This is a genomic window from Kitasatospora sp. NPDC017646, assembly GCF_044329365.1.
Classification (GTDB): Bacteria; Actinomycetota; Actinomycetes; order Streptomycetales; family Streptomycetaceae; genus Kitasatospora.
Window position 1 is genome coordinate 62,099 of record NZ_JBIRJC010000002.1, and the last position, 112,907, is coordinate 175,005.

102 protein-coding genes, 3 tRNA genes and 3 pseudogenes (2 of these 108 running past the window's edge) are annotated in these 112,907 nt (G+C 72.4%); 71 read left to right on the top strand and 37 right to left on the bottom strand.

Annotation, left to right across the window (positions count from 1 at the left end):
• Window positions 1-1,430, top strand: the 3' portion of a protein-coding gene (gene mrdA, locus ACH4J0_RS03290; protein ID WP_396235985.1) for a penicillin-binding protein 2. The gene continues 898 nt to the left of window position 1, outside the view; 1,430 of the gene's 2,328 nt are visible here — the last part of the coding sequence; the start codon falls outside the window, past its left edge; it ends in the stop codon at window positions 1,428-1,430.
• Window positions 1,427-2,626: a rod shape-determining protein RodA gene (gene rodA, locus ACH4J0_RS03295; protein WP_396235986.1), complete on the top strand. Its 1,200-nt coding sequence runs from the start codon at window positions 1,427-1,429 to the stop codon at window positions 2,624-2,626. Before mrdA ends, rodA begins: the two co-directional genes overlap by 4 nt.
• 76 nt (window positions 2,627-2,702) lie before the next feature.
• Here rodA and ACH4J0_RS03300 read toward each other — a convergent pair whose 3' ends face one another.
• Window positions 2,703-4,010, bottom strand: a complete 1,308-nt coding sequence (locus tag ACH4J0_RS03300; protein ID WP_396235987.1) for a M14 family zinc carboxypeptidase — start codon at window positions 4,008-4,010, stop codon at window positions 2,703-2,705.
• A 454-nt stretch (window positions 4,011-4,464) separates the two neighbouring features.
• On the opposite strand from ACH4J0_RS03300, the gene ACH4J0_RS03305 reads away from it, so the two are divergent.
• Window positions 4,465-6,408, top strand: coding sequence for a TIGR03960 family B12-binding radical SAM protein (locus tag ACH4J0_RS03305; RefSeq protein ID WP_396235988.1), 1,944 nt, complete (start codon window positions 4,465-4,467; stop codon window positions 6,406-6,408).
• An 89-nt stretch (window positions 6,409-6,497) separates the two neighbouring features.
• On the opposite strand, the gene ACH4J0_RS03310 is transcribed toward ACH4J0_RS03305, so the two are convergent.
• Both ACH4J0_RS03310 and ACH4J0_RS03315 read right to left on the bottom strand, forming a co-directional pair.
• A complete protein-coding gene (locus ACH4J0_RS03310) occupies window positions 6,498-6,842 on the bottom strand; it encodes a YrdB family protein (RefSeq protein ID WP_396235989.1) in 345 nt (114 codons plus the stop codon).
• Window positions 6,839-7,192: a hypothetical protein gene (locus ACH4J0_RS03315; RefSeq protein ID WP_396235990.1), complete on the bottom strand. Its 354-nt coding sequence runs from the start codon at window positions 7,190-7,192 to the stop codon at window positions 6,839-6,841. Before ACH4J0_RS03315 ends, ACH4J0_RS03310 begins: the two co-directional genes overlap by 4 nt.
• A 59-nt stretch (window positions 7,193-7,251) precedes the next feature.
• Here ACH4J0_RS03315 and ACH4J0_RS03320 point away from each other — a divergent pair, with 59 nt between their 5' ends.
• The 6 genes from ACH4J0_RS03320 (at window position 7,252) to obgE (ending at window position 15,147) form a co-directional block, all read left to right on the top strand.
• A complete protein-coding gene (locus tag ACH4J0_RS03320) occupies window positions 7,252-7,698 on the top strand; it encodes a MarR family winged helix-turn-helix transcriptional regulator (RefSeq protein ID WP_396235991.1) in 447 nt (148 codons plus the stop codon).
• A 319-nt stretch (window positions 7,699-8,017) separates the two neighbouring features.
• The gene (locus ACH4J0_RS03325; RefSeq protein ID WP_396235992.1) at window positions 8,018-8,779 is read left to right on the top strand and encodes a TIGR03936 family radical SAM-associated protein; all 762 of its coding nucleotides are present in this window, start codon (window positions 8,018-8,020) and stop codon (window positions 8,777-8,779) included.
• Window positions 8,780-9,214: 435 nt separating this feature from the next.
• The gene (locus ACH4J0_RS03330) at window positions 9,215-12,730 is read left to right on the top strand and encodes a ribonuclease E/G (RefSeq protein WP_396235993.1); all 3,516 of its coding nucleotides are present in this window, start codon (window positions 9,215-9,217) and stop codon (window positions 12,728-12,730) included.
• Window positions 12,731-12,960: 230 nt separating this feature from the next.
• Window positions 12,961-13,278 (top strand): 50S ribosomal protein L21, encoded by a 318-nt coding sequence (gene rplU / locus ACH4J0_RS03335; RefSeq protein WP_030233759.1) that lies wholly within the window; start codon window positions 12,961-12,963, stop codon window positions 13,276-13,278.
• 14 nt (window positions 13,279-13,292) lie between these two features.
• Window positions 13,293-13,550, top strand: coding sequence for a 50S ribosomal protein L27 (gene rpmA, locus ACH4J0_RS03340; RefSeq protein WP_030058248.1), 258 nt, complete (start codon window positions 13,293-13,295; stop codon window positions 13,548-13,550).
• A gap of 121 nt (window positions 13,551-13,671) precedes the next feature.
• Window positions 13,672-15,147 carry a GTPase ObgE gene (gene obgE, locus ACH4J0_RS03345; protein WP_396235994.1) on the top strand — a complete coding sequence of 492 codons (1,476 nt, stop codon included), beginning with the start codon at window positions 13,672-13,674 and terminating at the stop codon, window positions 15,145-15,147.
• Window positions 15,148-15,223: 76 nt separating this feature from the next.
• Here obgE and ACH4J0_RS03350 read toward each other — a convergent pair whose 3' ends face one another.
• Entirely contained in the window at window positions 15,224-15,979 is a 756-nt protein-coding gene (locus tag ACH4J0_RS03350; protein ID WP_396235995.1) for a hypothetical protein, read from the bottom strand.
• A gap of 310 nt (window positions 15,980-16,289) precedes the next feature.
• Between ACH4J0_RS03350 and proB the strand changes: the two genes are divergently transcribed.
• The 5 genes from proB to ACH4J0_RS03375 all read left to right on the top strand — a co-directional run bounded on the left by proB (window position 16,290) and on the right by ACH4J0_RS03375 (window position 21,337).
• Window positions 16,290-17,426 (top strand): glutamate 5-kinase, encoded by a 1,137-nt coding sequence (gene proB, locus ACH4J0_RS03355; protein ID WP_396235996.1) that lies wholly within the window; start codon window positions 16,290-16,292, stop codon window positions 17,424-17,426.
• Window positions 17,427-17,590: 164 nt separating this feature from the next.
• Window positions 17,591-18,115, top strand: a complete 525-nt coding sequence (locus ACH4J0_RS03360; protein ID WP_396235997.1) for a hypothetical protein — start codon at window positions 17,591-17,593, stop codon at window positions 18,113-18,115.
• A gap of 64 nt (window positions 18,116-18,179) precedes the next feature.
• Window positions 18,180-19,463: a glutamate-5-semialdehyde dehydrogenase gene (locus ACH4J0_RS03365; protein ID WP_396235998.1), complete on the top strand. Its 1,284-nt coding sequence runs from the start codon at window positions 18,180-18,182 to the stop codon at window positions 19,461-19,463.
• A gap of 118 nt (window positions 19,464-19,581) precedes the next feature.
• Entirely contained in the window at window positions 19,582-20,151 is a 570-nt protein-coding gene (locus tag ACH4J0_RS03370; protein ID WP_396236504.1) for a hypothetical protein, read from the top strand.
• A 124-nt stretch (window positions 20,152-20,275) separates the two neighbouring features.
• Window positions 20,276-21,337: a hypothetical protein gene (locus tag ACH4J0_RS03375; RefSeq protein WP_396235999.1), complete on the top strand. Its 1,062-nt coding sequence runs from the start codon at window positions 20,276-20,278 to the stop codon at window positions 21,335-21,337.
• A 112-nt stretch (window positions 21,338-21,449) separates the two neighbouring features.
• Here ACH4J0_RS03375 and ACH4J0_RS03380 read toward each other — a convergent pair whose 3' ends face one another.
• A complete protein-coding gene (locus tag ACH4J0_RS03380; protein ID WP_396236000.1) occupies window positions 21,450-22,520 on the bottom strand; it encodes a M48 family metallopeptidase in 1,071 nt (356 codons plus the stop codon).
• Between the two features lie 262 nt (window positions 22,521-22,782).
• Here ACH4J0_RS03380 and ACH4J0_RS03385 point away from each other — a divergent pair, with 262 nt between their 5' ends.
• The 8 genes from ACH4J0_RS03385 to ACH4J0_RS03420 all read left to right on the top strand — a co-directional run bounded on the left by ACH4J0_RS03385 (window position 22,783) and on the right by ACH4J0_RS03420 (window position 27,482).
• Window positions 22,783-22,929 carry a hypothetical protein gene (locus ACH4J0_RS03385; RefSeq protein WP_188306314.1) on the top strand — a complete coding sequence of 49 codons (147 nt, stop codon included), beginning with the start codon at window positions 22,783-22,785 and terminating at the stop codon, window positions 22,927-22,929.
• Between the two features lie 154 nt (window positions 22,930-23,083).
• Window positions 23,084-23,239, top strand: a complete 156-nt coding sequence (locus ACH4J0_RS03390; RefSeq protein WP_167344932.1) for a hypothetical protein — start codon at window positions 23,084-23,086, stop codon at window positions 23,237-23,239.
• Window positions 23,240-23,363: 124 nt separating this feature from the next.
• The gene (nadD, locus tag ACH4J0_RS03395; protein WP_396236001.1) at window positions 23,364-23,996 is read left to right on the top strand and encodes a nicotinate-nucleotide adenylyltransferase; all 633 of its coding nucleotides are present in this window, start codon (window positions 23,364-23,366) and stop codon (window positions 23,994-23,996) included.
• Between the two features lie 13 nt (window positions 23,997-24,009).
• Window positions 24,010-25,851, top strand: a complete 1,842-nt coding sequence (locus ACH4J0_RS03400) for an LCP family protein (protein ID WP_396236002.1) — start codon at window positions 24,010-24,012, stop codon at window positions 25,849-25,851.
• A gap of 192 nt (window positions 25,852-26,043) precedes the next feature.
• The gene (gene rsfS, locus ACH4J0_RS03405) at window positions 26,044-26,502 is read left to right on the top strand and encodes a ribosome silencing factor (RefSeq protein WP_380414036.1); all 459 of its coding nucleotides are present in this window, start codon (window positions 26,044-26,046) and stop codon (window positions 26,500-26,502) included.
• Window positions 26,499-27,146, top strand: a complete 648-nt coding sequence (locus ACH4J0_RS03410; protein ID WP_396236506.1) for a histidine phosphatase family protein — start codon at window positions 26,499-26,501, stop codon at window positions 27,144-27,146. Before rsfS ends, ACH4J0_RS03410 begins: the two co-directional genes overlap by 4 nt.
• 134 nt (window positions 27,147-27,280) lie before the next feature.
• Window positions 27,281-27,353, top strand: a tRNA-Ala gene (locus ACH4J0_RS03415).
• A gap of 56 nt (window positions 27,354-27,409) precedes the next feature.
• A tRNA-Ala gene (locus tag ACH4J0_RS03420) sits at window positions 27,410-27,482 on the top strand.
• A 113-nt stretch (window positions 27,483-27,595) separates the two neighbouring features.
• Here ACH4J0_RS03420 and ACH4J0_RS03425 read toward each other — a convergent pair.
• Window positions 27,596-28,495: a helix-turn-helix transcriptional regulator gene (locus tag ACH4J0_RS03425; RefSeq protein WP_396236003.1), complete on the bottom strand. Its 900-nt coding sequence runs from the start codon at window positions 28,493-28,495 to the stop codon at window positions 27,596-27,598.
• Between the two features lie 103 nt (window positions 28,496-28,598).
• On the opposite strand from ACH4J0_RS03425, the gene ACH4J0_RS03430 reads away from it, so the two are divergent.
• The 6 genes from ACH4J0_RS03430 to ACH4J0_RS03455 all read left to right on the top strand — a co-directional run bounded on the left by ACH4J0_RS03430 (window position 28,599) and on the right by ACH4J0_RS03455 (window position 37,152).
• A complete protein-coding gene (locus ACH4J0_RS03430; RefSeq protein WP_396236004.1) occupies window positions 28,599-30,038 on the top strand; it encodes an MFS transporter in 1,440 nt (479 codons plus the stop codon).
• Between the two features lie 225 nt (window positions 30,039-30,263).
• Window positions 30,264-30,336 (top strand) — tRNA-Ala (locus tag ACH4J0_RS03435).
• Window positions 30,337-30,434: 98 nt separating this feature from the next.
• A complete protein-coding gene (locus ACH4J0_RS03440; RefSeq protein ID WP_396236005.1) occupies window positions 30,435-31,730 on the top strand; it encodes a hypothetical protein in 1,296 nt (431 codons plus the stop codon).
• Between the two features lie 384 nt (window positions 31,731-32,114).
• A complete protein-coding gene (gene leuS, locus ACH4J0_RS03445; protein ID WP_396236006.1) occupies window positions 32,115-35,009 on the top strand; it encodes a leucine--tRNA ligase in 2,895 nt (964 codons plus the stop codon).
• A gap of 340 nt (window positions 35,010-35,349) precedes the next feature.
• Complete coding sequence (locus ACH4J0_RS03450) at window positions 35,350-36,204, top strand: hypothetical protein (protein ID WP_396236007.1); 855 nt, start codon at window positions 35,350-35,352, stop codon at window positions 36,202-36,204.
• Window positions 36,205-36,306: 102 nt separating this feature from the next.
• Window positions 36,307-37,152, top strand: a complete 846-nt coding sequence (locus tag ACH4J0_RS03455) for a DegV family protein (RefSeq protein ID WP_396236008.1) — start codon at window positions 36,307-36,309, stop codon at window positions 37,150-37,152.
• 498 nt (window positions 37,153-37,650) lie between these two features.
• Here ACH4J0_RS03455 and ACH4J0_RS03460 read toward each other — a convergent pair whose 3' ends face one another.
• Entirely contained in the window at window positions 37,651-37,830 is a 180-nt protein-coding gene (locus ACH4J0_RS03460) for a hypothetical protein (RefSeq protein ID WP_396236009.1), read from the bottom strand.
• A gap of 34 nt (window positions 37,831-37,864) precedes the next feature.
• Here ACH4J0_RS03460 and ACH4J0_RS03465 point away from each other — a divergent pair.
• Window positions 37,865-37,921: pseudogene (locus tag ACH4J0_RS03465) on the top strand (hypothetical protein); the annotation flags it as partial.
• A 408-nt stretch (window positions 37,922-38,329) separates the two neighbouring features.
• Here ACH4J0_RS03465 and ACH4J0_RS03470 read toward each other — a convergent pair.
• The 5 genes and pseudogenes from ACH4J0_RS03470 to ACH4J0_RS03490 all read right to left on the bottom strand — a co-directional run.
• Complete coding sequence (locus tag ACH4J0_RS03470) at window positions 38,330-39,433, bottom strand: TniB family NTP-binding protein (protein ID WP_396236010.1); 1,104 nt, start codon at window positions 39,431-39,433, stop codon at window positions 38,330-38,332.
• Entirely contained in the window at window positions 39,433-41,520 is a 2,088-nt protein-coding gene (locus ACH4J0_RS03475) for a Mu transposase C-terminal domain-containing protein (protein ID WP_396236011.1), read from the bottom strand. The genes ACH4J0_RS03470 and ACH4J0_RS03475 overlap by 1 nt, the downstream gene beginning before the upstream one ends.
• Window positions 41,517-42,269, bottom strand: coding sequence for a TnsA-like heteromeric transposase endonuclease subunit (locus ACH4J0_RS03480; protein ID WP_396236012.1), 753 nt, complete (start codon window positions 42,267-42,269; stop codon window positions 41,517-41,519). Before ACH4J0_RS03480 ends, ACH4J0_RS03475 begins: the two co-directional genes overlap by 4 nt.
• Window positions 42,270-42,312: 43 nt before the next feature.
• A complete protein-coding gene (locus ACH4J0_RS03485; protein WP_396236540.1) occupies window positions 42,313-43,458 on the bottom strand; it encodes a hypothetical protein in 1,146 nt (381 codons plus the stop codon).
• A 144-nt stretch (window positions 43,459-43,602) separates the two neighbouring features.
• Window positions 43,603-44,070: pseudogene (locus ACH4J0_RS03490) on the bottom strand (TniQ family protein); the annotation flags it as partial.
• Between the two features lie 109 nt (window positions 44,071-44,179).
• Here ACH4J0_RS03490 and ACH4J0_RS03495 point away from each other — a divergent pair.
• The 5 genes from ACH4J0_RS03495 (at window position 44,180) to ACH4J0_RS03515 (ending at window position 48,909) form a co-directional block, all read left to right on the top strand.
• Complete coding sequence (locus ACH4J0_RS03495; protein ID WP_396236013.1) at window positions 44,180-44,527, top strand: helix-turn-helix domain-containing protein; 348 nt, start codon at window positions 44,180-44,182, stop codon at window positions 44,525-44,527.
• A gap of 44 nt (window positions 44,528-44,571) precedes the next feature.
• Window positions 44,572-45,480 (top strand): hypothetical protein, encoded by a 909-nt coding sequence (locus ACH4J0_RS03500; protein WP_396236014.1) that lies wholly within the window; start codon window positions 44,572-44,574, stop codon window positions 45,478-45,480.
• A gap of 450 nt (window positions 45,481-45,930) precedes the next feature.
• Complete coding sequence (locus tag ACH4J0_RS03505; protein ID WP_396236015.1) at window positions 45,931-46,839, top strand: hypothetical protein; 909 nt, start codon at window positions 45,931-45,933, stop codon at window positions 46,837-46,839.
• Entirely contained in the window at window positions 46,823-47,260 is a 438-nt protein-coding gene (locus ACH4J0_RS03510) for a hypothetical protein (RefSeq protein WP_396236016.1), read from the top strand. Before ACH4J0_RS03505 ends, ACH4J0_RS03510 begins: the two co-directional genes overlap by 17 nt.
• 329 nt (window positions 47,261-47,589) lie before the next feature.
• Window positions 47,590-48,909 (top strand): helix-turn-helix domain-containing protein, encoded by a 1,320-nt coding sequence (locus ACH4J0_RS03515; RefSeq protein ID WP_396236017.1) that lies wholly within the window; start codon window positions 47,590-47,592, stop codon window positions 48,907-48,909.
• Between the two features lie 173 nt (window positions 48,910-49,082).
• Here ACH4J0_RS03515 and ACH4J0_RS03520 read toward each other — a convergent pair whose 3' ends face one another.
• Window positions 49,083-50,357, bottom strand: coding sequence for a transcriptional regulator (locus ACH4J0_RS03520; protein WP_396236018.1), 1,275 nt, complete (start codon window positions 50,355-50,357; stop codon window positions 49,083-49,085).
• 221 nt (window positions 50,358-50,578) lie between these two features.
• Between ACH4J0_RS03520 and ACH4J0_RS03525 the strand changes: the two genes are divergently transcribed.
• The 9 genes and pseudogenes from ACH4J0_RS03525 (at window position 50,579) to eis (ending at window position 57,650) form a co-directional block, all read left to right on the top strand.
• Entirely contained in the window at window positions 50,579-51,085 is a 507-nt protein-coding gene (locus ACH4J0_RS03525; RefSeq protein WP_396236019.1) for an ATP-binding protein, read from the top strand.
• 222 nt (window positions 51,086-51,307) lie between these two features.
• Window positions 51,308-52,075 (top strand): NUDIX hydrolase, encoded by a 768-nt coding sequence (locus ACH4J0_RS03530; RefSeq protein WP_396236020.1) that lies wholly within the window; start codon window positions 51,308-51,310, stop codon window positions 52,073-52,075.
• On the top strand, window positions 52,068-52,874 hold the full coding sequence (locus tag ACH4J0_RS03535; protein ID WP_396236021.1) for a 2-keto-4-pentenoate hydratase: 807 nt from the start codon (window positions 52,068-52,070) through the stop codon (window positions 52,872-52,874). Before ACH4J0_RS03530 ends, ACH4J0_RS03535 begins: the two co-directional genes overlap by 8 nt.
• Window positions 52,875-52,917: 43 nt before the next feature.
• Window positions 52,918-53,802: an acetylating acetaldehyde dehydrogenase gene (locus ACH4J0_RS03540; RefSeq protein WP_396236022.1), complete on the top strand. Its 885-nt coding sequence runs from the start codon at window positions 52,918-52,920 to the stop codon at window positions 53,800-53,802.
• A pseudogene (gene dmpG, locus ACH4J0_RS03545) lies at window positions 53,799-54,800 on the top strand (4-hydroxy-2-oxovalerate aldolase); the annotation flags it as partial. The gene ACH4J0_RS03540 and the pseudogene dmpG, both read left to right, overlap by 4 nt.
• A gap of 33 nt (window positions 54,801-54,833) precedes the next feature.
• Window positions 54,834-55,067: an acyl carrier protein gene (locus ACH4J0_RS03550; protein WP_396236508.1), complete on the top strand. Its 234-nt coding sequence runs from the start codon at window positions 54,834-54,836 to the stop codon at window positions 55,065-55,067.
• 8 nt (window positions 55,068-55,075) lie between these two features.
• Window positions 55,076-55,936, top strand: coding sequence for an HpcH/HpaI aldolase/citrate lyase family protein (locus tag ACH4J0_RS03555; RefSeq protein WP_396236023.1), 861 nt, complete (start codon window positions 55,076-55,078; stop codon window positions 55,934-55,936).
• Entirely contained in the window at window positions 55,933-56,466 is a 534-nt protein-coding gene (locus ACH4J0_RS03560; protein WP_396236024.1) for a MaoC family dehydratase, read from the top strand. The genes ACH4J0_RS03555 and ACH4J0_RS03560 overlap by 4 nt, the downstream gene beginning before the upstream one ends.
• An 11-nt stretch (window positions 56,467-56,477) precedes the next feature.
• On the top strand, window positions 56,478-57,650 hold the full coding sequence (gene eis / locus ACH4J0_RS03565; protein ID WP_396236025.1) for an enhanced intracellular survival protein Eis: 1,173 nt from the start codon (window positions 56,478-56,480) through the stop codon (window positions 57,648-57,650).
• 322 nt (window positions 57,651-57,972) lie between these two features.
• Here the strand turns inward: eis and ACH4J0_RS03570 are convergent, their stop codons facing one another.
• Complete coding sequence (locus ACH4J0_RS03570; RefSeq protein ID WP_396236026.1) at window positions 57,973-59,331, bottom strand: TniQ family protein; 1,359 nt, start codon at window positions 59,329-59,331, stop codon at window positions 57,973-57,975.
• Between ACH4J0_RS03570 and ACH4J0_RS03575 the strand changes: the two genes are divergently transcribed.
• Window positions 59,323-59,487 (top strand): ComEA family DNA-binding protein, encoded by a 165-nt coding sequence (locus ACH4J0_RS03575; protein WP_396236027.1) that lies wholly within the window; start codon window positions 59,323-59,325, stop codon window positions 59,485-59,487. The genes ACH4J0_RS03570 and ACH4J0_RS03575 overlap by 9 nt on opposite strands.
• Window positions 59,488-59,538: 51 nt before the next feature.
• Window positions 59,539-62,136, top strand: coding sequence for a ComEC/Rec2 family competence protein (locus ACH4J0_RS03580; RefSeq protein WP_396236028.1), 2,598 nt, complete (start codon window positions 59,539-59,541; stop codon window positions 62,134-62,136).
• Window positions 62,137-62,409: 273 nt separating this feature from the next.
• Here ACH4J0_RS03580 and ACH4J0_RS03585 read toward each other — a convergent pair whose 3' ends face one another.
• The 3 genes from ACH4J0_RS03585 to ACH4J0_RS03595 form a co-directional block, all read right to left on the bottom strand.
• Complete coding sequence (locus tag ACH4J0_RS03585) at window positions 62,410-63,717, bottom strand: glycine-rich protein (RefSeq protein ID WP_396236029.1); 1,308 nt, start codon at window positions 63,715-63,717, stop codon at window positions 62,410-62,412.
• Window positions 63,718-63,864: 147 nt separating this feature from the next.
• Window positions 63,865-64,464: a cysteine hydrolase gene (locus tag ACH4J0_RS03590; RefSeq protein WP_396236030.1), complete on the bottom strand. Its 600-nt coding sequence runs from the start codon at window positions 64,462-64,464 to the stop codon at window positions 63,865-63,867.
• Window positions 64,465-64,519: 55 nt separating this feature from the next.
• On the bottom strand, window positions 64,520-65,821 hold the full coding sequence (locus ACH4J0_RS03595; protein ID WP_396236031.1) for an MFS transporter: 1,302 nt from the start codon (window positions 65,819-65,821) through the stop codon (window positions 64,520-64,522).
• 151 nt (window positions 65,822-65,972) lie between these two features.
• Here ACH4J0_RS03595 and ACH4J0_RS03600 point away from each other — a divergent pair, with 151 nt between their 5' ends.
• Window positions 65,973-66,908: a LysR family transcriptional regulator gene (locus tag ACH4J0_RS03600; protein ID WP_396236032.1), complete on the top strand. Its 936-nt coding sequence runs from the start codon at window positions 65,973-65,975 to the stop codon at window positions 66,906-66,908.
• Window positions 66,909-66,966: 58 nt separating this feature from the next.
• Here ACH4J0_RS03600 and ACH4J0_RS03605 read toward each other — a convergent pair whose 3' ends face one another.
• Window positions 66,967-67,260 (bottom strand): hypothetical protein, encoded by a 294-nt coding sequence (locus ACH4J0_RS03605; protein WP_396236033.1) that lies wholly within the window; start codon window positions 67,258-67,260, stop codon window positions 66,967-66,969.
• A 133-nt stretch (window positions 67,261-67,393) separates the two neighbouring features.
• Between ACH4J0_RS03605 and holA the strand changes: the two genes are divergently transcribed.
• Window positions 67,394-68,392: a DNA polymerase III subunit delta gene (gene holA / locus ACH4J0_RS03610; RefSeq protein ID WP_396236034.1), complete on the top strand. Its 999-nt coding sequence runs from the start codon at window positions 67,394-67,396 to the stop codon at window positions 68,390-68,392.
• Between the two features lie 61 nt (window positions 68,393-68,453).
• Here holA and ACH4J0_RS03615 read toward each other — a convergent pair whose 3' ends face one another.
• The 3 genes from ACH4J0_RS03615 to ACH4J0_RS03625 form a co-directional block, all read right to left on the bottom strand.
• On the bottom strand, window positions 68,454-69,155 hold the full coding sequence (locus ACH4J0_RS03615; protein WP_396236035.1) for a hypothetical protein: 702 nt from the start codon (window positions 69,153-69,155) through the stop codon (window positions 68,454-68,456).
• Between the two features lie 437 nt (window positions 69,156-69,592).
• Window positions 69,593-69,862 carry a 30S ribosomal protein S20 gene (gene rpsT, locus ACH4J0_RS03620; RefSeq protein ID WP_350878230.1) on the bottom strand — a complete coding sequence of 90 codons (270 nt, stop codon included), beginning with the start codon at window positions 69,860-69,862 and terminating at the stop codon, window positions 69,593-69,595.
• 233 nt (window positions 69,863-70,095) lie between these two features.
• On the bottom strand, window positions 70,096-70,401 hold the full coding sequence (locus ACH4J0_RS03625; protein ID WP_396236036.1) for an antibiotic biosynthesis monooxygenase family protein: 306 nt from the start codon (window positions 70,399-70,401) through the stop codon (window positions 70,096-70,098).
• 190 nt (window positions 70,402-70,591) lie between these two features.
• Here ACH4J0_RS03625 and lepA point away from each other — a divergent pair, with 190 nt between their 5' ends.
• Window positions 70,592-72,460: a translation elongation factor 4 gene (gene lepA / locus ACH4J0_RS03630; RefSeq protein WP_396236037.1), complete on the top strand. Its 1,869-nt coding sequence runs from the start codon at window positions 70,592-70,594 to the stop codon at window positions 72,458-72,460.
• Between the two features lie 117 nt (window positions 72,461-72,577).
• Here lepA and ACH4J0_RS03635 read toward each other — a convergent pair whose 3' ends face one another.
• The 4 genes from ACH4J0_RS03635 to ACH4J0_RS03650 all read right to left on the bottom strand — a co-directional run bounded on the left by ACH4J0_RS03635 (window position 72,578) and on the right by ACH4J0_RS03650 (window position 78,742).
• Window positions 72,578-73,660 (bottom strand): NAD(P)/FAD-dependent oxidoreductase, encoded by a 1,083-nt coding sequence (locus ACH4J0_RS03635; RefSeq protein ID WP_396236038.1) that lies wholly within the window; start codon window positions 73,658-73,660, stop codon window positions 72,578-72,580.
• A gap of 132 nt (window positions 73,661-73,792) precedes the next feature.
• Complete coding sequence (sigJ, locus tag ACH4J0_RS03640; protein ID WP_396236039.1) at window positions 73,793-74,707, bottom strand: RNA polymerase sigma factor SigJ; 915 nt, start codon at window positions 74,705-74,707, stop codon at window positions 73,793-73,795.
• A gap of 244 nt (window positions 74,708-74,951) precedes the next feature.
• A complete protein-coding gene (locus ACH4J0_RS03645) occupies window positions 74,952-76,850 on the bottom strand; it encodes an ABC transporter ATP-binding protein (protein WP_396236510.1) in 1,899 nt (632 codons plus the stop codon).
• Between the two features lie 158 nt (window positions 76,851-77,008).
• Window positions 77,009-78,742, bottom strand: a complete 1,734-nt coding sequence (locus ACH4J0_RS03650; RefSeq protein ID WP_396236040.1) for an ABC transporter ATP-binding protein — start codon at window positions 78,740-78,742, stop codon at window positions 77,009-77,011.
• A 331-nt stretch (window positions 78,743-79,073) separates the two neighbouring features.
• Here ACH4J0_RS03650 and ACH4J0_RS03655 point away from each other — a divergent pair, with 331 nt between their 5' ends.
• The 3 genes from ACH4J0_RS03655 to ACH4J0_RS03665 are packed head-to-tail and all read left to right on the top strand — an operon-like array spanning window position 79,074 to window position 82,499.
• A complete protein-coding gene (locus ACH4J0_RS03655) occupies window positions 79,074-80,996 on the top strand; it encodes an AMP-dependent synthetase/ligase (RefSeq protein ID WP_396236041.1) in 1,923 nt (640 codons plus the stop codon).
• Window positions 80,997-81,052: 56 nt separating this feature from the next.
• Window positions 81,053-82,282, top strand: a complete 1,230-nt coding sequence (hemW, locus tag ACH4J0_RS03660; protein WP_396236042.1) for a radical SAM family heme chaperone HemW — start codon at window positions 81,053-81,055, stop codon at window positions 82,280-82,282.
• Window positions 82,283-82,322: 40 nt separating this feature from the next.
• Window positions 82,323-82,499, top strand: coding sequence for a hypothetical protein (locus ACH4J0_RS03665; protein WP_396236043.1), 177 nt, complete (start codon window positions 82,323-82,325; stop codon window positions 82,497-82,499).
• On the opposite strand, the gene ACH4J0_RS03670 is transcribed toward ACH4J0_RS03665, so the two are convergent.
• The 3 genes from ACH4J0_RS03670 to htpX are packed head-to-tail and all read right to left on the bottom strand — an operon-like array spanning window position 82,490 to window position 84,876.
• A complete protein-coding gene (locus tag ACH4J0_RS03670; RefSeq protein ID WP_396236044.1) occupies window positions 82,490-83,323 on the bottom strand; it encodes a DUF3097 domain-containing protein in 834 nt (277 codons plus the stop codon). The genes ACH4J0_RS03665 and ACH4J0_RS03670 overlap by 10 nt on opposite strands.
• A gap of 24 nt (window positions 83,324-83,347) precedes the next feature.
• Window positions 83,348-83,932 (bottom strand): hypothetical protein, encoded by a 585-nt coding sequence (locus ACH4J0_RS03675; protein ID WP_396236045.1) that lies wholly within the window; start codon window positions 83,930-83,932, stop codon window positions 83,348-83,350.
• Between the two features lie 26 nt (window positions 83,933-83,958).
• Window positions 83,959-84,876, bottom strand: a complete 918-nt coding sequence (htpX, locus tag ACH4J0_RS03680) for a zinc metalloprotease HtpX (protein ID WP_396236046.1) — start codon at window positions 84,874-84,876, stop codon at window positions 83,959-83,961.
• 268 nt (window positions 84,877-85,144) lie between these two features.
• Here htpX and hrcA point away from each other — a divergent pair, with 268 nt between their 5' ends.
• From hrcA to era, 15 genes are all read left to right on the top strand, one after another.
• Complete coding sequence (gene hrcA / locus ACH4J0_RS03685) at window positions 85,145-86,179, top strand: heat-inducible transcriptional repressor HrcA (RefSeq protein WP_396236047.1); 1,035 nt, start codon at window positions 85,145-85,147, stop codon at window positions 86,177-86,179.
• A 75-nt stretch (window positions 86,180-86,254) separates the two neighbouring features.
• Window positions 86,255-87,397, top strand: coding sequence for a molecular chaperone DnaJ (dnaJ, locus tag ACH4J0_RS03690; protein ID WP_396236048.1), 1,143 nt, complete (start codon window positions 86,255-86,257; stop codon window positions 87,395-87,397).
• A gap of 80 nt (window positions 87,398-87,477) precedes the next feature.
• Window positions 87,478-88,227, top strand: a complete 750-nt coding sequence (locus ACH4J0_RS03695; RefSeq protein WP_396236049.1) for a 16S rRNA (uracil(1498)-N(3))-methyltransferase — start codon at window positions 87,478-87,480, stop codon at window positions 88,225-88,227.
• A 70-nt stretch (window positions 88,228-88,297) separates the two neighbouring features.
• Window positions 88,298-91,561 (top strand): PDZ domain-containing protein, encoded by a 3,264-nt coding sequence (locus ACH4J0_RS03700; RefSeq protein ID WP_396236050.1) that lies wholly within the window; start codon window positions 88,298-88,300, stop codon window positions 91,559-91,561.
• Window positions 91,562-91,683: 122 nt separating this feature from the next.
• Window positions 91,684-92,364, top strand: coding sequence for an RDD family protein (locus tag ACH4J0_RS03705; RefSeq protein ID WP_396236051.1), 681 nt, complete (start codon window positions 91,684-91,686; stop codon window positions 92,362-92,364).
• Window positions 92,365-92,420: 56 nt separating this feature from the next.
• Window positions 92,421-92,774: an HIT domain-containing protein gene (locus ACH4J0_RS03710; protein ID WP_396236052.1), complete on the top strand. Its 354-nt coding sequence runs from the start codon at window positions 92,421-92,423 to the stop codon at window positions 92,772-92,774.
• Window positions 92,775-92,780: 6 nt separating this feature from the next.
• Window positions 92,781-93,704 (top strand): ribonuclease Z, encoded by a 924-nt coding sequence (locus ACH4J0_RS03715; RefSeq protein ID WP_396236053.1) that lies wholly within the window; start codon window positions 92,781-92,783, stop codon window positions 93,702-93,704.
• A gap of 197 nt (window positions 93,705-93,901) precedes the next feature.
• Window positions 93,902-95,029, top strand: a complete 1,128-nt coding sequence (locus tag ACH4J0_RS03720; protein WP_396236054.1) for a PhoH family protein — start codon at window positions 93,902-93,904, stop codon at window positions 95,027-95,029.
• 14 nt (window positions 95,030-95,043) lie between these two features.
• The gene (ybeY, locus tag ACH4J0_RS03725) at window positions 95,044-95,538 is read left to right on the top strand and encodes an rRNA maturation RNase YbeY (protein WP_030061268.1); all 495 of its coding nucleotides are present in this window, start codon (window positions 95,044-95,046) and stop codon (window positions 95,536-95,538) included.
• Window positions 95,539-95,557: 19 nt separating this feature from the next.
• A complete protein-coding gene (locus ACH4J0_RS03730) occupies window positions 95,558-96,880 on the top strand; it encodes a hemolysin family protein (protein ID WP_396236055.1) in 1,323 nt (440 codons plus the stop codon).
• A 33-nt stretch (window positions 96,881-96,913) separates the two neighbouring features.
• Window positions 96,914-97,150, top strand: coding sequence for a hypothetical protein (locus ACH4J0_RS03735; RefSeq protein ID WP_396236056.1), 237 nt, complete (start codon window positions 96,914-96,916; stop codon window positions 97,148-97,150).
• 53 nt (window positions 97,151-97,203) lie between these two features.
• Window positions 97,204-97,752: a DUF4383 domain-containing protein gene (locus tag ACH4J0_RS03740; protein WP_396236057.1), complete on the top strand. Its 549-nt coding sequence runs from the start codon at window positions 97,204-97,206 to the stop codon at window positions 97,750-97,752.
• Between the two features lie 58 nt (window positions 97,753-97,810).
• Window positions 97,811-98,164 carry a cytidine deaminase gene (locus ACH4J0_RS03745; protein ID WP_350505376.1) on the top strand — a complete coding sequence of 118 codons (354 nt, stop codon included), beginning with the start codon at window positions 97,811-97,813 and terminating at the stop codon, window positions 98,162-98,164.
• Between the two features lie 67 nt (window positions 98,165-98,231).
• Window positions 98,232-98,441: a hypothetical protein gene (locus ACH4J0_RS03750; protein ID WP_396236058.1), complete on the top strand. Its 210-nt coding sequence runs from the start codon at window positions 98,232-98,234 to the stop codon at window positions 98,439-98,441.
• 60 nt (window positions 98,442-98,501) lie between these two features.
• A complete protein-coding gene (gene era, locus ACH4J0_RS03755) occupies window positions 98,502-99,431 on the top strand; it encodes a GTPase Era (RefSeq protein WP_396236059.1) in 930 nt (309 codons plus the stop codon).
• A gap of 77 nt (window positions 99,432-99,508) precedes the next feature.
• Here era and ACH4J0_RS03760 read toward each other — a convergent pair whose 3' ends face one another.
• Both ACH4J0_RS03760 and ACH4J0_RS03765 read right to left on the bottom strand, forming a co-directional pair.
• Window positions 99,509-99,775 carry a protealysin inhibitor emfourin gene (locus tag ACH4J0_RS03760; protein WP_030290773.1) on the bottom strand — a complete coding sequence of 89 codons (267 nt, stop codon included), beginning with the start codon at window positions 99,773-99,775 and terminating at the stop codon, window positions 99,509-99,511.
• Window positions 99,776-99,850: 75 nt separating this feature from the next.
• Entirely contained in the window at window positions 99,851-100,873 is a 1,023-nt protein-coding gene (locus tag ACH4J0_RS03765; protein ID WP_396236060.1) for a M4 family metallopeptidase, read from the bottom strand.
• A 338-nt stretch (window positions 100,874-101,211) separates the two neighbouring features.
• Between ACH4J0_RS03765 and leuA the strand changes: the two genes are divergently transcribed.
• The 4 genes from leuA to ACH4J0_RS03785 all read left to right on the top strand — a co-directional run bounded on the left by leuA (window position 101,212) and on the right by ACH4J0_RS03785 (window position 105,678).
• Window positions 101,212-103,008 carry a 2-isopropylmalate synthase gene (gene leuA, locus ACH4J0_RS03770; RefSeq protein ID WP_396236061.1) on the top strand — a complete coding sequence of 599 codons (1,797 nt, stop codon included), beginning with the start codon at window positions 101,212-101,214 and terminating at the stop codon, window positions 103,006-103,008.
• 238 nt (window positions 103,009-103,246) lie between these two features.
• Window positions 103,247-103,918, top strand: a complete 672-nt coding sequence (locus ACH4J0_RS03775; RefSeq protein ID WP_396236062.1) for a TerB family tellurite resistance protein — start codon at window positions 103,247-103,249, stop codon at window positions 103,916-103,918.
• Window positions 103,919-104,087: 169 nt separating this feature from the next.
• Window positions 104,088-104,834 (top strand): DNA repair protein RecO, encoded by a 747-nt coding sequence (gene recO / locus ACH4J0_RS03780; RefSeq protein ID WP_396236063.1) that lies wholly within the window; start codon window positions 104,088-104,090, stop codon window positions 104,832-104,834.
• Between the two features lie 4 nt (window positions 104,835-104,838).
• Entirely contained in the window at window positions 104,839-105,678 is an 840-nt protein-coding gene (locus ACH4J0_RS03785; RefSeq protein ID WP_396236064.1) for an isoprenyl transferase, read from the top strand.
• A 65-nt stretch (window positions 105,679-105,743) separates the two neighbouring features.
• On the opposite strand, the gene ACH4J0_RS03790 is transcribed toward ACH4J0_RS03785, so the two are convergent.
• The 4 genes from ACH4J0_RS03790 to ACH4J0_RS03805 are packed head-to-tail and all read right to left on the bottom strand — an operon-like array spanning window position 105,744 to window position 108,947.
• Window positions 105,744-106,154, bottom strand: coding sequence for a Fur family transcriptional regulator (locus tag ACH4J0_RS03790; protein ID WP_030290780.1), 411 nt, complete (start codon window positions 106,152-106,154; stop codon window positions 105,744-105,746).
• A gap of 35 nt (window positions 106,155-106,189) precedes the next feature.
• Window positions 106,190-107,176, bottom strand: a complete 987-nt coding sequence (locus ACH4J0_RS03795) for a metal ABC transporter permease (RefSeq protein ID WP_396236065.1) — start codon at window positions 107,174-107,176, stop codon at window positions 106,190-106,192.
• A complete protein-coding gene (locus tag ACH4J0_RS03800; protein WP_396236066.1) occupies window positions 107,173-107,937 on the bottom strand; it encodes a metal ABC transporter ATP-binding protein in 765 nt (254 codons plus the stop codon). The genes ACH4J0_RS03795 and ACH4J0_RS03800 overlap by 4 nt, the downstream gene beginning before the upstream one ends.
• A 14-nt stretch (window positions 107,938-107,951) precedes the next feature.
• Window positions 107,952-108,947: a metal ABC transporter substrate-binding protein gene (locus ACH4J0_RS03805; RefSeq protein WP_396236512.1), complete on the bottom strand. Its 996-nt coding sequence runs from the start codon at window positions 108,945-108,947 to the stop codon at window positions 107,952-107,954.
• A gap of 194 nt (window positions 108,948-109,141) precedes the next feature.
• Between ACH4J0_RS03805 and ACH4J0_RS03810 the strand changes: the two genes are divergently transcribed.
• Window positions 109,142-110,524: a glycine--tRNA ligase gene (locus ACH4J0_RS03810; RefSeq protein ID WP_360425362.1), complete on the top strand. Its 1,383-nt coding sequence runs from the start codon at window positions 109,142-109,144 to the stop codon at window positions 110,522-110,524.
• A gap of 73 nt (window positions 110,525-110,597) precedes the next feature.
• Here ACH4J0_RS03810 and ACH4J0_RS03815 read toward each other — a convergent pair whose 3' ends face one another.
• The 3 genes from ACH4J0_RS03815 to ACH4J0_RS03825 form a co-directional block, all read right to left on the bottom strand.
• On the bottom strand, window positions 110,598-111,206 hold the full coding sequence (locus ACH4J0_RS03815; RefSeq protein WP_396236067.1) for a hypothetical protein: 609 nt from the start codon (window positions 111,204-111,206) through the stop codon (window positions 110,598-110,600).
• Between the two features lie 835 nt (window positions 111,207-112,041).
• Window positions 112,042-112,620 carry an NADAR family protein gene (locus ACH4J0_RS03820; protein WP_396236068.1) on the bottom strand — a complete coding sequence of 193 codons (579 nt, stop codon included), beginning with the start codon at window positions 112,618-112,620 and terminating at the stop codon, window positions 112,042-112,044.
• 92 nt (window positions 112,621-112,712) lie between these two features.
• Window positions 112,713-112,907 carry the 3' portion of a threonine aldolase family protein gene (locus tag ACH4J0_RS03825; protein WP_396236069.1) on the bottom strand. 924 nt of this gene lie beyond the right edge of the window, so the window shows 195 of its 1,119 coding nt (coding positions 925-1,119); its start codon lies off the right edge, out of view; the stop codon is at window positions 112,713-112,715.

Genomic DNA, 112,907 nt, shown 5'->3' on the forward strand with positions numbered 1-112,907 from the left:
GCGCCGCCGTCGTGATGGACGTTCACACCGGCCGGATCATCGCGATGGCCAGTGCCCCGACCTACGACCCCAACCTGTGGGTGGGCGGCATCAGCGGCAAGGACTACCAGTCGCTGACCAGCAAGGACTCAAACTTCCCGCTGCTCAACCGGGCCATACAGGGTCAGTCCGCCCCCGGCTCGACCTTCAAGGTCGTCTCCACCACCGCCGCCGTGCAGGCCGGCTACTCGCTGGACGGCACCTACCCGTGTCCGAAGGCCATGACCATCGGCGGCCGTGAGTTCAAGAACTTCGAGAGCGAGAGCTTCGGTTCCATCTCCCTGGAGAAGGCACTGGAGGTCTCCTGCGACACCGTGTTCTACGGCCTGGCGTACGACCAGTGGATGAAGGACGGCGGCATCAAGCCGAAGAAGGACCCGGCCGACTGGTTCTTCAAGACCGCCCACGAGTTCGGCCTCGGCGCCAAGACCGGCATCGACCTGCCGTCCGAGGTCCCCGGCCGGGTGCCGGACCGGCAGTGGAAGCAGTCCTTCTACGACAACAACAAGGACGCCTGGTGCGCGCAGGCGCAGAAGGGCGGCAACAGCTTCTCCGACCAGATCGCCAAGGAGAACTGCGTCGACGGCTACCAGATGCGCGCCGGTGACGCCGTCAACTACGCGATCGGCCAGGGCGACACCCTCGTAACCCCGGTCCAGATGGCCCGGATCTACTCGGCGCTGGCCAACGGCGGCACCTTCTACCGGCCGACCATCGCCAAGGCCGTGATAAGCCCGAGCGGGGAACTCGTCCGCGAGATCCCCCCGCACGAGGACGCCAAGTTCCCCGGCGACCAGAAGCTGCTCAGCTACATCGACCAGGCCACCGCGGGCGTCATCACCAGCGGCACCGCCGCCTGGAAGTTCAACGGCTGGCCGCAGGACAAGATCGCGCTGCACGCCAAGACCGGCACCGCCGAGGTCGAGGGCAAGCAGACCACCTCCTGGCTGGACACGTACAGCAAGGACTACGCGGTCATCATGACGATCAGCCAGGGCGGCACCGGCTCCGGCGGTTCCGGCGACGCCATCCGCCGGATCTACCAGGCGCTGTACGGCGTGGACGACAAGGGCAACATCGACAACGGCAAGGCGCTGCTGCCGACGCCGCAGACCGACCTGCCGAAGTTCAACCCGGACGGCACCGCGATCATCAAGCCGGCCGCCTACACCCTCGACCCGGCGCAGGGCTCCGTCGCCCCGGCCCCGGCTTCGCTGGCTCTGGCCCTGCCGGACGCCGCCCCGGCGCAGGCGGGCGGGGCCACGGCGGCCGGCTACGACCCGTCGGCGACATTCCTCGATCCGGCGCCGCCGGCCGGCAGCTCCGCCTCGTACACCGCCGCCGACGCCGCGCTCGAACCGACGAACCGCCAGGGAAGGGGACGGGCATGAGCTCCTACGGCTCGTACCGGCAGCTGCGGCTGAGCTCCCAGCGCAGCGGGGTCTCCAAGGCCCTGGCCAAGGACTCCCCGCTCTGGCGGCTGGACTGGATACTGCTGCTGGCCGGACTGGCCCTGTCCTCCGGCAGCTCGCTGCTGGTGTGGTCGGCCACCCGCGGGCGCGACAACCTCACCCACGGGGACCCGCAGTACTTCCTCTACCGGCACCTGACGAACTTCGTCATCGGCCTGGTGCTGTGCGCCGTGGTGATAGGGATAGGAGCCCGGCGGTTCCGCACCCTGGTGCCCTTCGTCTACGTCGGCGTGATCCTGCTGCTGCTGGCGACGCTCAGCCCGATCGGCTCGACCGTCAACGGCGCCCACTCGTGGATCCAGCTCGGCGGCGGCTTCTCCGTCCAGCCGGCCGAGTTCGCGAAGATCGCCATCCTGCTGGCGATGGCCGTCGTGCTGTCGGACCAGGTCGACGCGGGGGAGCGGGAGTCCCCCTCGCACCGGGCGGTGCTCCTGGGCCTGATCTGGGCCTGCATGCCGATGGGTCTGGTGCTGCTGATGCCGGACGCCGGGTCGGTCATGGTGATGTCCGCGATCGTGCTGGGCATCCTGCTCGGCTCCGGCGCCGCCAACCGCTGGGTCCTCGGCATCCTCGCGCTCGGCGTCGGCGGCAGCATCGCGATCTGGAAGCTCGGACTGCTGAGCCAGTACCAGATCGACCGCTTCGCCGCCTTCGCCAACCCCCAGCTCGACCCCAACGGCGTCGGCTACAACACCGCGCAGGCCCGGATCGCGATCGGCTCGGGCGGCCTGACCGGCAAGGGGCTGTTCCACGGCACCCAGACCGTCGGGCAGTTCGTGCCGGAGCAGCAGACGGACTTCGTGTTCACCGTCGCCGGTGAGGAGCTCGGCTTCGTCGGGGCGCTCGCCATAATCGCGCTGGTCGGCGTGATCCTCTGGCGCGCCTGCCGGATCGCCCGCCAGGCGACCGACCTGTACGGGACGATCGTGGCGGCCGGGATAATCGCCTGGTTCTCCTTCCAGGCCTTCGAGAACATAGGGATGTGCCTGGGCATCATGCCGGTCGCCGGCATCCCGCTGCCCTTCGTCTCCTACGGCGGCTCCTCGATGTTCGCGGTCTGGATCGGCATCGGGCTGCTCCAGGCGGTGCACAGCCAACGGCCGATAGCGGCCTGAGCGTTCGACGGTGGGGCCGGTCCGGGAACTCCCGGACCGGCCCTTTCCCTTTGACGCGCGAGTGTTTGACGCCACGTCAGGCGGGGTGCAGCAGGCAGTCGGCAGCGGTGAGGATCGCCCGGGTCTGGTGGGCCAACTGCTCCTGCACCGGGACCCAGCGGGCGCCGAAGCGCTGGCGCAGCCGGTCCAGGCTGTCCGCCACGACGACCCGGGCGCGCTCCCGGGCGGCCTCGGCGGCCGGGCCCCGGGCGTCGGCGAGCAGTCGCAGCAGGATCGAGGCGACCCGCAGCGGAAGCCGCGCCGCGACCAGTCCGGCGGTGGTCGCCCGGGCGGCACTCAGCGGCTCCGGGCACCACAGCTCCAGCCACTCGGCGGCCACCCGCGGGGCCACCGCCAGGTTGAACTCGACGGTGCGCGCCAGCGGGCCGTACGCCTCGCGGGCCTGCGCCGGGACGCGGGAGAGCACGGCGGTGAGCTCCTCGGCGCGCACGGTGAGTCCGTGGGCGGCCTCGCGGACGACCCGCGGCCCGGCCGGGTGGGTGCGGGCGTCGCCGACCGCGTCCACGGCCCACATCGGGACCTCCAGGACGGCGGTCACCGCCCCGTACCGGGCCGCGTAGGACCAGGTGGACAGCTCGGGCTCGTCCGGCAGCGCCCGGGAGGTGCCGGGGCTGCCGGGCGCCGGCATCAGATAGGTACCGGGCGCCGGGCTGGCCCAGCCGATGGCGTCGTAGGAGTCCACGTCGAGCGGGATGCCGGCCCGGCCTGCGGAGCGGGCGAAGCGCTCGGCCAGGCCGTGGACCGGCCCGGTCAGCTGGACGAAGGCGCCGCCGAAGTCCACCCCGTGCAGCGAACACTGGAGGAAGGGACGCAGCTCGTCGATCAGTCCGGTCAGCGCCAGGCTCTCCGGCATCGGCGGGCGGCCGGAGCCGGGGGCGGGCAGCAGCTCGGGCTGCTCCTCGAAGGCGGGGCGGAAGAAGTGCTCGTAGTGGCGGCGCATGGTGAGCGGGCCGTCCAGCCAGCCGGCGTTGAGCGCGGCGCCGTCCGGGTCCAGGCACAGCAGCAGGTGCCAGGACAGGCCGGGCCGGGCCGGGCGCTCCAGCAGCACCTCGGCCAGCCGGACGGCGGCGGCGGTGCCGATCGGCTCGTTCGGGTGCGGGCCGCCCACCACCAGCACGGCCCGCGGCCCGCGGTCCACCGAGAGCAGCAGCAGCGGGCGCCCGGCCCGGGAGCGGCCCACCTCCCGCAGCCGGCAGCGGTCCGGGTGGCGCAGGGCGAGCCGCCGGGCCGCGCACTCGGCCTGGGCCGGGGTGGGGTAGCGGGCCGGCCGGGCGTCGAGGGTCCGCGGGGAGAGGGGCCGGACCCGCCGACCGGTGTCGGTCATGGTTCTCCTTGCGACCGGTCGTACGGCCGCCGGGGCGCGGGCGTGCCGCGCCGCCGGACGCGGCCTGCGGGCCGGGGAACGGGCTCTGCGGGGCCGGGGGGAGGGGGCCTCGCGGGGACGGGGGAGGGCGTGTTGGGCGAGCGGGCCGCCGGGGGGAGTCGGCGTTGGCCGAGCGTACGACCCAACTCCCGCCTCGGGAAGGGGCGCGGGGCCTTGGGCAGGGCCCTGTCAGTACCGCACGGGCCGTCCGGGCGTGTCAACGGCGGACGGCGCCGGGCGGCGGGCGCGCACCGCGCGTGCCGGGGCGGTCACCGGCGGGGTCGGATCGCGCCGGAGCGTGCGGGGGACCGCTTCCGGCGCAGGCGGGCCCATCCCCGGATTGGGCTACCCTTGAGGGTCACCCCTCCCCGTGCCGACTCGCGGCACCGAATCACGTCGTAAGGGTTCCTAGTACATGACTGTCGAATCGGTCTTCCCACGCCTGGAGGCACTCCTCCCGCACGTCCAGAAGCCGATCCAGTACGTCGGCGGCGAGCTCAACTCGACCGTCAAGGACTGGGACGCCTGCGACGTCCGCTGGGCGCTGATGTACCCCGACGCCTACGAGGTCGGGCTGCCCAACCAGGGCGTCATGATCCTCTACGAGGTGCTGAACGAGCGCGAGGGTGTGCTGGCCGAGCGCACCTACAGCGTCTGGCCGGACCTGGAAGCGCTGATGCGCGAGCACCGCGTCCCCCAGTTCACGGTGGACGCCCACCGCCCGGTGAAGGCCTTCGACGTGTTCGGCCTGTCCTTCTCTACCGAGCTCGGCTACACCAACATGCTGACCGCGCTCGACCTGGCCGGCATCCCGCTGGAGGCCAAGGACCGCACCGACGAGGACCCGATCGTCCTCGCCGGCGGCCACGCGGCCTTCAACCCGGAGCCGATCGCGGACTTCCTGGACTGCGCGGTGATCGGCGACGGCGAGCAGGCCGTGCTCGACATCACCGAGATCATCCGGGCCTGGAAGGCCGAGGGCCGCCCGGGCGGCCGGGACGAGCTGCTGCTGCGCCTGGCCCGCACCGGCGGGGTGTACGTGCCGAAGTTCTACGACGTGGAGTACCTGGCCGACGGCCGGATCGGCCGGGTCGTGCCCAACGCCCCGGGTGTGCCGTGGCGGGTGTCCAAGCACACCGTGATGGACCTCGACGAGTGGCCGTACCCGAAGCAGCCGCTCGTCCCGCTCGCGGAGACGGTGCACGAGCGGATGTCCGTGGAGATCTTCCGCGGCTGCACCCGCGGCTGCCGCTTCTGCCAGGCCGGCATGATCACGCGCCCCGTGCGGGAGCGAAGCATCACCGGCATCGGCGAGATGGTCGAGCGCGGGCTCAAGGCGACCGGCTTCGAGGAGGTCGGCCTGCTGTCGCTGTCCAGCGCCGACCACACCGAGATCGGCGACATCGCCAAGGGCCTGGCCGACCGCTACACCGAGGACAAGATCGGCCTGTCCCTGCCGTCCACCCGCGTCGACGCCTTCAACATCGACCTCGCCAACGAGCTGTCCCGCAACGGACGCCGCTCGGGCCTCACCTTCGCCCCCGAGGGCGGCAGCGAGCGCATGCGCAAGGTGATCAACAAGATGGTGTCGGAGGAGGACCTGATCCGCACCGTCGCCACCGCCTACGGCAACGGCTGGCGCCAGGTGAAGCTGTACTTCATGTGCGGCCTGCCCACCGAGACCGACGAGGACGTGCTCCAGATCGGCGAGATGGCGAAGAACGTCATCCAGAAGGGCCGAGAGGTCACCGGCCAGAACGACATCCGCTGCACCGTCTCCATCGGCGGGTTCGTGCCCAAGCCGCACACCCCGTTCCAGTGGGCCCCGCAGCTGTCGGCCGAGGCAACCGACGCCCGCCTGGCCAAGCTGCGCGACTCCATCCGCGGTGACCGCAAGTACGGCAAGAACATCGGCTACCGCTACCACGACGGCAAGCCCGGCATCGTCGAGGGTCTCCTCTCCCGCGGCGACCGCCGCATCGGCGCGGTCATCCGCGCGGTCTACGAGGACGGCGGCCGCTTCGACGGCTGGCGCGAGTACTTCTCGTACGACCGCTGGATGGCCAGCGCCGAGAAGGGCCTGGCCGGCACCGGCGTCGACGTCGACTGGTACACCACCCGCGAGCGCTCCTACGAGGAGGTGCTGCCCTGGGACCACCTGGACAGCGGCCTCGACAAGGACTGGCTGTGGGAGGACTGGCAGGACGCCCTGGAGGAGGTCGAGGTCGACGACTGCCGCTGGACGCCGTGCTTCGACTGCGGCGTGTGTCCCCAGATGGACACCAGCATCCAGATCGGGCCCACCGGCAAGAAGCTGCTGCCGCTGACCGTCGTCGGCGGTGCTGACCAGCAGAAGTAGCGAGTGGTGTGAATCCGGTGCCCTCCTCGACTTCGGTCGGGGAGGGCACCGGTTCTTTCGGCGCGTCCGTGGCCGGACGGTCCGCCCGTTCAGGCCGTGGCGACCTGGAGGATGGTGGACAGGGCCCAGGCGGCGGTGAACCAGAGGGCGGCGTGGCGACCCCTGGAGGCCAGCAGGGCGAGGTCGCCCGCGCCGAACCAGAGGAGTTCCAGGAGGGCGCGGGCCGGGCCGTGGAGCGGGTGCGTCGCGGTCGGGGCGCCGAACTGCCCCCAGGTCACGATCAGGAGTGCCACCGCGCCGGTGGCCAGTGCGACGCGCAGGGGCAGGCGGGCGGTGCGGGTGAAGCCCCAGTAGCCCGCGGAGGCGTAGACGGACAACTCCAGGAGGAGCGCGAGGACCGCGCTGGGCGCGGCGACGATCATCCCGGCGGTCATCGGGCGATCCAGACGGCCGTGGCGAGGTGGAGGACGGCACAGGCGCCGGCGCCGTAGGTCATGCCGCGGTTGCGGTACCGGGCGCCGATCGCGGAGTCGCCGACCTGGGCCAGCCCTGCGACCAGCAGCATCGGCCACGCGGCACCGTGGGGTGCGCCGGTCAGCAGGAGCAGTGCGGCAGCCAGTCCGAGCGGGACGGCCCGGACCGCGTAGGCGCGGGCGTAGAGGTCGGTCCCGGTGTTGAGCGGCACGCCCGTCGGCAGTGCGAGGCCGGGGCGCAGCACCCCCGCGACACTCGAACCGGCGCTGACGAGCGCCGCCACCGCATTGGCCACGAGCAGAGCGTCCATTGAATCCCCCCATGAATCATTCTGAATCTGAACGATAATGCGACGGTATCATTCTCCGCATGAGTGATGTCAAGGGAGCAGCCGGGCTGCGCGCCACGCTCTCCTTCAACCTGGGCACGCTCGGGGCCCTCGCCGCCGAGCGCTTCGCCGAGCGGATCGAGGCCCTGGGTGTCAAGCCCAAGCACGCCGGCCTGCTGGCCGCGCTCGACGCGGGACCGGCCGCCTCCCAGCAGGACCTGGCCAAGCGGCTCGACGTCGCCCCGAGCCTGGTCGTCGCCCTCGCCGACCAGCTCCAGGAGCTCGGCGCCCTGGAACGCATCCGGGACCCTCGGGACCGCCGCCGGCAGGTCCTCAGCCTCACCCCCGGGGGCCGCGCGCTGCTCGAACGCTGCGCCCAGGCGGCCCGGAGTCTGGACGACGAACTGGCGGCGGACCTGAGCGACGCCCAGCGCAGCGCGCTGGAACAGGGCCTCCGGCTCCTCGGTGGGCGGCACCTCCCACACTGACCCGACTGGGGGCGCGCCGCGCCGGCGGCATCAACTGCCTTTCCTCGTGGGCGACTTGGTCGGTCTTGGGAAGGGCTCGGGGTCGGGTCGCCGGCTGGAGCGGATCCGTGCCGCCCGTACCACCGCACAGCCACCGGGGCGGGGGGTCGGTCGCGGGCTGACCAGGGGCGGAGCGAGGGGGATGGCGGGGCGCGTACCCTTTGAGGTGACAGAGTCCGGGCGGCGGCGGGAATGCGCCGCGCCGGACGCAGACACTTGACTAAAGGACTGAGCGACCCTGGCACGCCGTACGCCCGACGGTCCGCCGCCCGCGCCGACGGTGCAGCGGATTCGTCTCCGCTACACCAAGCGCGGCCGGCTCCGCTTCACCAGCCACCGTGACTTCCAGCGCGCCTTCGAGCGCGCCCTGCGCCGGTCCGCCGTTCCGATGGCCTACTCGGCCGGCTTCACGCCGCACCCGAAGGTGTCCTACGCCAACGCCGCCCCGACCGGGGTGGCGAGTGAGGCGGAGTACCTGGAGATCGGTCTGGCCGCCGTGCGCGACCCCGAGCAGCTGCGGGCGCAGCTGGACGAGTCGCTGCCCGTCGGCCTGGACGTGATCGACGCGGTCGAGGTCCGGACGTCGAACTTCGTGGAGCGCCTGGAGGCCTCCGAGTGGCTGCTGCGCCTGGACGGTGTCGAGCCGGCCGAGGCGGTTCAGGCGGTCCGGAAGTTCCTCGCCGAGGAGAAGGTCGAGGTCGAGCGCCGGACCAAGAACGGCGTGCGGGTCTTCGACGCGCGCGGTGCGGTGGCGGCGCTCGAAGCCGTCGAGCCGCAGGTCGACGGTGGTACGGACACGGCCCCCGGTACCGACCGCGATGTTCGGACCGGCCGTCCCTGTGCGATACTGCGCCTGGTAGTACGACACGCCACACCCGCCGTACGACCCGACGACGTATTGTCCGGTCTCCGTGCGACGGCCGACCTGGCGCCGCCGGTCCCCGCAGAGGTGACCAGGCTGGCGCAGGGGCCGCTCGACGAGGAGTCGGGCACGGTGACCGACCCGCTGGCGCTCGACCGCGCCGCGGCCCCGGCCGGCTGAGAAACGGCCGCCGGGCCGCGCGCTACCGCGTCCGCCTAGGGGGCGGAGGCCGGGTTCAGTGCCTCACTGAACCCGACGGTCCTCCAGGGTTCCCGCGGCTCCCCAGGGGAGCGAGCGTCGTCGCAGCACAGGCCGGCCACTCGGGGCCCGCCGACCAGGAGGTCGGTGGGCCCGGGACCCCGTCCGGGAGCCACCCGGGGTTGGGGGACGGCTCGGCTTGGGAAAACCTCAGAAGACTGGTCAGACCAGAAGACTTTTCGACACCCCGCCGAACGCGGGGCGCCGAGCGAGACTACGAGCCCCTGTGCGGCCTCGCGTCCGCACGGCGGCACCGTCAAAGGGTCCGGCCCGAGCATCCTCGCGATGCCGGCCACCCACTGGTGCCGAGCCGTGCCCGGATGTGGAGCCCGGGGGCCTGACGGGAGATCCACCCGCATGCTCGATAACACCGATCCGCAGCAGTCTGCGGCCACGGAACAGAACGAAACCGCCGTGACCGGTGGCGAGGGCGCGTCCGCCGCGCCGCCGCGCCGTCGTCGCCGGGCGGTGTCCCGCCCGGCGGGCACCCCGCAGGGTGCGGCCGCCGAGGCGGCCGAGACGGTCGTCCCGGTCGAGGCGACGGTCGTTCCGGCCGAGGCGCCCGCCGAGACGGTCCCGGCCGCCGAGAAGCCGGTACGGGCCCGCCGGACCCGCAAGCGTGCCGAGGCCCCGGCTGGTGCTCCTGAGGGGAGCGCGATCATGGTCACCGCGCCGGAGGCCGAGGGCGCCGGGGCGGAGGAGCCGAAGGCCGAGGAGAAGGCGGAGAAGCCCGCCCGGGCCCGCCGGACCCGCAAGAAGGCCGAGGCCCCGGTCGAGGAGCCCGCGGCCGAGGCCGCCGCTCCCGTCGAGACCCCCGCCGCCGAGCCGGTGGCCGAGGAGGCCCCGGCCGCTCCGGCCCGCCGTACCCGCCGCCGTCGCGTGGTCGAGGCCGCGCCGGTGGTCGAGGCCCCGGTCGAGGAGCCGGTGGCCGAGGAGCCCGCCGTCGAGGAGGAGCCCGAGGAGGAGGCGGTCGAGGCCGCCGCCGAGGCTCAGGCCGCCGCCCCCGCCCCCGCCCCCGCCCCCGCCCCGGCCGCCGAGGCCGAGCCGCACCACCGGGTGCGCCGCCGCGCCGTCCGCCCGGCCACCGCGGTCTTCCAGGCCCCGGTGTTCCAGGAGCCCGCCCCCTACGTCGCTCCCGCCGCGCCGCAGCAGCCTGCCGCCGCCCCGGCGCAGGTCGAGGCTCCGGCCGCCGCCGAGCAGCGCTCGGAGGAAGACGAGTACGAGTACAGCGGTGTCGGCCGTCGCCGTCGGGTCCGTACCCGGGTCGAGCCGACCCGTCGCAAGCCGGCCGCCGAGGCGCCGGTGAAGACCGCCGCCAAGGCCCCGGTGGCCAAGGCGCCCGTGGAGGCCCCGGCCGCCGAGGCGCCCGCCGTGGAGGCCCCCGCCGCCGGTCCGGAGACCGAGGGCGAGTGGGAGGAGGACGGCCGTCCGTCGCGCCGTCGCCGTCGGGGTGGCCGTCGCCGTCGCCGTGGCGAGGCCGAGGAGTTCGAGGCCGCCGAGGCCGTCGAGGCCGAGCAGCCCGTCGCCGAGGAGCCGGCCCGGGCCGTCGCCGAGGAGGAGGACGAGGAGGACGACGACCTGGCCGCCGGCCTGTCCTCGTCCCGCCGTCGCCGCCGCCGTCGCCGCCGCAGCGGTGAGGCCGACGCCGTCGAGACCGCCGAGACCACCGAGGACGGCGTCCGTACGGTGGTCAAGGTGCGCGAGCCGCGCCGCCGCTCCACCGAGCCGTCCTTCGACCCGGACGAGGTGCAGTCCATCAAGGGCTCGACCCGTCTGGAGGCGAAGAAGCAGCGCCGCCGCGAGGGCCGCGAGCTGGGCCGCCGCCGGGTGCCGATCATCACCGAGGCCGAGTTCCTGGCCCGCCGGGAGTCGGTCGAGCGCGTCATGGTGGTGCGCCAGAACGGCCAGCGCACCCAGATCGGTGTGCTCGAGGACGGTGTGCTGGTCGAGCACTACGTCAACAAGGAGCAGGCCACCTCGTACGTCGGCAACGTCTACCTGGGCAAGGTCCAGAACGTGCTGCCGTCCATGGAGGCCGCGTTCGTCGACATCGGCAAGGGCCGCAACGCGGTGCTGTACGCCGGTGAGGTCAACTTCGGTGCGCTGGGCCACGGCGGCCCGCGCCGCATCGAGTCGGTGCTGAAGTCCGGCCAGTCCGTGCTGGTGCAGGTCTCCAAGGACCCGATCGGCCACAAGGGCGCCCGCCTGACCAGCCAGATCTCGCTGCCCGGCCGCTACCTGGTGTACGTGCCCGAGGGCTCGATGACCGGCATCTCGCGCAAGCTGCCCGAGAACGAGCGCGCCCGTCTGAAGCAGATCCTCAAGAAGATCGTCCCGGACGACGCGGGCGTCATCGTGCGCACCGCCGCCGAGGGCGCCTCCGAGGAGGAGCTGACCCGCGACGTCCAGCGCCTCCAGCAGCAGTGGGAGGACATCCAGAAGAAGGCCGCGACCGGCAACGCCCCGGCGCTGCTGTACGGCGAGCCGGACATGACCGTCCGGGTCGTGCGCGACATCTTCAACGAGGACTTCACCAAGGTCATCGTCTCCGGCGCCGAGGCGTGGACGACCATCCACGAGTACGTCTCCAACGTGGCCCCGGACCTCGCCGAGCGGCTCCAGCGCTGGACCTCCGAGGTGGACGTGTTCGCCACCTACCGGATCGACGAGCAGCTGATGAAGGCGCTGGACCGCAAGGTCTGGCTGCCCAGCGGCGGTTCGCTGGTGATCGACCGCACCGAGGCGATGGTCGTCATCGACGTCAACACCGGGAAGTTCGTCGGCCAGGGCGGCAACCTGGAGGAGACGGTCACCCGGAACAACATCGAGGCGGCCGAGGAGATCGTGCGCCAGCTGCGGCTGCGCGACCTCGGCGGCATCATCGTGATCGACTTCATCGACATGGTCCTGGAGTCCAACCGCGACCTGGTGCTGCGCCGCCTGCTGGAGTGCCTGGGCCGGGACCGGACCAAGCACCAGGTGGCCGAGGTCACCTCGCTGGGCCTGGTCCAGATGACCCGCAAGCGGGTCGGCCAGGGCCTGCTGGAGTCCTTCTCCGAGGCCTGCGTGCACTGCAACGGCCGCGGTGTGATCGTCCACATGGAGCAGCCGAGCGTCCACGTCCACGCCCCGGCGGCCACGGCCGTCGAGGCGGGCGCGGGCGGCGGCAAGCGCCGTCGCCGGGGCAAGGGCGGTGCGGGCCAGGAGGAGCCGCAGGCCGTCGAGGCCCTGTCGCCGGTGGCCGAGGCCGTCGCCGAGGCGGCCGTGGAGCCCGCCGAGCCGGTGCGCGAGGAGATCGAGGGCCAGCTGGCCCTGGAGGTCCCGGGCGTCGGGGCGGAGGCCGTCGAGGCCGCGCCGACCGAGGTGCCGGAGGCCGCGGAGGCGCCGGTGGCCGAGGCCCCCGCCGCTCCGGCCGGCCGTCCGCGCCGCCGCGCGGTGCGCAAGGCGACGGCTCCTGCGGGTGCGCCGCAGGCCGCCGAGATCGTGGTGCTCCAGGCGAAGGCCGACGCGGCCCTGGAGGCGGCCCTGGCCGCCGCCGCCCCGGCTGCCGAAGCCACCGTCGAGGCCGCTGCCGAGGCCGCGCCCGAGGCCGCCGAGGAGGTCGTCGTCGCGGAGGCCGTGGTCGTCGAGGCTCCGGCCGAGGAGGCCGCCGAGGCCCCCGCCGAGGCTGGGGCTGCCGCGGAGGAGGCGCCCGCCGAGGAGGCCCCGGCGCCCAAGAAGCGGGCCGCCCGCAAGACCGCCGCGAAGAAGACCGCCGCCAAGAAGACGGCCACGGCGGCCAAGAAGACCACCGCCCGCAAGACCGCGACCAAGCGGACGAGCGCGGCGGCCAAGAAGGCCGCGGCCGCCGAGGGTGATACGGCGGCCGAGTAGTGCCCACGCCCGGGGCGGGATCACTCCCGCCCCGGGCCGTACGGGCCGGTTTGCCCCAGGGGCGGCCGGTCCGTATTCTTGACCATCGGCGTGTCTACGCCGCGCTCCCGAGCACATCACCTTCCCGAGAGTCCCGCGCCCAGCGCGGAGCGAACGGGGAGAGGCCCCTGTGTCCGTACCCAGGTGGCTGGCGTCGGGAGTTCCGACCGAGTTGGGAAAGTAGGTACCGCATGTACGCGATCGTTCGCGCAGGCGGCCGCCAGCACAAGGTCGCCGTCGGCGACGTGCTGGAGATCGACCGTATCGAGGCCAAGCCGGGTGACTCGGTGGAGCTCTCGACCATCCTGGTCGTCGACGGTGACGCCGTCACCTCCGACCCGTGGGTCCTGGCCGGCGTGAAGGCTCACGCCGAGGTGGTCGACCAGACCAAGGGCGACAAGATCGTCATCCTGCGCTACAAGAACAAGACCGGCTACCGCCGTCGTCAGGGTCACCGTCAGAAGCACACCGCGGTGCGCATCACCAGCATCGACTCGGTCAGCAAGTAAGGGGATAGCGAGATATGGCACACAAGAAGGGCGCAAGCTCTACCCGCAACGGCCGTGACTCGAACGCCCAGCGCCTCGGCGTGAAGCGCTTCGGCGGCCAGGTCGTCTCCGCCGGCGAGATCCTCGTCCGCCAGCGCGGCACCCACTTCCACCCGGGTGCCGGTGTCGGCCGCGGTGGCGACGACACCCTGTTCGCGCTGACCGCCGGTGCGGTGCAGTTCGGCAACCGTCGCGGCCGCAAGGTCGTCAACATCGTGGCCGTCGAGGCCTGAGTCCTCGCGGACTCATCGAGTCGTACCTGACTCACACTGAAGGGTGGGCCGGAATGTTCCGGTCCACCCTTCGGCTTTACGCAGACAGCAAAGCAGACTCATCCGCACTGGAGGCACCACCATGACCACCTTCGTGGACCGCGTCGAACTCCACGTCGCCGCGGGTAACGGAGGCCACGGCTGCGCCTCCGTGCACCGGGAGAAGTTCAAGCCGCTCGGCGGACCGGACGGCGGCAACGGCGGGGAGGGCGGCAGCGTCATCCTCACCGTGGACTCCCAGGTCACCACCCTGCTCGAGTACCACCACTCGCCCAAGCGCAAGGCGACCAACGGCAAGCCCGGCGCGGGCGGCCACCGCACCGGCGCGGACGGCGAGGACCTCGTCCTGCTGGTTCCGGACGGCACCGTGGTCCTGGACCGCAAGGGCAACGTGCTCGCCGACCTGGTCGGCCACGGCACCAGCTTCGTCGCCGCCCAGGGCGGCCGCGGCGGCCTCGGCAACGCCGCGCTGGCCTCGGCCCGCCGCAAGGCCCCGGGCTTCGCGCTGCTCGGCGAGCCCGGCGAGGCCCGCGACATCGTGATGGAGCTCAAGTCCGTCGCCGACGTGGCCCTGGTCGGCTACCCGAGCGCCGGCAAGTCCTCGCTGATCTCGGTGCTCTCCGCCGCCAAGCCGAAGATCGCGGACTACCCGTTCACCACCCTGATCCCCAACCTCGGCGTGGTCACCGCGGGCGACACCGTCTACACCATCGCCGACGTGCCCGGCCTGATCCCGGGCGCCAGCCAGGGCCGGGGCCTCGGCCTGGAGTTCCTGCGGCACGTCGAGCGCTGCTCGGTGCTGGTGCACGTGCTGGACTGCGCCACCCTGGAGCCCGGCCGCGACCCGCTGAGCGACCTGGAGACCATCGAGGCCGAACTCTCCGAGTACGGCGGTCTGGAGGACCGTCCGCGCCTGGTCGCGCTCAACAAGGTGGACGTCCCGGACGGCCAGGACATCGCCGACCTCACCCGCGCCTCGCTGGAGGAGCGCGGCTTCCAGGTGTTCGAGGTCTCCGCCGCCTCCCGCAAGGGCCTGCGCGAGCTGAGCTTCGCGGTGGCGAAGATCGTCGCCGAGGCGCGCGCCGCCAAGCCGGCCGAGGAGTCCACCCGGATCGTGCTGCGGCCCGCCGCCGTCGATGACGCGGGCTTCACCATCGAGGAGGAGGACGGCGCCTACCGCATCCGCGGCGTCAAGCCGGAGCGCTGGGTCCGCCAGACCGACTTCAGCAACGACGAGGCGGTCGGCTACCTTGCCGACCGGCTGGCCCGCCTCGGGGTCGAGGACCGGCTGTGGAAGATCGGGGCGCACGAGGGCGACACCGTCATCATCGGCCCGGACGAGAACGCCGTCGTCTTCGACTGGGAGCCGACCATGGCCGCCGGCGCCGAGATGCTCGGCCGCCGCGGTGAGGACCACCGGATGGAGACCCAGCGCCCGGCGGTCGACCGCCGCCGCGAGAAGCAGAAGGGGCGGGACGCGGCCGAGGCCGAGTTCCTCGCCTTCGAGGCGCTCTCCAGCGGACGGCAGGCCGCCATCGAGGACGACGAGGACTACTGAGCCCGGTAGCCGCGAGCGGACGGCCCCGCCACCTTCGAGGTGGCGGGGCCGTCCGCTTCGCGCGACTGACGAAGCGTCACTTCGTCCAGGCGGCCTGGACCTTGGTGATGTCGGTCGAGTCGCCGAAGCCGACCATGACCGGGGTGCTGCCGGCCGGGAAGCTGACGACGTCGCAGCCCTTGAACGCGACGCCCTTGGTGGCGCCGGCCCAGCTCGGGGTGTTGCACTTGGCGATCGGCGTCGATCCGACCGGGTCGGCGAACATCCCGGTGTTGCCCGTGGCGTCGTAGACCTTGAGCTTGGAACTCGGGTCGCTGAAGGTCAGCTTGGTGTCGCTGAGGTTCGTCATGGTCCAGCTGACGTAGAACAGCGCGCGGCCGTCCAGGCCGGCGGTGTTGGCCTTGGCGTCCTGGAAGTCCTTGATCGAACCCGGCTGGATCCCGGTGACGGTCCACTGCAGCTTGGCGGCGGCGTTCGACGTCTTGTCGTTGAAGTCGATGGTGGCCGGCTGGCCGAACTTCACCGAGGTGCCGGCCTGCGGCAGCTTGCCGCCGCCCGCGCCGCCGCCGGTCGCCGCGCCACCGGTGGCGGCCCCACCCGTACCGGCGCCGCCGGTGGCCCCGCCCGCGGCGGCGCCGGTGGCCGCGCCGGACGGGGCGGCGGTCGAACCGCCGGCCGCGCCGCCGGTGGCCGCACCGGTCTGCGCCGGAGCCGCTCCGGTGGCGCCGCCCGTGCCGGCCGGGTCCGAGTTGTCCGGACCGCAGGCGGCGAGCGAGAGGGCGGTGGCCGCCGCCAGGGCGGCGACGGTCAGCTTCGTGGTGTACGAACGCATGGTGCGCTTTTCTCCTGGGCGCGCGGCCGCGAACCGTTGCCGGCCTGCCCATTGCGGCGCCGCCCCGTGTGACAGGAACGTCGAAGACGAGTGGGTACAGCGGGCAAGAAGCCGTCCCCCGATCTGGCTTTCGGTCAGGGACCATACCAGCCATCCGGATTGCCGACCCGGCTGTGGCGAGCCGGTGAGCGGGCCGGGTCCAGCCGGTGAAACACCTTGGGGGTGACCTGCGCGGATCGCGTAGATTTCGGGCATGGCGGCGGGGCCCGGCCCCGTCGTACCCGCACCCACCGGAAGGGCGTACAGCGAGATGAGCGAGGACTCACTGCGGGAGGAGGTGCTGACCGCACGGCGGATCGTGGTCAAGGTCGGCTCTTCCTCACTCACCACGGCGGCCGGCGGCCTGGACGCCGACCGGGTCGACGCCCTGGTGGACGCGCTCGCCAAGGTGCGCAGCCGCCCTGACGCCCCCGAGGTCGTCCTCGTCTCCTCCGGGGCCATCGCCGCCGGGCTCGCCCCGCTCGGCCTGGACGGCCGGCCCAAGGACCTGGCCCGTCAGCAGGCCGCCGCCAGCGTCGGCCAGGGGCTGCTGGTCGCGCGCTACACCGCCTCCTTCGCCCGCTACGGCATCCGGGTCGGCCAGGTGCTGCTCACCGCCGAGGACGCCAGCCGCCGCGCCCACTACCGCAACGCCTACCGGACGCTGGACCAGCTGCTGGCGATGGGCGCGATGCCGATCGTCAACGAGAACGACACCGTCGCCACCGCCGAAATCAAGTTCGGGGACAACGACCGGCTGGCCGCGCTGGTCGCCCACCTGGTCCGGGCCGACCTGCTGGTGCTGCTCTCCGACGTGGACGGCCTCTACGACGGGGACCCGTCCAAGCCCGGCACCAGCCGGATCGCCGAGGTGCGCGGCCCGCACGACCTGGACGGCATCGAGATCGGCAGCGCGGGCAAGGCGGGCGTCGGAACCGGCGGCATGGTCACCAAGGTCGAGGCGGCCCGGATCGCCACCGGCGCGGGCATCCCGGTGGTGCTCACCGCGGCCAGCCACGCCGCCGACGCGCTGGCCGGACGGCCCACCGGCACGCTCTTCCTGCGCACCGGCAGCCGCACCTCCGGCCGGATGCTCTGGCTGGCCCACGCGAGCAGCCCGCGCGGCGCCCTGCACCTGGACGCGGGCGCGGTGGAAGCGGTCGTCTCCGGCGGCGCGTCGCTGCTGCCGGCCGGGGTGACCAAGGTCGACGGGGAGTTCGCCGCGGGTGATCCGGTGGACCTTCTTGCCGAAAACGGCCACATCGTGGCGCGCGGACTGGTCAACTTTGATGCGAGGGAGTTGCCCCGCCTGCTCGGCCGGTCCACCCGCGACCTGGCCCGGGAGTTCGGCGCCGCGTACGAGCGCGAGGTCGTCCACCGCGACGACCTGGTCGTTCTGCGCGGCTGACCGGCCGTTCGGCCGGCACCGGCCGGACGGCGCAGTGCGGTCGGGGGGCCGCCCCGTCCCGGGCGCGCCCCGGCCGCGGGCGAGGAGGGGCGCAGCCGTACCGGTCGGCCGAGGGCCGACGGGCCGGTGGGGACGACACGAGATCGCCGAACAGGAGGCCGCCGGTGGAACGCAGGCGCGAGGCAGCGCTGACCGGAGGGACGGCGGGCCGGCGGCTGACCAGCATCGACGGCGGACGCGGGGACGGCCCCGCCGAGCCGGCCGGTCCGCCGCCGCAGGGGCCCGGCGGGGCGCGCGGGCTGCGGCCGCAGCGCGCGGAGACGGCGGAACCGCCCGGCGTGCCGGAGCAGGCGCGGCTGTGGCACGTGGTGCTGAGCGTGGCCGGGCAGGCCACCCCGCTGTCCTCGCTACGGGCCTCGCTGGAGCGGCTGGCGCACGACCACTCGTTCTTCCTGACCGCCCGCTACGCGACCGACCACGCCGAGATCCGCTACTGGGAGCAGGCCCGGGACCTGCACGACGCGGCGGCGATCGCGCTGCGGCTGTGGGGCGAGCACAAGGTGACCGCGAACCTGCCGCCGTGGGAGATCGTCGGGCTGGAGGTGGTCGACCGGGCGACGTACCACAAGCGGGTGGCGGAGGGCTTCGGCGGTCCGCCGCCGCGCCTGGGCGGCGTGTACCCCTACTGACGGGCGCTGTTCGGATGCCGAAACGGTCACCGGCCGCGCGGGGGCAGTCGCTACCCTTGGCGGCATGACCAGCGACCTCGCCACCGCCGACAGCCCCGTCCTCGCCGTAGCGCGCCGAGCCAGGGAGGCCGCCGCCGCGCTCGCCCCGCTGCCGCGCCGGGTCAAGGACGCCGCGCTGCTGGCGATCGCGGACGCGCTGGTCGCCCGCAGCGCCGAGATCGTCGCGGCCAACGCCGAGGACGTGGCCCGGGCCCGGGAGGCGGGGACGGCCGAGTCGGTGATCGACCGGCTGAGCCTGACCGACGAGCGGATCGCGGCGATCGCCTCCGACGTCCGCGACGTGGCCGGCCTGGCCGACCCGGTCGGCGAGGTGGTGCGTGGCTACACCCTGCCGAACGGGCTGGACGTGCGTCAGGTGCGGGTGCCGCTCGGCGTGGTCGGCATCATCTACGAGGCCCGGCCGAACGTCACGGTGGACGCCGCCGCGCTCTGCCTGAAGTCCGGCAACGCGGTGCTGCTGCGCGGCTCCGCCTCGGCCTACCGCTCCAACACCGCGCTGGTAGCCGTCCTGCGGGACGCCGTCGAGGCGGCCGGGCTGCCGGCCGACGTGATCCAGCTCGTCCCGGGGGAGAGCCGGGACTCGGTGCAGGAGCTGATGCGCGCCCGCGGTTACGTCGACGTGCTGATCCCGCGCGGCGGGGCCTCGCTGATCCGCACGGTGGTCGAGGGCTCGACCGTCCCGGTGATCGAGACCGGCACCGGCAACTGCCACGTGTACGTGGACGCGCAGACCGACCTGGCGATGGCCGTCGCCATCCTGCTGAACTCCAAGGCGCAGCGGGTCAGCGTCTGCAACGCCGCCGAGACGCTGCTGGTGCACCAGGACGTCGCGGACGCCTTCCTGCCGCCGGCGCTGGCCGCCCTGGCGGAGGCCGGGGTGACGGTGCACGGTGACGAGGCGGTGCTGAAGGCCGCCGAGGGCAGCGGCGCCACCGTGGTGCCGGCCACCGACGAGGACTGGGGCGCCGAGTACCTCTCGTACGACCTGGCCGCGGCCGTGGTGCCCTCGCTGGACGCCGCCGTCGAGCACATCCGCCGCTGGTCCTCCGGCCACACCGAGGCGATCGTCACCACCTCGCAGGCCGCCGCCCGCCGCTTCACCCAGTTGGTGGACTCGACCACGGTAGCCGTCAACGCCTCCACCCGGTTCACCGACGGCGGTGAGTTCGGCTTCGGCGCGGAGATCGGCATCTCGACCCAGAAGCTGCACGCCCGCGGCCCGATGGGCCTGCCGGAGCTGACCAGCACCAAGTACATCGTCACCGGTGACGGGCACGTCCGCGGTTGAGGTCTGTCCGGCGGGGCCTGGGCCGGGGGAAGGCCGTCACACCTGTGTGACGGACCAACTGCCGGGACCCACAGACAAATCGCCCGGCCGGTAATACGCTGAATCCGTGGCTGAGGATGTGGGGGGCTTGCCGTACCCCGACGGCGCCGACCACGGTGGTGCGGACGACGAGTTCGCCACCGTGGTCTTCGATGAGGCCTTCGTCCGGTCCGCCGCCGTGCACGAGCCGACGGCCAAGGAGCGGCAGCTCGCCGCCGCCGAGGCGCGGTTCGAGCCGGACACCGCGGGACCGGGCTGGAGCTACGACGTACCGGTCGGCGACGGGCTGCCGCTGGAGCTGCGCCCGTACCCGAGCGGACTCGACGAGGACCACCTGTACCCCGACCCCTGGTCGGGCCCGGGCCGGGCGACCGGCCGCCGGGGCCGGCTCCGGGGGCGGGGCTACGACCCGTTGCGCGCCCGCGGGCGGTACGTGGCCCAGCAGCGCTGGCACCGGCCGGTGGCCTGGGTGCTGGCCGTGATCATGGGCGTGAGCCTGGTGGCGGTGGCGGTCGCGGCGATCTACCAGGGCGTGGGCGGCTCCTCCGGCGCGCCGCGGCGGCCGGAGTCCGGCAGCAGCAGCCCGGGCACCGACCCGCGGTCCGCGCCGGTCGAGCCGTCGCCGGTGGTCACGGCGCGCGCGGGCTGACCGGCCCCGGCCGGGGCGGGGGCGGGGCCGGGGGCGTACGCCCGGGGCGGGTGCTCGGGGAGCGTCCCCGGCAATCTGCGCGGGGGCCCTCGTGGCGGGGCTGCCGTCCGCCTACCCTGGTGGTATGGGTGACCCGCGCGAGCCTCCTGAGGGCACACCCGAGGGTGGTTCCGGGAACGAGGACGAGTTCCGGTCCGTCGTCTTCGACGAATCGTTCGTCCGGGCTGCCCGGATCCAGGAGCTGTCCGCCCGGGAGCGGCTCGCGGGCTCCTTCGGCAAGTCCACCAAGGCGCGGGTGCGGCTGGGGCCGCTGGGCACGGTGCCGCGCCAGGCGCTCGCCCTGCTGCTGCTCATCCTGCTGGCCTTCGGGGCCGCGGTGTACTTCGGGGTGAACTCGCCCAAGGGCCTCACGGAACGGCCGGCGGGCAGCCAACTGACCGTCAGCCTGGTGGCGTTGAGCCCGGCTTCGGCCGTCCGCCCGGTCGCCGACCCGGCGGATCCGTTCGCCGCGCTGCCGCCGGGGTACGGCGACGGGGCGGCCGGGCTGAACACCCCGGCCGGGGTTACCACCGGGCACTTCAGCAAGGTCGAGGTGACCAAGGCGCTGGACACCGTGCAGCGGTACCTGGTGGCCTCCTCGCTGACGCCGGCCGCGCTGGTCCGGGGCGCCACCGCCGACGTGCGGACCTTCGTGACCCCCGGTGAGCAGGTCCAGTTCGACGCCTCCGTCGCCCAGCCGGTGGACGACCGGCACCACGCGGTGACCGGCTGGATCGTCCGCTTCGACCCGGCACAGGCCGCGCTGGCCTCCGACACCGTGAAGGTGGTCGGCGCGATGCGGGTCGACGAGGCGGACAACGGCACGCTGCAGATCACCACCGACCACACCTTCGTCTACGCGCTGAAGCCGGCCGGCGCACCGGCCGGGGCGCCCGTGACCCTGGAGACCGTGCGGCGCGAGCTGACCTTCCAGTTCGACCGGGTGGATCTGGCCTCGGCGCAACTGCGGCTGGTGGACTCGGTGGTGCAGGCCGGGCCGCAGGCGTGCACCGCCTCGATGGCGGGCTTCCTGCAGCCGGTGCTGGCCACCGCTCAGGGCACCGTGGCGCCGCCGCCACCAGCGGTGGACCCGGGCAACCACGCGCAGCCGGCCTGGCAGGTGTGCGGGGTGCTGGCGGGAAGCTGAGGAGCCTGCTGGTGTGGCCGGACGGCCGGTGCGGACCTCCCTGGCGCGGACCTCCCTGGTACGGGCGGCCGGTGCCCCGGGCGGGGGCACCGGCCGTTCCGGCTTCCGGGGCTCAGTCGCCGGTGCGCTCCGAGGCTCCGTGGTCCGACGGGGAGCCGCCGCGGCCGCCGCCGGTGAAGGTGTCGCGTAGCTTGCCGCCGACGGTCGCGGCGCCACCGGCCACGTCCCGCAGCAGGCCCATCAGCGGGTCCTTGCTCTCCTTCACCGAGTTCGTGTAGTGATCGGCGGCGGCCTTCCACTGCTCGCCGACCGAGGTGTCCCGGTCGTCGGTGCGGCGCGGGTAGGCGCCGGCCATGATCGAGCGGTACTCGTCGCTCTCCGCCCACTTCTTCAGCTGGGCGACCCGGACCACCGCGAACGGGTGGGTCTGCGGCAGCAGCTGGAGCAGCTTGAGCACGCCGTCGCGCAGGTCGCCGGCCTTCTCGTACTCCTCGGCCTGCTCCAGGAAGGCGTCGACGTTCATCTCGGCCAGGTTGTGCCCGCCGGCCAGCTTCATCAGGGCCCGCATGGACGCGTGGAGGTCCTGCCCGGCGAGCAGGCCGGCCCGGTCGCTGGACAGCTCGGCCTTGCGGAACCACTCCTTGAGCGCGGTGACGAGCGCCATGATCGCCAGGTTGCCGAGCGGCACCCAGGCGATCCGGGTGGCGATGTTGGTGAGGATCATCAGCATCGTCCGGTAGACGGCGTGGCCGGACATCGCGTGGCCGACCTCGTGGCCGATGACGGAGCGCAGCTCCTCCTCGTCCAGCAGCTCGACCAGGCCGCTGGTGATCACGATGACCGGGGTGTCGATGCCGATGGTGTACGCGTTGACCGCCGGGTCCTGGGTGACGTACAGGTCCGGGACCCGCTCCAGGTCGAGCACGTAGGCGGCGTCCCGGACCATGTCGTACAGCTCCGGGAACTGGCGCTCGGAGGTCTTCACGGCGGTGGCCAGGAACATCAGCCGGATCGAGCGCTCGGAGACCAGCCCGGCGAGCTTCTTCAGGATGTCGTCGAAGCCGGACAGCTTACGCAGGGCGACCAGCGCCGAGCGGTCCGCCGGGTGCTCCCAGGCCCGGGTGGAGATCTCGGGGAAGCGCCGGCGGCGCCGGCTCGGGGCCTTCGCGGTCGTGTCGGTCATGGTGTGAGTGCCTCCTGTCGACGGCGGCTCCGGCGCAGTGGCCGGCCCCCCGCTGGTCTTCGCCTGCAACGGCTGTCTGCAACGACTGCCTGTGCAACGTCCTTGGTTGCGTACTCGTCCCCGGCGTCAGCGTACGCGCGGGTCCGCGACGCGGCGCGGGGGCCGGTGGGCGGCGCCGGTGTGAGGCCGGTTTACCCTGAATGCCCTGGAGAACCGGGACCGGACCCGGCCGCGGTACCGAGCAGTTCGAGGAGCCCCTCAGATGTCCACCGAAGCGCTGGTCAGCCTGGCCGCACCCATCTCCGACGAGGCCGGCCCGGGCCTGTTCCTGCGGATCATCGTGATCGCGTCCTTCGTCGGGATCGGCCTGCTGGTCTGGATCATGGCCCGCGCCTTCCGGGGCCAGTAGGACCTCCCCCTTTCCCCGTGAACGCTCACGCCCGGTCAGCGGCGGTGGGCCGCCGAGCGGTTGCCGTGTTACCCCCCGTACGATGACGGGTGGGCCCTCACCGGCCCGGAACAACCCCAGGTCCGTTCACCGAGCCGAGAAGGTCCCGCCGACCATGAGCACTGCTGCCGCACTCCCCGTCCTGAACCTGCTCGCCGAGGGCGAGGGGGGAAACCACGACAGCCTGAACCCGCTGCTGACGGGCGGCTCCGCGCTGTTCATCCTGATGCTCCTGCTCTTCATCGTCACCCGCTTCAACCGGGACCGCTGAGCCGGGACCACGGACCGCTCGGGGAGCGTCCGGCCAGTGGGCCGGCCGCTCCCTCACGCATCTGCGGGCAACCCCCACACGGGCGTTCCCGCACCGTGACGGGCGTCGCGTAAGGTGTGGCGGCATGGGAGAGCAGGCCGGGAATCCCGGCGGACCGGAACCGGTGAAGAAGCGCCTCGGCGTGATGGGCGGCACCTTCGACCCGATCCACCACGGCCACCTGGTCGCCGCCAGTGAGGTGGCGAGCGCGTTCCACCTGGACGAGGTGATCTTCGTCCCGACCGGGGAGCCCTGGCAGAAGAGCCACCGCCACGTCACCCCGGCCGAGGACCGCTACCTGATGACGGTCATCGCCACGGCGGAGAACCCGCAGTTCTCGGTGAGCCGGATCGACATCGACCGCCAGGGCCCGACGTACACCGTGGACACCCTGCGCGACCTGCACGCCCTGCACCCGGCCGCGGACCTCTTCTTCATCACGGGCGCAGACGCGCTCGCCCAGATCCTGTCCTGGCACGACTCCGACGAACTCTTCTCGTTGGCCCACTTCATCGGGTGCACCCGGCCGGGGCACACTCTGTCGGACGCCGGGCTTCCGGTGGGCGGGGTCTCCCTGATGGAGGTCCCGGCGCTGGCCATCTCCTCCACGGACTGCCGCAACCGGGTCGCCAAGGGCGAGCCGGTCTGGTACCTCGTCCCGGACGGGGTGGTCCGCTACATCGACAAGCGGGCGCTGTACGCGCCGCACGGGACCTGAGCCAGGAGCGGGCGTGAGCGATCGCAGCGGCAACGGCGGGCAGCAGCCGGAGGAGTGGTCCACCGGGCAGTACCAGCAGCCGTACCAGGGCCACGAGTACCAGCAGGCGCAGCCGCAGGCGTACGAGCAGCAGTACGAGCAGTACGACCAGTACGGGCAGCCGGTGTACGGGCAGGGCACCTACGGCGGCCAGGCCCAGGGCTACCAGCAGGCCCAGGGCTACCAGCAGGGGTACCAGCAGCAGACCGGGCAGTTCCCGCGGCAGCAGTCGTACGGGCAGCAGCACGACCGGTACGAGCAGTACGACCAGTACGGGCAGCCGGTGTACGCCCAGGACCCGTACGGCGGTTACCAGCAGCAGGGCTACCAGGGGTACCAGCAGCCGTACCAGGCCGCGCCGGCCGCCCCGGTGGCCGCCGAGCCGCAGCCCGAGCCGCCCGTCGCGCCGGAGGCGTCCGCGCCCGCTCCCGCGGCCCCCGCCGCCGTGCCGCCACCGCGCCGCCGTGCGTCCCGGCCGGCCGCGGAGTCGGCCCCGGCCGCGTCGGAGTCGCCCTCCGAGCAGGTCGCCGGGGCGCGGCCCGGCAAGGCCGGCGGCCGGGCGCCCAAGGACAGCTACACCACGGGCGAGTTCACCTTCGTCGACGAGGAGGCGGAGGAGTCCGAGGACGTCATCGACTGGCTGAAGTTCGCCGAGTCCCGCAGCGAGGTGCGGGCCGAGCGGCGCCGCAAGCTGAAGAACCGGCTGGTCGGCCTCGGTGTGGTGCTGGCGCTCGCGGCCGGCGGCGTGGGCGGCTACCTGTGGTTCACCGGGGACAAGCCGACGGCGGCCGCCGCGGCCGGCGGGCGGCAGGTCAACGTCGTCCACCTGCGCGACCTCCAGGGCAAGGTGTCCAGCGCACTGCTGGTCGACGACGCCTCCGGGCACAAGGGCACGGTGCTGCTGCTGCCCGACGTGCTGCGGCTGCCCGGCCCCGGCGACCCGCCGGTGACCACCGTCGGCCAGGCCATGGACGCGGTCGGCGCCTCGGCGACCCGCGACGGCCTGTCCACCGTGCTGGGCGCCCCGGTGGCCGGCACCTGGCGGCTGGACACCCCGTACCTGGAACTGCTGGTCTCCCAGCTCGGCGGCGTCCGGGTGGACACCAACGCCGCGACCTACGAGGGCGGCAAGCCGGACGGCAAGGAGCTGTCCCCGGCGGGCAAGAACACCCTGCTCAGCGGCAAGGCCGCGGTCGCGTACGCCACCCTCCAGGCGCCCGGCGAGAACCGGGACGCCCAGCTGGCCCGGTTCGGGCAGGTGATGGACGCGGTGGTGCGCACCATGCCGACGGAGTTCAAGGACGCGAAGGACGACGTGCACCGGATGAACGCGGTGCTCGACCCCTCGCTGCCCGAGGACGCCCTGGCGGGGGTGCTCGCCCAGCTCGCCCAGCAGGCCAAGGACGGCCACTTCAGCACCACCACGCTGACCGTCAAGCCGGACGGCACGCTGGACGAGGCGACCGCGGGCAAGCAGGTCAAGGACGTGCTCGGCGGCACGGTGAAGTCCGCGGCGGCCGGCGACGCACCCGCCCGGGTCTCGGTGCAGGACGCCTCCGGCAACGACGCGGCGGGCGCCGCCGCGCAGGTCCAGATCGTCAACTCGGGCCTGACGTTCATCCCGGGCGGCGCCAAGACGGCGCCGCAGGCCACCAGTGAGATCCGCTACACCGACGACGCCCGGCAGGCCGCGGCGAAGTCCCTGGCGGCCAGCCTGGGACTGCCGGACACGGCGGTGAAGAAGGTCGGCGACGCCCAGAACGCGGACCTGGTGGTCGTGCTCGGCAAGGACTACCAGCCGCCGAAGAACCAGTAGCCGGTCGGACGGTCACCGGGGGACCGGCCCCGGCCGGCCTCGGGCTTCGGCCCCCTCGGGGCCCCGGCTCGGCCCCGCTCGCCCCCGCGGCCCGGAAATGTGTTCCGGGGCCGCAGGGGCGGCGTGAGATCCTGGAAGGCGACCCCGGCCGTGCGCCGGGGCCGCCCCAAGCCGCCGAGCCGGAAGAACACCGTGACCGTCACCGACCACAGCCAGCAGCTCATCACCGTCGCCGCGCAGGCGGCGGCCGACAAGCTCGCGCACAACATCATCGCCTTCGACGTCAGCGAGGTGCTGTCGATCACCGACGCCTTCCTGATCGCCTCCGCGAACAACGACCGCCAGGTCCGCTCGATCGCCGAGGAGATCGAGGACCAGCTGCGCGAGCAGCTGGACATCAAGCCGGTGCGCCGCGAGGGCGAGCGCGAGGGCCGCTGGATCCTGCTCGACTACCTGGACATCGTCGTGCACGTCCAGCACTCCGAGGAGCGCTCCTTCTACTCGCTGGACCGCCTCTGGAAGGACTGCCCCGAGCTGCCGCTGCCCGCGGACGCCATGGAGTCGCGCAACCGTCCCGACGCCATCACCGACGCGGCCGGCAACGCCGTCGCCCCGGCCGACGACTTCGGCAAGCCCGAGGATCTGCACTGAGCAGGGACGCGCGGGGCCCGCGCATCGTCTTCTGGCGGCACGGCCAGACCTCCTGGAACCTCGAATCGCGGTTCCAGGGCACCACGGACATCGAGCTGACCGGCCAGGGCGTCCTGCAGGCCCAGCGGGCGGCCCGGCTGCTCTCCGGCCTGCGCCCCGACCTGCTGATCTCCTCGGACCTCAAGCGCGCCCGGCGCACCGCCGAGGAGCTGGCCGCGGTCACCGGGCTGGACGTGCAGCACCACGAGGGTCTGCGGGAGACGTACGCGGGCTCCTGGCAGGGCCTGGCCAACGCCGAGATCCGTGAGCGCCACCCGGAGGAGTACGCGGCCTGGGCGGCGGGGGAGCCGGTGCGGCGCGGCGGCGGCGAGCTGTCCACGGAGGTCGCCGACCGCTCGGTGCCGGTGGTGCTGGAGGCCGTCGCCAAGCTGCCGGAGAACGGCACGCTGGTCGTGGTCAGCCACGGCGGCACCATCCGGACCATGCTCGGGCGGCTGCTGGGCCTGGAGCCGCCCCTGTGGGAGTGCTTCGGCGGGCTGTCCAACTGCTGCTGGTCGGTGCTCGGCAAGGGGGCGCGCGGTTGGCGGCTGCTGGAGCACAACGCGGGCACGCTCCCGCAGCCGGTCATCGGCGACGACACCTGACGGCACTCGGTGACGGGGGCTCCGGGGGCCCGGAAGGAGCGGATTTCGCAGTTCCGGGCCTGACCAGCTAGAGTCTTCCTCGTTCGCAGGGAAGGAACGCGGCCCGGAAGGGAAGCGGGAGATCCGGTGAGTGCGGGGCTATAGCTCAGTTGGTAGAGCGCTTGCATGGCATGCAAGAGGTCTGGGGTTCAATTCCCCATAGCTCCACTCCGCATCGGCGGTCGTGGTCAGCAGGAGTTCGGGGCCAGGGTCACCAGTGTCGCGGGGCTATAGCTCAGTTGGTAGAGCGCTTGCATGGCATGCAAGAGGTCTGGGGTTCAATTCCCCATAGCTCCACAGCAGTTCGGGAGGCCGTCACCCGGTGGGTGGCGGCCTCCCGGGTTTCCGGGGGCTCCTGCGGGTTTCCGCTGGCTCCTGCGAGCTTCCCCGGGATCCCGCTCGGCTTCCCTCTACGGCGCGCAGGTGTGGGTCCAGCCGCCCGGCGGCAGGGAGTCGAGCCGCTCGACCAGCTCCCGGTCCTCCGGGGTCTCCGGGACGTACACGACGATGTAGCACTCCGGCACGCCCGGCATCGTCAGGTAGGTGGCGTTCAGCCGCACCACACCGAGCTCCGGGTGGCGGAAGGTCCGCTGCAGGGTCTGCGGCGGTGACACCTCCTGGCGGGCCCACAGCTCCCGGAACACCTCGCTGCCGGCCGACAGCCGCTGCACGTGCTCCTCCCAGGCGGGCTCGCCGACGTGCTTGCCGTACGCGGAGCGCAGCACCGCCACCATCCGCGGCAGGGTCACCTCCGGGTTCTCGCACGGATTGCAGCACGTCGGCGCGGTCAGCATGCACCAGAGGCTGTTGAAGAAGACCCCGTGGGACGGGCGCATCCGCTCGGTGCCGAACAGCGACCGGTAGGGCCGGTTGAAGCTCAGCACGTCGAACCGGGTGTTGGAGACCGCCGCCGGCAGCGGGGCGAGCGAGTCCAGGATCACCTGGATCGACGGGCTCAGCTCCGGCGGGGCCGGCTGCGCGAGGGGCGAGGGCGACATCCCGGCCAACCGGAACAGGTGCTGGCGCTCGGTGCCGTCCAGCCGCAGCGCCCGGGCCACCGCCAGCAGCACCTGCTCGCTCGCGTTGATCGGCCGCCCCTGCTCCAGCCACGTGTACCAGGTGACCCCGACCCCGGCGAGCTGTGCGACCTCCTCGCGCCGCAGACCCGGCGTACGGCGGCGCAGCCCGGGCGGCAGGCCGACGTCCTCGGGGGTGACCCGCGCCCGGCAGGCCTTCAGGAAGCGGGCCAGCTCGGTGCGACGGCGTTCGCGGTCGCCCGCGGCGGTGGGGAGTTCCTCCAGGACGGTCATGCCGTCCATCGTGCCGCAGCGCGCCCGGACGATACAGGTGCTGCCAGTACCAGGATCGGCAGGCTCTAACCACCAGTACCGGCACGGCCCCAGGCTGGCGGCCATGACGGACATCCAGATCCGGCCCGGCGTGGCCGGAGACGCCACCGGGGCCCCGGCCGTACGCCCCGGGCTGCTCCTCGCGCTCGTCCTGTGCGGGCAGTTCATGGCCGTGCTCGACGCTTCCATCGTCAACGTCGCGGTGCCCACCATCCGGACCGACCTGGGCGCCTCCGGCGCCGCCCTGCAACTCGTGATCGCCGGCTACACCATCGCCTACGCGGTCCTGCTCATCACCGGCGCCCGGCTCGGCGCCCGTCACGGCTTCAGCCGGCTCTTCCAGCTGGGCCTGGCCGCCTTCACCGCCACCTCGCTGGCCTGCGGCCTCGCCCCGACCACCGGCTGGCTGATCGCCTTCCGACTGTTCCAGGGCGCGGGCGCGGCGCTGATGGTGCCCCAGGTGATGAGCCTGCTGCAGCGCACCTTCACCGGCGCCGCCCGTACCCGGGCGATCGGCCTCTACTCGGCGGTGCTGGCCGTCGGCGTCGCGTTCGGGCAGGTGCTCGGCGGGGTGCTGGTCAGCGCCGACCTGTTCGGCACCGGGTGGCGGCCGGTGTTCCTGGTCAACGTGCCGATCGGGCTGGTGCTGCTGGCGGCGGGCGCCCGGCTGCTGCCACGGCTGCCCGGCGACGCCTCGCGCGGCTTCGACGTCCCCGGCCTGGTGGTGCTGGGCGCGGCGCTCGGCCTGCTGGTGGTGCCGCTGGTGCTCGGCAACGAGCTCGGCTGGCCGGTCTGGGGCTGGGTGATGATCGCGGGCAGCGTGCTGCTGTTCGGCCTGTTCACGGTGGTCGAGCGCGGTGTCGCCCGGCGCGGCGGGCAGCCGCTGATCCCCGGGCGGGTGCTGCGCGCGCCCGGGCTGCGCCCGGCGGCGGCCGGACTGTTCACGATCATGGCGGCGTACGCGGGCTTCATGTTCGCCTTCGCCCTGCACCAGCAGGCGGCCCTCGGGCACAGCGCGTTGCGGGCCGGGCTCTGCTCGGCGCCCGTCGCGATCGGCTTCGGCCTGTCCAGCCTGCGCTGGCACCGGCTGCCGGGCCGGCTGCACGGGATGCTGCCGTCGGCCGCCGGAGTGCTGCTCGGGGGCGGATACCTGCTGCTGGGGGTGCTGCTCGGCGGCGGGGCCGGGATCGGAGCCGTGGTGCTGGCGGAGACGGCCGCGCTCGGCCTGGCCGCGGGCTTCGCGTACGCGCCGCTGTTCGCCCGGGCGCTCGCGGGGGTGGCGCCCGAGGACGCGGCCGATGCCAGCGGGGTGACGGTGACCGTCCTCCAGCTCGGGCAGGTGATCGGGGTCGCGGTGCTCGGCTCGGTGTTCCTCGGGCAGGTGGACCTGCCGGCTCCGGCCGCCGACTCGGGGCACGCGCTGCTGGTCACCCTGGCGGTCAACGCGGTGGTGGTGCTCGTCGGGGCGGGCTTCGCCGAGCGCAGTCGGCGGGTGGTGGGCTGACGGGGCCGTCGCCGGGTGGTCGGGGGGCCGGGGCGGGGGTGCCCTCGGGTGGCCGCGGGCGGGGGTGCCCTCGGGCGGGCCGGCTGGTTGGGCTGGCTGGTCCGGCCGGCCCGGCTGCCTCGGGAAACGGATTTCAGGAGCACGCCCCGGACCGTGTAAAGTAGTCGATGTCGCCGAGGGAAACCGGACGGAAACGACGGGAAACCCGGTGACATCGCAGGTCAAGGGGCTATAGCTCAGTTGGTAGAGCGCTTGCATGGCATGCAAGAGGTCTGGGGTTCAATTCCCCATAGCTCCACAGTCGTTGAGAGCCGCCCCCCCGGTACGGGGGGCGGCTCTTGGCCGTTGTGTGCATGCCATCGGCGGGCGGGCCGCAAAGACCGCTACCGTCGTGCCATGGCCGATCTGCAGCGAAGGCGGAACGAGGAGCTGGCCCGGATACTGCACCAGCTCGGCTGGAGTCCGGAACGGCTCGCCCGTGAGGTGAGCCTCGCCCTGCCGCCGGGCCTGGCGATCAGCTCCACCGCCCCCTACAAGTGGCGTGACCGTGGCATGGTGCCGCGCAGCCCGCACGACCAGACCGTCTGCGAGGTGCTCAGCCGCACCCTCGGCATGGCCGTCACCTACGAGCAGCTCTGGGGCCGGATGGGCGGCCACCGCGGAGCCAAGATCCTCTCGCCCCGGCTGCTCACCGACCCGTGGACCGCCGACACCGCCCAGACCGCGCTGCGCGAGGCCGCCACCGACGCCGGACCGGTGCGCCTCACCGACCTCTTCCGCAGCGCCGACCTCGACCACGCCGCCGAACGGCTCTCCTCGCCGCCCCCACCGGTCGGCGGCGGCGAGGGCGCGCTGCGCGTCGACCCCTCGCTGGCCGGTGAACTCGGCCTGTCCTACCGCAGCAAGCAGCGCCTCGAACGCTCCTGCGGCGGCGGTCTCGTCCTCGGCCCCACCCGGGCCGAACTCGCCATGCTGGCCAAGCTGTTGGAGCTCGGCGCGTACGACGAACGGCTCGGCCGCGAGCTGTACGGCACCGCCAGCAGGCTCGCCCGCCTGGCCGGCTGGGCCGCGTACGACCTCGGCCACGACGCGGCCGCCCAGCGGGCCTTCGTCGCCGCGCTGCGCGCCGCCCACGTCAGCGGCGAACCCCGGCTCGGCGTCGCCGGGCTCGGCGCGCTGGTGGTGCTCGCCACCCAGGGCAGCGGTGGGCGCGGCCTGGACGCCGTCACCGCGCTGCGCACCGCCCTGGAGGCCCACGGCCCCGAGCTCACCCCCACCTGTCGGGCCCGCCAGCTCGGCCGGATCGCCCGCGCCCACGGCCGCCGCGGCGAGGCCGAGCAGGCCGAGGCGGCCGCCGCCCGGGCCTTCGCCGAACTCGACGGCGTGCCCGGCAGCGAGGAGGCCCGGGCCGACCTCGCCGGGATGGTGGGGGAGGGACGGCTCGCGCTCGGCCAGCACCGGATGGCCAAGGGGCTGCTCGCCGAGGCCGTCGCGGGGCTCGGACCGGGCCGGGCCCGTGCCAAGGCGATGCTGATGGTCCGCCTCGCCGAGGCCCACCGGCGCCTCGGCGACCAGCGGGAGGCAGCCCGGACGGCGGGGCTGGCGCGGGCGCTGGCGGCGGGGATGCAGTCGGAGCGGCTGGCCAGGGCGCTGCGGGACTTCGAGGCGGCGGGGCGGGCGGCGGCTCGGTGAGGGGGCGGCCCTCGGGCTGAGAGCCGGGGCCGCGTGCCGGGGGCGTCCGCCGGGGACGTGGTCGGTGGGTGAATGGGGGCGCGGATGGGGCGTGGTGCGCGGCGTGGTGCGAGGTGTGGTGCGAGGCGTGGTGCGCTGGGTGGGACGGCCAGGAGCGCCCTGACCCGCTTGCGGTACCCTGAGCCCATGCGAACCGTGCGCCTGCTCCTTAGCCGGCCGCGCTGACCAGGACCGGCTGCGCCCTCGGGCGGTGCCGGAGTCGGCGTGGCGTCCCCTCCTGCGAGGGGACTTTTTGTTTTCCGCCCCCGCCCGCGTCGTGGGACGGGTCCACGGTCGGCCGCGTCGCGCGGTTCGCCAACTGACACCGATGGAGCTTGAAGGACCATGAGCGAGACGACCCCTGCGTCCGGCGCGGCCGAGACCGCGACCGAGCCGTTCCGGTACAGCGCCGCGCTGGCGGCGGAGATCGAGTCCCGCTGGCAGGACATCTGGGAGAAGGAGGGCACCTTCCACGCCCCCAACCCCACCGGTGAGCTGGCCGACCCGTCCGCCGGTGACGTCGCCGCGAAGCCGCACAGCTTCATCATGGACATGTTCCCGTACCCCTCGGGCGCGGGCCTGCACGTCGGCCACCCGCTGGGCTACATCGCCACCGACGTCTTCGCCCGCTACCAGCGGATGACCGGCCACAACGTGCTGCACACGCTGGGCTACGACGCCTTCGGCCTGCCCGCCGAGCAGTACGCCGTGCAGACCGGCACCCACCCGCGGGTCTCCACCGAAGCCAACATCGCCAACATGCGCCAGCAGCTGCGCCGGCTGGGCCTGGGCCACGACCCGCGCCGCTCGATCTCCACGATCGACCCGGACTACTACCGCTGGACGCAGTGGATCTTCCTGCAGATCTTCAACTCCTGGTACGACGAGGCGGCCGGCAAGGCCCGTCCGATCGCGGAGCTGGTCGCCCGGTTCGAGGACGGCACGCGTGAGGTGCCGGGCGGGCGTGACTGGGCCGCGCTGTCCGCCGCCGAGCGCGACGAGGTGCTGGGCGAGTACCGGCTGGCGTACGCCAAGGAGGTGCCGGTCAACTGGTGCCCCGGTCTGGGCACCGTACTGGCCAACGAGGAGGTCACCGCGGACGGCCGCTCCGAGCGCGGCAACTTCCCGGTGTTCAAGTCCAACCTGCGCCAGTGGATGATGCGCATCACCGCGTACTCCGACCGTCTGATCTCCGACCTGGACCTGCTGGACTGGCCCGAGGCCATCAAGCTGCAGCAGCGCAACTGGATCGGGCGCTCCGAGGGTGCCCGGGTGGACTTCGCCGCACCCGGTGACCAGAAGATCACCGTCTTCACCACCCGGCCCGACACCCTGTTCGGCGCCACCTACATGGTGCTGGCGCCCGAGCACGGCCTGGTCGACTCGATCGTCCCCGCCGCCTGGCCCGGGGGCGTGCCGGCCGAGTGGACCGGCGGCGCCGCCACGCCCGCCGAGGCCGTCGCGGCCTACCGCGCCGCTGCCGCCGCCAAGTCGGACGTCGAGCGCCAGGTCGACGCCAAGGTCAAGACCGGTGTCTTCACCGGTGCCTACGCCGTCAACCCGGTCAGCGGCGAGTCCGTCCCGGTGTTCATCGCCGACTACGTGCTGATGGGCTACGGCACCGGCGCGATCATGGCCGTCCCCGCCCACGACCACCGCGACTTCGCCTTCGCCCGCGCCTTCGCGCTGCCGATGCGCTGCGTCGTCGAGCCGACCGACGGGCGCGGCTCGGACCCGGCGCAGTGGGACGACGCCTTCGACACCTACGACTCGGTCATCGTCAACTCGGAGCGGACCGAGGGCGGTTCGGTGCTGTCCCTGAACGGGCTGAGCGTCGTCGACGCCAAGGCCCACGTGACCGCGTGGCTGGCCGAGCGCGGCATCGGCGAGGGCACCGTCAACTACCGCCTGCGCGACTGGCTGTTCAGCCGCCAGCGGTACTGGGGCGAGCCCTTCCCGATCGTCTACGACGAGGACGGCGTGATGCACGCGCTGCCCGAGTCGATGCTGCCGGTCGAGGTCCCCGAGGTCGACGACTACTCGCCGCGCACCTACGACGCGTACGACTCCGCCTCCTCGCCGGAGACCCCGCTGTCGCGCAACGAGGACTGGGTCAACGTCGAACTGGATCTGGGTGACGGCGTCAAGCGGTACCGCCGCGAGACCAACACCATGCCCAACTGGGCCGGTTCCTGCTGGTACGACCTGCGCTACGTCGACCCGACGAACACCGAGGCCGTGGTGGACCCGGCCAACGAGGGCTACTGGCTGGGCCCGACCGAGGCCAAGCCGGGCGGCGGTGCCGACCTGTACGTCGGCGGCGCCGAGCACGCCGTGCTGCACCTGCTGTACGCGCGCTTCTGGCACAAGGTGCTGCACGACCTGGGCCACGTCTCCTCGGTCGAGCCGTTCCACAAGCTGTTCAACCAGGGCATGATCACCGCGGACGTCTACCGCGACGAGCGCGGCTTCCCGGTGCCCGCCGCCGAGGTCGAGGAGCGCGACGGCAAGTACTTCTGGCAGGGCGAGCCGGTCAAGCGCGAGGCCGGGAAGATGGGCAAGTCCCTGAAGAACGCCGTCGCCCCGGACGAGATCGCCGACGAGTACGGCGCGGACACGCTGCGCCTGTACGAGATGTCGATGGGCCCGCTGGACGTCTCCCGTCCGTGGGACACCCGGGCCGTCGTGGGCTCGTACCGCTTCCTGCAGCGGCTGTGGCGCAACATCGTGTCGGAGGGCACCGGCGAGCTGGTCGTCACGGAGGAGGAGCCGGACGAGGCGACCCTGCGCGCCCTGCACAAGGCCATCGACGGCATCCGCGGTGACATGGCCGCACTGCGCTTCAACACGGCCGTGGCCAAGGCGATCGAGCTGAACAACTTCCTGGTGAAGCGCGGCTCCACGCCGCGGGCGGTGGCCGAGCAGCTGGTGCTGATGGTCGCGCCGCTGGCCCCGCACATCGCCGAGGAGCTGTGGCGCCGACTGGGCCACGGCGAGTCGCTGGCGCACGCCGACTACCCGGTCGCCGACCCGGCGTACGTGGTCGACGAGACGGTGACCTGTGTGGTGCAGATCAAGGGCAAGGTCAAGGCCCGGCTGGAGGTCGCGCCCGGCATCACGGACGCGGAGCTGGAGGCGCTGGCGCTGGCGGATCCCGCGGTGGTCGCGGCGATCGGTGACGCGACGGTGCGGAAGGTGATCGCGCGGGCGCCGAAGCTGGTCAACATCGTGACCGGGTGAGTTCGGAGCTGTTCGGCGTTTGATCGTCGGCGCGTGACTGATTGATCGGTGCGCGATGATCGGCGCGTGCTGAGCAGTGCTTGCTGATCGGTGTGTGCTGATCGGTGTGTGATCGGCTGGGCGGGTGTCCTTCGGGGCGCCCGCCCGGTCCTTTTCCCGGGACCGTCCGGGCGGTGGGGGGCCGCGCCCTCGGGGAGATCCCCGATCTGTCCCTGATCTCCGGCTGCCGGGCCCGTTCGGAGCTCCTCGGACCCGGTGCGGCGGCTACCGTGGAACCCTCGGCATCGCGGCCCGGGTTGGGCCGGGTGGGGGCCGGAACGGTGGCGGAAGGTGACGCGCGATGGACGTGTTCGGCGTGATGATCGGCTTGGTCCTGCTCTTCGGGATCGCGACCCTCGTGCTGGCGGTGGTCGGTACCGTCAAGGCCGCCAAGGCCGTCGCCGCGAAGGTCGAGAAGCACGAGGCCAACGCCCGGCGCGCCGTCCAGACCGCCACCCTCAAGGCGAAGACCTACACCAAGGTCGGCCCGCCGGCGCAGATCGCCACCGTCCGACTCAAGCTGCGGACCTCGTTGGACGGCACCCGGCAGGTGCTGGAGGGCGGGCTCGCGCAGGACAGCCAGCTCGGCGAGTCCCTCGCGCTGCTGACCCGGCTCGACGTGCACGCGGCCGAGCTGGACGGCGAACTGCGGCTCCTGGAGCGCGAACCGGACACCGCGCGGACCGCGGCCAAGCTGCCGGAACTGCGGGAGCGGGCGGAGCGGATCACCCACGCGGCGGAGACCATGCGGTGGGCGGCGCAGGACAGGATGCACCGGTTCGCGGACGACGAGCTGAGCCGGCTGAGCCAGGAGTGCGAGAGCGAGGCGGGGGCGCTGCGGCACTGGGACACGGTGGGGAGCGGGGGCGCCGGCGCTGGGGTCGGTGGTGCCGGTACGGGCGCTTCGGCTGGGTCGGCGGCTCGGTCGGCCGGTGCGGGTGGTGCTGCTGGGGCCCCGGGCGGCGGGGCTGCCCGGGCCGGGCTGACGGACGGGAAGGGGCGGCCGAGCGCGGAGGACCTGCTCGGGCTGGCCGACCCGCTGGCGAAGCTGGCGCAGCGCCTGCGGAAGCCCTCGACGGGGCCTTCGACGGGGCCTTCGACGGGGTCTTCTGCGGGGTCTTCTGCGGGGCCCTCGACGGGGCCTTCGGCGGGCTGAGTCCGGGTCGTGTCGGGGCCTTCCCCGGGAGCGTCGGAGCCTCCGGCCCGGCGAGGGGACGGACGCTGTCGTCCCGGACGAACGGGGAGTAACCTCCGGCTCATGCCCTCCGACCTCGCACTCGTCACCGATTCCACGGCCTATCTGCCGCAGGAGGCCGTCGACCGGCACGGGATCACGGTGGTCCCGCTGAGCGTCGCGGTCGGCGACTCGGTCCTCTGCGAGGGCGTCGAGATCTCCCCGAAGGACGTCGCCGAGGCGCTGCGCGGCAAGCAGCGGGTGACCACCTCCCGGCCCAACCCGGAGACCTTCGCCGCCACCTACCGGGCGGCCGCCGAGGCCGGGGCCACCGGGATCGTGTCCGTGCACCTCTCCGGCGAACTGTCCGGCACGGTCGAGGCCGCCCGACTGGCGGCCGCGAAGGCGCCCGTACCGGTCCGGGTGGTGGACAGCCGGCTGGTCGGCATGGCCCTCGGCTACGCGGTGCTGGCGGCGGCCGGGGCGATCGAGGCCGGCCGGGGCCTGGCGGAGGCGGCCGAGGCGGCCACCGGGCGGGCGGCCGGGACCAGCGGCTTCTTCTACGTGGACACCCTGGAGCACCTGCGCCGGGGCGGGCGGATCGGGGCGGCGCGGGCGCTGCTCGGGTCGGCGCTGGCGGTCAAGCCGCTGCTGCACCTGGACGGCGGGCGGATCGAGCCGCTGGAGAAGGTGCGGACGGCGTCGCGGGCGATCGCGCGGCTGGAGGAGATCGCGGTCGAGCGGTCGGGGGAGGACGAGGTGGACATCACCGTCCACCACCTGGCGGCCGAGGAGCGGGCCGAGCCGCTCGCGGAACGGCTGCGGGCGCGGGTGCCGGGGCTGCGGGACCTGTACGTGGGGGAGGTCGGGGCGGTGATCGGCGCCCACGTCGGGCCGGGACTGCTCGCGGTGGTGGTCGCTCCGCGCTGAGGCAGGGCGGAGCTTGCCCCGGAGCGGGGCGCGTCGGTCAACGTGGGCATGGGCCGACCACCCGTGTGAGTGACGTTTTTTATCCACAGCCCCCGGGTTGTCCACAGGCTTTCAGTGTTTTCTGCGCCCTCGCCGGACGGCTCCTAGCGTCCTCGCCATGACGACCATGGGCCTGGGCGCGGCGAAGCGCCAAGCGATCAACGAGACGGTGCGGCTGCGGATGGCGGCGCTGCTGCCGACGGACGAGGAACCGGTGGAGGCCGCGGCGCCTGCTGTTCCCCCTTCGCAGCCTCCTCCGTCTTCGCCGTCCCCGCCCTCCGCTGCTTCCTCTCCGGCGGCAGCTGCGGGGACGGGGAAGCCGGTGGCGCTGCCTCCGGGGGCAGTGGACGTGCCCGACCCGCCGGACGCAGGGGCGGCGCGGCTGCGGCTCGCCCCGGTGCTGGCACTCGACCGGCGCGCGGTGGCCGGGCTGGCCATCCTGCTGCTCTTCGCGGTGGGCTACGCCGTGCAGCACTTCTGGCTGGCCAGGCCGGAGGCGGTGGCCGTTCCGGCGCTGGTGGCCGCCTCCGCGCCGCCCGAGTCGGGCTCGCCCGCCGCCGATGCCACGCCCGGCAGCGGGGCCGGGCCGCCCGAGGCCGCTTCGGCCCCGGGCGCGGGGCCCGCCGTCGTCATCGACATCGGCGGTCGGGTCCATCTGCCGGGCCTGCACACCCTGCCCGGGGGATCGCGGGTGGCCGACGCCCTGCGGGCCGCGGGCGGTCCGCTGCCGGAGACGGACACCCGGGGTCTCAACCTGGCCCGCGTCCTGACGGACGGGGAACAGATCCTGGTCGGCGAGCCGGCGCAGGCTCCGGTTCCCGTCCAGGCTCCCGGAGGCGCCGGTGGTCCGCCCGGGGCCGGCCCGCCCCGACCACCCGTCAGCCTCAACCGCGCCACTCTCGAACAGCTCGACGCCCTGTGTCGGACAGCCGTGAGGATTTCCTCAGCTGCCCGTGTGACCAGCATAAGGAAACCTTCTCCGCACGGCCCAGAACAAGGTTCTGAGCGGCAAAGATTTCCGATTCCCCCGGAACGCTCGGGGTCGATCGCGTTCGCCCGCGAGAGCGAATCGCTCCAGAGGCAAATCCCGCGCCTGCGGGGTCGAGGCTTCCTGGCCAGAGGGCCATTCTGGATCACGTCAGCCTGTGAGGCGAGACTGCCGGGCCTTTTTCGTTCGGGTGTTGGTGACGGCTCGGTAGGCCGCTTCGGCGAGGTGGCTGATCTCGACGCGGTCCATGAGGGTGCGGGTGATGGCCTCCTTGCCGCTAAGAACGGCTTCGATGGCGGACTCACGGATGAGGTCGGAGAGTGCGGAGATGCTGCCGTCCGTGCGGTCGTAGAGGTACGGCGCGAGGCGGGCGAGCAGGCCGGGTTCGTGGTGGTAAAGCGAGAGGGCGTCTTCGAACGCCTTGATGGTGGCGACCCACTCGGTTCGGTCAGTGTCGCTGGTCCCGAACTTCTTGACCTGGTACAGGGAGTTACGCCCGGAGGTCTGGGTGGCCTGGTTCCCGACGCGACCTTCCAGGAACAGGCCACTCTTCTTGAGGTCGGCCCCCGTATAGACGAAGGTCGCAGCTGTGTGGTTGGCCAGGTACTTCAAGTGCTCGTTCGCCACACGGCCTTCGCGCGCCGAAAGATCGAGGAAGTGGGCGTCATCGATGATCACTAGCTCTGTGCCCACCATCTCGAGGACCCTGAGGACCGCATCGGTGATCTGTGTCTTCGTAGACCCCGGGCGATAGGGCATCGCGACGTAGTGCGCGAGGAGGGTCGACAGGTCCTTGGGAGTGGCCTGTGTGGGCACGTTGAGGTAGACGACAGGCGTGTAGTCGACAAGCATCCCGTCGACCTGGTAGCCGACCGCGAACTTCTCAGGATGCCGACGCCGAAGGCGCCGTTCGTGGTCGGCGGCGAACAGCTTGACCAGGGTGGACTTACCGATGGTCGGGGGGCCGTCCAGGACGATGCCGCGCCTGGCACCGGCCGCCTGGTCGGCGTTGGCGAGCATCCGGCGCCGGATGACCGCGTGAAGGCGTTGCATCTGCGCGGTCCGCACCAGCACCAGGGCGCTGTGGTAGGCGTGACGCTGCTCGTCCAGCAGCTCCCGGTCGTTTTCCGGTAGCTCCTTGTACACCGCGTACGGCGGCAGTTCGGGGCGCGTGGGGAGCGGTGCGTCGACGTAGGCACGCCACTGCTCCTTCGTCCGGGGTTCGGAAAGTCCCGGGTGGGCGAAGTACCGCATCATCTCTCTCCCGGCTGCCAGATTTCGGCAGCCTTGATCGTGGTCGGGTCGATGTCCCAGGCGCCCTCGTCGTCCTGGTCGGATTTCCCGTGGCCCTGGATGACGGTGAGCGGCGGGTGGTCGTCAACGGCCGGCCGGAACCGGTTCTGGTCGGTGGCCTGCGCGGCGGCTCGGGTGCGGTCGCGGAAGGACCGCTTGCGGTCCGTGCGCCACGTTTCGGGAGCGTCGAGACGGTTCTGCAGATCGACCAGGGCGGCTGCGATCTGGTCCTGGTCGTCGGCTCCGTGGCCGCGGGCGGCGACGAGGCGGCGCGCTTCCCGCAGGGTGATGTCGGTGAACGGCTGGTGCTCGGACAGCGCATGCGTCCACCGCAGGACGTGCCACCGGCCGTCCGCGGGGTCCAGGAAGAACGCCTGGGACACATTCCGAGGGTCGTATCGGATCGGCCAGAGGCCGTCCGGATAGGGAGCCGTGGCATTGCGGTACTGGTAGAGCACCGGAGCGTTGTAGGTGAGGTAGTTCAGCTGGACGCCGCCGGGTTGGATTGTGCGGCCCTCGATCGGCAGGAGTTCGTAGTACATATTCGGGTCACGCGGGCACGCCACGAGGCCAGCCGCTCTGATTGCTGACCGATACGCCTCGTTCGGCGACATCCGCAGCGCAGGGAAGCCGTGCAGGTGCAATCCAGCGTGGTGGTCCCGCTGGTAGACCCCGATGACGTACTCGGCGAAGAATTCATCCAGGTCATCAATGGTCCAGCGGGCCTGCTCGTCCACGGTCAGGCCACGCTCGATGACGTTGCTGCCCTTGTAGCCAGCCGTGTGCTCGGAGAACTGGGACCTGATCCTGCCGAACAGTCGTTCAACCTGGGGCTTGTCGGTAGGAGTGAGCTTTCGGGCGTCCTGGAGGCTGATTCCCCAGCGGACGCACGCGCGCCGCAGGACCTCGCTCTTGTACGGCTTCCCGTGGTCGTACAGCAAGGTCTCCGGGTAGACGACCGGTCGGGCCGCGGCCTCGGCGAGACGTTCGTCCAGGCCGACCTTCCGTTCGAACGGGACCATCAGGGCGCGGTACCGAAGAGCGTCCTCCCAGCCGGACCGCATCGGTTCCGGCGTCATCACGTCGGACAGCAGCAGGCCGATATCGATTCCCTTGGTGCCCTCGGGGGTGAGCCGCCAGGCCAGGATCGAGCGCGTCGCCACGTCGAGAGCAATCGTCAGTTCGACGCGCATCGTTGTTCCGGTTCCCGGGTCGAACGCCATCACGTCGAGCGGCGTGGTGTCGAGCATCACGACCTCACCCGGGCGCGTCGCGATTACGTTGCCGAACGGGCGATTCGGCTGGTTGCCGGCCTGCTGGCGCCGCAGAGCGGGCCCGGCGGGACTGTGGCGGACCAGGAGATCCACGGCGCGACGGAACACGTCCCGGCTGGGCATCGGCACGGTTCCGGGCCCGTACGCCTCGTCCAGGCGGTTCTGGGTGCGCCGGTAGAACCGTCCGCCGATCGTCGCCGAGCTGTCGCTCTTCTCCGCGGCGGCCTGCTCCTGGATAGCCTGCACTACCCGCGGATCGACATTCCGCAAGGGGTTGCTGATGCGGGCCTTGCGCTTGTCCACCAGCGCCCACAGGCCCTCTTCGCGGTAGGCACGCCGCAGCTGCCGGATGCGGCGCGCGGTCAGCCCGAGCTCCGCCGCCTTCGCGGCCTCGCGTTCCACCAACGGCCGCTCCGGCCTGAACTGCTCACGCGGTTCGCCTTTGCCGGCCCGCAGGGAGTCGCCGGATCGGTACCCGGTCGCCAGCTCCAGTAGATGCCCCTCCAGATCCAGCGCACTCTGCCGGACAGCAGGGTCGAGCGCGGCGAGCACACCGTCCGGGTCCACGTCCCCCGTGTCACTGCCTGCACATGGAGCGGGGGGATCCACGTCCTGCCGGAAGGAAGGGTCCACGAGCAGGATCGAAAGCATGATCGTCTGGATGCGGCCGGTCTCGGACCGCAGCTGGACAGTTGCGCCGTCCACGCGGGCGACCTGGTGCCGCTCGTCCTCGAAGGAGATCCAGTCCGCCACGGCGATCCGATGCACGCTCACCGAACGCCTCCCACGGCACGGACCCAGGTGGAGTCCGCGAGCGGGCGCGACATGTCGAACACCAGCTGATGGCGCCACATCAGGTGGAACGCGACCGCCCGCGCCACCTCGGGAACGGCCTGGAACGCCACCAAGTCCCCGAACGCCACCGGGTTCTGTGCCACGGTCATCAGCGCGTCGACGAGGCCTTCTCCCGCGTGCAGCGGCCGACGGTAGCCGGCGAGCCACGACACGGTGGCCAGCCGCAGCGGATCCGGCTCGCTGACCATCTCGTAGTCCCAGCCCAGTCGATCGCACACCGCAGCAGTCCGCTCGCGCTGCAACACCGTCTTTGGCACGTCCGCGAACCGGCCGGCCTTCACGTCCACCAGGAGCACGGAGCCGTCGAACCGCCGCGCGAACAAGTCCGGAACGTGCGACCAGCGTCCGTGCTCATCCTCGCCCAGCAGCGTCATCGGCTGGCTCACGAAGGCCGCCACCCTCGGGTCGAAGTCCAGGAGCGTCATCCACTGCGATTCGAGAAAGCTCTCGTACTCGACCATCCGCCCCGTACTCGCCGACCAGTACGAACCCGGCGTGTGCCGCTGCCCCTTGTAGGACGGGATGCTTCGTACGGGAAAGCCGTGCTCGAATGGCACTTCGGCCGCCTCCTTGGCCGCCACCAGACGCTCGTCGCCAGCCTCATCGCAGAAATGGACCATGACCGAGCCCCGAAGCCCAGAGAGCGGCTGTACCACCTGACTTCTCACACGTACTCCTCCTCCTGGTCGCGAGGTCCTCGAACCCACCCGCCTACTCCTCTCTGTCGTCCACCAGGCCAAGGCCCCACTCCAGCAAGGCATCCGAGATCTTGGCCTCGACCTTCCTGCGGTACTGCCACCAGCCGTGACCAGTCGCGGGCAAATGCCAGGCGCCCGCGTACGCGGGCGCTTCCCGGACATCACCGCTGGTCAGCTCGGTCCACAGCCACACCGCGCCGTACCGGCACCGCTCAGTCGTGACCTTGACCCCTGCTGGCCGCGACGCCGCGAACATCACCACCCGCGGAACCGTTCGCAGGTCGGCCAGGGCCTCACGGCGGCGCGCGTAGTCCACGAGCCCGCGCTCCCGCATCCGCGCTGCCGCCTCGCCGACCGCGGCCCAGAATCCGTCCGGGTCCGCGACCCGGGAGGAGAAGCCACTCGAAGCCCGCTTCGCCAGCAGCCGGTCCATCCCGATCACGTCGCCCGCCTCCAGCCACGTACAGCGGCGCCCGAGCCGAGCCAGCGCGAGTGCGCTCAGCCGCCGCGCCGCCTGCCGATTCACCCCCGGAAGCAGGGGCGCTACCAGCTCGTCGTAGTCATGGCTGACCATCAGGTGAGGCACATGGCGCGGTTCCAGCGCCGCTGAGCCCGCGTGCTGCACCGGAGCAGCGTCCAGCACGCGCCGGGTACGCGGCGTCACCGATGCCACCAGTTCCGCCAGCACGGCCGGCCGAGGAATCTTCCGCACCGGGTCCGGATAGCGCTTCGCCCGGGTCTGAGCCATCAGCGCTTCGATCCACGGCCGCAGCTTCTCCGAGGCCTCCTCCCGGTCCGGCGCGCCGACAACGCCGTCCACGAGCAGCAGCACGGCGCCGGCCTCCAGCGCATCGACCGGGCCGGTCGTCAGTTGCCCCCCTCCGGCACCCCTGGCCCGGCGCTCCGCCAGACGCGATGCGAACGGCGCCGCCAGGCCGGACGGAAGGACCGCGAGGTGGCTGTCGGTCGCGGCGGAGCGGACCACCGCCGTCAAGAACCTCAGCGCGGCGAACCAGGCCGCCGAGGTGACACGCTCGCCCGCCAAGGCCACAGGGCGCCCGTCCGCAGCCTCCAGCACTCGCCGCTGGGCTTCGATCAGAGCATCCGGCCCCTGCACAGACGGAATCTCCGCCACCACCTGGTCGCACAGGTCAGGCATCGGACCTGACGCCTTCGGCGCCCGGTTCCCACACAGGGCAGGATCGACTGGTCCGCCGCGTGACAGGAGGCCACGGTGAAGACCCCGGTTCCCGCGCCGCAGCCTGATCCCGCACGACGGACACACGTCCACCAGCAGCACACCGTGCAGCGGACACACCGCCGCCGTCTGCAGCCGCCACCACAGCGGCCATGCCGGCGAATCGGCCAGGCATGTCGGGCACGCCCTGCTCGCGTACAGCTGCACCCACTCCTGCATCCAGATCCGCCGAAGTGACTGCTCGGACGTCAGATCCAGCCCCTCGAAGCTGAGCGCCCCACCCTCGAACCTTGCCAGCTGCATGCCCCGAAGAACTGGGGCTGGCAAGCCGGTTGCCTCCCGAAGACTACGAAGGCTCTGCGGGGTCAGCGTGATCCCGTAGAAGAGCGGCCGGTTGGACGCCGGACGCATCTCCAGGCCCAAGAGCTGGGCGAGTTGCCCTGGACCGATATGCAGGTCGAAGGCGGCACGGTCGATCCACGACGCGAAGGACTCACCAGGCTCCGGAACACGGACCGCCGGCAGGCGCCTCGCACGGGGAACAACGGCCAGCCGGGGGCCGCCATCGGGCACATTGGAGCGGCGAGGTAACGCGTCCTCAAACCCCAACTCGCCCTCCCCCGGCGCACGTTCGAAGGTGTAACAGATATCTTACAGAATTGGATGGGGTACCGTGCGGCGCATGCCACAGCCGGACACCACATCCGACACGCCGGTGCACCCTTACCGGATGGTCTTCGCCGAGCGCCTACGCGAGATCCGCACCGCCAGAGGGCTCAGTCAGACCAGGGCCGCCAACGCCGCACGCCTCTCCAGGCCCTTCTACGCAGGGGTCGAAGCAGGCCGGACCAGCATCAGCGTGGACAGGCTCCCCGGCGTCGCCGACGCTCTCGGAATCAAGATCGCCGACCTCTTCTCCGATACCCCAGCCGAGAAGCTGATCGCCAAGCTGCCGCCGCCCATCGCCAGCACCGACGCCCCGCCCCGGAGAAGGAGGGGTGTCGGCATACGGCAACCGGGTGCCTCGTAGCGTCGCGTGACCCCCAGGACCCACGCCGTGCCTACCCTGGAAGGGTGAGCGACAGCGGGACCGCGCAGAGGCCGACGGCGACAGCCGTCGGCCTCCTCCTGATGGACTTCGCCGGCCGAGCCCTCCTCTATCAGCGGTCCCCGGAATCCGACCACCCGGATGCCGGCCTCTGGTCCATCCCGACCGCCCGGCAGTTCAACGACGAGCCCCACGTCGAGACGGCCACCCGGCTTGCCCGCCAACTCGCTGGCGGCCACTACCGGGAGATCATCCCGGCCAAACTGATCTCCCTGCCCGACGTGGCACTCTTCCGGCTGACCGAGCGCTTCGCCCACCTCACCAGCGAGCACCTGGCCGAAGCGGTCGCCATGGAGCACGTTGACCCCCGCGAAGCGCGTTCCATGCCCCTCACCGCCGTCACTCGCCGGGCCATCACCTGGCACCTCCTGCACGCGGGGACGGTCCGGACCCCGGCCGTGACCGCGCTAACCCCGGTCGCCAAGCACGTGGACGAACCTGCCGCGTCCGCCGCGGACGAGCCGACCGGCGAGCCCGTGGCACTGGCTGCTAACAGCGCAGCCGAGGCGACGGGCAAGGTCACACCCCTCCTGTCGGCCGAAGTCCGCGACCTCCTCAAGACCCGACCGCTGTGGAACGGCGACGCCGCCCCGGTCGTGGGCCACGAGGAGGAGGACTGTGCGGCGTCCCCGGGCGGCGGACTGGACCTCAAGGCCCTGCTCGCGCCCGACATGCCGCCCTGGGCCGTCAGTCCCCATCCTGGGCTGTCCGGCGACCAGTGGGCGCCGGAGCCCTTCGCGGCGCCCGCGCCGAACCTGCGGATGCTCCTGCACGTGAACGCGGCCACGATGGACGTGCTCCGGCCGTTTGTCGGCAGCTACCGAAGGGCCTCCGACGTCAGCCGGGCTTTCCCCGACTACCTGGCTGACGCCTGACCCGGAGGCCACGTCGTCGTGGAGTCACCGCACACGCGGGATCGGCCGCCAGGTTCACAGGGCGGCAACTACGCCCGTCCCGCACAGCGCGGGGATCTGACCGTCCTCGGTCAACAGCTCCGGCCTCACTGCACCCGGAGATGCTCTCGTAAGGGTGCGAAATTGCACCCTTATCCATCCAAAACACACCATAAGGCCCCGCTCGTGACGCCGGCCCCATGCTCCGCAGAGGAGCCCTTGGACGGGAGGAGCCTCGGTCGGCTGGCGGTCAACTTCCAGCGGGCGGCCGGGTGCTGTCCTTGCGCGGAGGCGCCGAGCTCGTTGCAGATGAGCCGGCGCCCCGCGTTGTGTCGAGCCGGGTGGTGTTCTCCCTGATTGCCCCTTGCCCTGCCGCCTTGCTGCTGCCGTTTTCTGGGCAATAATCGGCAGTAAGCGATGGAGGGCGGACCCATGAACAGGACACCGACCGAAGACCCACCCAAGATCCGGCGACACGAAGACCGCGACGAGACTCCGGTGGTCGTCTTCTGTGGCGACCCGGACGATCCGGATCTCGCCGAACACCTAGCGGCCGCCGTGCGGTCTCGGATGGTCGTTGTTGCGTCCAGGGTGATGGAGAAGTTGCTCTACCAGGCCTACGAGGACTTGGTTCCCAGGCTCCGAAACGCCAAGCAGCACGGCAAGCCCAAGGCCGACACGAAGCCAGAGGAGTCGGCCGCCGAGGGTGTTGAACACTGGAAGCGCCTCTGCGAGCTGCTGAGGGACCTCTCGGAGCAGGGCGAACACCGTGCACCGATGCTGGTGTTCGACACCCAGTGTCTAGTGTGGGCTGCCAGTCCCGGGCGGCAGCGGCGCCTCCCGACCTACGACCGGTCGGACCCCGCGAACCTGCTGTCCGTCGTGGCCGAGCTGGACGCGGCTGTAGTCGCCTCGGAGTCCGGGGATGGCTCGGGGGCCATAGGGCACATTCAGGCGGCCAGAGAGAGCATCCTTGAGGATGCCAAGCCGATCCGTGTATCCGTGGCCGCACATCTGCTCGGCCTGTCGCGTCGGACGGTTGAGGCGTGGGCGGAGGCCGGCCTGCTCACCGCCACGGAGGAGCCTGGCACGACGGTGAAGGTCCTCGACCCGCGGCGGCTGTACGAGGTCAAGACCCTCGTGGACGATCTGCGTGCGGCCGGCAAGAAGCGCGGCCTCGCCGAGGCGGTGTGGCAGCGGTTGCAGGACCAGAAGCTGCTGGAGGACGACCGCCTCCAGGAGAGCCTGGGGCAGATGCGCCGCGGCGAGGGAATCAGCCTGGCCGAACTCCGGGCGCGCATGGAAGCGGACGACGAGGAATCCGGTGCCGACGACCGTTGAGACAACCGACATCGCCGCGGCGGACGCCCTGGCCCTGCGGGGACGTGAGAAGAAGTCGTTTCTCGACTGGACGTACGACCTGGAACAGCGCGGCTGCGGCGCCCTGGACTACCGGCTCACCGGGCCCGCGCCCGTGGACCGGATGTGCGTCAAGCACCTCTTCGGGAACCTCCGCGCGATCGTCGCCTTCGACGGCGACGGCACCGCGTGGATCGTGATGGTCGGGCCCCACGACGAGCAGGACCCGGAGCGCAACGTCTACGCGCGCCTGTGGAAGCTGATCGGGCTCGACGCCCCGCCCGAGGGCAAACGCACGAAGCCCCGGTGCTGCTCGGCGGCCGGTCTCGCGCCGATGGACGAGGGCACCGTCCAGGACCTCGTGGACCGCTGCCGTGATCTCGCACGCCGAAGAAGGCGGTGACCCCGCAGCGCGGAACGCATGACCCGCACGGCATGATCGCGTCGGCCGCTGAGCACGGTGCCCGTGCAGCGAAGGGTCGCCTCCCTTCGGTTCGGTCGGGGGAGGCGACCCTTCGCTGCGGCGCCGGGACGAAGCACCAGGCTCAGAGGGCTGTCGTGCGGGTGACGGCCCTCGGGTCACTGGGCTCTCGGCTGGCGGACCTCGCGGGCCATCTCCAGTGCACCGCCGCACGACGCCACCGGATCCCCGAAATGTCGCTGCCGCCCTCTTGCGCGAGCCGCTACGGTGGCTGAATGTAATGGACCGAACACGAGCGCCGGGAGCCGGTTGTGGCGGTCGACGACACCCTCTCGTTCGGCAAGTTCATCGCCGGCCAGCGCAAGCGCAGGGGCTGGACACAGCTGCGGCTGGCCTGCGAACTCGACCACGGTGAGGACTGGATGTCCCAGGTCGAGCGGGACCTGATCCCGGTCAACAGCATCGAGACGCTACGGCGCATCTCGGAAGTGCTCGGCGTCGGCCTGGAACGACTCATGGCTCTTCCGCAGCCCGCCGTCCGGCGCCCGAGATCCCCTCGTGCGAAGGTCTCCTCCGCTAGGCTGGCCGCGACTTCCGCTGCCGAGGAGGACGAAGACGTGCGACGCCGCCCGTTCCTGACTGCGGCCGCCGCCGCCCTGTTCGCGCCTCAGATCGCCGCCTCGCAGGCCGCCGCCGCGAGTACGTCGCCGATGGCCCCACTGGAAGACCTCATCCTCTACGGCACCGGCCGGGTTCCCGGCCAGCGCGAGCCGGACACCCAGACGGTCGCGGCTTCCTTGGCAAAGTCCCGGCAGGAGTTCCGCGCCGCCCGCTACGACGCGCTCGCCCAGGCCCTTCCCGCCCGGATCGCGGCGGCCGAAGCGGTCGGCAGCCCGGAGGAGTCCGCCCGCGCGGTGGCGGCCTACTACAACCTGGCCGCCCGGGTGTGCATCAAGATCGGCGACAACAGCATGGTCGCGATCACCTCGGACCGGGCGCTGACCGCCGCCCGCGCCGGCGGCGACCCGCTGATCACCGCCGAGGCCCAGCGCATGGTCTCCAGCGCCTGGCGCCGCCAGGGCAACCTCGGCCGCGCCACCGACATCGTGATCCGCGCCGCCGAGGACCTGCTCGCCGACCTCACGGTGCCCGAGACGATCCGCCTGGCCACCCGCGGCGACCTGTACGCCACCGCCGCGTACACCGCCGCCAAGACGGGCGACCGGGCTTACGCGCACGCGCTGATCAGCGAGGCGGCCGACAGCGCGGCCGCCGCCGGCCGGGCGTCCGGCCTCGTGGACGGCATCCAGGGTGTCGCACTGCACCACCTGTCGGTGCACTACGAGCTCGGCGACGCCGGCCGGGCCATCGAGCTGGCCTCCACCATCGACCCGGCCGCGCTGCCGACCGCCGAACGCCAGGCCCGGTTCTTCACCGACGTGGCCCGCGCCTACGAGCAGTGGGGCAAGCCCGAGCAGTGCTACAAGGCCCTGCTCGCCGCCGAGCAGGCGGCTCCGCAGGAGATCCGCCGCGGCAGCGTGCGCGACCTGGCCTCCGGTCTGCTGAGGCATGAACGTCGCCTGCCCGGCGTCCGAGACTTCGCCCAGCGCGCCGGTCTGCAACTCGGCTGACCCGTAACGCGGTTGCGGGCCCGTAATCCTGTTGCGGATCCGGCTGGCGGCCCGGCGGTTCACTGAGGGCAGTCACCATCCCCGTTGCGGAAGGACTGCCGATGCCGACGCACCACCGCGCCGTCCCGAGAGAACGCGCCCCTGGCCCCGCAGGGGGTCTTCCCGATCCGTCCTCAGCTCGTGAGCGCTTCCCCGAGCCGGTCGTGAGCCGCACCGGCGAGCGACTGGTGAAGCGCTTCGGCGCGGGTGCGGACCAGGCCGTCACGGTAGGCGGCCGGCAGGTCCTCCCACACGCTGATGGCCTTGGCGGCCGCGGCTGTGGGGTCGCCGTCGGCGCGCATGCACGCGGCGGCGTCCATCTCCAGCAGGGCCCGGGTCATCACCGAGGGGGAGCGCGTGAGCGCGAGGGCGGCTTCCTGCTCGGCGTAGGCGTCGCGGGTGCGGCCCATGATCGTGAACGCCTGGCTCAGGTGGACGTGGTGCTTCTGCATCGGGTAGCCGAACCAGGTGTCGGCGGCCTGGGTGCCGTCGAGGTGCCCGGCGATGTCGCGGGCGTCGCCGACGGCGCGAAGGGCGCCCTGGTCGTCGCCGGCCGCCGCGAGGGCGCGCGCGGTGACGGCGGCGGCCAGAGCCGCCGCGGCGGTCGGGGTCCGGCCGCTCTCGAAGCGGGCGCGCGTGGCGAGGGCGGCGGCGGCGTTGGGGGCGCCGTAGTTGAGGTGGACCATCGCGTGGCGGCCGAGGACCCAGGCAAGCATCTGCCGGTCGCCGGACTCGTGGGCGGCCTGCTCGGCGGTGGTGAACCAGCCGTGCGCGTCGCGCTGGTCGCCGCGGTCGTGCTGGATGATCGCGACGAGGCCGGTGATCCCGGCCGCGGTGCGGGCGAGGTCGGTACGGGCGGTGGCCTGGTGCGGGCGCCCGAGGACGTCGCGCAGGAGGTCGAGGTCGGCCTGCATCTGGCCCAGGACGACGGTCGGGGGCCGCCCCCGGTAGCCGCCGCGGTGGCGCTCGAACGCCCCGTCGAGGTAGGCGAGATCACCGGCATCCGAACCGGACAGGCCTGCATCGATGCCCTCGCGCGCTTCGGCGATGCCGGGCAGGGCCACAGCCCCTGTCGCCAGCGCCGCCACACCGAGGAAGTTGCGCCTCTTCACCGTTGTGCCCTCCTCCCGATCAACGCCGTCCGCGCGGCGCACGCTCCTGCGCCAGCGTCGGGACTCTGCCACGGCCCGGACGATCTCCTGCACCATCAGCCCGTATCCGTCAGCGAGCAGGGGGTGCCACCGGGGAGTCGGCAGGCGTTTCTCCGTCTCCCATCGTTTCAGGTTCTCCGGGTCGAACCGCTCCCCGTCCTGGAACTGCTCCAGGAACAGGGCCTGTTCATCCCGGGAACGGCCGGCGGCTTCCCTGCGCTCGCGCAGCAGCACCCCGATGCCGTCTGGTGCCATCATGCCCGTCCCCTAAGCATCTGAGCCTCCAGTCGCCGATCCTGGCCCCCTAAAGCGGCCCCCGGTGCCAGAAATGGCCCCCTTGATGGCACCAGCGGGCCTAGCGCCGACCGGAGTTGACTGACAGTCATCACCCGGGTCGATCAGGTGAAGCCCATTTCTTCCCTGTCTCTGGCGAGTTGAAGCCTCCCCGTCACAGCCCTGCCCCCGAAGGGTTCGTCGTCATGCCCGTACACACCGCGTCGTTCTTCATCGTCCGAGCCCCGGCCTCGGTGCCGGACGCCCGAAAGCAGGTGGCCAGACTGCTGGCCCGCTGGCGCGTGCGCCTGGACGACAACACCCGTCTGGCGTTCGACGTCGTGACCACCGAGCTGGTCACCAACGCCGTCCAGCACACGGAGGGCGCACTGCTGACCATCGGCGTCTACGTCAACCCGGCACTGGCCAAGGCCCTGGTCGAGGTCTACGACGGCTGCGCGACGCTGCCGCAGCCGAGGATCGCCGCCCCGGACGAGGAGGCCGGCCGCGGCCTGCTACTGGTCGAGCAGCTGGCCGTCCACTACGGCGCCCAACGGACCAAGCGCGGCAAGCGGATCTGGGCGGAACTCGCCCTGCCCGAGCAGCCGCTGTCCCGGCGCCAGCTCGTCATGCGCCCCAGCCGGGCCGCCAAGGCCGTCCTGCGGCGCCTGGCGCGGCCCCCGAGGTCTCCGATACCGCTCCGCGGCCGCTGACCGCGGCATTCCGATGTCGTCCCCGGCCACGGCCGGAGCGACCGGAGCACCCCAGGTCCCGCCCTCTCCGCCCGCACTCCCACGGCAGGCACACCGGCCGGGCGGAAACCCGGCGCCGGCCGCACCACCTCAGGAGGCCGGCACCACCACCTTCCGATCCGCAACGACGTTGGACAGGAGCATGGCCTTGATGCCGCAGAACACCCGAAGGGACAACCCGAGTTGAACACCTCCTCCACCATCCCCGCCAGCGTCCGGCCCGTCCGGGTCCTGGACGCCTCCCGCCTCCTGCTCGTGGAGGCCCCCGTTCCCGTGCTGGCCGCCGAGCACCAGGCAGGCATGGACCGCGTCTGGGAGAAGGCGGTGAGCATGCAGCCGTCGCTGTTCGACGGTCCGGCCGTGGTGTGCACGGCCCTGGATGCGGACGGTCCAGCGGTGCGGCTTTCCTGGGCGCGGACCACCTACCGGCGCTTCGCGCTGCGACGGGTGCCCGGCGCCCCGCTCGTCTCGTCGGTGTTCGTGACCGTGGCCCAGCCCGTGGAGGACGGCCGGATCGTCGTCGGACGGATGTCCCCGTCGACGGCCGCACCGGGGCGCTGGCAGCTGCCGGGCGGCAACGTCGAGCCCCCGCTCCACGACAGGGCCTTCGACGAGAGCGAGCTGCGGCGCCAGGCCGCGAAGGAACTCGCCGAGGAAGTCGGTATCGACGCGGCCCCGGCCCAGCTCGTACTGCTGGCGGTCACCGTCGGGGAGCACGGCAACGTCGGAGTGCACTACCTCGCACCGCCGCTGCCCGAGCAGGACCTCCTCGGCTGGTACGCAGCCCTGGTGGACACCGAGGCAGCGCAGGGCCGCACCGCCGAACTGGACCAGCTCGCCCTGCTGGCCCGTCCCGGCGACCTGACGGGGATCGACGGGGAGCACGTGGACTACCTGGCGCCCCTGCTGGAGCACTACGCCGCCCGGCGATCCGGGAGGACCGATGAGTGAGACCAGCCCGGCCACCGCGACCACCACGCAGGAGGAGACGGCGGCGCGTGAACTGCGCGCCGCCGAGCTCTCCGTCTTCCCGACCTTCCCGATGGCCCGGCAGCTCCCGGGCCTGACACTGGAAGCCGCGTACCGCGTCCAGCAGCACGGCACCGCCCTGCGGACCGCCGCCGGCGGCAGGCCGGTCGGGCACAAGATCGGCCTGACCTCGGTCGCCATGCAGCAGCAGATGGGCGTCACCGAGCCTGACTCCGGCGTCCTGTTCGCCGACATGGAAGTCGCCTGCGGAGCCGGGATCTCCACCACACGGCTGATCGCCCCCCGCGTCGAAGCGGAGATCGCCTTCCGGCTCGGCACCGACCTCACCGGGGACGACATCGACCTCGCAGCCGCCCAGGCCGCAGTGTCCGAGGTGTTCCTGGCCCTGGAGATCATCGACACCCGGTACGGCGACTGGCGGATCGGCCTCGAGGACAGCGTCGCCGACAACGCCTCCGCCGCCCGCTTCGTCCTCGGGCCCGCGTCACCCCCAACTGGCCTGCCAGATCTCGGCTCCGCTCTCGTCGAGGTCGGCGTCGACGGCGAGCACGTCGCTGCCGGCCATGGCCGCGACGTGCTCGGCGACCCGCTCCGCCCCCTGCTGTGGCTCGCCCGGCGCCTGGCCACCCTCGGGGGCGCCCTGCGCGCCGGGGACGTGGTCCTGCCCGGCTCGGTGCACGCCAGCATCCCCCTCAAGGCCGCCACGACGGTCCGCGCCTCCTGCGCCGGCCTTGCCCCGGTCTGCCTCCGGGCGCTCTGACGCCCGCGCTCCCATCCACCCTCGTTCTCCTCCGAGGAGAAGCATGTCCGAACACCCCGTGCTGAACGTCGCCGTCCTCGGCGCCGGCCTCATAGGCGTCGACCTGCTGCACAAGATCCACCGGTCCCCGCACCTCGACTGCGGCCTCGTCGTCGGCCGCAGCCAGAGCGTCGGGCTGGCGCGGGCCGCCGAGATGGGCCTTGCCACCACGGACGGCGGCCTGACGGCCCTGCTGGACTCCGGCAAGACCTTCGACCTGGTCTTCGACGCGTCCAACGCGGACTCCCACGCCGAGCACTGGCGGCTGCTGGAACCCACCGGGGCCGTGTTCGTCGACCTCACACCGCACAACAGCGGCACCCCGACCGTGCCCACCGTCAACGGCGCGCAGGCGCTGACCGGCCGGCACATCAGCCTGATCAGCTGCGGCGGCCAGGCGGCCATCCCCGTCCTGCACGCCCTCGCCCGGCACTGCACGCCCTCCTACGTGGAGGTGGTGTGCACTGGCGCCAGCCGCAGCGCCGGGCGGGCGACCCGCCTGAACCTGGACGAGTACATCGCGACCACACAGGACGCCGTCCACGCCTTCACCGGGACGCTGGCCGCGAAGGTGATGGTCAACGTCACCCCCGCCGTCCCGCCGCCGCCGTTCCGCGTCCACATGACGATCCTGGCCCCGGACGCCGACCCGCACGCGGTGCGCGACCTCGTCGAGGCCGCCGCCGCCCAGGTGCGCCGGTTCGCGCCTGGCTATGCGGTGATCGACGTCGAGGCGACCCGCGAACGCATCACCGTCACCGTCGAGGTCTGCGCGAGTGGCGGCCGCCTGCCGGCCCACGCCGGGAACCTCGACATCATCAACGCCGCCGCGATCTTCCTGGCCGACATGCGCGCCACCACCCTGCTCACGGAAGGAGCCAGCGCATGACCGCCGCCCCGGCCGCCGTGCTGGTCCACGACCCGACCCTGCGCGACGGCCACCACGCCGTCGGGCACCAGCTCGACGCCGACCAGCTGCGCGACTACGCGGCGGCCGCCGACCGGGCCGGCGTGCCCGTGGTCGAGGTCGGCCACGGCAACGGCCTCGGCGCCTCCTCGCTCCAGATCGGCCGCGCCAAACTCACCGACTCCCAGATGCTGGCCACCGTCCGCGAGGCCCTGACCCGCGCCCGGATGGGCGTGTTCATGGGCCCCGGATGGGGCACCAGCGACGACCTGCGCGGCGCCTTCCGGCACGGCGCGCAGGTGTTCCGGATCGCCGCGCACTGCACCGAGGCCGACGTCACCGAACGCCACCTCGGCTTCGTCGCCGAACACGGCGGCGAAGGCCAGGGCGTCCTGATGATGAGCCACATGGCCTCGCCCGGCCAGCTCGCCGAACAGTGCGCCCGGATGGCCGGCTACGGCGCGAAGGCCGTGGGGATCTTCGACTCCGCCGGGCACTTCCTGCCCGAGGACGTCCAGGCGCGGATCACCGCGATCACCGAGGCCGTCGACGTGCCGGTGATCTTCCACGGACACAACAACCTCGGCATGGCCGTCGCCAACTCGGTGGCCGCCGTGAAGGCCGGCGCCCGGATCATCGACGCCTGCGCGCGGGGGTTCGGCGCCGGGGCCGGCAACACCCAGCTGGAAGTCCTCGTCGCCGTCCTCGAACGCCTGGGCCACCCCACCGGCATCGACGTGAAGAAGGTCCTGGCCGCCGCCGACGTCGCCGAGCACCGGCTGATGAGCGCCCCGCCCTACACCGACTCGGTCGCCGTGATGAGCGGCCGTGCCGGAGTGTTCTCCGGATTCAAGAACCGCGTCCTCAAGGTCGCGGCCGCCGAGGGCGTCGACCCCGGCGACCTGTTCGACGAACTCGGCCGGCGCCACGTGATCGCCGGCCAGGAAGACCTCATCCCCCAAGCCGCCCGCCACCTGAAGGAGAAGACCGTGAACGAGAACACCGCCGCCCCCGTGATCGACCCCGACCTCGAAGACATCCTGGTGCGCGAGCTGCGGGTCAACCCCGACGCCCTGGCCGCCGACGCCACCCTGGAGGCGATCGGCCTGGACTCCCTGTCCGTCATCGAGCTGGCCGTGATGCTCTCCGAGAACCTGGGCACCAAGGTCACCGAGGACGAGATCACCGACTCGCGCACCCTCGCCGGCCTCGTGCAGCTGGTCGCGGCCAAGCGCCAGGGCCGGTGACCGCAGCCATGAGCGCTCTCCTCCTGCGGTCCACCCGAGCGTGGATCAGCGTCCCGGCACCGGCCGTCAACCGGTACGACACCGCGAAGACCAGCGGCGCCCACGTCGCCCTGGTCGATCTCGAGGACTCCGTCGCCCCCGCCAAGAAGCAGCACGCCCGGACGATCGCCGAGCGGTTCTTCGACGGCCAGGCCACGAGCCCGTGCCTGCTCGGAGTGCGGATGAACGCTCCCGTGCTCCTCGACGGGATCAAGGATCTGGCCGCCATGTCCGGCTGGCGCGCCAAGCCCGCCGTCGTGCTCGTGCCGAAGGTCGAATCCGCGCGGGACATCGAACTGGTGGCCGGTGTCCTGGACGCCGCCGACTACCAGCCCTTCCTGTTCGCACTGATCGAGACGCCCCGCGCCATCGAGAAGCTCCCCTCCATCGTCCGGGCGTCCAGGATCTCCGGGCTGGTGTTCGGCACCGCGGACTACGCCGCTGCCCTCGGCTGCGGGATGGGCTGGGAGCCGATGCTCCACGCCCGCTCCGTCGTCGCCAACAGCGCGGCCTCCGCGGGCCTGGCCGCGATCGACTCGCCCTACTTCCAGATGGACGACCCGGACGGGCTGCGGCAGGAAGCCGAACGCGCCAAGGCGCTCGGCTTCCACGGCAAGGGCGCCATCCATACCGGACAGCTCCCGGTCATCACCGAGCTGTTCACGCCCTCCCAGGAGGAGATCGCCCACGCCCGCGCGGTCGTCGCCGCAGCCCAGGACAGCGGCAGCAACATCACCTCCGTCGACGGCCAGATGGTCGGCCGCCCCTTTTTCACCATGGCCCGCTCCGTCCTCGAGGCGGCTGGCACCCGAGAGGAGCCCACCCGGTGAGCACCGCCTCCCTGCCGCCCGGCTACCGCGAGATCGACGCCCACCGGATCCGCGAGGTCGTCGGCCCCGGCTACCACGACCTCACCGAAGGCCTCGTCATCGAACACCGGCCCGGCCGCACGATCACCGACACCGACAACACCCTGATCACGACCCTGTCCGGGAACACCGCGCCGATCCACCTGGACGCCCACTACGCCGCGAAGACCCCCTGGGGCCGCATCCTGGTGTGCAGCGGCGTCACCCTGGCGTACGTGGCCGGGATGACGGTTCGGGCGGTCAGCGGCCTGACCCTGGCCAACCTTGGCCTGGACGACGTGCGCTTCGAGAACCCCGTCTTCATCGGCGACACCCTCTACGCCGAGACCGTGGTCACCGAACGCCGCCTGTCCCAGAGCCGCCCCGGCGAGGGCATCGTCACCTGCCGCACCTTGGGCCTCAACCAGGACGGCAAGCGGGTCGTCGCCTTCACCCGGACCTTCCTCGTGCCCACCAACCCGGACGCCGTCCGTGGCCCGGCCAACTACTAGGAGGCGTTGCCATGGAGGACAGCATCACCTTCGTGCGGGCCGACGACGGCCTCACCCAGGAGTACGACGAGATGGCCGCCCGCTCCTTCGGACACCCGGTCGGCGACATCACCCACCTGCGCGGTCACGCCGACGTCCGTGTCGCCGTGCGCGCCGGCCGGGTCGTCGCGGGGGGCCTGGGCATCCTCACCTCCCAGTTCTTCGGCGGCACCGCGGTGCCCACCGCCTGCCTGGCCGCCGGAAGCGTGGCCCCGGAGGAACGCGGCGCCCGCCTCGCGGCCCGCATGGTCCACGAGCGGCTGCGGCCCCTGCGCGAGCGCGGTGCGGTGATCTCCACCATCTCCACAATCTCCAACGGCTACGCGCGCCGCATGGGCTGGGAAGCCCCCGTCCCGGTGTTCGGCTGGGCCGTCAGCTCCGACGACCTCAAGCGCTCCTTCCCCGCCGGGGACCTCGACATCGAGCACGGCCTCACCAAGGACGCCCTCGACCTCCAGCAGGAACTCGCCCGGCAGTGGAACGGCCCCGTCCAGCGCCCTGACTGGTGGTCGACGTGGACGACCGCGAAGAACGCACTGACCACCTACCGCTTCACCCGCCCCGGCGAACCGGTGGCCGGCTGGGTCTCGCTCACGACCAAGCGTGGTGACCGGCACGGCATGGACCTGGTGGTCCACGACTTCTGGTCCTCCGACGCGGACTGCGCGGCCGCGATGCTGGCCTTCCTCGGCCGGCACAACAGCCGGGCCCAGACCGTGCAGTTCCGGCGCGGCGCGCTGCCGCCCTACCCCCTGCTGCTGCACAACCTCCACCGCCACCGGGTGACCGCGGATGCCTGGCACCCGTGGATGCTCCGCATCCTCGACGTCCAGGCCGCCCTGCGGCTGCGCGGGTGGCCGGCCGACCTCGACCTGGAGGTCCCGGTGGAGATCGGCGACGAGCGGCCCGGCTCAAGCCACCGCTACCTGCTGCGGATCTGCGCGGGGTCGGCTGACCTCGCGCCGGTGCGGACCGAGGGTGCCGTGGCGTTCACCCGCGGCCAGTTCGCCGCCTGGTACGCGGGCGGCTACCGCAGCCCCGCCGCGGCCCGCCTGTCCGGCGTCCGCACCCGGTCCGAGGAAGCGCTGACCGCCCTGGTGCGGGCCACCAGCGGCCAGGAACCGTGGCTTCCCGAACACTTCTGACCCGGGGCGCCCGGTACTCCGGGGCGCCCCGCGGGAAGCACACCACTCCGCTTGGGGCCCAAAAGTGCGTCGCCGCCGACCGCTGCTGACGGTTGGTCAGCACGAGTGGGGCAGGGCAACCGTATCTTGGGGGCGCTTATCACGCGGCTCACTGCTGGCGCATGCAGGCCCGGCACAGACCACCGCCCTGTTGAAGGCTTGTAGGCCGGGCGTGGCCGATATGGCCATGCGCACACCTGATGACATGCGGCTTACCGCTTCCGAGCCATTCGCGTGAGATAACAGTGCCGCCTAGCTCGATAACGCTGGTTTTGAAATCGTTTCATGCCCGTTGTGAGTTGGCGTGCCTAGGACCTTGGGAGTCCGGGAAAAGATCGTCCAGCCAGGCTAGAGGGCCTTTTTCGTCGGGAGTTGGCAGTGCGGCGGCGCGCTTGCGATGGTCGGCCCTCATCTTGTATGACGATGGCGGGATGATCTCAAGGAGGAGTGGCGATAGGTAGTCACTTGCCTGCCTCATCATCCCGCTAAGCCATTGACTGGAGTCACGAATCCGGAGCGAAGGTCGCAGTTGCGGGAGAAGCGACGACGCCGTTTCTGAGGTGTGTTCAGAGAAGAATATGGGGGTCGCGAGCTTGACGGCCGCAGCCATGACCGTCCGAGATGCTGGAAGCCGGTACCTGGTCTGCCATAGTCCTGCGGGGCCGCGTTTCTCTGTGAAGTCTACGAAGGCATCGCGAACGACGGTGTCGGCTCCACTTAGCTGATCGGCCGATCCATAGGTCAGCGCAATTACAAGCAGAAGATTCAGGTCGATAATACTTCGCGACGGCTCTCCATTGCTGGCAGCTGCATCCGAATAGAAGAAAGGGAGGAGGTTGCCTTGGAGTCGGAGAAGGCGATCGTCGTGCAACTGCTGGGGCTCAATCGAGGAAAGTGGGAGTTGGCAGTAGGTCGATTTCCCAACCGGTTTCTCCAGTCGATTCCCGCACTGTCTGCTCCTGCGACGCGAGGAGCTTTCGAGGCGAATCAAACCCGCACAAGAGGGGCAACTTGTAGCTAAATAGCAATGATGGGTTAGGCAGGCTACGTACCAGGGCATATGCCATACGATTTTCGTGCGGCCATCTGTCTCATGCAGGCACTGAGGACAGACTGCGGCATTGCGGGGGACGAGGCTCGACCAGCGGGCGCGCTGGTTCATCCGGCCATCCTTGCCGCGCGAGGCTGGCAGCCGGTCGAGGAGGGGGCGAAGCGTCATCCGCACCACGTGGTCCGGAGGTTGACCAGTTGCGGCTGCGATGCTCTGCGCCTCCGTCTCCGTAATCCTCATCATGAGCCAGTCCAGGCGCTGGCCCTCGGCGCTGTCACCCAGGCCAAACAGTCGTGTTCCCGTCTGGAGATCAACACCCAGGGCCTGGATCCCGTGCAGTAACCAACTGGTGAGCGTTTCGCCGTCGAGTGGGGCCGGCATGGCCGGGAGCCTGCGTGGAACAAGCGTTGGCACGAATCCTCCTGGGGGTGCTGGTCCAGGATCATCGCAATGCGGCCTGTAGGAAGCGAACTCGCGGACCGAAGGCCTCGTGGGCCAGCTGGCGTCGTACAGGTTCACGGGTGGAAATCTCTGCCGTGGAAAGGAAGCCTCAAGGAAATTCTTGCCGCGCATAGGAAATCTTTGACGCATTCCGACACCCTGCCCGGCGTCGGCCCGACCCTCGCCCAGCGCATCCTCGCCTACCGAGCGTCGCACGGCTCGTTCCGCTCGATCGACCAGCTCCGACAGGTCAGCGGCATCGGCGCCCGTACGTTCGCGGAACTCCGCCCGCTCCTGACCCTCTGACACCCGTTCCGTTCCGTTCCGTCTCGCCGACGCACGAAGGGAGGTACCGCCGTGACCGCCACCACCGCGTCGCTCCCGCGCACCCGCTCCTCGGGTGCCGACTTCCGGCTGCTGCTGCCCGCCGTCTCGGCCTGGTTGGTCACGGCGGTGCTACTGCCCCTTGAGCCGGGGTCCCAGGTGCCGCTCCTCTCGCTGGCGGCCGTCGCGGTGCTGGCGGCCGTCCTGCTGCTCACCCGGCCGGGCCTGCTGCGCCGGCGCGGGGCCGCGGTGGCGCTGGCGGCCGTCCTGCTCACCGGCGCGGCGGCCGCGATCGCGACCCCGCTGCACACCGCGGACCTGCACCGGGGGCCACTGCCCGAGCTCGCCCACGCGGCCGAGCACGCGCCGCCGCGCTCCCCGGGGACGGCCGCCCCGGTGGTGGAGGTGGAGCTGACCGTCGCGGGCGACCCGAAGGTCCACACCTCCCGGGGCGGCACCACCGGCGGGCAGACCCTCCTCACCGTCGAGGCCGTGGCCGACCGCGCCACCCTCCTCCCGGACGGACGGTCCACCCGGACGCACACCCCGGTGACCGTCATGGTCCGCGGGCCGGGGACCGAGTCCTGGCTGCGCCGGCTCCCGTCGGAGCGGCTGGCCGTCGAGGCCGAGGTGCGTCCGGCGGGTGAGGGCTACGACACCGAGTCCGCGGCGCTGCTGGCCGTCCGCGGGGCGCCCCGGCAGCTCGCGCCGCCGAGCCTGCCGCAGCGGATCGCCGGCCGGCTGCGCGAGGGCCTGCGCACGGCCAGCGACGGACTCCCGCCGGACGCGCGGGGTCTGCTCCCTGGGCTGGTCGTCGGTGACGCCTCGCGGCTGCCCGACGACCTGGTGGACGCCTTCCGGGCCACCGACCTGGTGCACCTGGTGGCGGTCAGCGGGGCCAACCTGGCGATCGTCCTCGGTGTACTGCTGGGCGCCCCCGGACAGGCCGGAACGCCGGAACGGCGCGGACTGGCGCCGATGTTGGGGCTGTCGTTGCGCACCAGCGCCCTGCTCGGTACGGGGCTGACCCTGGCCTTCGTGACCGTCTGCCGGCCCGAGCCCAGTGTGCTGCGGGCGGCGGGGACGGGACTGATCGGCATGCTGGCCCTGGCCACCGGCCGCCCCCGTCAGGCCGTACCGGCGCTCGCCGGGGCCGTGCTCGTCCTCGTCCTGCTGGACCCGTTCCTGGCCCGCTCCTTCGGTTTCCTGCTCTCGGTGCTCGCCACCGCTGGGCTGCTCGTCCTCGGGCCGCACTGGGCCGAGTCCCTGCGCGCCCGGCGCTGGCCGCACCATCTGGCGGGCGCGCTGGCGGCTACGGCAGCCGCACAGGCGCTCTGCGCGCCGGTGACGGTGGTGCTGTCCGGGCACATCAGCCTGGTCGCCGTCCCGTGCAACCTGCTGGCCGAGCTGGCGGTGGCCCCGGCGACGCTGCTCGGTTTCGGGGTGCTCGCCCTGCAGCCGTTCTTCCCGTCCCTGGCCCGGCTGCTGGCCGAACCGGCCGGGGTGCCGGCCAGCTGGCTCGCCTTCGTCGGACGGCGCGGGGCCGAACTGCCCGGCGGCCAACTGTCCTGGCCCGGAGGCTGGTTCGGGGTGGTGACGGTCGCCCTGGCGACCCTGGCGGCCTGTTGGGCAGCGCCCCTGCTGCTGCCCCGGCGGGCGGAGATCGGCCGGCATGCCCGCCCTCGGCGCCGCTGGGCCCGGGTGCTGGTGACGGGCGCGCTGCTGGTGGTGCTGCTGGCCGTGCTGCTGAGACCGCCGCAGCTCGCCCGGATCGCCACGGGCTGGCCACCGCCGGGGTGGCGGCTGACGATGTGCGACGTCGGACAGGGAGACATGCTGGCCCTTGCGACCGATGCGCCGGACAGCGCGGTGGTGATCGACTCCGGGCCGGATCCCGAAGCGGCCGACCGGTGCCTGCGCGAACTCGGCATCACGGCGGTTCCGCTGCTGCTGCTGACGCACTTCCACGCGGACCATGTCGAGGGCGTGCCAGGGGTGCTGCGGGGGCGCCAGGTGGGTGCCGTCGAGGGTACGGCGCTGGATGATCCGCCGGGCGAGGCGGCCAGGGTGACGGCTTGGGCGGCAAGGGCCGGTGTGCCGCTGCTGCGCGCGGGCCGTGGTGAACGGCGTTCGGCCGGTGCGGAGTTGTCCTGGAACGTGGTGTGGCCGGACCCAGGGGCGGCCGTCGAGGCGCCAGGCGCGAACAACGCGAGTGTGGCCCTGCTGGTGACGCTGGCCGGAGGTCTGCGGATGGCACTGCTCGGGGACCTCGAACCGCCTGCCCAGTCGGCCCTGTTGGGCCGCCTCGGCCGGGTCGACGTCCTGAAGGTGGCACACCACGGCTCGGCCCACCAGGACTGGGACCTGACCGGTGCCCTACGGCCCCGGCTCGCCCTGATCTCCTGCGGTGAGGGCAACGCGTACGGGCACCCGTCGCCCCGTACGGTCGACCGGCTGCGTGCCTTGGGCGCCACCGTCCTGCGCACCGACCGCGTGGGGGACATCGCCGTGACCGGCGACTCCCCGTCCACCCTTGCCGTCGCCGTTCACCCCCAGCCCGACCACGGTGCCCGCGCCGGCCACTCCACCTCCGGGCGCTCCACCCGCAGGCCCCGTGCCCCGCCTCCGTGATCCCCGCTCTCCTTCTTCCCTCCACGAGGTGGGGTGGGCAGGGGGTGGGGTAGGTGGAGGGAAGGCGGGCGGGAGGGGGCGGGGACCCCGGGGAAACGGTTGCGGCGTTCTCCGGGCAGGTCCGGAGCACGCCGCAGGGAAGCGCCCGGGCGGCTATGCCTGGCGGCGCCGACCCGGTTCCGGCCCGTGGCCGTCCAGGGCGCGCGGGGACGTGCAGGACACGGAGACGGCCCGGGCCCCGCCGACCACCCGGCGGGGCCCGTGCGGAGCTGCTCAGCGATTGTGCCGCGGCGGTCCCTGCGACGTCACCGTCACGGTGAGGGTCTCCGGGGTGGCGCTGTTGCCCTGGTAGACCGAATCGCCGCTGTAGACGGCCGTGATGACGTGCGGGCCAGGGGTCCGGAAGAAGACCACACGCCCGGCGGCGGCGCATTTGCCGACGTCGAGGACCAGGCGTGCGGTGCCCAGGGTCGTGCCGGTGGTGGTGTCGGTGAACGTCACTGTGCCGGTGGGCGGGGTCGTGGCGCCCGTACCGGCCGGGCAGACCAGGTCGTCGAGCACCACCGGACGGCCGAGCCGGACCTGCCGGGGAATCGCGATCAGGCGGGTGGTCACCGGCTTGCCCGGAGTGAGGTAACTGATGGTGATGCTCGCGGCCGTGCTGGTCACGGTGGGGCCGCTGCCGCCGGAGGGGACGAGGGACGATCCGCCGCCTCCGCCGCCCGCGCTCCCGAACGGGGTGGTAAGTCCGTTGAGGCTGGCGCCGCCCCCGCCTCCGTAGAGGCCCCCGCCACCGCCGCCTCCCGCGCCGCCCCCGCCGTCGCCGCCGGTGCCGATCGTGCCGGGCGCGCCGTTCGTGCCGCCGGTGGCGGTCCCGCCGGCTCCGCCCTGGGTGGCGGTGCCCGCGCCGCCGCCGGCGCCCCCGGTGCAGTTGCCGTTCTGGCCGGCCTGGCCGGCGTCCCCGCCCTGGCTGCCGCCCGTGCACGACGAGCTGAAGACCTCACCGGCTCCACCGCCGCCCGCGGCCACGATCAGGCGTGAGTCGGTGGTGGTGAGGGGGGTGGTCCGGGGCTGGGTGCGGACGTCGGAGGCCCCGCCTCCACCGCCACCGAAGTGGCTGTTGCCGCCGCCGTTGAAGCCGCCGATGCACGGCGAGAACGGGTAGCAGCCGGAGGGGAGCGTGGGGGTGCCACCGACCTCGACGTAGAGGGTCTGCCCACCGGACAGTCCGGTGAGCGTGCCCGAGACCTGGGCGCCCCGGCCGCCCGGGGTGGTGTTGACCCCCGACAGGCCGCCGGCCGCACCGATCGCCGTGACGTCGACCTGGGTGACGCCGTTCGGGACCGTGAAGGTCTGCTCGGCGCCGGTGAAGGCGAACGTGCAGGTGGTGGTGGAGCCCGAGACGGTGCACGTGCCCTGCGCGTAGGCGGTCCCGGGCAGCGCGACCGGGGCGAGTCCGGCGACGCCCAGCAGGCCGGCCGCGACGGCCAGTGCCCGGCCGCGGCGGGCGGCCGAACCGGCACGTCCCCCGTTGGCAGCTGGGCCCGGCTGACCGGCGGCGGCCGGCGGTGAGATGTTCACGAGCTACTCCTGGAAGGCGGAGGGGATGTTTCGGCAGTCGTTTGCCGTCCGTCACTGTGGATCAGGAGGCCCCGACGCCGCCGGGGACGGCGCCTTGACACACCGTCGATTCACCCCGGTGGTGTGCGGCCCCGGTCGGCGGGCGTGTCAGCGGGCCCGGAGCAGCTCGGGCAGTCCGGCGGTGTCGACGAGGTGCGCCCGGGTGGGGAGGACCCGGCGGAGCAGGGTGTCGTGGACTTCGGGGTCCGGGTCGGCGACGGCGTCGGAGAGGACGTGGAGCAGGTAGTCGCGGTCGGCCGCGTCGAGGACGGTGGACAGGACGGCGCCGCTGGTGCTGGTGCCGGAGACCACCAGGGCGGTGATGCCGCGTTCGCGCAGCCGCCGGTCGAGGTCGGTGGTGGACATGGCACCGTAGCGGGTCTTGCGGACGACGATGTCGTCGCCGAGCGGGGCCAGACGCTCGTGGACGGCGGTGGCGGCGTCCTCGTCGTGCATGGCACGGTGCCGGGCCAGCGCGGCGAAGGACTTGTTGGTGTCCGGGACGGCGTCCCAGTCGGCTTCGGTGAAGGCGACGCGGACGTGGACGACGGTGCCGCCGGCGGCCCGGACGTCGGCGACGGCCCGTTCGATGCGGCCGAGCAGGGCTTCGCGGGCGCCGTCCTCGGGCAGGGCGGCCAGGACGGCGGGCTGGCAGTCCAGGACGAGAAGAGCGGTGTGCGCGGGGTCGAGTGCGGCGGCGGTGTTCACGCGGGGTCCTCCTTGGGGGTGGTGTGCGACCGGCGGTGACCGGCCGCCGGCGGCGTCAGGAGTGGCTGAGGGACGGTTCCGGCCGGTGCGTCGACGCCTGCTCGCGCCGGGGGAGCAGTAGCGGGGTCGCGAGGATGAGCAGTCCCGCGACGGCGAGGGCGGTGCGCGGGCCGGTGATGTCGGCGAGCAGGCCGCCCAGTGCGGTGCAGACGGCGATGGACGCCTGCTGGCCGATCGACCAGGCCGACAGGGTGCGGGCGACCAGGTGGTCGGGCGTGCGTTCGAGCCGGTAGGTGGCGAGGACCGGGGTGTAGAGGCTCATGTTGACGATGATCGCCAGCTCGACGGCCATCACGGTGAGCAGGCCGATGACGCCGGGGCGGACGAAGACCAGGCCGATCAGCCAGACGGCGCGCAGGGTGCCGACGGTCCTGAAGACCCTGTGCCGTCCGTAGCGGGCCACGACGCGCTGGGCGAGCCGGGAGCCGATGAGCCCGCCGAGGCAGGGGGCGGCGAAGGCGAGGCCGTACTGCCAGGCCGGGAAGTGCAGTTGGCGCAGCAGGAGCACGGCCAGCAGCGGTTCGGTGGCCATGATCAGGCCGCTGACGAGCAGGTTGTTGAGGTAGAGCGGACGCAGGCCGGGGTCGCCCAGGATGTGCCGCCAGCCGTCGGTCAGCGCGCCCACCCGCACCGGGGCCTTGCCGGTGGGCCGCGGGGCCTCCTCCCGGCCGCGGATCGCGGTGATGCCGAGGGCGGAGAGCAGGTAGCTGAGGGCGTCGGCAACGACCGTGGTGACCGGTCCGAACAGGCCGATCGCCGCCCCGCCGAGCGGCGGTCCGATCGCGATGGAGCTCCAGTTGGTGGATTCGAAGCGGGCGTTGGCGACCAGCAGGTCGTCCGGTCGGACGAGGGCCTTGAGCTGGGCGCCGCTGGCCGCGTTGAACGCGATCTTGGCGGCGGCGACCACGGCCGAGACCGCCAACAGCTGGACGAAGCCGAGCAGGCCGAAGGCGTAGGCGAGCGGGATCGTGGCCATGGCCGCGAACCGGACGAGGTCCATTGCGACCATCACCGGGCGCTTGCGCCGGAACTCCACCCACGGTGCGAGCGGCACAGCGATCAGCGCGCCCACCGCGGGGCCCACCGCGGACAGCGAGGACACTTCGGCCGGTCCGGCGTGCACCGCCAGTACGGCGATCAGCGGCAGGGCCCCGAACCCCAGCCCGGACCCGTACGCGCTCACCGCGTACGCCGCCCAGAGCCAGCCGAACTGCCGACCGAGCCGTTTCCGGCCCGTCCGGCCCGTCTGGCCCGTCTGGCCCGTCCGGCCCGTCCGGTCCCCACCTGTCCCGCTCACCCTGCTCACCATGACCGGCGTGCTCCCTCGACGTCCCGTTCGAACAATCCGACGTTGACCGGTGAGAGCTAAGCGATCGGCACAACCGCAGGTCAAACAACCACCCCGCCGTCCGGGCACAACCATCCGTTGTTCACTAAGGTGGATCGGTGTGGACCTCGAAGCCGTACGCACCTTCGCCGCCGTCGTGGACGCGGGCCAGTTCCAGAAGGCCGCCGCCGACCTGGCGGTCACCCAGCAGGCCGTCTCCAAGCGCATCGCCACGCTGGAGCGGGACCTCGGTGTCCGGCTGTTCACCCGCACCCCGCGCGGCGCCGAGCTCACCATCGACGGGCAGGCCTTCCTGCCCCACGCCCGCGAGCTGCTGCGCGCCGCCGAGCGCGCGGTCGCGTCCGTGCGCACCGGCCGTCGGCCGCTGCGGGTCGACGTGATCGCCTCGCGCGTCGCGCCGTCGGGACTGATGCGCGACTTCCACCGCGCGCGCCCCGAGATCGACCTCGACGTGGTGATGCTGTTCGACGTGGAGGCGGCCGTCAGCGCGATCCGCTCGGGCGCGATCGACGCGTCCTTCCGTGCCGTCGCCGCGCCGGGCCGGTCCCTTCCCGAGGACATCGAGTCCGTCCGGGTGCTGGACGAGCCGCTCCAGCTCCTCACCGGCCCCGCCCACGCACTGGCGAGCGCCCGCTCGGTGACCGTCGCCCAGCTCACCGGGCACCGGATCTGGATGCCCGGCATCGCGCCCGGCACCGAGTGGGCCGCCTTCTACGACGACCTCGTCGCCGAGTTCGGCCTCGGCATCGAGGTGACCGGCCCCAACTTCGGCTCGGACGCGCTCCTCGACACCGTCGCCGACACCCCGGCCCTGGCCACCTTCATGAGCGAGCACACCCGCGTCGTCTGGCCCGCCGGGCACGGCCTGCGCCGCATCCCGGTGACCGACCCGACGCCGGTCTACCCGCACTCCCTCCTGTGGCACCGCGACAACCCCCACCCGGCCCTGGCCGCCCTCCGCGCCCACCTCGCCGCCACCAGGCCCGCCCTCGACGCCCCGGGCACCTGGCGGCCGGGCTGGGTGCTCCCGCGCTGATCCGCGGCGGCCCGGGCCGGAGGGCGGGCGGATCAGCGGACGTTGACGAACCCGCCGGTCAGGCCTCTTCGCGCCAGCCGTCGTGGGAGGTGGCGAGGGTGTCGAGGGAGTGCAGCAGGGTGGGGGTCCAGCCGGTGGACGGCGGGTCGAGGACGACCAGCCACTGGGCGTCCTCGGCGTCGTCCTCGCCGGCCAGGGCGTCGCGGACGATCTCCGGTTCGGCGAGGTCCGGGTGGGCGGCGCCGAGTTCCTCGGCGGCCTCGTCGGCGGCGTCGCGGTCGGGCAGGACGAGCAGCTGGCGGACGAACGGGTCGTCGACGTCCGGGAGGTCGGGCGTGTGGTTCTCGGTCACCGGGCCATTCTCCAGGTCGGGCGGCACGGCCGGGCAGCACGGGTCGGCCCGTCCGGCGGTCGGCCCGTTCGCCGGTCGGCCCGGACGGCCGCCCGGGCGGGAGTGTCCGCGGCGCGTGGGATGCTGGTAGGCGATGGCCAGGAAGAGTGCACCCGACGACCTGCTCGCCCCGCTGACCCTCGCGGTCGGCCAGGAGGAGCTGCTGCTGGACCGCGCGGTCGCCCAGGTGGTGGCCGCGGCGAAGGCCGCGGACCCGGACACCGACGTACGGGACCTGCCGCCCGGCGGGTTGCAGCCCGGGAGCCTGGCCGAGCTGACCACGCCCTCGCTGTTCGCCGAGCGCAAGGTGATCGTGGTCCGGGCCGCCCAGGACCTCTCCGCCGACTCGGTGAAGGAGGTCAAGGCGTACATCGAGGCGCCGGCCGGAGAAGTGATCATGGTGCTGGTGCACGCCGGCGGGGCCAAGGGCAAGGGCCTGCTGGACGCCGGGCGCAAGGCGGGCGGACGCGAGGTGGCCTGCGCCAAGCTGGCCAAGGCGAGCGAGCGACTGGCCTTCGTCAAGGGCGAGTTCCGCACCCTGGGCCGTTCCGCGACCCAGGAGGCCTGCCAGGCGCTGCTGGACGCGCTCGGCAGCGACCTGCGTGAACTGGCGGCCGCGTGCAGCCAGTTGACCTCGGACGTCGAGGGCACCATCGACGAGACGGTGGTGGCCCGCTACTACAGCGGCCGGGCCGAGGCGACCGGCTTCGAGGTGGCCGACCTGGCGGTCACCGGCCGGGCGGCGGAGGCGCTGGAGCGGCTGCGGTGGGCGCTGGCCGTCGGCCAGCCGCCGACCGGCATCACCTACGCGCTGGCCTCCGGCGTGCGCAGCATCGGCCGGCTGGCCACGACCGGACGGAACATGCGCCCGGCCGATCTGGCCCGCGAGTTGGGCATGCCGCCGTGGAAGGTGGACCGGGTCCGCCAGCAGATGCGTGGCTGGACGGGCGACGGGGTGGCCACCGCGCTGACCGCGATCGCCCAGGCCGACGCCGCCGTCAAGGGCGGCTCGGACGATCCGGCATTCGCCCTGGAGCGCGCGGTGGTCGCCGTCGCCAAGGCCGCCCGGGCCGGCTCACGCCCCGCGTACTGACGCCCGGCAGCCCGCCCCGCCCGCTGACGCCCCGGGACCGCCGCCCGCCCGCAGCCCCGCGCTACTTGCGCATGGCCCGTACGGCGCTGTCGGCGTCCGCCTGCAGCATGGTGCGCAGCTCGTCCATGGACGGCGGAGTGGCCTTCCCCTGGGTGTAGCTGGCGCTGTAGGTGATGTAGAAGGTCATCCCGCCGTCGCGGACGTCCACCTCGGCGTAGATGTCGCGGTACTTGTCCGACGAGCCGTCGTCCTTGTACACGAAGTACGCGTCGTCGCCGATCCCCGGGATGGTCGTGATCTGGTAGCCGCGCGACCGGTAGGTCTCCTTGTTGGCCGAGAGCTCGGGCGCGGGGTTCACCGCCTTGTGCAGGTCGGCGCGCAGGTAGACCGAGGCGTACTCGCTGTCGCTGTTGCCGCCGGTCCGCTTGAGGGACATCGAGCAGTTCATGCTGTCCAGGGCCGGGTTCCGGTCGGTGTGGTGGCTCGGCGAGGTGCTGCTCGTGTTGACCGAGTACTTCTCCAGCAGCCGGGCGGGCTTCCCGACGGTGCAGAAGTCGTCCGAGACGTGGTAGCTGCCGAGGCTGCGCGGCGCGGAGTCGCTGCTGTTGCCGACCATGCCCGGGACGACCAGGACGGCGGTGGTCCAGCCGGCCGAGGCGAGCAGCGCGCCGACGAAGGCCCAGACGGCGTTGCGCCGCAGGTTGCCCCCGGCCCGGCCCCCGGGCGCCCCACTGGCGGGACCGGGACCGGGAGCGGGCGCCACGGGAGCCCCCGTGGGAACGGTGACCGGAACGCCGGGACCGCCCGCCCCCGGCGAGGCCGGCAGTCCCGGCGGCGGACCGTAGCCGGGCACCCCCGGTCCCTGCTGCGGGAACCCGTACCCCGGCCCGTTCGGCGCAGGGGACGGTGGCTGCGGCTGCGTTGTCATGGATGTTGTTCCCCCCTCGGGACTGGCGCCGGAATGCCCCCCGCATCCCCGGTCGCGCGTGGTCGACCATAGCGGCCTGGCCGCGGAACGCGACAGGCGCCGCAGTCGGCCTCTGGGGAAGAGGCCGGCTGCGGCGCCTGCCGTACAGCTGGTGTGCACCGCACCCGCGTGGCGAACGCAGGCCGCGTGCGGTGCGAGTCTCACACGCCTCGGGAGTCCGGGTAGAGGGCCGGGTCGTCCGGAGGCGGCGGGGGCCGGAGCCCCCGGAGGCGTCAGGCCTGGACGGCCGCGTTGACGCGCTTGGTGATGGCCGACTTCTTGTTGGCGGCCTGGTTGGCGTGGATGACGCCCTTGCTCACGGCCTTGTCCAGCGCCTTGGAGGCGGCGCGGGCCAGCACGGTGGCCTTCTCGGTCTCGCCGGCGGCAGCGGCCTCACGGGCCTTGCGCAGGGCGGTCTTCAGCGAGGACTTGACGGCCTTGTTGCGCAGGCGCGCCTTCTCGTTGGTCTTGTTGCGCTTGATCTGGGACTTGATGTTCGCCACGAAGGAGCCTCAGTCTTGTCTGAAAGGTTTGAACGGGCTGCACCGTGAAGGCCGCCGGACCAGCTGAGAGGGCATGCCGGGGCCAGGTGCAGCTGACCACGCTACCAGGGGCCCGCCGCCCGCCCCAAACCGGCCGCCGGGCCGGCCCCGAGCCCAGCCGGGCCCAGCCTCCGGGCCCCGATCCCGGACCCGGCCGCCTGACCCGCCCGGCCCGTCGGCCCCGCGCGGGCGGGTCAGGCGCTCAGCACCGGCTCCCCGTAGTGCTCGACCTCCGGGAACGGCCGGTAGAACCGGTGCAGCAGCTCCCGCCACCGCTGGTACTCGGCCGAGCCGCGGAACCCCTCGGTGTGGTCGGCGAGCGTCTCCCACTCCACCTGGAGCAGGAAGCGCGAGCCGCGCCCCTCGTCCAGGCAGCGGTGCAGCCGGAGCGAGCGGAAGCCGCGCTGGACGGCGATCAGCGGACGGGCCTCGGCGAAGGCGGCGAGGAACTCGTCCTCCCGGCCGGGCAGGACGTCGAGCAGGGCACTTTCCAGGATCATGGGAGGCCATCCTGCCCCTCCACGACCGGGCGACGGAACGCTGCGAGGTGCCCGAACGGTGTCCGGTGCCCAGGTCGTGGGAAGATGGGAGGAACTATTTCGATCGGACGAGACTGTCCGGTCCCCGGGATAGCCGGTCAGCGATGATCCGGACACCCCCGGCCCCGGACCAACGGAGAATCGGACCAAGGTGCCCGCGACCCCCAGCAATGTGCCAGAGCCCAGCCGTACCGACCCGGCGCTGATCCGCAACTTCTGCATCATCGCCCACATCGACCACGGCAAGTCGACGCTCGCAGACCGGATGCTGCAGATCACCGGCGTCGTCGACCCCCGGCAGATGCGTGCCCAGTACCTCGACCGCATGGACATCGAGCGCGAGCGCGGCATCACCATCAAGTCGCAGGCGGTCCGCCTCCCGTGGGCCCCCAAGACCGGGCCGGACGCCGGGACGACGCACATCCTCAACATGATCGACACCCCCGGCCACGTGGACTTCACGTACGAGGTGTCCCGCTCCCTCGCGGCCTGCGAGGGAACCATCCTGGTGGTCGACGCGGCCCAGGGCATCGAGGCGCAGACCCTCGCCAACCTGTACCTGGCGCTGGAGAACGACCTCACGATCGTCCCGGTCCTCAACAAGATCGACCTGCCGGCCGCCCAGCCGGAGAAGTACGCCGAGGAGATCGCCCACATCATCGGCTGCGACCCGGGCGACGTGCTCAAGGTCAGCGCCAAGACCGGTCTGGGCGTCGAGGACCTGCTGGACCACATCGTCAACACCATCCCGGCCCCGGTCGGCGTGGCGGACGCCCCGGCCCGCGCGATGATCTTCGACTCGGTGTACGACGCCTACCGCGGCGTGGTCACCTACGTCCGTGTCGTGGACGGCCAGCTGAACAAGCGCGAGCGCATCCAGATGATGTCGACCGGCGCCACCCACGAACTGCTGGAGATCGGCGTCATCTCGCCCGAGCCGAAGGTCGCCGACGGCCTCGGCGTCGGCGAGGTGGGCTACATCATCACCGGTGTGAAGGACGTCCGGCAGTCCAAGGTCGGTGACACGATCACCTCGCAGCACAAGGGCGCCACCGAGCCGCTGGGCGGCTACAAGGACCCGCGCCCGATGGTGTTCTCCGGCCTGTACCCGCTGGACGGCTCGGACTACCCGCTGCTGCGCGACGCCCTGGACAAGCTGCGGCTGAACGACGCCGCCCTGGTCTACGAGCCGGAGACCTCGGTCGCCCTCGGCTTCGGCTACCGCTGCGGCTTCCTCGGCCTGCTGCACCTGGAGATCATCCGGGAGCGCCTGGAGCGCGAGTTCAACCTCGACCTGATCTCCACCGCCCCGAACGTGGTCTACCGGGTGGTCATGGAGGACGGCACCGAGCACACCGTCACCAATCCGAGCGAGTTCCCCTCCGGCAAGATCGCCGAGGTGTACGAGCCGGTCGTGCGCGGCACCATCCTGGCGCCCAACGAGTTCGTCGGCGCGATCATGGAGCTCTGCCAGTCCCGCCGCGGCAGCCTCCAGGGCATGGACTACCTGTCCGAGGACCGCGTCGAGCTGCGCTACACCCTGCCGCTCGCCGAGATCGTCTTCGACTTCTTCGACCAGTTGAAGTCCAAGACCCGCGGCTACGCCTCGCTCGACTACGAGCCCATCGGCGAGCAGACCGCCGCCCTGGTCAAGGTCGACATCCTGCTGCACGGCGACGCGGTGGACGCCTTCTCCGCGATCGTGCACAAGGACAAGGCCTACAGCTACGGCGTCATGATGGCCGGCAAGCTGCAGAAGCTGATCCCGCGCCAGCAGTTCGAGGTGCCGATCCAGGCGGCCATCGGCTCCCGGGTGATCGCCCGCGAGACGGTCCGCGCGATCCGCAAGGACGTCCTCGCCAAGTGCTACGGCGGTGACATCTCGCGCAAGCGGAAGCTGCTGGAGAAGCAGAAGGAGGGCAAGAAGCGGATGAAGATGGTCGGCAGCGTGGAGGTCCCGCAGGAGGCCTTCATCGCGGCGCTGTCCACCGACGCCGAGACGCCCAAGGACAAGAAGTAGCAGCGACGGAAGGGCCCCGGGGCGATCGCCCCGGGGCCCTTCCGCGTTCCCGCGGGGACGGGGTACCGGCAGGACGGCGTCCCGCGGGGCGCGCCGGTCCTGTGGGCGCCCCGTCGGCTACTTGAGCGCTCCCAGAACGGCGGTGACGATGCCGGCCTTGGCCAGCCGTCCGGCGGTGCCGGTGAGGACGGTGGGCTTCATCGAGTCGTCCGGGTGGACCAGCTGGAGCAGGCCGTCCCGCCGGCCGAGGCTCAGGCACTGCACGACGTACCGGAACGAGAACGGCTTCGAGGTGCGCCCGTCGAGCAGCTTGCCGACGTACTGGCCCTGCGGCAGGGCGGTGGCGCAGCCCATCCGCAGGGTGCCGACGCCGGGGACGGTGACCGCGGCGGCGTCGCCCACCACGTGGACGTCGGGGTGCGAGACCGACCGCAGGTGGTCGTCGACCAGGGCCCGGCCGTGCTCGTCCACGGCCAGTCCGGCGTCGGCGGCCAGCGGGTGCGGCTCCATCGAGGCGGCCCACACGGTGAGGTCGGCCTCGATCGGGCCGGCGGTGGTGCGCAGCCCGTCCGGGGTGACCTCGGTGACGGTCGCGTCGTCGTGGACGGCGACGCCGAGGCGGTCGAGGACGCGCCGGATGTGGGTGCGGCCCTTGGGCGAGTAGGTCCCGCCGACCTGACCGGCCGCCACGATCCGCACCCGCCAGTCGGGGTGGGCCTCGGCGAGTTCGGTGGCCAGTTCGATGCCGGTGGCGCCGCCGCCGACGACCGCCAGGTTGCCGGGGCGGTCGGCCGCGCGGGTCAGGCGCCGCACCTCGGCGGCGCGCTCCACGGGGTGGGCGTGCTCGACGGCGCCGGGGACGCCGTGCCAGGCGGTGCGGCTGCCGAGGGCGTAGACCAGGGTGTCGTAGCCGAGGGTGGCGCCGTCGTCCAGGAGGACCTTGTGTCCGTCCAGGTCGAGTTCGACGGCCCGGGCCCGGTGGTGCTCGATCCGGCTGCCGCGGGCCAGATCGCCGATGGCGGGCCACTCGCGGCCGCGGCCGGCCGCGGTCTCGTGCTGGCGGATGCGGTGCAGGAGCCGCTCCTCGGGGGCGACCAGGGTGACGGTGCGGTGCCGTCCGGCGCCCTTGGCCGCGGTGAGTCCGGCGTAGCCGGCGCCCAGTACGACGATCCGCCTGCCGGTGCTGGTGGTGCTGCTCATCTCGTCCGCCTCCTCGCGAGGTCGCTCCGGTGGAGCGCTGTTCAGGAGGGGGACGACGCGACCGGTCGGGATGTGACAGTGACCTGCGTCACGCGGATCCGGAAGTGTTGCCGCATGACCCAGTGGGACGTGTCACGGTGCGGTGACCGGGCTGATCCGGGCGAGCTTCTCGGGGTTGACCACGACGAACGCCTCGGTGATCCGTCCCTCGGCCAGGGCGAAGGCCACCACGCCGGTGACGGTGCCGGTGGCCTTCTCGTACCAGAGCAGGCCCGGCTCGCCGTTGACCGTCCCGTGGTCAAGTCCGAACTCGGGGGTGAACCACTTCTCCACGAGGCCGGCCACCAGCCGGGCCACCTTGTCGGCGCCGTGCACCGGACGGGCGGCGGCACGGACGATGCCGCCGCCGTCGGCGTGCCAGACCACGTCGGGGTCGAGGATCTCCATCAGGCCCAGGATGTCGCCCTTGACGGTCGCGGCGGCGAAGGCCTCCACGGCCCGGCGGTGCTCGGCCGGGTCGGTGCCGGTGCGCGGGCCGCAGTCCTTGACCCGGCGGCGGGCCCGGGAGGCGAGCTGGCGGGTGGCGTCCGGGGTGCGGTTCAGGGAGGCGGCGATGTCCTCGAAGCCGACCGCGAAGACGTCGTGCAGGACGAAGGCGGCCCGCTCGGCCGGGCTGAGCTGCTCCAGGACGGCGAGCAGGGCGAGCGAGACGGACTCGCCGCGTTCGGCCAGCTCGGCGGGGGAGTCGGGGGCGCTCGCGTAGGACACGGACGGTTCGGGCAGCCACTCACCGTAGTAGGCCTCGCGGCGCGCCCGCGCGGAGCCGAGCTGGTCGTAGCAGAGCCGGGTGACCACGGTCGTGAGGAAGGCGCGGGGGTCGGTGACGGTGGCGCGGTCGGTGGCCTGCCAGCGCAGCCAGGCGTCCTGCAGGACGTCCTCGGCGTCGGTGAAGGACCCCAGCAGCCGGTAGGCGACCGAGCCGAGGTAGCGGCGGTTCGTCTCGAACGCGTCCGAGGCCTGCTCGGCGGTGGTGGGCTGGGCGGTCACGGGGCCACCGTAGCGAAGGGCGCCGCCCTTTGCGAAGGTCCGGGGCACACGAGGTCCACCCGCGCCGGCCCGGCGCGCCCTCCCCGCATCCCCCTCCCTGAGACCGCCCTCTCCACGAGACCAGCCCCCAGACGAGAGCGCCCCCCTCCGCGCGGCCCCCGGCGAGGACCGCCCCTGCGGGAGGACCCGGGCGCGCGAAGGGCGGGGCGGAGGAGTCCCGCCCCGCCCTTCGCGTGAGGACGCGTCAGTCGACCTCGGCCACGGCCTCCGCGAACTGGGCCTGGTAGAGCCGGGCGTAGGCGCCGTCGGCGGCGATCAGCTCGTCGTGCGAGCCCTGCTCCACGATGGAGCCGTTCTCCATCACCAGGATGACGTCGGCGTCGCGGATGGTGGAGAGGCGGTGGGCGATGACGAAGCTGGTGCGGCCGGTGCGCAGGCGGGCCATGGCCCGCTGGATGAGCACCTCGGTGCGGGTGTCGACCGAGCTGGTGGCCTCGTCCAGGACCAGGATCGACGGCTGGGCGAGGAAGGCCCGGGCGATGGTGATCAGCTGCTTCTCGCCCGCGCTGACGCCGGTGCCCTCGTCGTCGATGACGGTGTCGTAGCCGTCCGGCAGGGTGCGGACGAAGCGGTCGACGTGGGCGGCCCTGGCGGCTTCGATGACCTGTTCGCGGGTGGCCGACCCGGCCCCGTACGCGATGTTGTCGGCGATGGTGCCGCCGAACAGCCAGGTGTCCTGGAGGACCATGCCGATGCCGGAGCGCAGGTCCTCGCGGGACATCGCGGCGATGTCGACGCCGTCGAGGGTGATCCGTCCGGAGCTGACCTCGTAGAACCGCATCAGCAGGTTGACCAGGGTGGTCTTGCCGGCGCCGGTGGGGCCGACGATGGCGACGGTCTGGCCGGGTTCGACCTTGAGCGAGAGGTCGTCGATGAGCGGCTTGTCGGGGTCGTAGCGGAAGGACACGTCCTGGAAGGCGACCCGTCCGTGGACCGCGTCCGGCTTCTCGGGCATGGCCGGCTCGGGGCTCTGCTCGGGGGCGTCGAGGAGCTCGAAGACGCGCTCGGCGGAGGCGACCCCGGACTGCACCAGGTTGGCCATGCTGGCGACCTGGGTGAGCGGCTGGCTGAACTGCCGGGAGTACTGGATGAAGGCCTGGACGTCGCCGATGGACAGCGAGCCGCTGGCCACCCGCAGGCCGCCGACCACCGCGACCAGCACGTACTGCAGGTTGCCGATGAGCATCATCGCGGGCTGGATGATCCCGGAGATGAACTGGGCGCGGAAGCTGGCGTGGAACAGCGCGTCGTTGTGCTCGCGGAAGGTCTCGGCGGACTCGCGCTGCCGGCCGAACACCTTGACCAGGGTGTGGCCGGTGTACATCTCCTCGATGTGGGCGTTGAGTTGGCCGGTGGACTTCCACTGCTGGACGAACTGCGGCTGGGCCCGCTTGCCGACCTTGGCGGCGACGACCACCGACAGCGGCACCGAGATGAGGGCGATCAGCGCCAGCAGCCAGGAGATCCAGAACATCATCGCCAGCACGCCGACCACGGTGAGCAGTGAGTTGACGACCTGTCCCATGGTCTGCTGCATGGACTGGCCGATGTTGTCGATGTCGTTGGTGACCCGGCTGAGCACCTCGCCGCGCGGCTGCTTGTCGAAGTAACTGAGCGGCAGGCGGGCGAGCTTGGCCTCGACGTCCTGGCGCAGCCGGTAGCCGGCCGACTGGATCGCCTTGGTGGCCAGGCGGCCCTGGAAGATGCCGAAGACGGCGGAGGCGACGTAGATGCCGAGCACCCACAGCAGGACGGAGCCGATGGCGCCGAAGTCCATGCCGTGACCGGGGGTGAAGTCGACCGCGGAGAGCAGGTCGGCGATGCCGCCCTGGCCGTGGGCGCGCAGGCCCTCGATGACTTCGGCCTTGGAGGTGCCGGGCTGGAAGCGGGCGCCGATGACGCCGGCGAAGATCAGGTCGGTGGCGTCGCCGAGGATCTTGGGGCCGGTGACGGCGCAGCCGATGCCGAGGACGCCGAGCACCAGGACGCCGACGAGCAGTTTGCGTTCGGGGCGCAGCAGGCCGAGGACGCGCTTGCCGGAGCCCTTGAAGTCCATGGACTTCTCGGCGCCCTGGCCGCCCATGAAGCGGCCCGGTCCGGCCGGGCCGCGGCGGGCGGCGGCGGCCTGGGAGTCGCTGGGCAACCGGTCCTGGGGCTTGCCGGCGGGCTTGCCGGCGGCGGGTCCGGGCGCGGCTGCGGCCGCCGGCCCGGCGGGGTTCCCGACGGGCTTTCCTTGGGTGGTCACGCCGCCTCCTGCTCGGTGAGCTGGGAGAGCACGATCTCCCGGTACGTCGGGTTGTCGGCCATCAGTTCGTGGTGGGTGCCGGTGCCGACGACGGCGCCCTCGTCGAGGACGATGATCCGGTCGGCGTCGCGGATGGTGGAGACGCGCTGGGCGACGATCAGGACGGTGGCGTCGGCGGTCTCGCGGGCGAGGGCCTTGCGCAGCTTGGCGTCGGTGGCGTAGTCGAGCGCGGAGAAGGAGTCGTCGAAGAGGTAGACGTCGGGCCTGCGGACGAGTGCCCGGGCGATGGCCAGACGCTGGCGCTGGCCGCCGGAGACGTTGCTGCCGCCCTGGGCGATGGGGGCGTCCAGGCCTTCGGCGAGCTTCTCGACGAACTCCTTGGCCTGGGCGATCTCCAGGGCGTGCCAGAGTTCCTCGTCGGTGGCGTCGGGACGGCCGTAGCGCAGGTTGCTGGCGACGGTGCCGGTGAACAGGTACGGCTTCTGCGGGACGATGCCGACGCTGTCGGCGATGGCGTCGGCGGAGAGCTCGCGCACGTCCACGCCGTCGAGCAGGACCTGTCCGGAGGTGGCGTCGAAGAGCCGGGGGACGAGGCCGAGCAGGGTGGACTTGCCGCTGCCGGTGGAGCCGATGATGGCGGTGGTCTCGCCGGGGCGGGCGGTGAGGTCGATGCCGCGCAGCACCGGGGCCTCGGCGCCGGGGTAGCGGAAGTCGACGTCGCGCAGTTCCAGGTTGCCGCGGCGCAGCAGTTCGGTGACGGGGGCGGCGGGCGGGACGACGCTGGAGGAGGTGCTCAGGACCTCCTGGACGCGCTCGGCGCAGACCTCGGCGCGCGGAACCATCATGAACATGAAGGTGGCCATCATGACGCTCATCAGGATCTGCATCAGGTAGGAGAGGAAGGCGGTGAGCGCGCCGATCTCCATGTCGCCGCTGTCGATGCGGTGGGCGCCGAACCAGAGCACCGCGACGCTGGAGACGTTCACGACCAGCATGACGGCCGGGAACATGACGGACATCAGCCGGCCGACCTGGCGGGCGGTGTGGGTGAGGTCCTCGTTGGCGTCGGCGAAGCGGGTCTGCTCGTGGTCGTCCTTGACGAAGGCGCGGATGACCCGGATGCCGGTGATCTGCTCGCGCAGCACCCGGTTGACGGTGTCGATCTTCACCTGCATGCTGCGGAACTTCGGGCGCAGGGCGCGCACCAGCAGGACGACGACCACGCCGAGCGCGGGGATGACGGCGAGCAGCAGTCCGGACAGCGGGACGTCCTGGTTGAGCGCCATGATGATGCCGCCGACGCACATGATCGGCGCGGCGACCATCAGCGTGAAGCTCATCAGGGCCAGCATCTGGACCTGCTGGACGTCGTTGGTGGTGCGGGTGATCAGCGACGGGGCGCCGAACTGGCCGACCTCGCGGGAGGAGAAGCTCTGCACCCGGTCGAAGACGGCGGCGCGGACGTCGCGGCCGAAGGCCATCGCGGTGCGGGCGCCGAAGTAGACGGCGCCGATCGAGCACAGCGCCTGCACCAGGGTGACGCCGATCATCACGGCGCCCAGGCGCAGGATGTAGCCGGTGTCGCCCTTGACCACGCCCTTGTCGATGATGTCGGCGTTGAGCGTCGGCAGGTACAGCGCCGCGAGGGTGGATACCAGTTGGAGGACCACCAGCAAGGTGATCGGTCGGGAGTACGGGCGCAGGTACGCCCGGAGCAGTCTGATCAGCACTGGCCCACTCTTGTCGTCGCCGGTCGGGTTCGCACCCCAATTCTCGTTGTTCTGTGGCGTCGTACAGACGATTCCCGGGCTGTCGCGCTGAGGTTTGCCTGGCCTTTGCCATTGCGGCGGCGCCCGCGGCGGCGGCCCGGGCATCGGCCCCGTGCGGGTGTGCCAGCTGGATCCGCCCCCTTACGGAATGACCGTTTTCCCCCTAGGCTGCTGACTGCGCCCTTGTTACCGACCGGTATGACCCTCCGCTCAGGTGGACCGGGGCCCGGCGGCCGCCCCCACGGACGCCGCGACAATCCCTCAGACGGCCACCCGCCCCCGGAGGTCCTCGTTGAGTTCCGCGCAGTCCCTGATCGACTCCGGCAAAGCCGACATCGTCGCCGGGCGTCCCGCCTCCGTCGCCCACCTGTTCCTGGAGCGCGTCGCCGCCACCCCGAACCACGAGGCCTACCGCCACCCCGCCTCCGTCGACGAGCAGGCCGCGGACGGCGCGCCGGGCGCCGAGCAGTGGCGCTCGCTCACCTGGGCGCAGACCGCCGTCCGGGTCAGGGCGGTGGCCGCCGGTCTGATGGCGCTCGGCATCCAGCCGGAGGACCGGGTCGCGCTGGCCTCCTCCACCCGGCTCGAATGGATCCTCACCGACCTCGGCGCCATGTGCGCGGGCGCGGCCATCACCACGGTCTACCCGAGCACCAACGCGGACGAGACGGCCTTCATCCTCTCCGACTCCGGCTGCCGGGCCATGTTCGCCGAGAACGCCGCCCAGCTGGCCAAGGCCGTCGACCACATCGACCAGCTGCCCGAGCTGCGTACCGTGATCCTCTTCGACGCCCCCGCCGAGGCCCCCGAGACGGCCGGCCTGGACCTGATCACCCTGGCCGAGCTGGAACGGCGCGGCGCCGAGTACCTGGAGCAGCACCCGGACGCCGTCGAGAAGGCCGTGGCCGCGCTCGACAGGGAGCAGCTCGCCACCCTCATCTACACCTCCGGCACCACCGGCCGCCCCAAGGGCGTGCGCCTGGTGCACGACTGCTGGGCGTACGAGGGCAAGGCCCAGGAGGCCAGCGGCCTGCTCGGCCCCGACGACGTCCAGTTCATGTGGCTGCCGCTGTCGCACGTCTTCGGCAAGACGCTGATCTCCGGTCAGATCGCCACCGGGCACGTGATGGCGGTGGACGGCCGGGTCGACCGGATCATCCACAACCTGCCGGTCATCCGGCCCACCGTGATGGCCTCGGCGCCGCGCATCTTCGAGAAGGTCTACAACGGCATCGCCGGGCGGGCCCGGGCCGAGGGCGGCGCCAAGTACAAGATCTTCATGTGGGCCGCCAAGGTCGCCCGCGAGTACGCCCGGGTGGTCCAGGAGAACCGGGTCGCCACCGGCGCCGAGAGCGCCCCGCTCGGCCTGCGGGTGCAGCACGCGCTCGCCGACAGGCTGGTGTACGCCAAGATCCGGGCGGCCTTCGGCGGCCGGCTGCGCGGCGCCGTCTCCGGCAGCGCCGCGCTCGCCCCCGAGATCGGCTACTTCTTCCTCGGCGCCGGGGTGCCGATCCTGGAGGGCTACGGGCTGAGCGAGACCAGCGCCGGCTCCTGCGTCAACCGCAAGGAGGACGTGCGGATCGGCACGGTCGGCCGCGCCCTGCCCGGCACCGAGGTGCGGATCGCCGAGGACGGCGAGATCCTGCTGCGCGGCCCCGGCGTCATGCGCGGCTACCACAACCTGCCGGAGAAGACCGCCGAGGTGCTGGAGCCGGACGGCTGGTTCCACACTGAGGACATCGGCGAGCTGAGCCCCGACGGCTTCCTGCGGATCACCGACCGCAAGAAGGACCTGTTCAAGACCTCCGGCGGGAAGTACGTGGCGCCCAGCGAGGTCGAGGGCAAGTTCAAGGCGGTCTGCCCGTTCGTCAGCAACATCCTGGTGATCGGCAACGGCCGCAACTACTGCACCGCGCTGATCGGCCTGGACGAGGCGGTGCTGATGCCGTGGGCCGCCGAGCACGGCTTGGCCGGGAAGAGCTACGCCGAGCTGGCCGTCGAGCCGGCCGTGCACCAGCTGATCGAGGGCTTCGTCAAGCGGGTCAACGGCGACCTCCAGCGCTGGCAGACGATCAAGAAGTTCCACCTGCTGCCGCGCGACCTCGACATCGAGCACGGCGAGCTCACCCCCAGCCTGAAGATCAAGCGCCCGGTGGTCGAGCGGACCTACGCGGACGCCGTGACGGCCATGTACGCGGGCGCCAACGAGGCCTGAGCCCGCTCCCGTACGGTCCGCGCGGAGGTTCGCGGGCCGTACGGGACAATGGGGTCATGCCCTCCGCACTCCCCGACGGCGAACCGGTGCCGTCCGACGGTTCCCTGCCCCCCGACGCCCTCGCCGGGCTGGGCCGGCGGCCGTTCGGCTTCTACCTGCACGTGCCGTACTGCGCCAGCCGCTGCGGCTACTGCGACTTCAACACCTACACCGCCACCGAACTGCGCTCCTCCGGGGCGGTCGCCTCGCAGGAGACCTACGCGGACAACGTGGTCGCCGAGATCCGGCTCGCCCGCGAGGTGCTGGGCGACGTCGACCTCCCGGTGCGGACGGTGTTCCTCGGCGGTGGCACCCCCACCCTGCTGCCGGCCCGCGACCTGGTGAAGATGCTCGCCGCGCTGCGCGAGGAGTTCGGGCTCGCCCCGGACGCCGAGGTCACCACCGAGGCCAACCCCGAGTCCGTCGACCCGGCGTACCTGGCCGAGCTGCGCGAGGGCGGCTACAACCGGATCTCCTTCGGCATGCAGAGCGCCCGCCCGCACGTCCTGGAGCTGCTCGACCGCCACCACACCCCGGGCCGCCCCGAGGCCTGCGTGGCCGAGGCCCGTGCGGCCGGCTTCGAGCACGTCAACCTCGACCTGATCTACGGCACCCCCGGCGAGTCCGACGACGACTGGCGGGCCTCGCTGGACGCCGCGATCGGCGCCGGGCCCGACCACGTCTCCGCGTACTCCCTGATCGTCGAGGAGGGCACCCGGCTGGCCGCCCGGGTCAAGCGCGGCGAACTGCCGATGATCGACGACGACGTGCACGCCGACCGCTACCTCATCGCCGAGCAGGCGCTCAGCGCGGCCGGCTACTCCTGGTACGAGGTCTCCAACTGGGCGACCACCCCCGAGGGCCGCTGCCGCCACAACGAGCTCTACTGGACCGGCGCCGACTGGTGGGGCGCCGGCCCCGGTGCCCACAGCCACGTCGGCGGCGTCCGCTGGTGGAACGCCAAGCACCCCGCCGCCTACGCCCGGGCCCTGGCGGAGGGCCGCACCCCGGCCCTGGGCCGCGAGGTGCTCGGCGAGGAGGACCGCCGGGTCGAGCGCATCCTGCTGGAACTGCGCCTGGTCGAAGGCGTCCCGCTCGACCTGCTGGCCGAGGCCGGCCGCGAGGCCGCCGCCAAGGCCCTCGCCGACGGCCTCCTCGCCGAGGAGCCGTACCGGCGGGGCCGCGCCGCCCTCACCCTCCAGGGCCGCCTGCTCGCTGACGCCGTTGTGCGTGACCTCGTGGACTGAGTGCCGTTGACGTGGTTTCAGCCGTCGGAGAGAGCGTGCGATGACCGCCATCGATGATCGGATGACCGGGATCTTCGACCTGTCGGAGCCGACCCGGGCGAGCATCTCCGGGCTTCCGGACTGCACAGTGCAGCGGACCGGCGAGTTCGGCGACCCCGTTCCGGTCGGCCTGCTCGGCGTCACGCTCGACACCTCGGAATTCCGGGCCTACTCCTGACCCGGCAGGGCCGTGAAGTCGATCAGCTCCTCTACTCGACCGAGGAGTTCGGACTCCAGGTCCTTGTAGCTGTTGACCTTCGAGAGGATGTGCTTCCAGGCCGCCGGGGTGTCGACCGGCCAGCCGAGGCGGCGGCAGGTGCCCTCCTTCCAGTCCTCGCCGCGGGGGACGGCGGGCCAGGCGGGGATGCCGACGGAGGACGGCTTCACGGCCTGCCAGATGTCGATGTAGGGGTGGCCGACGACCAGCACGTTCTCGCCGGTGACCTGGGCGGCGATGCGGTGCTCCTTCGTCCCCGGGAGCAGGTGGTCGACCAGCACGCCGAGGCGGCGGCCAGGGCCGGGGGCGAAGTCGGCGACGATCGCGGGGAGGTCGTCGATGCCCTGGAGGTACTCGACGACGACGCCCTCGATGCGCAGGTCGTCGCCCCAGACCCGTTCGACCAGTTCGGCGTCGTGCCGGCCCTCGACGTAGATCCGGGACTCCCGGGCGACCCGGGCGCGGGCGCCGGGGACGGCGACGGAGCCGGAGGCCGTACGGGCCGGGGTGCGGGGGGCGGCCGGGGCGCTCGGGCGGACCAGGGTGACGACCCTGCCCTCCAGCAGGAAGCCGCGCGGGACCATCGGGAAGACCCGGTGCCTGCCGAACCGGTCCTCCAGGGTGACGGTGAAGCCCTCGGCGGTCTTCTCGCAGCGCACCACCGCCCCGCAGAAGCCGGTGGCCGCCTCCTCGACCACCAGGTCCCGCTCGGCGGGCACCTCGGGTGCCGGCTGCTGCTTCTTCCACGGCGGGGTGAGGTCGGGTCCGTACTGGTGGCTGCGCATGGAGGCGACTATACGGACGGTCCGTCAGAGGCCCGGCGCGCCCCAGACCGGGAACCAGCGGCTCAGGTCCTTCTCCAGCCGCAGGTCGTTCGCCAGCGCCGCGTTGACCTGGAGCTCCAGCGGGCTGTTGCGCCGCTCCCCGCCTCCGGGCATCGGGGCGAAGGGGTAGAAGGTGCCGCGCTTGTAGAGGTAGACCAGGGCCAGCGACCGGCCCTCCGCGTTCCGGAAGCCGACCAGCGAGCAGAGCAGCTGGGGCCCGAAGCCGTTCGCCTCCAGTTCGCTGTTCACCGCGTGCAGGTCGTTCACCAGCTCCGGCAGTTCCTCGGGGCTGTGCCGGGCGAGCAGCCAGGAGTAGCCGTAGCCGTCCTTGGAGGCCTCCACCGGGACGCCGCCGCGCTCGGTGTCGGCGTCCAGCAGGGCCCGGACCTGCTGTTCCACCTGGACGAAGGCCGCGCCCTCGACGGCCGCGAAGCAGACCGAGCCGAGCCCGGTGGGCAGGAACCCGGCGGCGGCCTCCAGGGTGAGTGCGGCGGACGGCACGCCGAACAGCTGGTCGAGGTCGGGCTTGACGGGCTTGGTGCGGCCGAACAGGGCGTCCAGGAATCCCACGGGGGTCCTCTCGGGTCGGAACGGGATCAGCGGCCGAGCTGCTCGGAGATCCTCGCCAGCTGGGCCAGTCGCTTCTCCAGCGTCGGGTGGGTGGAGAACAGCTGGGAGGCGGTCTCCCGGGCGCTCAGCGCGGGGGCGAAGTAGAAGGCGTTGTAGGGCTGGGAGCGCCGCAGGTCCTCGGTCGGGATGGCGGAGATCTGCCCGGTCACCTTGGTGAGGGCGGAGGCCAGGGCGCTGGGGCGGCCGGTGAGCTGGGCGGCGGCCCGGTCGGCGGCCAGCTCGCGGTAGCGGGAGAGCAGCCGGGTGAGCAGGAAGCTGATGGCGTACACGACCATCGACACCAGCGGGATGATCAGCGCGGCGATGGCCGCGTTCTGGTCGTTGTTGTTGCGTCCGCCCATGAACCCGCCGTACATGGCGATCCGGGTCATCGCTCCGGCGAGCACGCCGAGGAAGCCGGCGATGGTCATCACCGCGACGTCCCGGTGGGCGACGTGCGACAGCTCGTGCGCCAGGACGCCCTCCAACTCCTCCGGTTCGAGCCGGCGCAGCAGGCCGGTGGTGACGCACACCACGGCGTTCCGCGGGTTGCGGCCGGTGGCGAAGGCGTTGGGCATGTCGTTGTCGGCGACCGCCACGCGGGGCTTGGTCATGTCGGCCAGGGCGCAGAGCCGGTCGATCGTGCCGTGCAGCTGGGGGTACTGCTCCGCGGTCACCGGGCGGGCGCCCATGGCCCGCTCGGTGATCTTGTCGCTGAACCAGAACTGGGCCACGAACAGCCCACCGGAGATCAGCACGATCAGCGGCCAGGCCCCGCGCAGCAGCGCGATCAGCAGGCCCGTGAATCCGACGTACAGCAGCCCGATCACGAACATCGTCGCGACCATGCGGCTGGTCAGGCCGCGGTCGGGCGCGAAACGGGTGTGCTGGCCCGAGCTCGACATCTCTTGCTCCTCCGTTCGCCGTCGCTTTCGATGCTGCCACCCGGACGGCCCCGGGGCACCACCCCCCGCACGCGGAGTGTCGCGGCGGCCGTCCGGAACTGCGGGCAGGATCACTCCGGCCGGGCCGTTCCTGCGGTAGGACCCGGGCCGTACACTGGCAGGTACGGTTTTGGCACTCGGCCGTGCAGAGTGCCAGGGTCGGGGCCCTCCGAGGAGCGGCTCGCAGCATCACAGACGGACAACGTGCGAAGACGGAGGTGCGTGCCCCATGGCCGGTGAGGTCCGCCAGCTGGACGACCGCAAGCTCGCCGTGCTGCGCGCGATCGTCCAGGACTACGTGGGCACCGAGGAGCCGGTCGGCTCCAAGGCCCTGGTGGAGCGGCACAACCTCGGGGTGTCCCCGGCCACGGTCCGCAACGACATGGCGGCGCTGGAGGAGGAGGGGTACATCCACCAGCCGCACACCAGCGCCGGGCGCATCCCCACCGACAAGGGCTACCGGCTGTTCGTCGACAAGCTCGCCGAGATCAAGCCGATGAGCTCCCCGGAGCGCCGGGCGATCCGGCACTTCCTGGACGGCGCCGTCGACCTGGACGACGTGGTCAGGCGCACGGTGCGGCTGCTCGCCCAGCTGACCCGGCAGGTCGCCGTGGTGCAGTACCCCTCGCTCACCCGCTCCACCGTCCGGCACATCGAGCTGGTGGCGCTGGCCCCGGCCAAGGTGATGCTGGTGCTGATCACCAACACCGGCCGGGTCGAGCAGCGGATGATCGACTGCCCGGGCACGGTCGGCGAGACCGTCCTGGCGGACCTGCGGTCGCGGATCAACGCGCGGGCGGCCGGCGAGCGGCTGCCGGACGTCCCGGGCCTGCTGGAGGAGCTGCCGGCGGCCTTCGAGCAGGCCGACCGGGCGACCGTCAGTACGGTCCTGGCGACGCTGTTCGAGGCGCTCGCCGAACAGAACGAGGAGCGGATCATGCTGGCCGGCACGGCCAACCTGACCCGCTTCGGGCACGACTTCCCGCTCACCATCCAGCCGGTGCTGGAGGCACTGGAGGAGCAGGTCGTCCTGCTCCGCCTCCTGGGTGAGACCACGGACGCCGCGATGACGGTCCGGATCGGGCGGGAGAACGCGTACGAAGGGCTGAATTCCACCTCGGTCGTTTCGGTCGGCTACGGTTCGGGCGACGAGAGCGTGGCCAAACTGGGTGTGATCGGTCCGACCCGGATGGACTACCCGGGCACAATGGGGGCGGTGCGAGCGGTGGCACGGTACGTGGGCCAGATCCTGGCCGAGTCGTAGCAAGCAAACCCGTCGCCGGATGTCCGGCGGCGGTGTCCAGTCGCACTACTACAGGCGGAACAAGCGGAGCATTTGGTGGCCACGGACTACTACGCGGTACTCGGCGTCCGACGGGATGCGGGGCAGGACGAGATCAAGAAGGCGTTCCGGCGCCTGGCACGCGAACTGCACCCGGACGTCAACCCGGACCCGAAGACTCAGGAGCGGTTCAAGGAGATCAACGCCGCCTACGAGGTGCTCTCCGACCCGCAGAAGCGCCAGGTCTACGACCTCGGCGGCGACCCGCTGTCGCCGGGCGGCGGCGGTGGCGCGGGCGGCTTCGGCGCCGGTGCGGCGGGCTTCGGCTTCTCCGACATCATGGACGCCTTCTTCGGCGCCGCGGCCGGCCAGCGCGGCCCGCGCTCGCGCACCCGACGCGGCCAGGACGCCATGATCCGGCTGGAGATCACCCTGGAGGAGGCCGCCTTCGGCACCACCAAGGAACTCCAGGTCGACACCGCCGTCACCTGCACCACCTGCAACGGCGAGGGCGCGGCCCCCGGCACCTCCGCCCAGACCTGCGACATGTGCCGCGGCAAGGGCGAGGTCTCCCAGGTCACCCGGTCCTTCCTGGGCCAGGTCATGACCTCCCGCCCGTGCCCGCAGTGCCAGGGCTTCGGCACCGTCGTGCCGACCCCCTGCCCCGAGTGCGCCGGCGACGGCCGGGTGCGGGCCCGCCGCACCCTGACGGTCAAGATCCCGGCCGGTGTGGACAACGGCACCCGGATCCAGCTGGCCGGCGAGGGCGAGGTCGGTCCCGGCGGCGGCCCGGCCGGCGACCTGTACGTCGAGATCGCCGAGACCTCTCACAGCGTCTTCCAGCGGCGCGGGGACGACCTGCACTGCACCGTCACCATCCCGATGACGGCCGCCGCGCTCGGCACCCAGGTGCCGCTGCAGACCCTGGACGGGCTGGAGGAGGTCGACATCCGGCCCGGCACCCAGTCCGGCCAGTCGATCCCGCTGCACGGCCGGGGCATCACCCACCTGCGCGGTGGCGGCCGGGGCGACCTGATAGTGCATGTCGAGGTGCAGACGCCCACCAAGCTCGACCCCGAGCAGGAGGAGCTGCTGCGCCGGCTCTCCATGCTGCGCGGCGAGGAGCGGCCGTCCGGCCAGTTCGCGCCGGGCCAGCAGGGCCTGTTCTCGCGACTGAAGGACGCCTTCAACGGCCGGTAGTCGTCCGGGAAGGGGTGCCGGGGACAGTCCCCCGGCACCCCTTTCGTGTTCCCGTTCCTTTCATCCGGAGGTTCCCCGTCATGACCGCGCCCGTCTTCGTCGTCGAGACCGAGCGGATCGCCGCCGCCGCGCCCGGGGCCGTGGTGCGGCTCGACGGTGCCGAGGGGCGGCACGCGGCGGCGGTGAAGCGGCTGACGGCCGGCGAGGCGGTGACCCTGGCGGACGGGCTGGGCCTCGGCGTGGACGGCACCGTCGCCGGGGTGCTCGGCAAGGACGCCATCGACGTCACGGTGGACGCCGTACGGCGGGAGCCGGAGCCGGCGCCGCGGATCGTGGTCGTCCAGGCGCTGCCCAAGGGCGACCGCGGCGAACTGGCCGTGGAGACCATGACCGAGGTCGGCGTGGACGTGGTGATCCCCTGGGCCGCCTCCCGGTGCATCACCCAGTGGAAGGGCGAGCGCGGCGCCAAGGCGCTCGCCAAGTGGCGGGCCACCGCCCGGGAGGCGGGCAAGCAGTCCCGCAGGCTGCGCTTCCCCGAGGTGCGCGAGCTGATGACCACCCGGCAGCTGGCGCCGCTGCTGGCGCAGGCGGCCCTGGCCGCGGTGCTGCACGAGGAGGGCGCCGAGCCGCTGGCGCAGACCGCGCTGCCCGCCGACGGGGACATCGTGCTGGTGGTCGGCCCGGAAGGCGGCGTCTCCCCGGAGGAGCTGGCCGCCTTCGCCGGGGCGGGCGCCAAGCCGTACCGGCTGGGCCCCTCGGTGCTGCGCACCTCGACCGCCGGGGTGGCCGCCGGGGCGCTGCTGCTGGGGCGCACCGGCCGCTGGGCGTAACTCCCGCGCGCCCCACCGGAGTTCTCGGAAACCGGAGCGGCTCGTACCCGCACCTGCTTACGCTGACCGGGTGACGGACTCGCTGAGCACCCCCGCAGGCGCCTATCTGCGCCATCCCCATCTGCACGGTGACCTGGTCGCCTTCGTCGCCGAGGACGACCTGTGGCTCGCCCCGCTGGACGGCGGCCGCGCCTGGCGGCTGACGGCCGATCACCTGCCCGTGCACCACCCCAGGTTCTCCCCGGACGGGCGGCACATCGCCTTCACCTCCACCCGGGACGGCGCCCCCGAGGTGCACGTGGTGCCGGTGGGCGGCGGGCCGTCCCGGCGGCTGACGTACTGGGGCAACGGCGAGACCAGGGTGCAGGGCTGGACCGCCGACGGGCGGCCGATCGCCACCACCGGCGCGGGCGAGTCCGGCGTGCGGCGCACCTGGGCGCGCGCCGTCCCGCTGGACGGCGGCGAAGCGGTGCGGCTGCCGTACGGGCCGGTCGGCGGGCTGGCCTTCGAGCCGGACGGCACGGGGGTCCCTCCGGCCGAAGGCCGGGGGAAGGTGCTGCTGGTGACCGTCAACAACCGCGAGCCGGCCTGGTGGAAGCGCTACCGGGGCGGCCGGACGGGCAAGTTGTGGATCGGGCAGGACCGGTTCACGCGCATCCACGAGGAGTTGGACGGGCAGCTCGACTCCCCGCTGTGGGTGCGCGAGCGGATCGCCTTCCTGTCCGACCACGAGGGCGTCGGCGAGCTGTGGTCCAGCCGCCCGGACGGCTCCGACCTGCGCCGCCACAGCACCGACCCGGACGGCTTCTACGCCCGCAACGCCACCACCGACGGCACCCGGGTGGTCTTCCACCGGGCCGGAGACCTCTGGTTGCTGGACGACCTGGACACCGCCGCGCCCCGCCGCCTGGACGTCCGGCTGGCCGGTCCGCGCACCGGCCGCCGCCCCCGCCCGGTGCCCGCCGCGCACTGGCTGGAGTCCGCCGCCCCCGACCGCACCGGTCGGGCCAGCGCCGTGGTGGTGCGCGGCAGCGTGCACTGGCTGACCCACCGGGAGGGCCCGGCCCGGGTGCTGGACGAGACCCCGGGCGTGCGCGCCCGGCTGGTCCGGGTGGTGCCGGGGGAGGACGGCGCCCAGGGCGTGCTCTGGGTGGCCGACGCCGAGGGCGAGGACGCGCTGGAGTACGCCCCCGCCGTCCACGACCCCGAGCGGCGCCGGCTGGCCGCCGGGCAGCTGGGCCGGGTGAACTCGCTGGTGGTCTCCCCGGACGGCAAGCAGGCGGCGCTCGGCGTGCACGACGGCCGGGTGCTGCTGGTCTCGCTGGCCGACGGCGCCGTGCACGAGCTGGACCGCAGCACCGACGGCGAGGTCAGCGGGCTGGCGTTCAGCCCGGACTCGGCCTGGCTGGCCTGGTCCCGCCCGGTGCACCGGATGGGCCCGTACTCGCTGCGCCAGATCGTGCTGGCGAACCTGGCCACCCGCACCGTCGGCGAGGTCACCCAGCAGCGCTTCGTCGACACCTCGCCCGCCTTCACCGCGGACGGCCGCTACCTGGCCTTCCTGTCGGTGCGCAACTTCGACCCGGTCTACGACGCCCACGCCTTCGACCTGTCCTTCCCGAACGGCTGCCGCCCGTACCTGGTCACCCTCGCCGCCGACACGCCGTCCCCGTTCGGGCCCCAGCGGGCCGGTCGGCCGCCCGGCGGGGAGGAGGACGAGCCCAAGGCCCGGAAAGCGGACGTCGAGGAGGGCGCGGACGGGGCCGCGCCGGCCACCAGGGTGGACCTGGACGGCATCGCCGACCGGATCGTCCCCTTCCCGGTCGAGGGCGGCCGGTTCCACGCGCTGCGTGCCGCCAGGGACGGGGTGTTGTGGACCAGGGCGCCACTGCTCGGCGAACTCGGCGACGAGGCGGCCTCGTTGGACGACGAGCGGCCCCGCCCGGTGCTGGAGCGCTTCGACCTCAGGAAGCGCAGGGCCGAGCAACTGGTGCACGGGGTCGACGGGTTCGCGGTCAGCGGGGACGGCACCCGGGTGGCCGTGCTGGACGAGGGCGAACTGCGGATCGTCCCGGCCGACCACAAACCGGGCGGCGAGGACGACGAGACCGCCGTCGACCTCACCCGGCTGCGGGTGACCGTCGACCCGGCCGCCGAGTGGCGGCAGATGTACGCCGAGAACGGCCGCCTGATGCGGGACAACTTCTGGCGCCCGGACCTCGGCGGCCTCGACTGGGCCGGGATCCTGGACCGTTACCGGCCGCTGGTCGAGCGGGTCGGTTCGCACGACGAACTGGTCGACCTGCTCTGGGAGGTGCACGGCGAACTCGGCACCTCGCACGCCTACGTCGTCCCGTACGGCCGTTACACCGAGCCCGCCCGGCGCCAGGGCCTGCTCGGCGCCGACCTGGTCAAGGACGGCGAGCGGTGGCGGATCGCCCGGATCCTGCCCGGCGAGTCCTCCGACCCGCGGGCCCGCTCGCCGCTGGCCGCACCCGGCGCCGCGATCCGCCCGGGCGACGCCGTGCTGGCCGTCAACGGTCGCCCGGTGGACCCGGTCACCGGCCCGGCCCCGCTGCTGGCCGGCACCGCCGGGCAGCCGGTCGAGCTGACCGTGGCCGACAAGGACGGCACCGACCAGCGCCACCCCGTGGTCGTCCCGCTCGCCGATGAGGAGGTGCTGCGCTACCACGACTGGGTGGCCGGGCGGCGGGCCGCGGTGCGTGAACTGTCCGGCGGCCGGCTCGGTTACCTGCACATCCCCGACATGCAGACGGCCGGCTGGGCCCAGCTGCACCGCGACCTGTCCACCGAGATGGCCAGGGAGGGCCTGATCGTGGACGTCCGGGAGAACCGCGGCGGCCACACCTCGCAGCTGGTGATCGAGAAGCTGGCCCGGCGGATCGTCGGCTGGTACGCGATCCGGGACACCGACCACCCGGTGCCCTACCCGATGGACGCCCCGCGCGGGCCGGTGGTCGCGCTCGCCAACGAGCTGTCCGGCTCGGACGGCGACGTGGTCAACGCCGCCATCCAGGCGCTCGGGATCGGCCCGGTGGTCGGCACCCGCACCTGGGGCGGGGTGATCGGCATCGACAGCAAGTACCAGCTGGTCGACGGCACCCTGGTCACCCAGCCCAAGTACGCGATGTGGCTGGAGAACTACGGCTGGGGCCTGGAGAACCACGGCGTCGACCCGGACGTCGAGGTGCCGTTCGCCCCGCACCACTGGGCGGCCGGCGAGGACCCTCAGCTGGCCGAGGGCGTGCGGATCGCCCTGGAGACCCTGGCCGGCACCCCGGCCCGCTCGGGGCCGCGGCTGCCCTGGGCGTAGCCGGTGGGGGGCGGAGCGGGAGGTCGGCGGGGCCGGCGTCCCGCTCCGCCCGCGTGGGTAGGATGCGGGGCCGTTCCTGATCGCGATCTTGATCTGACCGGCAGCTCACGGGGGAGCACACCATGGCGCAGGGCTATCCGCCGCCGCAGTACCCGCAGTACCCGCAGCACTCGCAGAACGGCTACGGGCCCGACCCGTACGGCCGGGGGCCGTACGCGCAGGCGCAGCAGCCGTACGCCCAGCCTTACCCGCAGCCGTACGCCCAGCCGCCGCAGCCGTCGCCGTACCCGCAGGCGCGGCCCGCGCCGCCGCCGTGCCCCAGGGAGGCGGGCGGCGGGCGGCGCTTCCTGGCGATCGTGCTGGACTTCGTCCTCGCCGTGGGCCTCGGCTTCGCCGCCGCGGCCGCCGCCGACGCCGCGAGCCGCCCCGAGCCGGTCGCGCACGCGGCGGGCCACGCGGCCGGGCACACCGTCCGGCACGGCGGCGGCCCGGCGGTGCCGTACTTCGTGACGCTGCTGGGCGTCGGCCTGCTGGCCTCGTTCCTCAACCAGGTGGTGCTGGCCCGGCTGACCGGTTTCAGCGTGGGCAAGGGGATCCTGGCCATGCGGGTGGTGCGCCGCAAGCGCGTGATGCGCCCCAACACCTGGCGGCTGACCCGGCGCTGGCTGCTGGGCTTCGTCTACCTGGCGATGGTCTTCCTGTCCGAGGACTTCGAGGTGTCCGAGGGGGACGTCGTCGGGATGCGGTCGGTGCGTTGGAAGCACCTCCGGGAGTACCAGCAGGCGGTCGGGCGGCTCGGCTAGGCTGCGCCCGTACGGCCCCAACGTCAACGAAGACCCAGCGACCCGAGGAGAAGCCGATGGCCGGCGAGGCGCAGTCCGACTGTGTGTTCTGCAAGATCGTGGCGGGCGAGATCCCGGCGACCGTGGTGCGCAAGACGGAGCGCGTCCTCGCCTTCCGCGACATCGCCCCCAAGGCCCCGGTGCACGTCCTGGTCATTCCGCACGTCCACTACCCGAACGCCGCCGCGCTGGCCGCCGCCGAGCCGGAGATCGCCGCCGAACTGCTCGCCGAGGCGGGCGCGGTGGCCAGGGACGAGGGCGTCGAGGACTACCGGCTGATCTTCAACACCGGTGCGGGCGCCGGGCAGACCGTCTTCCACGCCCACGTGCACGTGCTCGGCGGCAAGCCGATGACCGAGAGCATGGTCTGATCCCAGGTGTCGCAGCGCGAACTCGTCGTCCTGGGCACCGCCAGCCAGGTGCCCACCCGGCACCGCAACCACAACGGCTACCTGCTCCGCTGGGACGGCGAGGGCCTGCTGTTCGACCCCGGCGAGGGCACCCAGCGGCAGATGCTGCACGCCGGGGTCTCGGCCACCCAGATCACCCGGATCGGGGTGACCCACTTCCACGGCGACCACTGCCTGGGCCTCGCCGGGGTGATCCAGCGGATCAACCTCGACCGGGTCCCGCATCCGGTGGACGTCTACTTCCCGGCCTCCGGGGAGGTCTACTTCGAGCGGCTGCGGCACGCCACCGCCTACCACGAGACGGCCGTGCTGCGGCCCCGGCCGATCGACGAGCCGGGCCCGCTGCCCGCGCCCGGCGCCCGCTTCGCGCTGGACGCCGTCCGGCTGGACCACCCGGTGGAGTCCTTCGGCTACCGGCTGTCCGAGCCGGACGGCCGCCGACTGGTGCCCGAGCGGCTGGCCGCCCTCGGCGTGCACGGCCCGGCCGTCGGCCGGCTCCAGCACGAGGGCGCGATCGAGGCGGACGGCCGCACCGTCACCCTGGACGAGGTCAGCGAGCCGCGGCCGGGCCAGAAGTTCGCCTTCGTGATGGACACCCGGCTGTGCGAGGGGGTGCACGAACTCGCCGAGGGCGCCGACCTGCTGGTGGTCGAGGCCACCTTCACCGACGCCGACGCCCGGCTCGCCGAGGACCACGGCCACCTCACCGCGGGCCAGGCCGCCAAGGCCGCCGCCGAGGCCGGGGTGCGCACCCTGGTGCTGACCCACTTCTCCCAGCGCTACCCGGACCTGGGCCAGCACCTGGCCGACGCCCGCAAGCACTTCGACGGGGAGCTGGTGCTCGCCGAGGACCTCGCCCGGGTGCCCGTCCCCGCCCGCCGCCACCCGTGACCGGCGCTCCGCCGCCCCGGCCGCCGCGGAGGGCCGACCGAAAAAGGGTTCGCGCCGCCCCGCGATCTGCCGCAGCATCGTCGGGTGCGGCCCCGCCGCCCGCCGCAGCGATCACGCTCGCGGCGTACCCTGGTGCCCCGGAGACCGAGCGGCACACGACACCACGGATGGGATGAGGCAGGCCCCAGCGCCGACCTATGAGTGACACATCGCAGACCCGTACCGACGGGCAGTCGCGCCCCGAACCGGCCGACGACGGCCGGGTGAGCGCCCGGATCGTGATCCCCGAGAAGCACCCGATGGTCACCCTGCTCGGCACGGCGGACTCGCTGCTGCGCGTGATCGAACGGGGCTTCCCCGCCGCCGACATCCACGTCCGCGGCAACGAGGTGACCGCCACCGGGACGCGCGCCGAGGTCGCCCTCGTGCAGAAGCTCTTCAACGAGATGATGCTGGTGCTGCGCACCGGCCAGCCCCTGACGGAGGACTCCGTGGAGCGCTCCATCGCCATGCTCCGCGAGGAGGACCCGGACAGTCCGGCGCCGTCCCAGGTGTTCACCGCGAACATCCTGTCCAACCGGGGCCGCACGATCCGTCCCAAGACGCTCAACCAGCAGCGCTACGTCGACGCGATCGACAAGCACACGATCGTCTTCGGCCTCGGCCCGGCCGGCACCGGCAAGACCTACCTGGCGATGGCCAAGGCCGTCCAGGCCCTCCAGGCCAAGGAGGTCAACCGGATCATCCTGACCCGCCCGGCGGTCGAGGCGGGCGAGCGGCTGGGCTTCCTGCCCGGCACCCTCTACGAGAAGATCGACCCGTACCTGCGCCCGCTGTACGACGCGCTGCACGACATGATGGACCCGGACTCCATCCCGCGCCTGATGGCGGCCGGCACCATCGAGGTCGCCCCGCTCGCGTACATGCGCGGCCGCACCCTCAACGACGCCTTCATCATCCTCGACGAGGCCCAGAACACCTCGCCCGAGCAGATGAAGATGTTCCTCACCCGCCTCGGGTTCAACTCCCGGGTGGTGGTCACCGGCGACACCAGCCAGATCGACCTCCCGGGCGGCACCCGCAGCGGTCTCAAGGTCGTCCAGGAGATCCTGGCCGACGTCCCGGACATCCACTTCTCCGTCCTCACCAGCACCGACGTGGTCCGCCACAAGCTGGTCGGCCGGATCGTGGACGCCTACGAGCGCTGGGACGCCCGGCAGGAGGCCGAGGAGAACGCCCCGGCCGCCCGCAAGCCCGCCCAGCGGCGCACCGGCAAGACCGCCGCGGCGCGCGCACCCCGACAGTCCCACCGCACCGAAAGCTGAGCACACAGCCCGTCATGTCGATCGACATCGCCAACGAGTCCGGTTGGGACGCCGACGAGGAAGCCATCCTCGACGTCGCCCGCTTCGCCCTGGACAAGATGCGGATCCACCCGCAGTCCGAACTGTCCGTGATCCTGGTGGACGGTGCGGCGATGGAGGAGCTGCACATCCAGTGGATGGACCTGCCCGGCCCGACCGACGTGATGTCGTTCCCGATGGACGAGCTGCGTCCCGGCAAGGAGGGCGAGGAACTGCCGCAGGGCCTGCTCGGCGACATCGTGCTCTGCCCCGAGGTCGCCGAGCAGCAGGGCAAGGCGGCCCCCTCCAAGCACTCGATGGACGAGGAGCTCCAGCTGCTCACCGTCCACGGCGTGCTGCACGTCCTCGGCTACGACCACGAGGAGCCGGAGGAAGAGGAGGAGATGTTCGCCCTCCAGAAGCGCATCCTGGACGACTGGCGGGCGGGCCGCGGCCTCGGCGGCATCTCGCCGGCCCCCACCACCCACTGAGCGCGGAGCCCGAACCCCTGTGAGTGGTGAGAGTACGAGCTTCATCCTCGGCGCCGTGGGCCTGGTCGTGCTCGGCTGGCTGGCCGCGTGCGCCGAGGCGGGCATCTCCCGGGTCTCCCGGTTCCGGGCGGAGGAGGCCGTGCGCAACGGGCGGCGCGGCTCCGCGCGGCTGCTGGCCGTCGCCTCCGACCCGTTCCGCTACCTCAACCTGGCGACGCTGATCCGGGTCGCCAGCGAGATGGCGGCCGCGGTGCTGGTCACCGCGGTGTGCGTGCGCAACATCCACCCGACCTGGCAGGCCGTGCTGCTGGCCTTCGGCGTGATGGTGCTGGTGTCCTTCGTCGCGGTGGGCGTCTCGCCGCGCACGATCGGGCGCCAGCACCCGATCTCCACCGCGACCGCGGCCTCCTTCGTGCTGCTGCCGCTGGCCGCGGTGCTCGGTCCCATCCCGCGGCTGCTGATCCTGCTGGGCAACGCGCTGACCCCGGGCAAGGGGTACCGGGAGGGGCCGTTCGCCTCCGAGGCGGAGCTGCGGGCGCTGGTCGACCTCGCCGAGAAGGACGACCTGATCGAGGACGAGGAGCGCCGGATGGTGCACTCGGTCTTCGAGCTGGGCGACACCATCGTGCGCGAGGTGATGGTGCCGCGCACCGACCTGGTGATGATCGAGCGGCACAAGACCGTCCGGCAGGCGCTCACCCTGGCGCTGCGCTCGGGCTTCTCGCGGATCCCGGTGGTCGGCGACAACGAGGACGACGTGGTCGGCATCGTCTACCTCAAGGACCTGGTGCGCCGCACCCACATCAACCGCGAGGCGGAGGCCGAGGAGGTCGGCGCGGTGATGCGCCCGGCCGTGTTCGTCCCGGACTCCAAGCCGGCCGGCGACCTGCTGCGCGAGATGCAGCAGCGCCGCTCCCACGTCGCGATCGTGATCGACGAGTACGGCGGCACGGCGGGCCTGGTCACCATCGAGGACGTCCTGGAGGAGATCGTCGGCGAGATCACCGATGAGTACGACCGGGAGATCGCGCCGATCGAGGACCTCGGCGACGGCTCGTACCGGATCACCGCCCGCCTGTTGGTGGAGGACCTGGGCGAGCTGTTCGGCATCGAGCTGGAGGACGAGGACGTCGAGACCGTCGGCGGCCTGCTGGCCAAGCACCTCGGCCGGGTGCCGATCCCCGGTTCCTCCTGCGAGATCCCGCTGCCCGAGCCGGTCGCGGACGGCCTGACCGGCATCCTGCTGACCGCCGAGTCCTCGGCGGGGCGCCGCAACCGGATCGGCTCGATGGTCGCCTCGCCGGTGCGCGGGGCCGAGGAGGCGGCGGCCCCGGGCGAGTAGCGGGTGGGCGGTCCCCGCGCGACGATGGAGGGCATGACGCACAAACTGCGCGCGGAGTACGGCCCGCAGGGGCCGGCCGGCGGGGTCAGGTCCTGGCACGTGGTGCGGGACGAGGACCCGTCGACGGCGCTCTGCGGCCGGACCATGCCCGACGACGCCGAGACCCGGCCCGAGCAGGAGTGGGGCACCGGGCTGCGTTGCTGCCAGCAGTGCGGCTCGCTCTACATGCACGAGACGCCGCACATGCAGGGGAGCCATCCGTACAGCTAGGACAGGCCCTGGCCGTCCGCACGGCCGGGGAGTCGCGAAGCTCTGGAGGTGCCATGAAGCTGCACGACGAACTGCCGACCGTCGACCGCCGGCTCGCCCTGGTGTGGCGGATCGGGGCCGGCCTGGGGGGCATCTTCCTGATCGTGTTCGGGATCCTGGGGCTGACCGACCATCCCGGCTTCCTGGCCACCCACGGTGACCGGATCGCCGCACTGTCGACCAACGGGGCGCTGAGCATCCTGTCCGTCGTGATGGGGGCGATCCTGGTGATCGGCGCGGTGATCGGCGGGAACTTCGCGTCCAACCTCAACATGGTGGTCGGTCTGCTGTTCGTCCTGTCCGGCTTCTACGGACTGACCGTGCTCGGCCGGCCGGACGCGAACATCCTCAACTTCCGGATGTCGAACGTGCTGTTCGCGTTCGTCTTCGGGATCATCCTGACCACCTTCGGGATGTACGGCCGGGTGAGCAGCCACCTGCCGCACGACAACCCGTTCTGGCGCAAGCGGAACTCGGGCGAGGAGTCGCTGCCCTCCGGGCCGAAGACCTTCGTCAAGGTGATCAACCCGAACCGTGGGCGCACCCACCCGGTCGGCCACTGAGCCGTGACCCACCCGCTCGCCTCCGGGGCGGGTTGGCGGGCCGCCTATGCTCGGCGGCATGAGTGACATCGTCGAGCTGGACCCCGAAGACAAGAAGATCATCACCCTGGCCCGCTCGGCCCGCGCCCGCAACGGCGTGGCCGAGGGGGCCGCGGTTCGTGACGAGACCGGCCGCACCTACGTCGCCGGGACGGTCGCGCTGGAGTCGCTGCGGCTGAGCGCCCTGCAGACGGCGGTGGCGATGGCGGTGGCCAGCGGTGCGAAGTCGCTGGAGGCGGCCGCCGTGGTGAGCGAGGCCGAGCAGCCGGCCGAGGCCGACCTGGCGGCCGTGCGGGACCTGGGCGGCGCCGGGACGCCGGTGCTGCTGGCCGGTCCGGACGGGACGCTGCGGGTGTCGGCCGAGGCCCGCTGAGGGGTTTCCGCGGCGCCGTCGAGCGCCGGTCGAGGGCTTCCGGCCGCGCGGAACGGGCCATGCCCCCATGCGTTCAGCCGATAATCTCACCGGGGGAGTGGACTCGGTGAGGGGCTGGGGCATGGGGGCGTTGGCGTTCGTCGCCGGGCTGGTGCTGTTCGTGATGGGGATGGGCAAGTGGCAGGAGACCGGCACGGTCTACTGGCTCTGGGGCTCGCTCGCCTTCCTGGTGCTGCTGGTGCTGTTCTCACTGGTCGGGCGGGGCGGCAAGAGCTGAGCGGAGCGTGACGACCGGCCCCGGACCGCGGGACTCCGGTGATCAGGGAGAATGGAGCCCATGAATGCCCCTTCCTCCTCGTACCGCTCCGGGTTCGCGTGCTTCGTCGGCCGTCCCAACGCGGGCAAGTCGACCCTGACCAACGCCCTGGTGGGGACGAAGGTCGCGATCACCTCCGACCGCCCGCAGACCACCCGGCACACCGTGCGCGGCATCGTGCACCGCCCGGACGCCCAGCTCGTGCTGGTCGACACCCCCGGTCTGCACAAGCCCCGCACCCTGCTCGGCGAGCGCCTCAACGACCTGGTCCGCACCACCTGGGCCGAGGTCGACGTGATCGGCTTCTGCCTGCCCGCCGACCAGAAGATCGGCCCCGGCGACAAGTTCATCGCCAAGGAGATCGCCGGGATCAAGAAGACCCCCAAGGTCGCCATCGTCACCAAGACCGACCTGGTCGACTCCAAGCGGCTGGCCGAGCAGCTCATCGCCATCCAGCAGCTCGGCGTCGAGCTGGGCTTCGAGTGGGCCGAGATCATCCCGGTCTCCGCCGTCGGCGACAAGCAGGTCGAGCTGGTTGCCGACCTGCTCACCAAGCTGCTCCCCGAGGGCGACCAGCTCTACCCGGAGGGCGACCTCACCGACGAGCCCGAGCAGATCATGGTCGCCGAGCTGATCCGCGAGGCAGCCCTGGAGGGCGTGCGGGACGAACTGCCCCACTCGCTGGCCGTCGTGGTCGAGGAGATGCTGCCGCGCGAGGGCCGCCCCGCCGACCGCCCGCTGCTGGACATCCACGCCAACGTCTACATCGAGCGGCAGAGTCAGAAGGCGATCGTCATCGGTGCCAAGGGCGCGCGGCTCAAGCACGTGGGCACCACCGCCCGCAAGCACATCGAGGCACTGCTCGGCACGCCGGTCTACCTGGACCTGCACGTCAAGGTGGCCAAGGACTGGCAGCGCGACCCCAAGCAGCTGCGCAAGCTCGGCTTCTGACGGTCCCGTCCGGGTCGTGCCGGTCGTGCCGGTCGTGCCGGTCGGCCCGGGTCGGAGTCGCCGGTGCTGCGCGGGGGTCAGGCGCCCTCGCGCAGCACCAGCGACACCAGCTCCCGCTGCGAGTCGGTGAGCTTGGGGTCGGCGCAGTGCACCGTCCGCCCGTCGACGGTGATCTCGTAGTGGAAGCCGTCCGGCACGCCGTACGAGGGGGCGCGCAGCCCGCCCGCGACGGCTTCGCGGGCGAGCGCGTGGACGTGTGGGGCGTCCGTGCGGTCGACGGTGTCGAGCTCCGCGTGGCGGACGATTCCGGCGAGGCCGCCGGTCCGGGTCACCTGGATACGCATGGTGTCCATGGTGCTACCCAGGGACGGCTTTTGCGGCACTTTTCCCGGACCGTGACCTTCGGGGCCCGTCCGCCCTCATCCCGGGCTGACGCCGACCTGGGACCAGGAGGCCGTCACGGTGTCCGCGATCGAGGGCTGGTCGGGGTAACGGGCCTTGGCGGCGGCCACCGTGGCCCGGGCGAAGGCGGTGAAGTCGGCGCCGGCGGACAGCCCGCCGCCGGTCAGGGCGTCGTACCAGATCCGCCCGGCGCGGTCCCAGGACTGGCCGCCGAGGGCGGTGGCCAGCAGGTAGAACGCGTGGTTGGGGATGCCGGAGTTGATGTGCACCCCGCCGTTGTCGTCGGCGGTGTTCACGTAGTCGCGCATGTGCGCGGGCTGCGGGTCCTTGCCGAGCTGGGGGTCGTCGTAGGCGGTGCCGGGGGCCATCATCGAGCGCAGCGCCACGCCCTGGATGCCGGGGGCGAGCAGGCCGGCGCCGATCAGCCAGTCGGCGTCGGCGGCGCTCTGGTGCAGCGCGTACTGCTTGACCAGCGAGCCGAAGACGTCGGAGATCGACTCGTTCAGCGCGCCGGGCTGGTCCTGGTACTCCAGTCCGGCGGTGAACTGGGTGACGCCGTGGGTGAGTTCGTGGCCGATGACGTCGACGCAGGCGGTGAAGTCCCCGAAGATCTGGCCGTCGCCGTCGCCGAAGACCATCCGCTGGCCGTTCCAGAAGGCGTTGTCGTAGTTCTGGCCGTAGTGCACGCTGGCGTCCAGACGCAGGCCCCGACCGTCGATCGAGTCGCGGCCGAAGACCTGGGAGTACAGCGTGAAGGTGTCGCCGAGGCCGTCGTAGGCGTGGTTGACGGAGGCGTCGGTGACCGGGGCGTGGCCCTCGGTGCGGACAGTGCGTCCGGGCAGCCGCTGGCTGTGCCCGGCGTCGGCGATCACCCGGTTCAGTCCGGGGGCGCCGACGGTCGGCGGGGGAGCGGTGAGACGGGCCGCGCGGTGCGCGGTGTCGAGGGCGAGGGAGCGGACGGCGGGCTCGTGACCGGCCCCGGCGAGGCGGTCCAGGACGTACGGCGGGACGATCGCGCAGATCGGGACTGCTGCACTCATGTGGCCCAGAGTGAGGCCTCGATGACGCTTTGTCATCACCTTGCGCAGGACCGGTCGACGTCTCAAGGGGTGGAACGGGAGCCCGGATCACTTCGGGGGCGCGCGGCGCTGGGTTACGCTGGGTCCCATCATGCGCAACGGACTGCTTCTTCTTAGCTGCCGCGTCGAGGGCCTGTAGTCCACTGAGGCCGGCTCCCTCGCCGCGGGGAACGAGCTGTGCGCGGAATCGGCGATCCAACGGCGTATCGCGAGCGGCAGCAGAGGCCGGCCAGTCGGTGTTGATCCCTCCCGACCCGCCCCGCTACCCAAGCATCCACAGGAAGCCGAGAGTCACCTCCATGACCGAGCAGACCTCCGCCGCGCCCGTCCCCGCCGCTCGTGCCTTCGTCGACCGGCCGACCCCGATCACCGCCGCCTCCGTCCGCCAGCGGCCCTCGGGCATGCGGCACGGGCGCTACCTGCCGTTCGGCACCGTCGACCTGCCGGACCGCACCTGGCCGGACAAGGTGATCACCAAGGCGCCGCGCTGGCTCTCCACCGACCTGCGGGACGGCAACCAGGCGCTGATCGACCCGATGTCCCCGGCCCGCAAGCGGAAGATGTTCGACCTGCTGGTCGCCATGGGCTACAAGGAGATCGAGGTCGGCTTCCCGTCCTCCGGCGCCACCGACCACGCCTTCGTGCGGTCGCTGATCGAGGAGGGGGCGATCCCGGAGGACGTCACCATCTCGGTGCTGACCCAGGCCCGCGAGGAGCTGATCGAGAAGACCGTCGAGGCGCTGGTCGGCGCCCCGCGGGCGACCGTCCACCTGTACAACGCGACCGCCCCGCTGTTCCGCCGGGTGGTGTTCCGCAACGACAGGGCGGCCACCAAGGCGATCGCCGTCGACGGCACCCGGCTGGTGATGGAGTACGCGGAGAAGCTGCTGGGCGACGACACCGTCTTCGGTTACCAGTACTCGCCGGAGATCTTCGTGGACACGGAGCTGGACTTCGCGCTGGAGGTCTGCGAGGCGGTGATGGACGTCTGGCAGCCCGGCGGGGGCCGCGAGATCATCCTGAACCTGCCGGCCACCATCGAGCGGGCCACCCCGAACGTCCAGGCCGACCAGTTCGAGTGGATGTCGCGCCACCTGTCCCGCCGCGAGTTCGTCTGCCTGTCGGTGCACCCGCACAACGACCGCGGCACCGCCGTCGCCTCCGCCGAACTGGCGTACATGGCGGGCGCCGACCGCATCGAGGGCTGCCTGTTCGGCCAGGGCGAGCGGACCGGCAACGTCGACCTGGTGACGCTGGGGATGAACCTGTTCTCGCAGGGCATCGACCCGCAGATCGACTTCTCCGACATCGACGAGGTGCGCCGCACCGCCGAGTACTGCAACCAGATGGAGGTGCACCCCCGCCACCCGTACGCCGGTGACCTGGTGTACACCTCCTTCTCCGGCTCGCACCAGGACGCCATCAAGAAGGGCTTCGAGGTCCTGGAGGCGGACGCGAAGGCGGCCGGGGTCCCGGTGGAGGAGCACACCTGGGGCGTGCCGTACCTGCCGATCGACCCGAAGGACGTCGGCCGCACCTACGAGGCGGTCATCCGGGTCAACAGCCAGTCCGGCAAGGGCGGTGTCGCGTACGTCCTGAAGAACGACCACAAGCTGGACCTGCCGCGCCGGATGCAGATCGAGTTCTCCCGGATCATCCAGGCCAAGACCGACGCCGAGGGCGGCGAGGTCACCCCGGCCGAGATCTGGCGGGTCTTCGAGGACGAGTACCTGCCGACCCCGGCCAACGCGTGGGGCCGGCTGTCGCTGGCCGGCTCGCGCAGCCTGACCACCGAGGACGGCCGGGACGCACTGACCGCCGAGGCCGTGGTGGACGGCGCCCCGGTGACCCTGTCCGGCACCGGCAACGGCCCGGTCTCGGCCTTCGCGGACGCGCTGGCCCGGATCGGCGTGGACGTACGGGTGCTGGACTACGCCGAGCACGCGCTGAGCGAGGGCGGCGACGCCCAGGCCGCCGCCTACGTGGAGTGCGCGGTGGACGGCAAGGTGCTGTGGGGCGTGGGCATCGACGGCAACACCGTGCTGGCCTCGCTGAAGGCGATGATCAGCGCCGTCAACCGCTCGCAGCGCGGCTGATTCGTAAGGGTTGTACGCGAAGGGCCGTCCCGGCGGGCGGCCCTTCGCCGTGCGGGTCGCGCATTGTGGCCTGCGCCACATCTTTTCGGATCGGAAGCCGTTCGAGGTACTGACACGTGCCGGTAACCATGGCAACATCGATCCACCGGAAAGCCGGGTCGGTGGGACGGCTCGGTGTCCGGTCGCGTGACCTGCCCATAGTTGTGCAGGCCGCCTGCCATGTCTGGGGAGTGGCGCCGTGACCAGGTTGTGGGGTGTTCGTCCGAGGTGGCGGACCGACGTTCTCGGTGACTTCTTCTGCCCGGGCTGCGGCGGGGACCGCAACTACCGCCGGCAGCACGGCCGGCGCTGGCTGCGCCTGCTGGGGACCCCGGTCCTCCCGCTCGGGCCGGTGATCGGCAGCGTGCAGTGCACCAGCTGCCACGGGCGCTACGGCGTCGAAGCCCTGGAGCAGCCCACCAGCGTGCGCCTCGGCGCGATGCTGCGGGACGCCCAGTACACCATCGCGCTGGCCCTGCTCGCGGCCGGCGGCACCGCCCACCGGGCGGCCCGCGAGGCGGCCTGCACGGCGGTGCGCGAGGCCGGGTTCGAGGACTGCGGCGAGGCCCACGTGCTGGCCGCGCTCGCCGCGCTGTCCGGGCTCGGCGGCGAACTCCACGACGCCCACGGGATGGCCGGGGGCCTGGCCGTGGAGCTGCACGCGGTGCTCGAACCGCTCGCCCCGCACCTGGCCCGGCAGGGCCGGGAGCGGCTGCTGCTGCAGGGCGCCGCGATCGCCCTGGCCGACGGGCGCTACCTGCCGCAGGAGCGCGAGGCGCTGGCCGCGGTCGGGAGCTGTCTGGACCTGCCGAAGAGCCAGGTGCCGGCGCTGCTGGAGGCGGCGACCCGGGCGCCGTACGAGAACCTGTAGGACCCCGGCGCCCCCCGCGCCCCCGCAGACCTTCCGTATCCCCCACAAACGGGCCCGATCCCCCTCCGGGCCCGCCGTGACCCGCACCGCAGTGGTCCTCCCCCACGGCCCCCGGTGCGGGCAACACGGCTGTCCGTGGCGGGGCGGGCCCTGGGGGACAATGGTTCCCATGAGTCTTTTCCGGGACGACGGCGTCGTGTTGCGGGCGCAGAAGCTCGGCGAGGCCGATCGGATCATCACCCTGCTGACCCGCCAGCACGGCAAGGTGCGCGCGGTGGCCCGCGGGGTGCGGAAGACCAAGTCCAAGTTCGGTGCCCGCCTGGAGCCGTTCTCGCACGTCGACGTGCAGTTCTTCAGCCGGGGGAGCGAGCTGGTCGGCCGCGGGCTGCCGCTGTGCACCCAGGTGGAGACCATCGCCCCGTACGGCGGTTCGATCGTCACCGACTACGGCCGCTACACCGCCGGCACGGCGATGCTGGAGACGGCCGAGCGCTTCGCCGAGAACGAGGGCGAGCCGGCCGTCCAGCAGTACCTGCTGCTGGTGGGCGGGCTGCGCACGCTGGCGGCCGGGCTGCACGAGTCGCACCTGGTGCTGGACGCCTTCCTGCTGCGCTCGCTCGCGGTGAACGGGTACGGCGCGAGCTTCACCGACTGCGCCAAGTGCGGCCTGGGCGGGCCGAACCGATTCTTCTCGCTCCCCGCCGGGGGGGTGCTGTGCGCGGACTGCCGAGTGCCCGGATGTGCCGTACCCTCCCCTGAGACACTGGTACTGCTCGGGGCGCTGCTGTCAGGGGACTGGCGGACGGCCGACGCCTGCGAGCCGCGGTACTGGCGGGAGGGCAGCGGCCTGGTCGCGGCCTATCTGCAGTGGCACCTGGAGCGGGGCATCCGCTCGATGAGATACGTGGAGAAGTGAGCACATGGCAGCGCGACGGCTCTTCGGCGGCGGCAAGCAGCGGGACTACGAACCCCCGACCCCGCACCCCAGCGGCGCAAAGCCCCCGAAGATCCCCGGCGAGCTGGTCCCGGACCACGTCGCCATCGTGATGGACGGCAACGGCCGCTGGGCCAAGGAGCGCGGGCTGCCCCGCACCGAGGGCCACAAGATCGGCGAGTCCGTCGTGCTGGACGTCCTCAAGGGCGCGATCGAGCTGGGCGTCAAGAACATCTCGCTGTACGCGTTCTCCACCGAGAACTGGAAGCGCTCCCCCGACGAGGTGAAGTTCCTGATGAACTTCAACCGGGACGTCATCCGCCGCCGCCGCGACGAGATGGACAAGATGGGCGTGCGGATCCGCTGGGCCGGCCGGATGCCCAAGCTGTGGAAGAGCGTCGTCCAGGAGCTGCAGGTCGCCGAGGAGCAGACCAAGGGCAACGACGCGGTGACGCTCTACATGTGCGTCAACTACGGCGGCCGGGCCGAACTCGCCGACGCCGCACAGGCGATCGCGCAGGACGTCGCGGCCGGGAAGCTGGACCCGAAGAAGGTCAACGAGAAGACACTCGCCCGCTACATGTACCACCCGGACATGCCGGACGTGGACCTCTTCCTGCGCCCCAGCGGCGAGCAGCGCACCTCCAACTTCCTGCTCTGGCAGTCCGCGTACGCCGAGTTCGTGTTCCAGGACGTGCTCTGGCCGGACTTCGACCGCCGTGACCTGTGGCGCGCCTGCGAGCAGTTCGCGATGCGCGACCGCCGCTTCGGCGGGGCGATCCCGAACGAGCTCCCCGCGCCGGGCGTGCTGCCCGCCCAGCGCTGACGCCTCCCGGTACGGTGAGGGGCCCGCAGGAACGATTCCTGCGGGCCCCTCGCCGTACCCGGGCTTCAGTCCTTCTTCGCGCAGTCCGCGCAGGTGCCGAAGATCTCCAGGGTGTGGGCGATGTCGCTGAACCCGTGTTCGGCGGCGACCGCGTTGGCCCAGCGCTCGACCGCCGGACCCTCGACCTCGACGGTGGCGCCGCAGTGCCGGCAGACCAGGTGGTGGTGGTGCCCGCTGCTGCACCGGCGGTAGACCGCCTCGCCGTCGGCGGTGCGCAGCACGTCCACCTCACCGGCGTCGGCGAGCGACTGCAGGGTGCGGTAGACCGTGGTCAGACCGACGGAGTCCCCGCGGTGCTTGAGCAGGTCGTGGAGCTCCTGCGCGCTGCGGAAGTCCGCGATCTCGTCCAGGGCCGCCGAGACGGCGGCACGCTGCCGGGTCGATCGGGCGCGCGGCGACGGGCCTGCGGTGGTCACCGTGGGTCCTCCTGGGGTCGTGGGCGTCACGCACCTCATTGTGCCAGTCCGGCCCGCCGCTCCGGAGTGGCCGTGTCGGAGGAAGTCTTTCCCGGGACTTGGCCGGGGGTTTGACCGGGGACCTGGCCGGGGATCCGGCTCGGGCCCTGCCCCGGGAGCCGGACGTCGCAGACCTGCGGCCCCTGCGCGGTGTCGCCGCCGCGGCGGTGGCGGCGGCGGGCGAGCGGGGCGGCGATCACGCTGAACACCGCGAAGACCGCGATGGCGAGCAGCACGATGGCCGGGCCGGAGGGCACGTCGAGGTGGTAGGAGCCGGTGACGCCGGCCAGCGAGACCACCACGCCGAGCGCGATCGAGGCGGCCTGGGTGGCGGCGAACGAGCGGGTGAGCTGCTGGGCGGCGACCACCGGGACCACCATCAGGGCGCTGACCAGCAGCAGTCCGACCACCCGCATGGCGACCGTGACGGTGACCGCGGCCATCACCGCGAGCAGCAGGTTGAGGGCGCGCACCGGTACGCCGGTGACCCGGGCGAAGTCCTCGTCCTGGCAGATCGCGAAGAGTTGGCGGCGCAGGCCGACGGTGACGGCGATGACCACGGCGCCGAGCACCGCGATGGTGGCCAGGTCCTCGGGGGCCACGGTGAGGATGGAGCCCCACAGGTAGCTCTCCAGCGAGCCGGCCCCGGCCTGGGCGGACATCGAGACCAGCAGCTTGCCGCAGGCCATGCCGCCGTAGAAGAGCATCGCGAGGGCGATGTCGCCGCGCTGGTTGCCGCGCGAGCGGACCAGCTCCATGGTGACCGCGCCGAGCACGCAGACCAGCACGGCCATCCAGACCGGGCTGGTCTGGAAGATGAAGCCGAGGCCGACCCCGGTCATCGCGACGTGGCCCATGCCGTCGCCCATCAGGGCCTGGCGGCGCTGCACCAGGTAGATGCCGACGGCGGGGGCGGTGATCCCGACCAGCACGGCGGCGAGCAGGGCGCGCTGCATGAAGTCGTAGGAGAGCATCTCGGTCATGCGAGCAGCCTCGGCGGGGTGAGGTCGGCGTGCGGGTGGACGTGGTCGTGGCCGGGCAGCGCGTGCAGGCCGGTGTTGGGCACGGGCGGGCCGTCGTGCGCGACGCAGCCGTCCCGCAGCACCACGGCGCGGTCGATCAGCGGCTCCAGCGGCCCGAGTTCGTGCAGGACGAGGAGGACGGAGGCGCCGCGCCCGACCTCGGTGCGCAGGGTGTCGGCCAGTACCTGCTGGCTAACGGCGTCCACGCCGGCCATCGGCTCGTCCATGATCAGCAGGTCGGGGGTGCCGACCAGGGCGCGGGCGATCAGCACCCGCTGCTGCTGGCCGCCGGACAGGTCGGTGACGCCGTCCCCGGCCCGGTCCAGCATGCCGACGGCGGCCAGCGCGCGGTCCACCGCGCCGCGGTCCTTGCGGCGGAAGGGCAGCAGCCGGTGCTGTGCCAGCCGCCCGGTGGAGACCACCTCGCGCACGGTGGCCGGGACGCCGGAGGCGGCGGTGGTGCGCTGCGGGACGTACCCGATCCGGTGCCAGGCGCGGAAGGAGCCGTACGGGGTGCCGAACAGCTCCAGGGTGCCCTGCTCCAGCGGCACGGAGCCGATCACGGCCTTGACGGTGGTCGACTTGCCGGAGCCGTTGGCGCCGAGCAGGGCGACGACCTCGCCCGGTCGGACGGTGAGGTCGACGCCGCGCAGCACCGGGCGGCCGCCGCGCGAGGCGACGGCGTCCCGGAGGCGGACGGCCGGGGGTATCGGGTGGGTCATGGCGGTGCTTCCCGTCAGCTGGTGGCGGCAGGGGTGGGAGCGCCGGCAGGGGCGCTGCCCGGTGCTCCGAGGGCGGCCCGGAGGCTGGCCAGGTTCTGCCGCATGACGCTCAGGTAGTCGTCCTCGGCAGGGTCCTTGACGCCCTCCAGCGGGTCCAGGACGGCGGTCTTGAGGCCGAGGTCCTTGGCGACGGTGTCGGCGAGCTTGGGGCTGACCAGGGTCTCGAAGAAGATCGTGGTGACGCCGTTGTCCCTGGCGGCCTTCTGCACCTCGGCGAGGCGGACCGGGGTGGGCTCGGACTCCGGGTCGACGCCGTTGATGGCGACCTGGGTGAGGCCGTAGTGGTCGGCGAGGTAGCCGAAGGCGGCGTGGCTGGTGACGAAGGTCTTCGTCCCGACGTCCTTCAGCCCGGCCTGGAACTCCTGGTCCAGGGCCGTGAGCCTGGTGACCAGATCGTCGGTGTTCTTCCTGTAGTCCTCGGCATGGGACGGGTCGGCCTTGGCGAACCCGTCGCCGACGCTCTTGGCGATCGCGGCGTAGCGGGCCGGGTCGAGCCAGATGTGGGGGTCGCCGGCCGGGCCCTTGTCCTGGTGGGCGTCCCCGCCCTCGGCACCCTCGTCGAGGTGGTGGTCGACCAGCGGACTGGCGGCGGTGGCGTCGATCTTCGTCTTGGCGGAGGCCTGGTCGACGGCCTGGTCGACGGTGGGCTGGAGGCCCTTGAGGTAGAGGATCGCGTCGGCCTTCTGGACGCCGGCGACCTGCTTGGCGGTGAGCTCCAGGTCGTGCGGTTCGACGCCGGGCGCGGTGAGGTCGGTGACCGAGACGTGGTCCTTGCCGATCTGCTGGGCCAGGAACTCCATCGGGTAGAAGGAGGCGACGACGTTCAGCTTGCCGTCCGTGCCCTTGGCGCTGCTGCTGCCGCCGCAGGCCGTCAGGGCCAGCGAGGCCGCGAGCGCGGTGGCGGTCAGGGCCAGGGTGGTGCGGGTCCGGCGTCCAGACAGTCCGATCATCATGACAATCATTCTCATCTGAATTGGAAATGATTGTCAACTCACTCGAACGGGTGAACGGGAGGTGACCGTGGGCGGGGGGAGTCGGACGATACCGATTTGAACCCCGTACCCGTCTGGCCGGTAACCTGAGGTATTCGGGTACGCGCAACCAGCCGTGCCCTGACCGTGCCGTACGTACTGAAGAGAGCACTGTGGCCGCCGACAAGATCGACACGATCGTCAGCCTGAGCAAGCGCCGTGGCTTCGTCTACCCCTGCAGCGAGATCTACGGCGGCACGCGTGCCGCCTGGGACTACGGACCGCTGGGTGTCGAGCTCAAGGAGAACATCAAGCGCCAGTGGTGGCGTGCGATGGTCCAGGCCCGTGAGGACGTCGTCGGACTCGACTCGTCGGTGATCCTGGCCCGCGAGGTCTGGGAGGCCTCCGGCCATGTCGCCACCTTCAACGACCCGCTGACCGAGTGCATGTCCTGCCACAAGCGCCACCGGGCCGACCACCTGGAGGAGAAGTACGAGGCCAAGCACGGCTTCCCGCCGCCGAACGGCCTCAAGGACGTCAACTGCCCCGACTGTGGCACCAAGGGCCAGTTCACCGAGCCCAAGGACTTCTCGGGCATGCTGAAGACCCACCTCGGCGTGACCGAGGAGGCCGCCGGCCTGGCGTACCTGCGCCCGGAGACCGCCCAGGGCATCTTCACCAACTTCAAGGCCGTCCAGACCACTTCGCGCAAGAAGCCGCCGTTCGGCATCGCCCAGACCGGCAAGAGCTTCCGCAACGAGATCACCCCCGGCAACTTCATCTTCCGCACCCGCGAGTTCGAGCAGATGGAGATGGAGTTCTTCGTCAAGCCGGGCGAGGACGAGCAGTGGCACGAGTACTGGCTCCAGCAGCGCTGGGACTGGTACGTCGACCTCGGCCTGCGCACCGAGAACATGCGCTTCTTCGAGCACCCGAAGGAGAAGCTCTCCCACTACGCCAAGCGCACGGTGGACATCGAGTACCGCTTCAACTTCGGTGGCAGCGAGTTCTCCGAGCTGGAGGGCGTCGCCAACCGCACCGACTACGACCTGCGGGTGCACAGCGAGGCCTCCGGCCAGGACCTCAAGTACTTCGACCAGGAGAGCGGCGAGCGGTACTTCCCGTACGTCATCGAGCCGGCGGCCGGCCTCAACCGCGCCATGCTGGCCTTCCTGATCGACGCCTACTTCGAGGACGAGGCGCCGAACGCCAAGGGCGTCATGGAGAAGCGCGTCGGCATGCGGCTCGACCCCCGCCTGGCCCCGGTCAAGGTCGCCGTCCTGCCGCTGTCGCGCAACGCCGACCTCTCCCCGAAGGCCCGCGGCCTGGCCGCCGACCTGCGCACCGCGTGGAACGTCGAGTTCGACGACGCGGGCGCGATCGGCAAGCGCTACCGCCGCCAGGACGAGATCGGCACGCCGTTCTGCGTCACGGTCGACTTCGACACCCTCGAGGACAACGCGGTGACCGTTCGCGACCGCGACACCATGTCGCAGGAGCGCGTGTCGCTGGACCAGGTGAAGGGCTACCTGGCGGCCCGTCTGATCGGCTGCTGAGTCCGGTGCTCCGGGAGCCCCCGGCCGTCCTCCTCCGTGGGGGCGGGCGGGGGCTCCCTGCTTTCCGCGGGCTTCAGCGCCGGCTCCAGCGGGAGCGCTGGGCGCCCGGCGGGGCGGTCGACAGCCCGGCGCCGCGCAGGGCGGCCAGGGTGGTGCGGTGGCGGGGCCCGTCGGCGAGCAGCGCGGCCAGCAGCTGCCCGTAGAGGTCCGGGCGGCCGTCCAGCGCGGCCGCCAGGCGCACCAGTTCGACCGACGGGCGCAGGGTGGCCAGCTCGCGCAGCAACAGGGTGGCGAGCGCGGGCGGCAGCTCCGTAACGAGTCCGACGAGGTCGGCGGTCGGGCGGCCGGCCGCCTGGCGCAGCAGGGTCCGGACGTCGGCGGGGCGGCCGTGCTGCTGGAGGCAGGCGGCGAGGGAGGTCAGCTCCGGCGTCGGGGCCGAGCCCCACTCCCAGAGCAGTGTGGCGCAGTCGGCGTGCTGTCCGGCCCGCTCCAGCGCGGCGAGCAGGGCCGGGACGGCGGGCGCCGGGTGGGTCCAGAACGCGTGGAACAGCTCGGCGGCCTCCTCGGCCAGGCCCAGTTCGCGCAGTTCCGCCAGGACGGCGACGGCGTGGTCCGGGCCGCCGTCGGCGGCGGTGCGGGCCAGGTGGAGCGAGGCGCCGGTCGGGCCGCGCCGGGAGAGCATCCCGACCAGTGACGCCGCGTCGGCGGGGGCGAGGCGGGCGGCGGCCCGGTTCAGCAGTTCCTCGGCCTCGGGGAGGGCGCCGCGCCGGTGGAGGCCGGTGATCCGCTCGGTGAGGGCGCCGAGGTCGGGCCGGGCGGGCGGCGGTGACGGAGGCGGCGGGGCCTGGTCGTGGGACCGTGGCTGTGGCTGTGGCTGCGGCTGCGGGGGGAGCGGGGGTTGGGGCGGCCGGGGGTGTCGTGGGGCTTGTGGGGGTCGCGGAACTCTGGGGTGTTGCGGGGGTTGCGGGTGCTGCCGCTGTCTTAGATCTGCCTCCAACTCCTGGAGCTGTTCGCTCAGTTGGAGGCAGCGTGCGCCCAGCCCCTCGCGGAGGGTGCGGGCCTGGGCGAGCTGCCGCAGCAGGTCGCCGTCCGGGCGCCGGCGGCCCGGGGCCGCCCGTATCGCCTCGTTCAGCCGCCGTTCGCGTTGGCCCGCGTAGCGGCTCGCGCTGAGCAACTCGTCAAGTTCTGCCCGGAGTTCGGCGGCCCGTTGCTCGCCCTCCGGCTGCTGGCCTGCGGATTCTTCCGTCGACCGCATGCGCATGATCGCCCCAACCTGTCCATCTGAACCCTGACTGCGGGCCATCCTGGCGTCGGAATGTGGCGAAGGAGTTACGGGAGCGCGACCAGCCGTGCCCGAGTGGTGTCAAGGAGCGCGCAGAGGGCGGCCGTTGCGAGAAGTGCGCCGGTCACGCTCCGGGGGAGGGGCGCCCTGCGGTGCGGGCCGGCCCCGGGCGCGAGCGGTGGGGCGGCGACGGTCGGGACCGCCACCGCCCCGGCCGGCGGTGCGACGACCGGCCTCATCCGGCCAGCCGCGCCCGGGCTTCCATCAGGGCGAACCCGAGCAGGTTCAACCCCCGCCATTCCAACGGCCGTTCGGCGCGGATGTCGTCCGCGGCGAGCCCGATGCCCCAGATCCGGTCCAGCGGGCTGGCCTCGACCAGGACGCGACCGCCGGTGCCCAGCAGGTACTCCCGCAGGGTCTCGTCCTGGCCGAACTTCGCGACGTTCCCCTCGACCACCAGGTCGAAGCGGCCCGCCGCCCAGGTCTTCTCGTCGAAGCCCTTCACCAGTCGGCCCAGCTTCTTCGCCTCGGCGGGCGTGCGGGCCTCCAGCACCTGCCGCTCGACGGCCTCGTCCCCGAACATCCGGGCCTTCCCGGCCATCATCCAGTGCTCGGCGGACGCGTACGTCACCCCGTCGACGGCGAAGCGTCCGGGCCACCACTGGCTCAGGCACTCCTGCCGCGTCCCGCCGTCCTTGCGCGCGGTATGCCCCCAGAACATCACCCACTTCGGGCGCGCCCCGGCGGCCATCAGGGCGGCCAGCGCCTCGCGGTCGCGGACGTCGGCGAGGTCCCCCACATGCTGCTTGCTCATAATCGTCATTCTGACACGAAGGGTCCGGCGGCCGCCAACCCTTTGCCGTGGTGAAGGGGCGGGGGGCGGGGCTTCGGCGGCGCCGCCGCCGGTCAGCCCTTCTCGGCCGCTGCGACCAACTCCAGGAAGTGCAGTCCGAGTTCGGTGACCTCCTCGGTCGTCCACGCCTGTGCCGGACCGTCGAGGCTCACCTCGGCCATCGCGAGGCCGGGGGCGGCGTCGGTCCACTCCGGGACGAACCAGGTCCGCTCCTGCTCGGCGAGGGCGAGGACGGCCTCGTTCAGGGC

Bases quoted from the DNA above. Each gene is read 5' to 3' on its own strand.
- rodA (WP_396235986.1), top strand. From the start codon at position 1,427: ATGAGCTCCTACGGCTCGTACCGGCAGCTGCGGCTGAGCTCCCAGCGC.
- ACH4J0_RS03300 (WP_396235987.1), bottom strand. From the start codon at position 4,010: ATGACCGACACCGGTCGGCGGGTCCGGCCCCTCTCCCCGCGGACCCTC.
- ACH4J0_RS03305 (WP_396235988.1), top strand. From the start codon at position 4,465: ATGACTGTCGAATCGGTCTTCCCACGCCTGGAGGCACTCCTCCCGCAC.
- ACH4J0_RS03310 (WP_396235989.1), bottom strand. From the start codon at position 6,842: ATGACCGCCGGGATGATCGTCGCCGCGCCCAGCGCGGTCCTCGCGCTC.
- ACH4J0_RS03315 (WP_396235990.1), bottom strand. From the start codon at position 7,192: ATGGACGCTCTGCTCGTGGCCAATGCGGTGGCGGCGCTCGTCAGCGCC.
- ACH4J0_RS03320 (WP_396235991.1), top strand. From the start codon at position 7,252: ATGAGTGATGTCAAGGGAGCAGCCGGGCTGCGCGCCACGCTCTCCTTC.
- ACH4J0_RS03330 (WP_396235993.1), top strand. From the start codon at position 9,215: ATGCTCGATAACACCGATCCGCAGCAGTCTGCGGCCACGGAACAGAAC.
- rplU (WP_030233759.1), top strand. From the start codon at position 12,961: ATGTACGCGATCGTTCGCGCAGGCGGCCGCCAGCACAAGGTCGCCGTC.
- rpmA (WP_030058248.1), top strand. From the start codon at position 13,293: ATGGCACACAAGAAGGGCGCAAGCTCTACCCGCAACGGCCGTGACTCG.
- obgE (WP_396235994.1), top strand. From the start codon at position 13,672: ATGACCACCTTCGTGGACCGCGTCGAACTCCACGTCGCCGCGGGTAAC.
- ACH4J0_RS03350 (WP_396235995.1), bottom strand. From the start codon at position 15,979: ATGCGTTCGTACACCACGAAGCTGACCGTCGCCGCCCTGGCGGCGGCC.
- proB (WP_396235996.1), top strand. From the start codon at position 16,290: ATGAGCGAGGACTCACTGCGGGAGGAGGTGCTGACCGCACGGCGGATC.
- ACH4J0_RS03365 (WP_396235998.1), top strand. From the start codon at position 18,180: ATGACCAGCGACCTCGCCACCGCCGACAGCCCCGTCCTCGCCGTAGCG.
- ACH4J0_RS03375 (WP_396235999.1), top strand. From the start codon at position 20,276: ATGGGTGACCCGCGCGAGCCTCCTGAGGGCACACCCGAGGGTGGTTCC.
- ACH4J0_RS03380 (WP_396236000.1), bottom strand. From the start codon at position 22,520: ATGACCGACACGACCGCGAAGGCCCCGAGCCGGCGCCGCCGGCGCTTC.
- ACH4J0_RS03385 (WP_188306314.1), top strand. From the start codon at position 22,783: ATGTCCACCGAAGCGCTGGTCAGCCTGGCCGCACCCATCTCCGACGAG.
- ACH4J0_RS03390 (WP_167344932.1), top strand. From the start codon at position 23,084: ATGAGCACTGCTGCCGCACTCCCCGTCCTGAACCTGCTCGCCGAGGGC.
- nadD (WP_396236001.1), top strand. From the start codon at position 23,364: ATGGGAGAGCAGGCCGGGAATCCCGGCGGACCGGAACCGGTGAAGAAG.
- ACH4J0_RS03425 (WP_396236003.1), bottom strand. From the start codon at position 28,495: ATGACCGTCCTGGAGGAACTCCCCACCGCCGCGGGCGACCGCGAACGC.
- ACH4J0_RS03430 (WP_396236004.1), top strand. From the start codon at position 28,599: ATGACGGACATCCAGATCCGGCCCGGCGTGGCCGGAGACGCCACCGGG.
- ACH4J0_RS03440 (WP_396236005.1), top strand. From the start codon at position 30,435: ATGGCCGATCTGCAGCGAAGGCGGAACGAGGAGCTGGCCCGGATACTG.
- leuS (WP_396236006.1), top strand. From the start codon at position 32,115: ATGAGCGAGACGACCCCTGCGTCCGGCGCGGCCGAGACCGCGACCGAG.
- ACH4J0_RS03450 (WP_396236007.1), top strand. From the start codon at position 35,350: ATGGACGTGTTCGGCGTGATGATCGGCTTGGTCCTGCTCTTCGGGATC.
- ACH4J0_RS03455 (WP_396236008.1), top strand. From the start codon at position 36,307: ATGCCCTCCGACCTCGCACTCGTCACCGATTCCACGGCCTATCTGCCG.
- ACH4J0_RS03460 (WP_396236009.1), bottom strand. From the start codon at position 37,830: ATGTCGATGACGACGGCGGGCCCCGCGCCCGGGGCCGAAGCGGCCTCG.
- ACH4J0_RS03470 (WP_396236010.1), bottom strand. From the start codon at position 39,433: ATGCGGTACTTCGCCCACCCGGGACTTTCCGAACCCCGGACGAAGGAG.
- ACH4J0_RS03485 (WP_396236540.1), bottom strand. From the start codon at position 43,458: ATGCCTGACCTGTGCGACCAGGTGGTGGCGGAGATTCCGTCTGTGCAG.
- ACH4J0_RS03495 (WP_396236013.1), top strand. From the start codon at position 44,180: ATGCCACAGCCGGACACCACATCCGACACGCCGGTGCACCCTTACCGG.
- ACH4J0_RS03505 (WP_396236015.1), top strand. From the start codon at position 45,931: ATGAACAGGACACCGACCGAAGACCCACCCAAGATCCGGCGACACGAA.
- ACH4J0_RS03520 (WP_396236018.1), bottom strand. From the start codon at position 50,357: ATGATGGCACCAGACGGCATCGGGGTGCTGCTGCGCGAGCGCAGGGAA.
- ACH4J0_RS03525 (WP_396236019.1), top strand. From the start codon at position 50,579: ATGCCCGTACACACCGCGTCGTTCTTCATCGTCCGAGCCCCGGCCTCG.
- ACH4J0_RS03535 (WP_396236021.1), top strand. From the start codon at position 52,068: ATGAGTGAGACCAGCCCGGCCACCGCGACCACCACGCAGGAGGAGACG.
- ACH4J0_RS03540 (WP_396236022.1), top strand. From the start codon at position 52,918: ATGTCCGAACACCCCGTGCTGAACGTCGCCGTCCTCGGCGCCGGCCTC.
- ACH4J0_RS03555 (WP_396236023.1), top strand. From the start codon at position 55,076: ATGAGCGCTCTCCTCCTGCGGTCCACCCGAGCGTGGATCAGCGTCCCG.
- eis (WP_396236025.1), top strand. From the start codon at position 56,478: ATGGAGGACAGCATCACCTTCGTGCGGGCCGACGACGGCCTCACCCAG.
- ACH4J0_RS03570 (WP_396236026.1), bottom strand. From the start codon at position 59,331: ATGCGTCAAAGATTTCCTATGCGCGGCAAGAATTTCCTTGAGGCTTCC.
- holA (WP_396236034.1), top strand. From the start codon at position 67,394: ATGGCCAGGAAGAGTGCACCCGACGACCTGCTCGCCCCGCTGACCCTC.
- ACH4J0_RS03625 (WP_396236036.1), bottom strand. From the start codon at position 70,401: ATGATCCTGGAAAGTGCCCTGCTCGACGTCCTGCCCGGCCGGGAGGAC.
- ACH4J0_RS03635 (WP_396236038.1), bottom strand. From the start codon at position 73,660: ATGAGCAGCACCACCAGCACCGGCAGGCGGATCGTCGTACTGGGCGCC.
- ACH4J0_RS03645 (WP_396236510.1), bottom strand. From the start codon at position 76,850: ATGGGCGGCCAGGGCGCCGAGAAGTCCATGGACTTCAAGGGCTCCGGC.
- hemW (WP_396236042.1), top strand. From the start codon at position 81,053: ATGCCCTCCGCACTCCCCGACGGCGAACCGGTGCCGTCCGACGGTTCC.
- ACH4J0_RS03665 (WP_396236043.1), top strand. From the start codon at position 82,323: ATGACCGCCATCGATGATCGGATGACCGGGATCTTCGACCTGTCGGAG.
- ACH4J0_RS03670 (WP_396236044.1), bottom strand. From the start codon at position 83,323: ATGCGCAGCCACCAGTACGGACCCGACCTCACCCCGCCGTGGAAGAAG.
- htpX (WP_396236046.1), bottom strand. From the start codon at position 84,876: ATGTCGAGCTCGGGCCAGCACACCCGTTTCGCGCCCGACCGCGGCCTG.
- hrcA (WP_396236047.1), top strand. From the start codon at position 85,145: ATGGCCGGTGAGGTCCGCCAGCTGGACGACCGCAAGCTCGCCGTGCTG.
- ACH4J0_RS03695 (WP_396236049.1), top strand. From the start codon at position 87,478: ATGACCGCGCCCGTCTTCGTCGTCGAGACCGAGCGGATCGCCGCCGCC.
- ACH4J0_RS03705 (WP_396236051.1), top strand. From the start codon at position 91,684: ATGGCGCAGGGCTATCCGCCGCCGCAGTACCCGCAGTACCCGCAGCAC.
- ACH4J0_RS03710 (WP_396236052.1), top strand. From the start codon at position 92,421: ATGGCCGGCGAGGCGCAGTCCGACTGTGTGTTCTGCAAGATCGTGGCG.
- ACH4J0_RS03720 (WP_396236054.1), top strand. From the start codon at position 93,902: ATGAGTGACACATCGCAGACCCGTACCGACGGGCAGTCGCGCCCCGAA.
- ybeY (WP_030061268.1), top strand. From the start codon at position 95,044: ATGTCGATCGACATCGCCAACGAGTCCGGTTGGGACGCCGACGAGGAA.
- ACH4J0_RS03735 (WP_396236056.1), top strand. From the start codon at position 96,914: ATGACGCACAAACTGCGCGCGGAGTACGGCCCGCAGGGGCCGGCCGGC.
- ACH4J0_RS03740 (WP_396236057.1), top strand. From the start codon at position 97,204: ATGAAGCTGCACGACGAACTGCCGACCGTCGACCGCCGGCTCGCCCTG.
- ACH4J0_RS03745 (WP_350505376.1), top strand. From the start codon at position 97,811: ATGAGTGACATCGTCGAGCTGGACCCCGAAGACAAGAAGATCATCACC.
- ACH4J0_RS03750 (WP_396236058.1), top strand. From the start codon at position 98,232: ATGCGTTCAGCCGATAATCTCACCGGGGGAGTGGACTCGGTGAGGGGC.
- era (WP_396236059.1), top strand. From the start codon at position 98,502: ATGAATGCCCCTTCCTCCTCGTACCGCTCCGGGTTCGCGTGCTTCGTC.
- ACH4J0_RS03760 (WP_030290773.1), bottom strand. From the start codon at position 99,775: ATGCGTATCCAGGTGACCCGGACCGGCGGCCTCGCCGGAATCGTCCGC.
- ACH4J0_RS03765 (WP_396236060.1), bottom strand. From the start codon at position 100,873: ATGAGTGCAGCAGTCCCGATCTGCGCGATCGTCCCGCCGTACGTCCTG.
- leuA (WP_396236061.1), top strand. From the start codon at position 101,212: ATGACCGAGCAGACCTCCGCCGCGCCCGTCCCCGCCGCTCGTGCCTTC.
- recO (WP_396236063.1), top strand. From the start codon at position 104,088: ATGAGTCTTTTCCGGGACGACGGCGTCGTGTTGCGGGCGCAGAAGCTC.
- ACH4J0_RS03785 (WP_396236064.1), top strand. From the start codon at position 104,839: ATGGCAGCGCGACGGCTCTTCGGCGGCGGCAAGCAGCGGGACTACGAA.
- ACH4J0_RS03795 (WP_396236065.1), bottom strand. From the start codon at position 107,176: ATGACCGAGATGCTCTCCTACGACTTCATGCAGCGCGCCCTGCTCGCC.
- ACH4J0_RS03800 (WP_396236066.1), bottom strand. From the start codon at position 107,937: ATGACCCACCCGATACCCCCGGCCGTCCGCCTCCGGGACGCCGTCGCC.
- ACH4J0_RS03805 (WP_396236512.1), bottom strand. From the start codon at position 108,947: ATGATCGGACTGTCTGGACGCCGGACCCGCACCACCCTGGCCCTGACC.
- ACH4J0_RS03815 (WP_396236067.1), bottom strand. From the start codon at position 111,206: ATGCTCTCCCGGCGCGGCCCGACCGGCGCCTCGCTCCACCTGGCCCGC.
- ACH4J0_RS03820 (WP_396236068.1), bottom strand. From the start codon at position 112,620: ATGAGCAAGCAGCATGTGGGGGACCTCGCCGACGTCCGCGACCGCGAG.